The 115,343-nt window shown below is 67.6% G+C and carries 89 protein-coding genes and 1 pseudogene (1 of these 90 running past the window's edge); 37 read left to right on the plus strand and 53 right to left on the minus strand.

The features are described from left to right. The 3 genes and pseudogenes from AACH06_RS10105 to AACH06_RS10115 form a co-directional block, all read left to right on the plus strand. Window positions 1-267 (plus strand): annotated as a pseudogene (locus tag AACH06_RS10105) (branched-chain amino acid ABC transporter substrate-binding protein); the annotation flags it as partial. 52 nt (window positions 268-319) lie between these two features. Then, window positions 320-1,264 carry a porin gene (locus AACH06_RS10110; RefSeq protein ID WP_341425548.1) on the plus strand — a complete coding sequence of 315 codons (945 nt, stop codon included), beginning with the start codon at window positions 320-322 and terminating at the stop codon, window positions 1,262-1,264. A 240-nt stretch (window positions 1,265-1,504) separates the two neighbouring features. Continuing rightward, window positions 1,505-1,762 (plus strand): ComEA family DNA-binding protein, encoded by a 258-nt coding sequence (locus AACH06_RS10115; protein WP_341425549.1) that lies wholly within the window; start codon window positions 1,505-1,507, stop codon window positions 1,760-1,762. On the opposite strand, the gene AACH06_RS10120 is transcribed toward AACH06_RS10115, so the two are convergent. The 7 genes from AACH06_RS10120 to def all read right to left on the minus strand — a co-directional run bounded on the left by AACH06_RS10120 (window position 1,720) and on the right by def (window position 14,925). Further along, window positions 1,720-3,033 carry a patatin-like phospholipase family protein gene (locus AACH06_RS10120; RefSeq protein WP_341425550.1) on the minus strand — a complete coding sequence of 438 codons (1,314 nt, stop codon included), beginning with the start codon at window positions 3,031-3,033 and terminating at the stop codon, window positions 1,720-1,722. The two genes, AACH06_RS10115 and AACH06_RS10120, sit on opposite strands and share 43 nt — an antisense overlap. Before the next feature lie 108 nt (window positions 3,034-3,141). After that, window positions 3,142-3,381, minus strand: a complete 240-nt coding sequence (locus AACH06_RS10125; protein ID WP_341425551.1) for a hypothetical protein — start codon at window positions 3,379-3,381, stop codon at window positions 3,142-3,144. A 308-nt stretch (window positions 3,382-3,689) separates the two neighbouring features. Further along, window positions 3,690-7,217, minus strand: coding sequence for a DNA polymerase III subunit alpha (dnaE, locus tag AACH06_RS10130; RefSeq protein WP_341425552.1), 3,528 nt, complete (start codon window positions 7,215-7,217; stop codon window positions 3,690-3,692). Between the two features lie 182 nt (window positions 7,218-7,399). Further along, complete coding sequence (locus AACH06_RS10135) at window positions 7,400-8,983, minus strand: Kelch repeat-containing protein (RefSeq protein ID WP_341425553.1); 1,584 nt, start codon at window positions 8,981-8,983, stop codon at window positions 7,400-7,402. Window positions 8,984-9,156: 173 nt separating this feature from the next. Next, the gene (locus AACH06_RS10140) at window positions 9,157-12,009 is read right to left on the minus strand and encodes a zinc-dependent metalloprotease (RefSeq protein ID WP_341425554.1); all 2,853 of its coding nucleotides are present in this window, start codon (window positions 12,007-12,009) and stop codon (window positions 9,157-9,159) included. A gap of 168 nt (window positions 12,010-12,177) precedes the next feature. Beyond that, window positions 12,178-14,277, minus strand: a complete 2,100-nt coding sequence (locus AACH06_RS10145) for a DUF6600 domain-containing protein (RefSeq protein ID WP_341425555.1) — start codon at window positions 14,275-14,277, stop codon at window positions 12,178-12,180. A 96-nt stretch (window positions 14,278-14,373) separates the two neighbouring features. After that, window positions 14,374-14,925 carry a peptide deformylase gene (gene def, locus AACH06_RS10150; protein ID WP_341425556.1) on the minus strand — a complete coding sequence of 184 codons (552 nt, stop codon included), beginning with the start codon at window positions 14,923-14,925 and terminating at the stop codon, window positions 14,374-14,376. 150 nt (window positions 14,926-15,075) lie between these two features. On the opposite strand from def, the gene AACH06_RS10155 reads away from it, so the two are divergent. Then, complete coding sequence (locus AACH06_RS10155; protein ID WP_341425557.1) at window positions 15,076-15,630, plus strand: DUF1697 domain-containing protein; 555 nt, start codon at window positions 15,076-15,078, stop codon at window positions 15,628-15,630. A gap of 2 nt (window positions 15,631-15,632) precedes the next feature. Further along, a complete protein-coding gene (locus AACH06_RS10160) occupies window positions 15,633-16,238 on the plus strand; it encodes a YdeI/OmpD-associated family protein (RefSeq protein ID WP_341425558.1) in 606 nt (201 codons plus the stop codon). Here AACH06_RS10160 and ligA read toward each other — a convergent pair. The 6 genes from ligA to smc form a co-directional block, all read right to left on the minus strand. After that, a complete protein-coding gene (ligA, locus tag AACH06_RS10165) occupies window positions 16,235-18,292 on the minus strand; it encodes an NAD-dependent DNA ligase LigA (protein WP_341425559.1) in 2,058 nt (685 codons plus the stop codon). The genes AACH06_RS10160 and ligA overlap by 4 nt on opposite strands. Before the next feature lie 33 nt (window positions 18,293-18,325). Beyond that, on the minus strand, window positions 18,326-19,219 hold the full coding sequence (locus AACH06_RS10170) for an amidohydrolase family protein (protein ID WP_423222007.1): 894 nt from the start codon (window positions 19,217-19,219) through the stop codon (window positions 18,326-18,328). A 2-nt stretch (window positions 19,220-19,221) separates the two neighbouring features. Next, the gene (locus AACH06_RS10175; protein ID WP_341425560.1) at window positions 19,222-20,400 is read right to left on the minus strand and encodes a GGDEF domain-containing protein; all 1,179 of its coding nucleotides are present in this window, start codon (window positions 20,398-20,400) and stop codon (window positions 19,222-19,224) included. Continuing rightward, window positions 20,387-21,712, minus strand: a complete 1,326-nt coding sequence (gene paeA / locus AACH06_RS10180; RefSeq protein ID WP_341425561.1) for a polyamine export protein PaeA — start codon at window positions 21,710-21,712, stop codon at window positions 20,387-20,389. The genes AACH06_RS10175 and paeA overlap by 14 nt, the downstream gene beginning before the upstream one ends. 67 nt (window positions 21,713-21,779) lie before the next feature. Further along, on the minus strand, window positions 21,780-22,823 hold the full coding sequence (locus AACH06_RS10185) for a cell division protein ZipA C-terminal FtsZ-binding domain-containing protein (RefSeq protein ID WP_341425562.1): 1,044 nt from the start codon (window positions 22,821-22,823) through the stop codon (window positions 21,780-21,782). A gap of 61 nt (window positions 22,824-22,884) precedes the next feature. Then, window positions 22,885-26,400 carry a chromosome segregation protein SMC gene (gene smc / locus AACH06_RS10190; RefSeq protein WP_341425563.1) on the minus strand — a complete coding sequence of 1,172 codons (3,516 nt, stop codon included), beginning with the start codon at window positions 26,398-26,400 and terminating at the stop codon, window positions 22,885-22,887. Between the two features lie 246 nt (window positions 26,401-26,646). Here smc and queF point away from each other — a divergent pair, with 246 nt between their 5' ends. After that, on the plus strand, window positions 26,647-27,078 hold the full coding sequence (gene queF, locus AACH06_RS10195; RefSeq protein ID WP_341425564.1) for a preQ(1) synthase: 432 nt from the start codon (window positions 26,647-26,649) through the stop codon (window positions 27,076-27,078). Between the two features lie 30 nt (window positions 27,079-27,108). After that, complete coding sequence (locus AACH06_RS10200; protein ID WP_341425565.1) at window positions 27,109-27,537, plus strand: SET domain-containing protein; 429 nt, start codon at window positions 27,109-27,111, stop codon at window positions 27,535-27,537. Between the two features lie 3 nt (window positions 27,538-27,540). Here the strand turns inward: AACH06_RS10200 and AACH06_RS10205 are convergent, their stop codons facing one another. Both AACH06_RS10205 and AACH06_RS10210 read right to left on the minus strand, forming a co-directional pair. Further along, entirely contained in the window at window positions 27,541-29,901 is a 2,361-nt protein-coding gene (locus AACH06_RS10205) for an ATP-binding protein (protein ID WP_341425566.1), read from the minus strand. After that, on the minus strand, window positions 29,898-30,884 hold the full coding sequence (locus AACH06_RS10210; RefSeq protein WP_341425567.1) for an ABC transporter substrate-binding protein: 987 nt from the start codon (window positions 30,882-30,884) through the stop codon (window positions 29,898-29,900). Before AACH06_RS10210 ends, AACH06_RS10205 begins: the two co-directional genes overlap by 4 nt. Window positions 30,885-31,057: 173 nt before the next feature. Here AACH06_RS10210 and dapC point away from each other — a divergent pair, with 173 nt between their 5' ends. The 6 genes from dapC (at window position 31,058) to AACH06_RS10240 (ending at window position 37,383) form a co-directional block, all read left to right on the plus strand. Further along, on the plus strand, window positions 31,058-32,260 hold the full coding sequence (gene dapC, locus AACH06_RS10215) for a succinyldiaminopimelate transaminase (RefSeq protein WP_341425568.1): 1,203 nt from the start codon (window positions 31,058-31,060) through the stop codon (window positions 32,258-32,260). A gap of 13 nt (window positions 32,261-32,273) precedes the next feature. Further along, window positions 32,274-33,098, plus strand: coding sequence for a 2,3,4,5-tetrahydropyridine-2,6-dicarboxylate N-succinyltransferase (dapD, locus tag AACH06_RS10220; protein WP_341425569.1), 825 nt, complete (start codon window positions 32,274-32,276; stop codon window positions 33,096-33,098). A gap of 74 nt (window positions 33,099-33,172) precedes the next feature. Beyond that, complete coding sequence (locus AACH06_RS10225) at window positions 33,173-34,348, plus strand: PilT/PilU family type 4a pilus ATPase (protein ID WP_341425929.1); 1,176 nt, start codon at window positions 33,173-33,175, stop codon at window positions 34,346-34,348. A gap of 227 nt (window positions 34,349-34,575) precedes the next feature. Beyond that, the gene (dapE, locus tag AACH06_RS10230; RefSeq protein WP_341425570.1) at window positions 34,576-35,721 is read left to right on the plus strand and encodes a succinyl-diaminopimelate desuccinylase; all 1,146 of its coding nucleotides are present in this window, start codon (window positions 34,576-34,578) and stop codon (window positions 35,719-35,721) included. Between the two features lie 8 nt (window positions 35,722-35,729). Beyond that, window positions 35,730-36,602 (plus strand): 50S ribosomal protein L3 N(5)-glutamine methyltransferase, encoded by an 873-nt coding sequence (prmB, locus tag AACH06_RS10235; RefSeq protein ID WP_341425571.1) that lies wholly within the window; start codon window positions 35,730-35,732, stop codon window positions 36,600-36,602. A gap of 163 nt (window positions 36,603-36,765) precedes the next feature. Next, the gene (locus tag AACH06_RS10240; protein WP_341425572.1) at window positions 36,766-37,383 is read left to right on the plus strand and encodes a hypothetical protein; all 618 of its coding nucleotides are present in this window, start codon (window positions 36,766-36,768) and stop codon (window positions 37,381-37,383) included. Between the two features lie 179 nt (window positions 37,384-37,562). Here the strand turns inward: AACH06_RS10240 and AACH06_RS10245 are convergent, their stop codons facing one another. The 4 genes from AACH06_RS10245 to AACH06_RS10260 all read right to left on the minus strand — a co-directional run bounded on the left by AACH06_RS10245 (window position 37,563) and on the right by AACH06_RS10260 (window position 42,778). Beyond that, on the minus strand, window positions 37,563-38,699 hold the full coding sequence (locus AACH06_RS10245) for a lactonase family protein (RefSeq protein WP_341425573.1): 1,137 nt from the start codon (window positions 38,697-38,699) through the stop codon (window positions 37,563-37,565). 106 nt (window positions 38,700-38,805) lie between these two features. Beyond that, on the minus strand, window positions 38,806-40,308 hold the full coding sequence (locus AACH06_RS10250) for a sensor histidine kinase (RefSeq protein ID WP_341425574.1): 1,503 nt from the start codon (window positions 40,306-40,308) through the stop codon (window positions 38,806-38,808). Next, window positions 40,305-41,036 (minus strand): winged helix-turn-helix domain-containing protein, encoded by a 732-nt coding sequence (locus tag AACH06_RS10255; RefSeq protein WP_341425930.1) that lies wholly within the window; start codon window positions 41,034-41,036, stop codon window positions 40,305-40,307. Before AACH06_RS10255 ends, AACH06_RS10250 begins: the two co-directional genes overlap by 4 nt. Window positions 41,037-41,275: 239 nt before the next feature. Beyond that, complete coding sequence (locus AACH06_RS10260; RefSeq protein ID WP_341425575.1) at window positions 41,276-42,778, minus strand: AAA family ATPase; 1,503 nt, start codon at window positions 42,776-42,778, stop codon at window positions 41,276-41,278. Between the two features lie 227 nt (window positions 42,779-43,005). Between AACH06_RS10260 and AACH06_RS10265 the strand changes: the two genes are divergently transcribed. After that, on the plus strand, window positions 43,006-45,048 hold the full coding sequence (locus tag AACH06_RS10265) for an ABC-F family ATP-binding cassette domain-containing protein (RefSeq protein WP_341425576.1): 2,043 nt from the start codon (window positions 43,006-43,008) through the stop codon (window positions 45,046-45,048). Window positions 45,049-45,055: 7 nt separating this feature from the next. Here AACH06_RS10265 and AACH06_RS10270 read toward each other — a convergent pair whose 3' ends face one another. The 3 genes from AACH06_RS10270 to AACH06_RS10280 form a co-directional block, all read right to left on the minus strand. Next, the gene (locus AACH06_RS10270) at window positions 45,056-45,562 is read right to left on the minus strand and encodes a DUF1579 domain-containing protein (protein ID WP_341425577.1); all 507 of its coding nucleotides are present in this window, start codon (window positions 45,560-45,562) and stop codon (window positions 45,056-45,058) included. A gap of 96 nt (window positions 45,563-45,658) precedes the next feature. Beyond that, window positions 45,659-46,342: an NIPSNAP family protein gene (locus tag AACH06_RS10275; protein ID WP_341425578.1), complete on the minus strand. Its 684-nt coding sequence runs from the start codon at window positions 46,340-46,342 to the stop codon at window positions 45,659-45,661. A gap of 88 nt (window positions 46,343-46,430) precedes the next feature. After that, the gene (locus AACH06_RS10280) at window positions 46,431-46,919 is read right to left on the minus strand and encodes a MarR family winged helix-turn-helix transcriptional regulator (protein ID WP_341425579.1); all 489 of its coding nucleotides are present in this window, start codon (window positions 46,917-46,919) and stop codon (window positions 46,431-46,433) included. Window positions 46,920-47,128: 209 nt separating this feature from the next. Here AACH06_RS10280 and modA point away from each other — a divergent pair, with 209 nt between their 5' ends. From modA to AACH06_RS10300, 4 genes are read left to right on the plus strand one after another with little or no spacing between them, the layout of a single operon-like run. After that, window positions 47,129-47,899: a molybdate ABC transporter substrate-binding protein gene (gene modA / locus AACH06_RS10285; RefSeq protein WP_341425580.1), complete on the plus strand. Its 771-nt coding sequence runs from the start codon at window positions 47,129-47,131 to the stop codon at window positions 47,897-47,899. A 13-nt stretch (window positions 47,900-47,912) separates the two neighbouring features. Continuing rightward, entirely contained in the window at window positions 47,913-48,587 is a 675-nt protein-coding gene (gene modB, locus AACH06_RS10290) for a molybdate ABC transporter permease subunit (protein WP_341425581.1), read from the plus strand. 8 nt (window positions 48,588-48,595) lie between these two features. Then, window positions 48,596-49,345: a sulfate/molybdate ABC transporter ATP-binding protein gene (locus tag AACH06_RS10295; protein ID WP_341425582.1), complete on the plus strand. Its 750-nt coding sequence runs from the start codon at window positions 48,596-48,598 to the stop codon at window positions 49,343-49,345. Next, window positions 49,342-50,199 carry a TOBE domain-containing protein gene (locus tag AACH06_RS10300; RefSeq protein WP_423222009.1) on the plus strand — a complete coding sequence of 286 codons (858 nt, stop codon included), beginning with the start codon at window positions 49,342-49,344 and terminating at the stop codon, window positions 50,197-50,199. Before AACH06_RS10295 ends, AACH06_RS10300 begins: the two co-directional genes overlap by 4 nt. Window positions 50,200-50,253: 54 nt before the next feature. Here the strand turns inward: AACH06_RS10300 and AACH06_RS10305 are convergent, their stop codons facing one another. After that, the gene (locus AACH06_RS10305; protein ID WP_341425584.1) at window positions 50,254-50,490 is read right to left on the minus strand and encodes a SlyX family protein; all 237 of its coding nucleotides are present in this window, start codon (window positions 50,488-50,490) and stop codon (window positions 50,254-50,256) included. 138 nt (window positions 50,491-50,628) lie between these two features. Here AACH06_RS10305 and AACH06_RS10310 point away from each other — a divergent pair, with 138 nt between their 5' ends. The 5 genes from AACH06_RS10310 (at window position 50,629) to AACH06_RS10330 (ending at window position 54,431) form a co-directional block, all read left to right on the plus strand. Beyond that, on the plus strand, window positions 50,629-51,513 hold the full coding sequence (locus AACH06_RS10310) for a hypothetical protein (protein ID WP_341425585.1): 885 nt from the start codon (window positions 50,629-50,631) through the stop codon (window positions 51,511-51,513). Window positions 51,514-51,619: 106 nt separating this feature from the next. After that, complete coding sequence (locus tag AACH06_RS10315) at window positions 51,620-51,976, plus strand: hypothetical protein (RefSeq protein ID WP_341425586.1); 357 nt, start codon at window positions 51,620-51,622, stop codon at window positions 51,974-51,976. A 465-nt stretch (window positions 51,977-52,441) separates the two neighbouring features. Continuing rightward, complete coding sequence (infA, locus tag AACH06_RS10320) at window positions 52,442-52,711, plus strand: translation initiation factor IF-1 (RefSeq protein WP_341425587.1); 270 nt, start codon at window positions 52,442-52,444, stop codon at window positions 52,709-52,711. 72 nt (window positions 52,712-52,783) lie between these two features. Then, entirely contained in the window at window positions 52,784-53,176 is a 393-nt protein-coding gene (locus AACH06_RS10325; protein ID WP_341425588.1) for an RNA recognition motif domain-containing protein, read from the plus strand. Between the two features lie 292 nt (window positions 53,177-53,468). Next, on the plus strand, window positions 53,469-54,431 hold the full coding sequence (locus tag AACH06_RS10330; protein WP_341425589.1) for a sensor histidine kinase: 963 nt from the start codon (window positions 53,469-53,471) through the stop codon (window positions 54,429-54,431). 48 nt (window positions 54,432-54,479) lie between these two features. On the opposite strand, the gene AACH06_RS10335 is transcribed toward AACH06_RS10330, so the two are convergent. The 4 genes from AACH06_RS10335 to AACH06_RS10350 all read right to left on the minus strand — a co-directional run bounded on the left by AACH06_RS10335 (window position 54,480) and on the right by AACH06_RS10350 (window position 58,407). Beyond that, a complete protein-coding gene (locus tag AACH06_RS10335) occupies window positions 54,480-55,667 on the minus strand; it encodes an acetyl-CoA C-acyltransferase family protein (RefSeq protein ID WP_341425590.1) in 1,188 nt (395 codons plus the stop codon). Window positions 55,668-55,778: 111 nt separating this feature from the next. After that, entirely contained in the window at window positions 55,779-56,306 is a 528-nt protein-coding gene (locus AACH06_RS10340; protein WP_341425592.1) for a pilin, read from the minus strand. 46 nt (window positions 56,307-56,352) lie between these two features. After that, window positions 56,353-58,026: an NAD(P)/FAD-dependent oxidoreductase gene (locus tag AACH06_RS10345; RefSeq protein WP_341425593.1), complete on the minus strand. Its 1,674-nt coding sequence runs from the start codon at window positions 58,024-58,026 to the stop codon at window positions 56,353-56,355. A gap of 213 nt (window positions 58,027-58,239) precedes the next feature. Next, a complete protein-coding gene (locus tag AACH06_RS10350) occupies window positions 58,240-58,407 on the minus strand; it encodes a hypothetical protein (RefSeq protein ID WP_341425594.1) in 168 nt (55 codons plus the stop codon). A gap of 114 nt (window positions 58,408-58,521) precedes the next feature. Here AACH06_RS10350 and AACH06_RS10355 point away from each other — a divergent pair, with 114 nt between their 5' ends. After that, window positions 58,522-58,668 (plus strand): hypothetical protein, encoded by a 147-nt coding sequence (locus AACH06_RS10355; protein WP_341425595.1) that lies wholly within the window; start codon window positions 58,522-58,524, stop codon window positions 58,666-58,668. A 190-nt stretch (window positions 58,669-58,858) separates the two neighbouring features. Here the strand turns inward: AACH06_RS10355 and AACH06_RS10360 are convergent, their stop codons facing one another. From AACH06_RS10360 to AACH06_RS10370, 3 genes are all read right to left on the minus strand, one after another. Beyond that, complete coding sequence (locus AACH06_RS10360; protein ID WP_341425596.1) at window positions 58,859-60,301, minus strand: NAD-dependent succinate-semialdehyde dehydrogenase; 1,443 nt, start codon at window positions 60,299-60,301, stop codon at window positions 58,859-58,861. 138 nt (window positions 60,302-60,439) lie between these two features. After that, on the minus strand, window positions 60,440-60,940 hold the full coding sequence (locus AACH06_RS10365; protein ID WP_341425597.1) for a hypothetical protein: 501 nt from the start codon (window positions 60,938-60,940) through the stop codon (window positions 60,440-60,442). A 71-nt stretch (window positions 60,941-61,011) separates the two neighbouring features. Beyond that, window positions 61,012-62,451, minus strand: coding sequence for an aminotransferase-like domain-containing protein (locus AACH06_RS10370; RefSeq protein WP_341425598.1), 1,440 nt, complete (start codon window positions 62,449-62,451; stop codon window positions 61,012-61,014). Window positions 62,452-62,547: 96 nt separating this feature from the next. Between AACH06_RS10370 and AACH06_RS10375 the strand changes: the two genes are divergently transcribed. After that, the gene (locus tag AACH06_RS10375; RefSeq protein WP_341425599.1) at window positions 62,548-63,690 is read left to right on the plus strand and encodes a pyridoxal phosphate-dependent aminotransferase; all 1,143 of its coding nucleotides are present in this window, start codon (window positions 62,548-62,550) and stop codon (window positions 63,688-63,690) included. On the opposite strand, the gene AACH06_RS10380 is transcribed toward AACH06_RS10375, so the two are convergent. Next, window positions 63,691-66,435 (minus strand): putative bifunctional diguanylate cyclase/phosphodiesterase, encoded by a 2,745-nt coding sequence (locus AACH06_RS10380; protein WP_341425600.1) that lies wholly within the window; start codon window positions 66,433-66,435, stop codon window positions 63,691-63,693. Window positions 66,436-66,687: 252 nt separating this feature from the next. On the opposite strand from AACH06_RS10380, the gene AACH06_RS10385 reads away from it, so the two are divergent. After that, window positions 66,688-68,238, plus strand: coding sequence for a methyl-accepting chemotaxis protein (locus AACH06_RS10385; RefSeq protein WP_341425601.1), 1,551 nt, complete (start codon window positions 66,688-66,690; stop codon window positions 68,236-68,238). Window positions 68,239-68,285: 47 nt separating this feature from the next. Here AACH06_RS10385 and AACH06_RS10390 read toward each other — a convergent pair whose 3' ends face one another. The 7 genes from AACH06_RS10390 to AACH06_RS10420 are packed head-to-tail and all read right to left on the minus strand — an operon-like array spanning window position 68,286 to window position 77,843. After that, window positions 68,286-69,353, minus strand: coding sequence for a glycoside hydrolase family 5 protein (locus tag AACH06_RS10390; RefSeq protein ID WP_341425602.1), 1,068 nt, complete (start codon window positions 69,351-69,353; stop codon window positions 68,286-68,288). Window positions 69,354-69,382: 29 nt separating this feature from the next. Beyond that, window positions 69,383-70,609: an AGE family epimerase/isomerase gene (locus AACH06_RS10395; RefSeq protein WP_341425603.1), complete on the minus strand. Its 1,227-nt coding sequence runs from the start codon at window positions 70,607-70,609 to the stop codon at window positions 69,383-69,385. After that, window positions 70,609-72,861, minus strand: coding sequence for a GDSL-type esterase/lipase family protein (locus AACH06_RS10400; RefSeq protein ID WP_341425604.1), 2,253 nt, complete (start codon window positions 72,859-72,861; stop codon window positions 70,609-70,611). The genes AACH06_RS10395 and AACH06_RS10400 overlap by 1 nt, the downstream gene beginning before the upstream one ends. Beyond that, window positions 72,858-74,699 (minus strand): ABC transporter ATP-binding protein, encoded by a 1,842-nt coding sequence (locus tag AACH06_RS10405; RefSeq protein WP_341425605.1) that lies wholly within the window; start codon window positions 74,697-74,699, stop codon window positions 72,858-72,860. Before AACH06_RS10405 ends, AACH06_RS10400 begins: the two co-directional genes overlap by 4 nt. A 2-nt stretch (window positions 74,700-74,701) precedes the next feature. Next, window positions 74,702-75,601: a carbohydrate ABC transporter permease gene (locus tag AACH06_RS10410; protein ID WP_341425606.1), complete on the minus strand. Its 900-nt coding sequence runs from the start codon at window positions 75,599-75,601 to the stop codon at window positions 74,702-74,704. Beyond that, the gene (locus tag AACH06_RS10415; protein WP_341425607.1) at window positions 75,598-76,557 is read right to left on the minus strand and encodes a carbohydrate ABC transporter permease; all 960 of its coding nucleotides are present in this window, start codon (window positions 76,555-76,557) and stop codon (window positions 75,598-75,600) included. Before AACH06_RS10415 ends, AACH06_RS10410 begins: the two co-directional genes overlap by 4 nt. Then, window positions 76,557-77,843 carry an extracellular solute-binding protein gene (locus AACH06_RS10420; protein ID WP_341425608.1) on the minus strand — a complete coding sequence of 429 codons (1,287 nt, stop codon included), beginning with the start codon at window positions 77,841-77,843 and terminating at the stop codon, window positions 76,557-76,559. The genes AACH06_RS10415 and AACH06_RS10420 overlap by 1 nt, the downstream gene beginning before the upstream one ends. Window positions 77,844-78,019: 176 nt before the next feature. Here AACH06_RS10420 and AACH06_RS10425 point away from each other — a divergent pair, with 176 nt between their 5' ends. The 4 genes from AACH06_RS10425 (at window position 78,020) to AACH06_RS10440 (ending at window position 86,038) form a co-directional block, all read left to right on the plus strand. After that, a complete protein-coding gene (locus AACH06_RS10425; protein ID WP_341425609.1) occupies window positions 78,020-79,093 on the plus strand; it encodes an ABC transporter ATP-binding protein in 1,074 nt (357 codons plus the stop codon). Window positions 79,094-79,115: 22 nt separating this feature from the next. Continuing rightward, window positions 79,116-81,611, plus strand: coding sequence for a glycoside hydrolase family 2 protein (locus AACH06_RS10430; protein WP_341425610.1), 2,496 nt, complete (start codon window positions 79,116-79,118; stop codon window positions 81,609-81,611). Between the two features lie 113 nt (window positions 81,612-81,724). Continuing rightward, window positions 81,725-84,751, plus strand: a complete 3,027-nt coding sequence (locus AACH06_RS10435) for a TonB-dependent receptor (RefSeq protein WP_341425611.1) — start codon at window positions 81,725-81,727, stop codon at window positions 84,749-84,751. A gap of 132 nt (window positions 84,752-84,883) precedes the next feature. Continuing rightward, window positions 84,884-86,038 carry an endo-1,4-beta-xylanase gene (locus AACH06_RS10440; RefSeq protein WP_341425612.1) on the plus strand — a complete coding sequence of 385 codons (1,155 nt, stop codon included), beginning with the start codon at window positions 84,884-84,886 and terminating at the stop codon, window positions 86,036-86,038. Here AACH06_RS10440 and AACH06_RS10445 read toward each other — a convergent pair whose 3' ends face one another. After that, window positions 86,039-87,430 carry a GH1 family beta-glucosidase gene (locus AACH06_RS10445; RefSeq protein WP_423222010.1) on the minus strand — a complete coding sequence of 464 codons (1,392 nt, stop codon included), beginning with the start codon at window positions 87,428-87,430 and terminating at the stop codon, window positions 86,039-86,041. A gap of 167 nt (window positions 87,431-87,597) precedes the next feature. Here AACH06_RS10445 and AACH06_RS10450 point away from each other — a divergent pair, with 167 nt between their 5' ends. Continuing rightward, window positions 87,598-88,671: a LacI family DNA-binding transcriptional regulator gene (locus AACH06_RS10450; RefSeq protein ID WP_341425613.1), complete on the plus strand. Its 1,074-nt coding sequence runs from the start codon at window positions 87,598-87,600 to the stop codon at window positions 88,669-88,671. Between the two features lie 60 nt (window positions 88,672-88,731). Then, on the plus strand, window positions 88,732-89,949 hold the full coding sequence (locus tag AACH06_RS10455; protein WP_341425614.1) for a glycoside hydrolase family 27 protein: 1,218 nt from the start codon (window positions 88,732-88,734) through the stop codon (window positions 89,947-89,949). Between the two features lie 361 nt (window positions 89,950-90,310). On the opposite strand, the gene AACH06_RS10460 is transcribed toward AACH06_RS10455, so the two are convergent. Both AACH06_RS10460 and AACH06_RS10465 read right to left on the minus strand, forming a co-directional pair. Continuing rightward, on the minus strand, window positions 90,311-91,543 hold the full coding sequence (locus tag AACH06_RS10460; RefSeq protein ID WP_341425615.1) for a GH12 family glycosyl hydrolase domain-containing protein: 1,233 nt from the start codon (window positions 91,541-91,543) through the stop codon (window positions 90,311-90,313). A gap of 213 nt (window positions 91,544-91,756) precedes the next feature. Next, window positions 91,757-92,983: a GH12 family glycosyl hydrolase domain-containing protein gene (locus AACH06_RS10465; RefSeq protein WP_341425616.1), complete on the minus strand. Its 1,227-nt coding sequence runs from the start codon at window positions 92,981-92,983 to the stop codon at window positions 91,757-91,759. Window positions 92,984-93,190: 207 nt separating this feature from the next. Here AACH06_RS10465 and AACH06_RS10470 point away from each other — a divergent pair, with 207 nt between their 5' ends. Continuing rightward, window positions 93,191-94,045, plus strand: coding sequence for an AraC family transcriptional regulator (locus tag AACH06_RS10470; protein ID WP_341425617.1), 855 nt, complete (start codon window positions 93,191-93,193; stop codon window positions 94,043-94,045). Between the two features lie 133 nt (window positions 94,046-94,178). Beyond that, on the plus strand, window positions 94,179-94,739 hold the full coding sequence (locus tag AACH06_RS10475; RefSeq protein ID WP_341425618.1) for a GAF domain-containing protein: 561 nt from the start codon (window positions 94,179-94,181) through the stop codon (window positions 94,737-94,739). A gap of 202 nt (window positions 94,740-94,941) precedes the next feature. On the opposite strand, the gene AACH06_RS10480 is transcribed toward AACH06_RS10475, so the two are convergent. The 3 genes from AACH06_RS10480 to AACH06_RS10490 form a co-directional block, all read right to left on the minus strand. After that, window positions 94,942-97,341, minus strand: coding sequence for an ATP-binding protein (locus AACH06_RS10480; protein WP_341425619.1), 2,400 nt, complete (start codon window positions 97,339-97,341; stop codon window positions 94,942-94,944). 71 nt (window positions 97,342-97,412) lie between these two features. Then, window positions 97,413-98,456, minus strand: coding sequence for a substrate-binding domain-containing protein (locus AACH06_RS10485; protein WP_341425620.1), 1,044 nt, complete (start codon window positions 98,454-98,456; stop codon window positions 97,413-97,415). Window positions 98,457-98,718: 262 nt separating this feature from the next. Next, window positions 98,719-99,609, minus strand: a complete 891-nt coding sequence (locus AACH06_RS10490) for a YihY/virulence factor BrkB family protein (RefSeq protein WP_423222011.1) — start codon at window positions 99,607-99,609, stop codon at window positions 98,719-98,721. Between the two features lie 504 nt (window positions 99,610-100,113). On the opposite strand from AACH06_RS10490, the gene AACH06_RS10495 reads away from it, so the two are divergent. Continuing rightward, a complete protein-coding gene (locus AACH06_RS10495; RefSeq protein WP_341425621.1) occupies window positions 100,114-102,267 on the plus strand; it encodes a M14 family zinc carboxypeptidase in 2,154 nt (717 codons plus the stop codon). A 121-nt stretch (window positions 102,268-102,388) separates the two neighbouring features. On the opposite strand, the gene AACH06_RS10500 is transcribed toward AACH06_RS10495, so the two are convergent. Continuing rightward, window positions 102,389-102,679, minus strand: coding sequence for a hypothetical protein (locus tag AACH06_RS10500; RefSeq protein WP_341425622.1), 291 nt, complete (start codon window positions 102,677-102,679; stop codon window positions 102,389-102,391). A gap of 14 nt (window positions 102,680-102,693) precedes the next feature. Beyond that, on the minus strand, window positions 102,694-105,174 hold the full coding sequence (locus AACH06_RS10505) for an ATP-binding protein (protein WP_341425623.1): 2,481 nt from the start codon (window positions 105,172-105,174) through the stop codon (window positions 102,694-102,696). Window positions 105,175-105,233: 59 nt separating this feature from the next. Here AACH06_RS10505 and AACH06_RS10510 point away from each other — a divergent pair, with 59 nt between their 5' ends. Further along, entirely contained in the window at window positions 105,234-105,578 is a 345-nt protein-coding gene (locus AACH06_RS10510) for a DUF4242 domain-containing protein (protein ID WP_341425624.1), read from the plus strand. A gap of 359 nt (window positions 105,579-105,937) precedes the next feature. On the opposite strand, the gene AACH06_RS10515 is transcribed toward AACH06_RS10510, so the two are convergent. From AACH06_RS10515 to AACH06_RS10525, 3 genes are all read right to left on the minus strand, one after another. Further along, entirely contained in the window at window positions 105,938-106,375 is a 438-nt protein-coding gene (locus tag AACH06_RS10515; protein WP_341425626.1) for a hypothetical protein, read from the minus strand. A gap of 178 nt (window positions 106,376-106,553) precedes the next feature. After that, on the minus strand, window positions 106,554-109,499 hold the full coding sequence (locus AACH06_RS10520; RefSeq protein ID WP_341425627.1) for a serine/threonine-protein kinase: 2,946 nt from the start codon (window positions 109,497-109,499) through the stop codon (window positions 106,554-106,556). Window positions 109,500-109,559: 60 nt separating this feature from the next. Next, entirely contained in the window at window positions 109,560-110,117 is a 558-nt protein-coding gene (locus AACH06_RS10525; protein ID WP_341425628.1) for an ECF-type sigma factor, read from the minus strand. Window positions 110,118-110,348: 231 nt separating this feature from the next. On the opposite strand from AACH06_RS10525, the gene AACH06_RS10530 reads away from it, so the two are divergent. Further along, complete coding sequence (locus tag AACH06_RS10530) at window positions 110,349-110,903, plus strand: hypothetical protein (RefSeq protein ID WP_341425629.1); 555 nt, start codon at window positions 110,349-110,351, stop codon at window positions 110,901-110,903. A gap of 344 nt (window positions 110,904-111,247) precedes the next feature. On the opposite strand, the gene AACH06_RS10535 is transcribed toward AACH06_RS10530, so the two are convergent. From AACH06_RS10535 to AACH06_RS10550, 4 genes are all read right to left on the minus strand, one after another. After that, window positions 111,248-111,730 (minus strand): GreA/GreB family elongation factor, encoded by a 483-nt coding sequence (locus tag AACH06_RS10535; protein WP_341425630.1) that lies wholly within the window; start codon window positions 111,728-111,730, stop codon window positions 111,248-111,250. Between the two features lie 118 nt (window positions 111,731-111,848). Further along, the gene (locus tag AACH06_RS10540; protein WP_341425631.1) at window positions 111,849-113,219 is read right to left on the minus strand and encodes a TolC family protein; all 1,371 of its coding nucleotides are present in this window, start codon (window positions 113,217-113,219) and stop codon (window positions 111,849-111,851) included. A gap of 5 nt (window positions 113,220-113,224) precedes the next feature. Continuing rightward, entirely contained in the window at window positions 113,225-115,219 is a 1,995-nt protein-coding gene (locus AACH06_RS10545; protein ID WP_341425632.1) for an ATP-binding cassette domain-containing protein, read from the minus strand. A gap of 5 nt (window positions 115,220-115,224) precedes the next feature. Then, window positions 115,225-115,343: the 3' portion of an efflux RND transporter periplasmic adaptor subunit gene (locus AACH06_RS10550; protein ID WP_341425633.1), read on the minus strand. It continues 1,063 nt past the right edge of the window; 119 of the gene's 1,182 nt are visible here — the last part of the coding sequence; the start codon falls outside the window, past its right edge; the stop codon is at window positions 115,225-115,227.

Here is a 115,343-nt window from a genome sequence, read left to right on the forward strand (position 1 = left end):
AAGGTCGACTTCAAGAAGAAGTTCAACGCCGATGTGCAGATCTACGCCCCGTACGTCTATGACGCCACGATGGTGATGGTCGACGCCATGGTCAAGGCCGGCTCGGCCGACCCGAAGGTTTATCTGCCCGCACTCGCTAAAACCAGTGGTTATAAGGGCGTGACCGGAACCATCGCTTTTGATGATAAGGGCGACATCAAGAACGGGGCACTGACGCTTTTTACCTACAAAGCAGACAAGCGCGAGCAGATCGCAGTCGTCCGCTGAGAAAGGCTTAGGCAGAATTCGGGTTCCCCCCTAACGAGAGGAAAGAAGACACATGAAAAAGCAAATCGCGCTCGGCCTCCTGGCCGCTGTGGCCGCCGGTGGCGCCTTCGCCCAATCGTCGGTGACCGTGTACGGCCGCCTGAACGTGACCGTCGAAAGCGTGAAGCACGGCGATGAAGATCGCCAAGGCGAAGTTAACAACAACTCGTCGCGCATCGGCTTCAAGGGCACGGAAGACCTGGGCGGCGGCTTGAAGGCTGGCTTCCAGATCGAGCATGGCTTCGACCCGACGACGGGCACTGCCGCGTCGACCTTCTGGGGTCGTCAAGCTGAAGTCAATCTGGCTGGTAATTTCGGCCAGATCCGCTTGGGCACCTTCACGCCTGACTCGTACTATGCAACGTCCGACTACATCGGCATGCACAACCACGAGACCGGTGACTCGTCGGATGCGCTGTACGGCTTCAGCACGTATGTGACGCAGAACAAGGTCGGCTACGTCACGCCGAACCTGAGCGGCTTCCAAGCCTTCATTTCGGTGGCCGAAGGCGTCAACAACCCGGATCCGACTCCGGACCTGAAGAAGACCTGGGACCTGGCGGCTTATTATGATGCGGGCCCTCTGCATCTGGGTGCCGGCTATTCAAAGCGTGATGAAGAGAAGCAGTTCGCTGTGCGCGGCTTGTACGAGTTCGGCGCATTCACCGTGGGCGGCTTGGTTCAACGCGTGAGCGAGCCTGTCATCGGCGACCGCACCTACTTCCGCGTGTCCGGTATGTACGCGTTCGGTGCCAACGAGCTGCACCTGAACGTCGGTCGCACCGGCGAGTACAGCGACCTGAAGGACACCGACGCCCTGCAATGGACGGTTGGCTACAACTACAACCTGAGCAAGCGCACCAAGGTCTACGGCTACTACACGAAGATCGCTGATGACTCGGGCATCTACGGTGGCGATTTCAACGCCTTCGCCCTGGGCATCCGCCACAACTTCTGATCTGACGTCAGTCGATCGATCGTGAAAGCCGCGCCGGGCAACCGGTGCGGCTTTTTCATTTGGGGCCCAGCCCCGCCACTCACCATGCAGCAGACCATGCATCCCCGCCGCCGTCTCCAGTGGTTCGGCATGCGCTCGCGGCACGTTCCTCAGAGCGCCAGCGCTGCCTGGGCCTTCGTGATGTGGACTGCCGCCGCTTCCTTTGGCGGAGCGGCTCTGGGCGCCATCCAGCCTCGGCCGGTGGATCTGAATCTGGCCAATCAGGCGGAACTGGAGATGGTAAAGGGCGTCGGGCCGCAACTGTCGGACCGCATCCTGGCCGAGCGCGAGCACGGGCGCTTTATTGATTGGGCCGATTTCATTGAGAGGATGAAAGGCATCGGCCCGACGCACGCGTCGCGCTTGTCTGCCGCGGGCATGCGCATCCGCGGCGAACCCTTCGTGTCGCGCCCCGATCAGGCGGGCAGCGGCGCAGCGTCTGAACCCCGACTGAAGTAGCTGACCGACTCGGGCATGATGGGGTCGATCACTGCGGACGCATGACGTCTGGCTGCTGCCTGCTCACCAGGGTGGCCGTCCTCGCCCCGCAAAGCCCAGCCAAAGAAGGAGGCCACCTCGTCACGACGCGCCATCGTGTCGCTCACGCCCAACGCCATCAATTCGCGGGTGTAGTCCGACTCGAACAACAGGTAACTGGCCAGCGCTGCGCCACGTGCGTCGTTGCCTTGCCCGCTCACGCCCACACCTCGCAGCAGCGTGCGGATGGTCAACGGCAGTGCATCCAGATGGCGGGCGGCGATGTCATCCAGGCGCTGGCTGGGCGCGATCAGCAACACGTCGATGGGGCGCAGCGCACTCTTCTCGCGAGCTTCTGCGGGCAGCAGTTGCAGCGTCCTGTTGATGCGCTGTAGGCGCTCGACGTCCACGGCCAACGCATCCAAGAAGATGTTCGACAGCGCATGCCCGGCGATCTGCGCCATCGTGGGGTACTCGGCGCTCACATGGCGCTTGCCCGGGGGCTCATGCATGCGCCCTGCCCCCACCACCAGGATGCGCTCGGCGCCCAGGTGAATCGCCGGGGAAATGGGGGCGGCCTGACGCATCGACCCATCGCCGAACCACTGAGGCTCATCGTCGATCATCAGCTGCTTGGCGGGAAAGACGAACGGAATCGCCGATGACGCCAGCAGATGGGGCAACCCGATGTGGTCACGCACCGCTCGCCTTTGCGATCGAACCCAGGCCGGGACCTCTTCGGCGGCGTTGTAGAACGTGACGTGCTCACCCGATGAATAGCTCGACGCACTGACGGCCAACGCCTTCAAATGCCCGTCGCGAATCAACTCGGGGATGCGCTCGAGGCGCACCATCCGCTCCAGCAGGCCGGCGAGCGGCGTGTTGTCCAGCAGCGAACGCGGTTTGAGCCTGCGCCAGCGGGCAATGACCCATCCGATGGACATCATCGTCAGCCAGCGTGCTCCCGTGCGGATGACGCCGATCGAATCAGAGCGGTAGACCTGGTCCGCGTGGAAGCCCTGCCAGATCGACACCAACTTGTCGACGCCGCGATCGAAGTCGTCGGCATCTCCCGCCAGCGCCGCGGCGTTGATGGCCCCCGCCGAGGTGCCGGTGATCACGGGAAAGGGGTTGGTGTCGGGCACCACACAGGCCCGGCGGATCTCCGCCAGAGCCTGCAGGACGCCGACTTGGTAGGCCGCGCGGGCACCGCCGCCGGTGAGGATGAGTCCGGTGACGGGTGGCGTCTTCATGGTGAGGCCAGTCTAGGCCGGCCCTCACGCCCGAAAAAGCCCCAATTGAGGGGAAACCGAGCACCTATTGCACAGGGGACATCCCCTTGTGCAGAGGACGACGGTGATTCAGTCGTGGTCATGGCCACGTCCGCGGCCATGCGAATGGTTGTCGTACACCGGGGCCGGCGCCACATGTGTGCGGTACCAGGACTCCTTGACGAAATACACCGGCACGCCGCAGGCGTTGTAGCGGTGACAGTGACGCGACCAATGGCGCTGATGGCCCGGTGGCACCCACAGGTACACCGGCTGAACCGGCTGGGCCACCACCACGCGCGGTTGGCGCACGACAACCGGTTGAGCCACGACCACTTCGGGTTGCGGGAAGCGACCAATGTCGATGCGGCCGTGAACGCCAGGCTGACTGACCGAAATGGACACACCCACATCAGCCGCCTGGCTTGCAGGGCTGATCAGTAGGCCCGCGAGACCGGCAGCCGCCAACACCAGGCTGCACATCGTCGCGCGGACGACTGGATGAGTCGAAGAGCTTTTGTTCAGACTGGACATGATCGATGGGCCGGCTACAGCAATACAAGTTCACATTGGAACGCAGCACCCACCCGAACGGTTGGCCGATGAACGCGGCAGAAACTAACTATTACCAGTGGGTATCAGCTGTACACCACTGTTGCCTTGCCGTCATGAGCCACCTGGCGCCACCGCGCCAACGCCTGATCACTCGGCCAGATGCGCCCCGCCGCGCCAAGATCCAGCTCGGCCGTCGCGCCGGCACGCTTGAGCATCAGACGGACGCTCAAGCCCTGAACCAGTTCGCCCTCCTCCGCCTGCTCTACCTTGGCGGGGAAAGTGCGAACGAGCTCGGCCACGGGCGCCGCTCCACCATTCACCTCGACGGCCAGGTGTCGGCCGAAGCGCGCACGCGCGCCTGCCAAATCCCATACCTGATTGACGTTCAGCCTGAGCCCTCCCGAAAAGCGGTCCGGTTGAACCTTGCCCTGAACGATGATCAGTTCATCTTCACGCAGGGCATCCCGGTGCGCGTCGAGCAGCTCCTCGTTGACCACCGCCTCGATCGGCTCGCTGCAGTCGTCGAGCTTGAAGATGCCGACGCGGCCGCGCGTGCCGTTGATCACCCGAAGCTCCGTCACGATCCCCGCCAGCAATTGCGGGTCGCGTGAATCGATCAGATCCGCCACACGTCGAGGGCAGAAGCGCCGCACCTCAGCCTCGTTTTCATCGAACAAGTGGCCCGACAGATAGAAGCCGATGGCCGTTTTCTCCAGGCTCAGCTTTTCCCGCACCGACCACGGTTCGGCCGGCACCAGCGGTGGCTCTTGCGTATGCGAGCCGTGGGCCGAGTCATCACCGAAGTCAAACAAGCCGCCCTGGTTGGCGTTGGCCGCCTGCGTCTCGGCCCATTCGAAGGCCAAGCTCACGCTCGCCAACGTCGCAGCCCGATCGGGATGCAAGGTGTCGAACGCACCGGCCTTGATCAGGGCTTCGACCACCCGCTTGTTGCACTTGCCCTTGTCGACGCGGGAACAGAAGTTGAACAGGCTGGTGAAAGGCCCCCCCTCCTCGCGCGCCGCCACGATCGCCTCGATCGCGCCTTGGCCCGTGCCCTTGATCGCCCCCAGGCCGTAGCGCAGCTTCTTGCGGCCCTCGGGGCCAGGCATCGGCTCGAACCGATAGACCCCGGAGTTGACGTTGGGCGGCTCGAACTGCAGCTTGAAGTTCTTCGTTGCATCGGCGAGCAGCACCTTGAGCTTGTCGGTGTCGCCCAGTTCGATCGTCATGTTGGCCGCGAAGAACTCGGCCGTGTAGTGGACCTTCAGCCAGCCTGTGTGATAAGCCAGCAATGAGTAGGCCGCAGCGTGTGACTTGTTGAAGCCGTAGCCCGCGAACTTCTCCATCAAGTCGAAGATCTCGTCGGCCTTGGGCTGATCGATGCCATTGACCGCGGCTCCCTTGCGGAAGATCTCGCGGTGCTGGGCCATCTCCTCGGCCTTCTTCTTGCCCATCGCGCGGCGCAGCAAGTCGGCGCCGCCAAGGCTGTAGCCGCCCAGCACCTGGGCGGTCTGCATCACCTGCTCCTGGTAGACCATGATCCCGTAGGTCTCCGACAGCACCTTCTCCACCAAGGGGTGGGGGTACTCCACCTCTTCGCGGCCGTGTTTGCGCGCCACGAAGCTGGGGATCAGGTCCATCGGCCCCGGCCGGTACAGCGCGTTCAGCGCAATCAGGTCTTCCAGGCGCGATGGTTTGGCATCACGCAACATGCCCTGCATGCCCCGCGATTCAAACTGGAACACGGCTTCGGTCAAGCCATCGGAGAAGAGCTTGTAGACCGCACGGTCGTCCAACGGCAGCTTCTCATAAGCGAAATCCTTCTGATCGGGGTAGCGGGCGACGATGAAGTCTTTCGCCAACTCGAGGATGGTCAGCGTGGCCAGTCCCAGGAAGTCGAATTTCACCAGGCCGATGGCTTCGACGTCATCCTTGTCGTACTGGCTGACGGCGGAATCGCTGCCGGGCTGCTGGTACAGCGGGCAGAAATCGGTGATCTTGCCCGGCGCGATCAGCACGCCCCCGGCGTGCATGCCGATGTTGCGCACCATGCCTTCCACCCGTGCCGCCAACGACAGCAACTCGGCCACCTCTTCCTCGGCCGCTTCGCGCTGCTCCAGTTCGGGCGCCTCCTGGCGCGCGTAGATGACGCCGGGATCCGGCTTCTCCGGCACCTTGGCCAGCGTGACCGTCTTGCCTGGCGGCGCGGGAATGAGCTTGGCGATCGAGTCCACATGGCCAAAGCCCATGCCCAACACCCGGCCGATGTCGCGCAGCGCCGCCTTGGCTGCCATCGTGCCGAAGGTAGCGATCTGGCTCACCGCCGGCCGACCGTACTTCTCTTTGACGTAGTCGATGACCCGGTCGCGGTTGCCTTGGCAGAAGTCGACGTCGAAGTCAGGCATCGACACCCGCTCCGGGTTCAGGAAGCGCTCGAACAGCAGGTTGTATTGCAGCGGATCGAGATCGGTGATCGACAACGCATAGGCCACCAACGAGCCCGCGCCCGAGCCCCGGCCCGGGCCCACCGGGCACCCGTTGGCCTTGGCCCACTTGATGAAGTCCGACACGATCAGGAAGTAGCCCGGGAAGCCCATCTTCAGGATCGTGCCGATCTCAAACTCCAGCCGCTCGACATAACGTGGGCGTTCGGCATCACGTTGGGCGACGTCTGGGAACAGCAACTCCAGCCGGCGCTCGAGCCCTTCGAACGATTCCTGCCGGAAGAAGGCGTCGATCGGCATGGGGGTGCCATCGTCCTGGATCGGTGTCGGGAAATCCGGCAGCCGTGGCTTGCCGAGCACCAGCGTCAGGTTGCAGCGCTGCGCGATGGCCAGCGTGTTGGCCACCGCCGAAGGGATGTCGGCAAACAACGCCTCCATCTGGCTCTGGCTCTTGAAGTACTGCTCACGGCCAAAACGCTTGACTCGCCTCGGGTTGGCCAGCGTCTCGCCTTCGGCGATACACACCCGCGCCTCGTGGGCCTCGAAGTCGTCAGGCGTCAGGAACTGGACGGGATGGGTGGCCACCACGGGCAGCCTGAGCTCGGCCGCCAGCGGCACGGTGGCTCGCACCAGCGCCTCCTGCTGCGGCAAGCCGGCGCGTTGCAGCTCCAGATAGAAACGGCCCGGGAACAGCCCGGACAAGCGCTCGGCAGCCTGCCGGGCGCGTGCGGTGTCTCCCGCCAGCAGGGCCATGCCCACCGCGCCGTGCTCGGCGCCCGACAATGCAATCAGGCCTTGGCCCAACTCGGCGAGCCATTCCCAGGTGACCCAGGCCTGTGCACGCTGCACGTTGCGCGTCCAGGCACGGGCCAGCAGCTCACTCAGATTGAGGTAGCCCTCGCGGCTTTGCACCAGCACCAACAGGCGGCTCGCCGCCTTGTCGCCCGCCTCGACCGGCTCAACCCACAGATCGGCACCGAGGATGGGCTTGACGCCCTTGCCCCGGCAAGCCTTGTAGAACTTGACCCCGCCAAACAAGTTGGCCAAGTCGCTGACGGCCAGGGCCACCTGGCCATCGGCGGCCGCTGCCGCGGCCACATCGTCGACGCGCAGCGTGCCGTCGACCACAGAAAACTCAGTATGGGTGCGCAGGTGAACAAACGGCATGCGGCATTCTACGAAGGCGCCTCCCTGGCCAACCGCTGCGCGGTCAGCCGCCCTCAGCCGCACTCAGCCGCAACACACCGTCTGTGCGTCCTGCGCATCCGGCGCACCGGGCTGTCGCTAGACGGCCCGGGCGATCGACGTGAAGACCAAGGGGGGTACTGCAGAGTACGGCCCCGAGTACATCACTGAGCGCAACGTCCGATCGGCACGTCTGCCGGCGAGCCCGTGCCCGCCACCTGCTCGGCCGTCAACGTCACGCAGCGTGGCAGTGATTGAACGCCTGCCCCGCTGACCACCAGTTGTGTCACGCCCGCGGGCGTGCCAGCCTTCAGCGTCAGCTTCACCGTGGAGGGCTTCTTCTGCTGAACACCGGTGTTGTCCCAGTTGAAGGTGCGGGCATACCGAACGGTGTTGCCGGTGGTGAAACTCACGATTGGGTAGTTTTCGTCGGACTCGGCGTCGTCGCCATAGCCACTGCCCGCCGAGACGCCGTTCATGCGCAGGCCGGTCAAGGTGAATTGGCCGTTGCCGTCGTAGTGCAGCGATTGCGGTACCGGCTTGGCCTTCTTGGGCGCCTCGCCATCGGGCGTGTAGATCCACACATCGCGGGTGCCATACGAGAACATCATCTGGCCATTCGGGAGCATCAGCATGTGCGTCAGGTAGGCCGGGAAGCTCATCGCCTGCGGGAACGCCGGCGACACCGGGTTGATGGTGTTGGCCACCGGGTCGTAGTCGAAGAGCTGGGTCGGCGCTTCGAATGGGCCCTGCGTCGGCGCGGCGTCCGCCGCCAGGATGACGTGGCCGCTGGGCAACTCGGCGGCGGGGGCGTCGTCGGCCCCGAACAGCACCTTCTTGCCGTTCAGGGTGCCCATGATGTCCGGGCCGGCCAGCCAGTTGTTGCTGCCCACTTCGTAGATCGCGGTGTGGCCGGTTGCACCGATGAACAGCACCTTGCCCCGGTTGTCCGCACTGCGCAGGGTGAGCGCCGGGCCGGTCTCGTAGCCGAGGAACTGGCTGCTCAGTGCCGGAATCGTGCCGGTGGAGCCGCCATCGCTGGGGCTGCGGCTGGACCAGGTCTGCGACTTGGGATCGTAGGCTTCGGCGTAGGCTCCGTTGGCCGAGATGCTGTGGAACAGATCGTGGGTCAGCACCTTGCCATCGGGCAGCTTGACCCAGGTCTCTTCGTCACTGGTCTCGTCGCTGTAGATCTTGCTGCCGCTTTGCTTCCAGGTCTTCTTCTTCAGGTCGTAGATGAAGCTGGTGTTGTGGGACAGCGAACCGGCCAGGATCTTGTTGCCGTTGAGCAGCATCGAAGGCACGTCACCGTAGTTCGACTCGGGGTGCGGCGCGATCGGCGTCCATTTGTTGGCCAGGGTGTCATACACCTCGCCGGTGTTGATCCAGGTCGCGTCGAGGTTGGGGCCGCTGTATTCGCCGCCCAGCACCCAGACGTTGCCATCCGGCGTCACGTGGCTGGCGAAGTAGACCCGGCCGGTGCCCATGCGAGCCACGTCAGACCACGTGCCGTTGGCATAGCTGCCGTCGGCCGCGGGCGTGAGCTTGCGCCACACGGTGCCGGGCAGATCCTGGCTGTGTGCCAGCACGGTGCCGTCGGTCAGCAGCATCAGCAGCTCGATGGTGCCCGACGGGGCGTTGCTGAGCTTGGTCCAGGTGGCCGCCTGGGCCAGCGGCGTCAGCGCCGACACGGCAGCCACGGCACAGGCACGCCGCACCCACTTCTTTCTCGAGGCCAAATCAATCATCACTCAATCTCCAGCGCCCATCACGATGGCTAGGGCGCATCACCAGGAACACCCCGTCCCGGCGGGTAGGGGTGGACGAGCGCTGGAGTATCGAGACGGGGCCGGCCCGTGGCGAGGGGGCGGCGTGGTGTCAATGCCGAGCGATGACGATTCTTGTCAATGCGACAACGAATTCACACACCGGCCCGCTGAACGGTGGCGTTCAGTGCGGCACGCAGGGTATCGGCGCTGTCCGCCAGATGGCCCCGCGCTTCGACAGACAGGTCAGCCCTTCGGCTGGCGGCCGTGATGCGCTCCAGCAAGGCGCGCGCATCCTGGCGAAGCAGGCCCCGGGCATCGGCACGGCTGGTGGACGAGGGCCGGAGCAGCAAGTTGGCCAGGCGAGACAGATGCTCGCGCTGCAGTTCGCGGCGGGCCACGGGGATGTCGCCTGGCCGAGCGAGGTCAGACCAGATCTCTCCCGTCACGCGCCGGTAGAGCTCGCCCACGCTGAATGCCTCCTTCGGCGAATCGGCCTTGGCCTGCGCATCGAGCAGCCGAGCGGCCAAGCCTTCACTCATCAGCTGGTTCAGCAGCGCGCGCTGCAGGTCGAGCAATGCCGCCCCGGGGGAAAAATCGGTCGGCACGGGGTCCACACCACCGAAGCGCTCGAGGTAATCGGGCGCCAGCTTGCGCGCCAACGAAGGCGACACCCGGAAGCCTTCGGCCGACAGGAAGGTCTTGGCCAACGTGTCAAGCGCATCGCGCTGCACCGCGGCCGGCACCGGCTGCAGCGGATCGCGGCCGCTGCCCGGGAAATCGCGCAGGGTGCGCAAGCCGCCGATCTGGCGCGCCAGCACGCCGGCGGCACGGGTGGCATCACGCAGCGCGTAGCCCAGCGCTCGACGCAGCACGGTGTAGTCTTCTGTCGGCTTCAGGATGCGTCGCTCCTGCCGCTCGAACAGGTCGCGTGCGATCGCGATGCGCTTTTTCGCGAACACGAGCGGGTCGTCACCCAGGTCGAAGACCAGCGTCTCCGGGTCGTAGCCCAGGAGGTTGTCCTCATCGGTGCCGTACGCCAAGAGCGGTTCGGGTGATCGAGCGGCAATACGCTGCAACTCGGCCTCCTGCTCGGCCGCAGGCATCTCCGCCGGGAACGGCTTGTAGGCGTATTCGATGGCCCAGTAGTCGTACGGGCCCAGCGTCGTCTGGAATGGCGCAGGCACCGGCTCGCCGGGGCGGCCGAGGTTCACCGGCGCGTACTCCATCACCGAGCCGGCAAGGCTGTGCGTGCGGGTGAAATCGGGGTCCGACAGCTGCCGATCGCTGTAGATGCGCGACGAGCGGAAGTTGTGGCGCAGGCCCAGCGTGTGCCCCACCTCGTGCATCGTCACGTCGAACAGATAGGCCTGCACGAAGGCCTCTGCCTCGGGGCTGGCGGGGTCGATGTCGCCACGCGCCGACAGCACGTCGAGCGCGTAGTTCAGCTGCTCAGCAGCCATCGCGCCGTGCTGGCAGTGCAGCGCATCTTCACCATGTTGGAGCAACGCCGCCAGCCGCTCTCCGCCGTCGGCCTGCAACAGTTCAGACGCGTCTGCCAGCGGGCGCCCGGCGAGCACCTGCGAGCGTTCGGTACGGCGATTGCGGGACGACAGACTCTCGATGCCGATGTCCGCGTCCAGGATCTCACCCGTTCGCGGGTCGACATGGCTGGGGCCGATGGCGCCGAAGGCGGGGTCGGCGTTCGTCATCCAGCGGATCGAGGCGTAACGCAGGTCGAGCGTGTCAAAGGCCGCGTCTTCGGGCTGCTGCTGTACGACGATCGCGTTCTTGAAGCCGATGCGCTCGAATGCGGCGTTCCAGGCCAGCACGCCCCGGGTGATCGCGTCGCGGTAGCGCTCGGGCACATCGCGGTCGATCCAGTAGGTGATGGGCTTGACCGGCTCGGACAACTCCACCGTCGGGTCTTTCTTCTCCAGGCGCCAGCGCCGCACGTAGTGGCGATTCGGTGTGCGAACCGTGTCGTTGCCGAAGTCGAGCACCGTCGTGTTGAAGTAGCCGACGCGCGGGTCGGCCTTGCGGGGCGCCATGGGCTGCGCCGGCAGAGCCGCCAGCGAATAGTGCAAGCCGAGGAACATGCTGCGCGGATCGGGCAGCGTGTTGGGCAGGATCGGCACGGGCGCCGTGCTCGGCGCGCCGGGCACAGGGCTGGCAAGACTGGCCGTGCTGAAGTGCAGGTTCACGTCCAGCGTGACCGCGTCCGCATCGGTGCGCACCTGTGAGAAGGCCGAATTGCGGCCATCGAACCCGTAGTTCTGGCGGTAAGTGCGTTGCAGCTGGATGCCCAGCCCCATCAAGTCGGCCACGAAGATCGGGTTGGCCTCGATGAGGATGGCCTTGGAATCGGGATGTGCCTGGCTGGCCACCGGAACGCTGCCGAGCAGGCTGTCTGAAAACGCGTGTGCCACCGAGCGTGCCTCGGGCGAGCCTGCGGGGGCGATGTAGCGCTCGTTGCGGGCCACCAGCATCACCTGGTTGTGCACCCGACGGAACTCGACGATCTGCGGCCGGCCCCCGTATTGCAAGCCCAACATGCTGCCGCCGAAGATGGCCTGTTCACCGATGCCGTTCGACAGCTTGGGCGACAGGAACAACGGCTTGTTGAAGTCGTCGGGCTTCAGCTCGAACCAGACCTTTTCGTCTTTCTGCCAGACCGGCAGCAAGCCGTCGGAGCGCTTCGCGTCCTTGATCACCGCCGCAAATGCCGGCTGGCTGCCAGCAGCCGATGCCGGCGAGGGGCTGGCAGCCCCGGGCTTTGGCGCCGAGGGCGCCGCCACCGGGGCGCCGGGGATGGACGCCCCAGAGGCGGAGGCCGCCTCGGCGGGTGCCGCCGCAGCCGCAGGGCTGGCGGCGGGCGCGGGCCCGGCCGCCGGGGCCGTGGCGGCCGGTGGCGTCGAGCACGCGACAAGACTCAGCAACAGGCTGGTCGACGAGAAGACGATGCCTGCACGGTGGCGAAGATTCGGATCGGCAAAGACAGGGAGCATGGGCGAGGAAGAGACGCGTCACCAAAGAAACAACGCGGCACCGATTGCTCGGTGCCGCGATGGCTGCGTGGCGATTGTGCCCCGCCAGGGGGAGCAGCGACGATCCGTGGACACCCAGGATGGTCAGAGCTCACGGGCGCGGCCGTTCACCGCACCATTGGATCGAACTCAGTTCTGGGAGTTCGGCCCGTCCTTGCGATCGTGATGATCGCGGCGGCGCTCGGGCTTGTCCTGCTGGCGATCCTGGCGCTCGGGTTGGCGCTGCTCGGCCTGCCGCTCGTCACGCGGTGCGACGCGAGGTTGCGGCTGGGGTTGCGGTTGCACCTGAGGCTGCGGTCGCTGCACTTCGCGCTGTTCGCGTTCACGCTGCTGGAATCCCGGCACCTCGCGGCCTTCACGCCCGTCACGCACGTCTCGCCCATCACGCTCACGTTGGTTCTGGAAACCCGGCACCTCGCGGTGCTCGCGCTCACGCTGGGGCTGGAAACCCGTGGCGTCTGTCTCGCGGCGGGGCTGCGGCACCCCCGCCTTGCCAGGATCACGGTCCGGACGATCGGCACGGTCATCGCGGTCACGCGGGTTGGCCGTGTTGCCCGGGTTCGTGAGCGGCGGACGCGCCACGTGCGGACGCCCACCTTCACCCTGGCCCGCCGGGCTCGGTTGACCCGCCTGGGGCCGGGCCACCGGGTTGGCGTTCGGGTTCGGATTGCCATTCGGCGAACGGTCGTCGTCGCGACCGTTGGCCTGCGGGCGGTTCGGCGCCATGGGGCGCCCCTGCTGGGCGTCCTGCGGACGAGCGCCCGGCGTGCCAGCGGGGCGACCGTTGCCGTCCTTGCCGTCGGCCTGCATCTCGCGCATCGCCGGCGTCGTGCCACGCGGCGGCGGCGGGGTCGCATCACGGTCACGGCGGCCGGGTTGCACCACCTGGCGCGGGGCCAGCGAGGCATTCGCCGGCGTCGGCGGTGCGACCTGGGCCACGCCGCCACGCTGGTTGTGCATCACCCGCATCACGTCGGCATCGGCGGGTCGGGCCGCGGCGTTGACAGCCTGGCGACGGGTCAGCACATCAGAAGAGACCACGGTGACGCCACCGGCCACGCCGGTGTTGCGGTACACCACCGGGCGCGACGGACGCACCTGGTTGATCACCGTCACGTGGGTGACGTTGACCTGCTTGATGTAGGTCGGCGAATAGCGGTAGGTCGGGTAGTACTGCTCACGCGGGGCCAGGGGCACCCAGCCCACCGGCTGACCACCGCCGACGTGGACGGAGACGCTGAAGTTCGAGCCGCCCACCCAGGCCACCATCGCCGGCGCATAAACCGGACGGCGCACATACGTGCCCGGGGCCCAGCACCAGCGGCCTCCCCAGTGCACCCAACGACCGTAGTGGAACGGCGCAAAGCCCCATGACGCGTCATCGACCCACGTCCAGCCCCACGGACGAACCCAGGCCCAGTGGCCGTAGCGGTACGGTGCCCAACCTGCCACCACGGTGGTGGGGTACCAGATCGCGCCGTATTCGGGGTGGCTGCCCCATTGGCCATTGCGGTCCAGGTCGTCGGCACCCGTCATTTCTGGCGAAATCGGGCGCTGCGCGGCATAGCGCTCGTCGCGCGAGTCGTCGCGACGCACCCACTGCTCGAAGTCGTCACTGGCGGGCGATGCCCAGTTGTAGTGGGTGCGCCGATCGCTCGGATCGATCCACAGCTCGGCCCGCTGGCCGGGGCGCAGCGCCAGCTGGCTGTCTTGGGATTCGAACTCCAACTCGCCCTGCGTCACACCGGCCTTGCTGCCCCGCTCGTCACGGTCGATGCGGTAAAGGCCCGCGGCGCGAGGCTGAAATCGGCCCTCGGCGGTGGAAATCTGGAACTCGCGCGCCACCTCGGGCTCGCGAACGCGTACCGAAGCGGCGCCGTCGTGCAAGGTCAGCTCGATGCGGTCGTCGTCCAGGCGGTTCACTTCCAGGTCGCTGCCCTGGTCGATGCGAACGATCGTCGATCCGATCTGCAGCTCAACGCGCGAATCCCGGTCGGTCGCGATCCGGTCGGCGGTGGTGATCGGTCGGTTGTTGCTGGCAGATTGCCATTCGCCTTGGCCCGCTTCCAGGAACCAGACCTGGCCTTTGGCATCGGCCAGGCGACCGACGCGGCCGGGGGGATCGTCTTCAGCGTGAGCGGCCAACGAGGCGAAGCCCAGCCCTCCTGCCATCAGCACAGCTGCCAGGCCTTTGGCGGCGGCAGCCCAGCGATGTTTCCAGATGTTCATAGCTTGATCTCCAGACTCTTCCAATTCCACAACGCCCGGCCGGCCCATTTGGCTGACGTCACAGTGTTTCTGTCTTGTAACTGGCAGGCCATCCCATCAATCGTCCGACGACGGATCGAGCCCCGGGAACAGGACGCTGGTGTAGCCGAGCCGGGTCAGGTCTCTCATGCGGGTGGGGTACAGCCGGCCAATGAGGTGGTCGCACTCATGTTGCACCACCCGTGCGTGAAAACCCTCAGCTTCGCGGTCGATCGGGCGGCCGTGCTCGTCGAAGCCGGTGTACCGGATACGCCGATAGCGCGGCACCACCCCGCGCAGCCCAGGAACCGACAGGCACCCCTCCCACCCCTCCTCCTCGCCCAACTGGCCCTCGGCGTCGGCCAGCGGCGTGATCACCGGGTTCAGCAGCACCGTTCTCGGGACGGGCGGCGCCTCGGGGTAGCGTTCACTGCGGTCAAAGCCAAAGATCACGAGTTGCAGATCGACGCCGATCTGCGGGGCGGCCAGCCCGGCGCCGTTGGCCGCGGCCATGGTGTCGAACATGTCCTGCACCAGCCCGAGCAGCTCGGGCGTGCCAAATGCGGTGACTGGCGGTGCCACGCGCAGAAGGCGCGGGTCACCCATCTTCAGAATCTCTCGCACTGCCATGGTCGTGGATTGCTCGGTGGTGCCGGGAAGTCGGGCATTATGTGGCGGCCGCGCGGGCGGCCACCTGGCGCCGCGTATCTGCACGGGTGGCTCGACCCAGGGCAATTCACTTGCCCAGCGCGGGCTGGCGGATCCACCAGCCTAGACTTCATGACCACGACCACCCCCTACATCGGCCTGCTCAGAGGCATCAACGTCGGCAAGGCCAAGCGCATGCCGATGGCCGGGTTGAAGGCGCTGGTCGAGTCGCTCGGCTACAGCCGGGTCAAAACGCTGTTGAACAGCGGCAATGTCGTCTTTCATGGGCCACCGGGCCAAGCCGCACGCGCCGCGCGCGACATTGAAGCCACGATCCCTGCGGCCTTCGGCTTCAGCTCGAAGCTGACGGTGCTGGACGCTGCCCAGTGGGCTGAGCTGCTCTGCGACAACCCGCTGCTCGACCAGGCGAGCGACCACTCTCGCCTGCTGGTCATCGTGTGGCGGCATGCCCACGCCCGAGAAGCGGTGCTGGCGTTCGCCCGCCAGGATTGGTCGCCCGACCAATGCGCCACAGGGCGGCATGGAGCCTATTTGTGGTGCGAGCAAGGCATCCTGGCCAGCCGCGCCGCCGTGGCACTCGACAAGCAACTGCGCGACGACGTCACCACCCGCAACTGGGCCACGGCGCTGAGGATCGCCACGCTGCTGCAATCTCCGACCACCTGAAGATGGACGAACCGCTCTATTTCGACACGCCCGCCCTGCTGCGAGCCTGGTTCAAGAAGCACCACCACCGCGCCAGCGAATTGCTGCTGGGCTACTGGAAGGTCGGCACCGGCCATCCGAGCGTCACCTGGCCTGAATCGGTGGACGAGGCCCTGTGCGTGGGCTGGATCGACGGGGTGCGCAAGCGCATCGACGACGAGCGATACACCATCCGTTTCACCCCGCGCCGGCCCGGCAGTGTGTGGAGCCAGGTCAACGTGAAGCGTGTGCCCGAATTGATCGCCGAAGGCAGGATGCAGCCGGCAGGGCTGGCGGTGTTTGAAGCCCGTGGCGAGCAGCACGCGCGCGGCTATTCATTCGCCGATCGGGCGCAAGAGTTTCCGCCGGAGATCGAAGCACAATTCCGTGCGGCCCACCCCGAGGCCTGGGCCTTCTTCGAGAAGCAGCCCCCCGGCTATCGCCGGGCCTGCATCCACCATGTCACCAGCCCCAAGACAGAAGCGACACGGCAGAAGCGGCTGACTACCCTGATCGAGGATTCGGCCGCCGGCCGGCGGCTGGGGCACACGACGAAGTACTCCGGCAAAGGCTCCGACGACACTCGCTAACCGGCCAGCAGCGCCCTCAGCCCATCCTCGTCCAGCACCTCGACACCGAGCTCACGCGCCTTGTCGAGCTTGCTGCCCGCTTCGGCGCCGGCGATGACGTAGGTCGTCTTCTTCGAGACCGAACCACTCACCTTGCCGCCGGCGGCCTCGATCAGGTCCTTGGCCTCGTCGCGGCTGAGGGTCGGGAAGGTGCCCGTGAGCACCAGCGTCTTGCCCAGCAGCGGGCGAGGCGCGTCGCTGGCGGTGCCTTCCTGGTCGGGCCAGTGCACGCCGCACGCCCGCAGTTGCTCCACGATTTCTCGGTGGTGCGGCTGCTCGAAGAAGTGGCGGATGCTCTCAGCGACGATGGGGCCGACGTCGTTGACCTCCAGCAGCTCCTCGACGCGCGCATCCATCAGCCGATCGATGTTGCCGAAGTGCCGCGCCAGATCCTTCGCCGTCGTCTCGCCCACCTGTCGGATGCCGAGGCTGAATAGGAATCGACCCAGCGTCGTGGATTTGCTCTTCTCGATCCCGGCCAGCAGGTTCTGGGCACTTTTTTCGCCCATCCGCTCCAGGGCCGTGAGGTTGGCCAGGCCCAGGCGATAGAGGTCAGGCACTGTCTTCACGATGCCGCCGTCGACCAACTGATCGACCAGTTTGTCGCCCAGACCTTCGATGTCCATGGCCCGTCGGCTGGCGAAGTGCAGCAACGCCTGCTTGCGCTGCGCCGGGCAGGTGATGCCACCGGTGCAACGCCAGTCCGCCTCGCCCTCCTCCCGCTCGATCGGGCTGTGGCAGATCGGGCATTGGCCGCCCAGCCGCTTGTACAGGTCGAAAGGCTCGCCCACATCGGCCGGCCGCTTGTCCACCACGATGCCGACCACTTCGGGGATCACATCGCCGGCCCGCCTCACGATGACCATGTCGCCGATGCGCACGTCTTTCCGACGCGTTTCGTCTTCGTTGTGCAAGGTGGCGTTGCTGACCGTCGTGCCGCCCACGAACACCGGCTCGAGCTTGGCCACCGGCGTGAGCTTGCCGGTGCGGCCGACCTGGATGTCGATGTCCAGCACCCGGGTCATCTGCTCTTGCGCCGGGTACTTGTGGGCCACCGCCCAGCGCGGCTCTCTGCTGACGAAGCCCAGCTTCTGCTGCAGCTCGCGGCTGTTGACCTTGTAGACGACACCGTCGATATCAAAGGGCAGTGCATCGCGCTTGTCGGCGATGCGCTGATGAAACTCGACCAGTCCTGCCGCTCCCGGCGCCACCGTTCGATCGGCGTTCACCGGCAGTCCGAAAGCGGCGATGGCGTCGAGCAGGCTGCTGTGGGTGGCGGGCCGTTCCCAGCCTTGCACGTCGCCGAGGCCGTAGGCGAAAAAGCTCAGCTTCTTGTCGGCCAGCGACCGGTTGTCGAGCTGCCGTACCGCACCCGCGGCGGTGTTGCGTGGGTTGATGTAGGTCTTGGCGCCCTTCTCGCGTTGGCGCTCGTTCAGGCGCTCGAAGTCATCGCGCCGCATGTAGACCTCGCCGCGGATCTCGATCACTGGTGGCGGCGTGTGGCCCATGAGGCGCAGGGGAATCTGGCCGATCGTGCGGATGTTGTGCGTCACGTCCTCGCCCGTCTCGCCGTCGCCCCGCGTGGCGGCCTGCACCAGCACACCACCTTCGTAGCGAAGGTTGATGGCCAGCCCGTCGAACTTCAGCTCGGCGGCGTATTCGACCGGCGGGTCAGCCTCGGTCAGGCCGAGTTCGCGGCGCACCCGGGCGTCGAAGGCCTCCGCGCCTCCCGCCGTCGTGTCGGTTTCGGTGCGGATGCTCAGCATCGGCACGGTGTGCCGGACCGGCACCAGCCCGGGCAACACCTGGCCGATCACCCGTTGCGTGGGTGAATCGGCGGTGCGCAGCTCGGGGTGAGCAGCCTCGATCGCCTCCAGCTCCTGGAACAGCTTGTCGTACTCGGCATCCGGGATCTCCGGCGCATCGAGCACATAGTAGAGGTGGGCGTGGTGATTGAGCTGGGCGCGCAGCGCGGCGGCGCGCTCGATGGTCTGGGGGGCAGCGGATTCAGGCATGCGCCGCAGTTTACGTAGACCGGGCGCCCTCACTCACGGCGCAGCCACGCCGAACAAGGCCGCCGCATTGCCCCAACCGATGCGCTGGGCCGTGGAGGGGTCCAGCCCGCCCAGCCAGCGACGGGCATCTGCCATCAGGCCCTCGTAGGCGGCCCACCGTTCGTTGACCCAGGTGTCCGAGCCGATCACGAAGCGATCGGGCTGGTCGGTCAGCAGCGCGCGCCATTCCACCGTGAGGCGGCCCTGGGCATCGGTGAGCCCGGGGCGGTATGACAATTCGCCCATCAAGCTGGGGTGAGCCGCCAGCAGGGCGCGCACCCGGGCCACCGGCACACCGCCGATGCCGGTATGGGCCCAGATGATGCGGGCCGATGGCGCATGCGCCAGCAGCTTCTCGATGGCCACATCGTCCACGTGGGCCAGCACCACGAGCTGCCTCTGCTGGGCCAGTTGCATCAGGCTGCGGGCCACCGGGCCATCCGCGTTGCCGCTGTCGTACAGGTGGAACTCGCCCAGCCCGCGATAGGGGCCCGCGGCTGTGCCCGCCTTCAGCTCGGCCTCCACCATCGCTTCGATGGTGCGGTCGCGGAACCAGTTGGTGTAGTCGTCGCGGTTCCGGTAGAGGCGAATGAAGGGGATGACCGTGACGCCGGCCTCCCTGGCCAGCGGGCTGGCCGCGAGCGCCTTGGTGCCGTCGTTCGGCCGGCTGTTGGCGACGATCGCGCTTACGCCGGCGCGCTTCATGCGCTGGAGCACATCGGCCACCGGATAGGGCCCCTCGGCGGCTTCGACGTTGTAATGCAGGTGCGCATCGAACAACGGGCCGGCATAAGGCGGGGGCTCTGCCGCCGGCGCCTGGGCCCACGCGCCAGCGGCGGCACACAGCAGCAGGCCACACATCAGCTCCCATGCGGTCGACGTTCTCATGCTCACTCCTGCTGCGCGCACACCACCTGGGCCCGGCCAGCCTGCTTGGCCCGATACATCGCCCGATCTGCGCGATCAATCAGCGCCGGCAAGGGCTCGTCGGCGCCTTTGAACGCGGCCACCCCCGCCGAAAAGCTCAGGCTCAGATCGTTCGGCAGTTGGGTCAGCCGCATGCCGCTGACCCGGGCCTGCAGCCGTTCGGCGCAGGCCACGGCCTCGGCGGCCGCGGTGGAGGGCAGCAGCACCAGAAACTCTTCGCCTCCCCAGCGCGACAACGCATCCACCTCGCGCAGGCTGCCGCGGGCGAGCTCGGCCACAGCGCGCAAGACCTCGTCGCCAGCGGCGTGGCCGTGCACGTCGTTGATGCGCTTGAAGTGGTCGAGGTCGATCATGATCACGCTGCAAGGCGTGCCGAACCGGGCACTCATCGACAGGGCCTGGGCCAGTCGGCCCATCATCGCGCGGCGATTCAGGCAGCCGGTCAGTGCGTCCTGGGTGGCGAGCAGCCGGTTCTGCTCCAACGCGGCTTCCAGCTCGGCCTTGTGACGCCGGGCGCGCTCACGCAAGCGTGCCAGGCGCGCGGTGAGGATGCACACGCCCGACAGCATCAGCAGCAACATGCCGAAGTTGATCTTTTCCACCGTGATCACCTGGGGGTCGCCGCCGCTGTGCACCACCCAATACAGGCCAGCCGCACCGAACCACAAGAGCGTGAGTGCGGCCGCCACGATGAGTTGCCTCACCGTCAGCCCGAACATGCCGAACATCAACACCACCGCCATGATCGGCAACGCCGCGCTTCGCACCGGCCCGGCGAGCACATAGGCCATGGCGCCGCAAGCGGTGGCGAACAGCATCTGGAACATCGCGATCGACGGGTCGCGCCAACGCAGGCTGATACCGCTGCGCACCACGGCGAACACCGCCACCATGCCGCCGAGCGCGAGGGCCGTCCATGGCCAGATCCAATGATGCAAAGGGCCCTGCGCATCAGCGCCGGCATGCAACAGCAGCACGCAGCCGACCATGATGACGTTGGCCAACGCCGTCTGGCCCAGGCGCAGACGCTGCCGGGGATCCTTGGTGAACACCCAGTCGGACAGCCGGCTGGCAGGGGCGCCCTCGTCGTCCGACGGGGCCGCAGCTTCGCGAGGCGCTGGCGGCGGCTCAGGACGATTCATGGGCAGCAGGCGCCCCGGCACCCGTGGGCTGTCGCGTGATCATCACCTGATCCACCCGGTACCGGTCGACATCCATCACCTCGAATCGCCAGCCCTCCCAGGCCACGTGGTCGGTGCGCTTGGGGATTCGCCGCAGCATCACCATCAAGAAGCCGGCCAGGGTGTCGTATTGGCCGGGCTGCGGCCAGTCGTCGATGCCCAGCGCGCGCTGCAGATCGGGCACGGGCGTGCTGCCGTCGGCCAGGAAGCTGCCATCGTCTCGCCGGATGATCTGCTCTTCATCGTGTGGCGCGACCATCGCGCCCATCACCGTGCTCATCACGTCGTTCAAGGTGATGACGCCCACCACCAGGCTGTACTCGTTGACGATGACGGCAAAGTCTTCGTGGGCGCTGCGGAACTGAGACAGCATCTCGGCCAGGGTCAGCCGGTCGGGCACGATCAGCACCTTCTTGACCAGGCCCGCGTCCGAACAGGCCTTGAGGCTCATGGGTTGGTTCAGCAGCACCCGCTGAAAGAGATCCGTCGCGTCGATGTAGCCGAGCACCTCGTCGATGCCCTCGCCGCACACGAGATAGGTGGAGTGAGGCGTCTCGGCCACCCGGTTGCGCAACAAGGCATCGTCGTCGTCCATCGAGAGGTAGACGATGCGCTCGCGGGTGGTCATCGCGGTTTCCACCGTACGCGTATCCAGCTCGAACACGTTCTCGATGACCTGTTGCTCTTCGCTCGCCACGGCACCGGTCAGCGCGCCGGCCGCCGTCAACGCCAGGATGTCGTGGTGGGTGACCCGGTCGTCCCGCTGCATGGGCAACCCCAATACGCGCGAGAGGCCATCGGACAATCCGTTGAACACCCACACCAGGGGCTTGAGCAGCGTGGTCAGCAAGCTCATCGGCCCCACGGTGCGCATGGCCAGGCGCTCGGGGTCGTTCATGCCCAACCGCCGCGGCACCAGGTCAGCCAGCACGATGAACAGCGAAGTGATCGACAGGAACGACAGCGCGAAGCCGATCGTCTGCGCCCGATCCGGCTCGGTGACCAGCCTCAGCAGGGCGGCGAAATGCGGCGTGAGCACACCTTCACCCACGATGCCACCCAGGATGGCGACCATGTTGAGACCGATCTGCACCACCGTGAAGTAGTGGCCGGGAGACTCTTGCACGGTGATCACCCGCAGCGCCCGGTGATCGCCATCGTCGGCGAGCCGGCGCAGGCGCAATCGGCGCGCCGCCGCCATCGAGATCTCAGCCACCGAGAAGAACGCGGCGCCCGCGATCAGCAGCGCGATGAGAAGCAAGTCGGTGCCCATGCCGGCAGCATACGGCCTTCGACGACGTTTTCACCGGGCCGCGCACAGGCGGCTTGCGCAAACTCTGTCAGCTGAACAGGCGCCGCGCCGCCGGGCTGCCGGCCGAGAGGTCGCGCGATTCGAGCGCGCGGTAGAGGCGGTCGAGTTCGAGGCCGATGGCGGCGAAGGCGTGCAGGGTGATCGGGTTGCCCTGGTCGTCGACCAGCGTCGCATCCAGGTCATCGGCCAGGCGGCGGGCGCAATGCTGCCAGGCGGCGAAGGGCTCAGCCGACTCCAGCGTCTGTGGCACATCCAGGCTCAGCGACAGCTCGCGCAGCGCGGCATGGCCGGGGTCGTCGGCCAGCGCCACCTGGGCATCGAAGACCAGCGTCAGGATGGCGGGCGCGCCGTCTTCCTGCGCCGGCAGCACCAGGCGCCCCGGCACCGAGCCCGGCACGAAGCCATGGCGGCCGGCGGCCTGCTGCACATAGCCGACAGACCAGGCGATGGTGTTGGCCCGCAGGATGGCCGTCAATTGCGCGTCGTGCTGGCTCGCGAAAGTATCCAGCTCTCGGGCCCTCGCCACCGCGTCCAGCATGTCCGGGAAATCGGTGGCCGCGCTCAGCGCCTCGGCAAACGCCCCCACCTTCTGGACGAACTCGGAGTACTCGATTTCGTTCACCGGCCCATGCCGATTGGCCATCTGCAGCCCTGCCTGGAACTCGCCGTAGCGCTGGCCTGAGCGCGGCATCTCCCATTCGCTGGTCTCGGCATTCAAGCCCTCGACATGGAACGGCTTGGTGCCCGCCCGGCGGCTGCCGGGGAAATGCTGCAGCGCCAACTCACCGGTCACCGGCGACTCGGGCGTGATCGTCGCAATGGCATCGATCAACGCGTCGACCTTGGCCTGCCGGCGCAGCGAGACGGTGGGCAAGGCGCGTGCATCGGCCGACTCCATCAGCGCCGGATCGGCCTGCGGCGTCAGCGTGGGTTCCATGCGTGGCGCGTGGTCGCTGCCCGTGGCCTGTTGCGGCAGACGCGGTGTCCCGCGCCGTGCCGTCCAGGCGCCATGCACCACCACCGCCAGCAACACCAGGCCGGCCACCATGGCCAACGCCACCGTCAAGGTCATTCGAATCCCTCGTGTTCCATGCCCGTCACGGGCTCGACTGCATCCGCGCCGAGCGCCATCATCAGGCAGCCTCGACCATGCCGATGGCAGATTCCATGTCGACCGCCACGATGCGCGAGACACCCTGCTCCTGCATCGTCACGCCGATCAGCTGCTCGGCCATTTCCATCGCGATCTTGTTGTGCGAGATGAACAGGAACTGGGTGCCCTTGGACATCTCGCTGACCAGCTTGGCGTAGCGCTCGGTGTTGGCATCGTCCAGCGGCGCGTCCACCTCGTCGAGCAGGCAGAACGGCGCCGGATTCAGCAGGAAGATCGCGAAAACCAGCGCGATGGCGGTGAGCGCCTTCTCGCCACCCGACAGCAGGTGGATGGTCGAGTTTTTCTTGCCAGGCGGCTGGGCCATCACCTGCACGCCGGCGTCGAGCACCTCGTCGCCGGTCATGATCAGCCGGGCCTGACCGCCGCCGAAGAGGCTGGGGAACATGCGGCCGAAGCCTTCGTTGACCTGGTTGAACGTGGTCATCAGCAGGTCGCGCGTTTCCAGGTCGATCTTGTGGATCGCGTCTTCCAGCGTCTGAATGGCGTCGTTCAGGTCGGCGTTTTGCGCATCCAGGAAGGTTTTGCGCTCTCTCGCCGCCGTCAGTTCGTCCAGCGCCGCCAGGTTCACCGCGCCAAGGCCGGCGATCTCGCGGTTGATGCGGTCGATCTCGCCCTGCAGGCCCCACAGCTTCACTTGGCCATCGGCGATGGTCTGGGCCAGCGCTTCGAGGTTCACCTCGGCCGCCGTCAGTTGCTCCATGTACTGCGCGCCGCCCAACTGCGCAGCCTGGGTTTCCAGCTGCAGCTTGGTGATGCGCTCGCGCAGCGGATCGAGGCTGCGCTCGAACTGCAGGCGCTGCTCATCGGCCGCGCGCAGCTTGGCCGACAGATCGTCGTATTCGCTGCGGGTGGCGGCCAGCGCCTGTTCTTTTTCGAGCTTGATCGCCAGCGCGTCCTGCAACCCGGCCTGGGCCGCCGCGTCGTTGAAGCTGCCCAGCTCCAGCTGCAACTGCTCGCCGGCCTGCGCGTTCGCCAGCACCTGGCTGGCGGCTGTCTCGATGGCCCGCTGCAGCTCGCCGCGGCGGGCGCTCAGCGCCCGCGCCTGGAACTGGGCCTCCTGCGCCTGGCGCTCGAGCGACCGCAGTTGCTCGCGCGCATCGTTCAGCTTGCGCTCGGCCTGGATCACGGCCTCTTCCAGCTCGGCGTGGCGCTCTTGCGTGTTGGCCAGCTGCATGTCCAGCTCTTCAAAGCGCGCTTCGCCCGTGGCGCGGCGCTCGGAGAGCTCGTCCATCTGGCCATCGATTTCGGCCAGCTCGTCTTCCAGTTGCTGGCGCCGCGTCGACGCGGCATCGGCTTGCTGGCTCAGTTGCAGCAACTGCACTTGCAGCTGGTGCGCCCGGGTCTGGGTTTCGCCGGCCTCGCGCCGCGCCACCACCAAGCGCTGCGACGCTTCGGTGTAGGCGGCTTCGTGTCGCACGAGCAGCGTGCGGGCTTCATCGGCGATGAGCGCCTGGGCGCGCGTCTGGCGCTCCAGGTTTTCGATCTCCTGCGCCCGCGCCAGCATGCCGGCCTGCTCGGAGTCAGGGGCGTAGAACGAGACGGCGAACTGCGACACCGCATGGCCATCGCGGGTCATGATGACCTCGCCATGGGTCAGCTGGCTGCGCTGGGCCAGGGCTTCGTCGAGGCTGGCGGCGGTGTAGACGCCTTCCAGCCAGTCGTTCATCAGCGCCTTCATGCCGGCATCGGACAGGCGCAGCAGATCAGACAGGCGCGACAGCGTCTGGTGGGTGTTGGCAATCGCCGCCTGCGGCAGCGAATAGAAGGCCAGCTTGGCGGGCGGCGCGTCGGCGGCAAAGGCACGAACGATGTCCAGCCGGCCGACCGAGAGCGCGTTCAGGCGCTCGCGCAGCGCCGATTCGAGCGCCACCTCCCAGCCGGCCTCGATGTGCAGCTGTGTCCACAGCGCCTGCAAGCCATCAAGCCCGTGCTTGGCCAGCCAGGGCTTGAGCTTGCCCTCGGTTTGCACCTTCTCCTGCAGGGCACGCAGGGCTTCGAGGCGGGCAGTGAGGTCGGCCTGCTTTGCCGATTCGCGGTTGACCGTGTCCTGCTGTTGGCGACGCTGCTCGTCGAGCAGCGGCACCTCTTCGCTCAGCTCTTGAAGCCGCGCATCGGCCTCATCGCGCGCTGCGCTAGCGGACTCGCTGTCTTCACGCAACTGGGCCAGGCGGTCCATGTCGGGCGCGGCCAGGCCCTGGCGCTCGGTGGCCAGTCGCTCGCGCCGGGTGCGCAAGGCGCGGTTCTGCTCGTCGATGTTGCGGCTCTCGGCAGCCAGCACCTGGATCTGCTGCTGGACCTGGGCCACCTGGGTGCGCTGGTCGTTCGCCTTGGCCTGCGCCGCACGGACCGCATCTTCATGATTCGGCGCCAGCATGGCCTGCTCTTCGGCCTGCGCCGCGAGGATCTCGGCCTGCTCTTCGGCAGCCGCGATCTGCTCGGCAATCGTCTCCAGCTCGGCCTCGGCGTCGCTCTTGCGTGCGGCCCACTGCGCGTTCTGCGCCTGCAAATCGGCCAGGCGAGCCTCGGCGCGCTGGCGGCCTTCGACCACATAGCGGATGCGCTCTTCCAGCCGGCTGACTTCCAGCTGGGCCTGCGCCAGGTCACCCTGGCGGGCGTGCAGCGCATCGGACGCGGCGTAATGGGCCTGCCGGATGGTCTCCAGCTCAGCCTCCACATGACGCAGCTCAGCCAAGCGGGCTTCCAGCGCATTGGTGGCTTCGAGCGAAGCGAGCTTGACCCGCTCCTCCTCGGCCGCAGCGTCGCGGTGCTTCAGGAACCACAGCTGGTGCAGCTTGAGCGTGCCCTGCTCCTGCAGGCCACGGTACTGCGCCGCCACCTCGGCCTGGCGTTCGAGCTTCTCCAGGTTGGCGTTCAGCTCGCGCAGGATGTCTTCGACGCGGGTGAGGTTCTCGCGGGTGTCCTTCAGGCGGTTCTCGGTTTCCCGTCGGCGCTCTTTGTACTTGGAGACCCCGGCCGCCTCTTCGAGGAAGAGTCGCAACTCTTCAGGCTTCGACTCGATGATGCGGCTGATCGTGCCCTGGCCGATGATGGCGTAGGCGCGCGGCCCCAGGCCGGTGCCCAGGAACACGTCCTGCACATCGCGGCGGCGCACCGGCTGGTTGTTGATGAAGTAGCTGGAGGTGCCGTCTCGCGTCAGCACCCGCTTCACCGCGATCTCGCTGTACTGGTTCCAGCTGCCGCCCGCGCGACCATCTTCATTGCTGAAGACCAGCTCGACGCTCGCCCGGCTGGCCGGCTTGCGGTTGCCCGAGCCGTTGAAGATCACGTCCTGCATGGACTCGCCACGCAGCTCGCTGGCCTTCGATTCGCCCAGCACCCAGCGCACCGCGTCCATGATGTTGGACTTGCCGCAACCATTGGGGCCGACCACGCCGACCCGCTGACCGGGCAGCTGGAAAGTGGTGGGCTCGGCGAATGACTTGAAGCCGGACAGCTTGATCTGGTTGAGCCGCATGAAGGAAAAGGACCCGCCGCAAAGGGCGCCTCCCAGGCGCACAACCTTCGCACTAAGTCTTTGATTTGCTTGGGTATTTTGGCCGGAACCAGGCCGCAAAAGTGGCCAGGATGATACCATCGCGCCCTTCCCGAACCTACCGTCCGGTCGCCGCGCTCGGCGGCCGGCGCCGCCATGGCCCGCACCCGCACCCCAACCAGCACCCGAACCAAGCCGACCGCCGCTGCCGAACCGAAGCAGCGCCCGATGCCGCCCAACCCGCCGAGTGCGCCGTCCAAAGAGCTGCATGTGTTCCCGAACCCGGCGCCGGAACGTGACTACGTCATCCAGTTCCAGATCCCCGAGTTCACCTGCCATTGCCCGCTGACGGGCCAGCCTGATTTCGCGCACTTCACCATCGACATGGTGTGCGACAAGCTCTGCGTCGAGCTGAAGAGCCTGAAGATGTACATGTGGAGCTTCCGCGACGAAGGCGCGTTCCACGAGAAGGTGACGAACGACATCCTCACCAAGATCGTCGAGGTGACCAAGCCGCGCTACGCCCGCATCACGGCCAAGTGGTACGTGCGCGGCGGCATCTACACCAATGTGGTGGCCGAACACCGCAAGAAGGGCTGGAAGCCCGATGCGCCGGTGACACTGCCGGCCCACTCGACCGAGCGCGGCCTGCTGGGCTGACCGGCCCACCCGATCACCACCGCCATCGACATGGGCGCACTTGCAGGACACCCGTCCTACCAGAAGTACGAGGTCGCGGTGCGCCGCAGCCCGATCGACGGGTTTGGCGTGTTCGCGCTTGAGCCGGTGCCCAAGTGGCAGAAGATCGGCGAGGTGCGGGGCGAGTCGATCAGCGTGTCGGAAGCCCGGCGACGCGCGGCCATGCTGCAGCGCATCATGATCGTGGAGGTGTCACCGAAGACGGCCATCGACCTGGCCCGATCAACCGACCCGATGCGCTTCACCAACCACAGCTGCCAGCCCAACGGGCAATTGCGCATCACCGACGGCCGCATCGAGTTTTACGCGCTGCGCGACATCGCGCCGGGCGAAGAGATCACCGTCAGCTACGGCGAAACCCACCATGCCGGCCAGCTCACCTGCCGGTGCGGTGCACCCGGCTGCGCCGGCTCGCTCTGACCTTCAGGCCACCGCCGGGTCGCCCAGCCACTGGCGCAGCAGGCGTTCCAGCGCCTGGGGGTCGATCGGCTTGGCCAGGTGGGCGTCCATGCCGGCATCCAGGCAGCGTTGTCGGTCATCCTCGTAGACATTCGCTGTCATCGCGATGATCGGCGTGCGCTGGTGCAGTGGCAGCCGGCGGATGCGCCGCGTGGCCTCCAGCCCATCCATCAGCGGCATGTGCATGTCCATCAACACCAGCGGATAAGCCTGCTGCTGCGCCAGGGCCACCGCGATGGCGCCATCGCCGGCGAGATCGGCCTGCAGGCCATGGCGCGCCAGCAGGGCCTGGATCACCTCCTGGTTGACGGCGTTGTCTTCCACCACCAGCACCTTTCCGGGCAGATGCCATCGAGGCAGCCCGGCCACCGCCGGCGCCGGCACGGCGCCCGGTGCCGGCGAGGCCTCGCCGCTTGGCATCAGGCGCTGCAACGGCAGCAGGATCCAGAAGCGGCTGCCCTGCCCGGGCTGGCTGGCCACGCCAATCTGGCCGCCCATCAGCTGGCACAGCTCGCGGCTGATGGTCAGGCCCAAGCCGGTGCCGCCAAAGCGGCGGGTGGTTGACACATCGGCCTGCTCGAAGGCATCGAACACCCGCACCTGTTGCTCTGCCGTCAAGCCGATACCGCTGTCCCACACCTCGAAGCGCAACCAGACGCGATCGGGCCCGTCTTCTCGCACCTGCGAAACCGCCAGTCCTACCTCGCCGCGCTGGGTGAACTTGACCGCATTGCCGAGAAAATTGAGCAGCACCTGGCCCAAGCGACGCTCATCACCCAGCAGCCGCAGCGGCAGGCCGGCTTCCATCGAGCGATGCAGCTGCAGGCCCTTGTCCCGAGCGGCGGACTCGACCATGCCCAGCATGCGATCCACCAGCGCCTGCAAATCGAAGGCCACCGTCTCCAGCGACAGCTTGCCGGCCTCGATGCGCGAAAGATCCAGCACGTCATTGATCAGGCCCATCAAGTGCTGTGCGGCATCGAAAACGCGCTTGAGGCGCTCGCGCTGTACAGGCTCCTGGCTGTCGTCGTGCAACAACTGGGTCAACCCGATCACCGCGTTCATCGGCGTGCGGATCTCGTGGCTCATGTTGGCCAGAAAGGCGCTCTTGGCGCGGCTGGCCGCCTCGGCGGCCTCCTTGGCGGTGGCCAGGTCGGCGGTGCGTTCACGCACCTGCCGCTCAAGGTCTGAGTTGGCATGCTGCAGACGCGCCTCGCTGTCACGCAGCGCCGCCTCGGCCGCCCTTCGCTGCGCCAACTCGTCAGAAAGCGACTGAACCGTCTGCCCCAACCGTTCGTTCATCGCATTGAACGCCTGCCCGAGGCGGCGAAACTCTTCGGTGCCCCGCACAGAGACGCGGCGGCTCAGGTCGCCTGCCGCAATGCCCTCGGCCACTTCACTCAGCCGAGCCAAGGGCCGAGACAGGATGGCGGCGATCAGCCACACCGCGCCCATGCCAAGCAGCGCCAGCAGTGTGATGAAGCCGATCCATTCGCCCCTCAGCTTCTGCAGCGGCGCGTCGAACTGGCGCTTGGGCTCATATACCATGACCTGCCAGCGCGTGCCGGGCACCGGTGCCACATGGCCGTGCCAGATGCGGCCCGCCCACTGGGGCTCTTGCGGGCCGGGCGTGTTCTCCACATGAAAGCCCGACGGCAGGTGCCGCTCACCCGCCAGGCGCGAATCGGTGCCGGCGAACAACTGCCCCTGCGCGTCGAAAACAATGCCGTGGACATCGCCGTGGGCACTCAGGCTGTCGGCCAGCACCTGCCCGAGCAGACCCGCTTCGAGGCGCAGGCGCAACAAGCCCAGCACCGTGCCATCTCGCTTGACCGGCGCGGCCGCGAACAGCGCGGGGTGATCGTCCCAAGAAGGGGTCAACGGGCCCAGCAGTTGCGGGTAGCGCCGGGCCAGCACCTCTTTCACATAGACCTCGTCCGCCTCCGGACGCCCGATGCGCTGCGCCTGGGTGTCGGCCAGATTGCGCCCGTTCACATCCAGCAGGCCCACCGACGTGGCATGCAGCGGCTCGCGCAGGGCCACCAGCGTCAGTACCCTGTTGGCCCAGAGGGGGTCGACCGAGGCCGGCTTGTCCAGCAGCTCGGGCAGGCCTGGCATCGCCACGTCGGCCCGCAGGTTGTCGAGGATGCGGTCTGCACGCGCGCCCAGGTCGCGCGCGGCCTCCTGCGACAGCGAATGCAGTTCGGCGTTGCGCTCGTCGGCCGTGCGGCGCGACTCGGTGAGGTATTGCCAACCACTCACCAACCCGAGCGGCAACAGCGTGACCCCCACCAGCACCCCCGCCACCAACAAGCGGGTCTTCACGGCAGCAAGTCTCCCCGCAAGAGATCAGCCGGCTCCACGGGGCGCGCCAGCATGCCTTTGTCCAGGAAGAAGGCGCTGTAGCGCGCCACGATCGGCCCCAGCGTCTGCGGCGGGCCGTCAGCCCCCAGCAGGCGCCGGTTGTCATCGCGGCGCATCAACCGCACGCCTTTGAGCGACACCTTGGCCGCGTCGGTACGCACCCGCGCGGCGATGCGCCGGTGCCCCTCTTCCGGGTTGTCGAGCCACCAATCCACGGCGCGCAACCAGGCCGCCACGAATCGGCGCAACTCGGGAGCCCGGCGCTCCACGGTGGCGCGGCTCGCGGCCAGCACATCGGGGATGAGGCCCGGCGTCTCGGCGCTGGTGAAGAGCTTGGTGGCCCCGCCCGCCTCGGCTTCGCTGGCGTAGGGCTCCCAGGTGTGACCCAGGTCGATCTCGCCTGCCGCCAGTAGCCGCGGCACTTCGGCCGCATCGGCGTTGATCCACGCGATGCGCGCTGCGTCGATGCCCTGCCGGCGCAGGAACTCGCGCGCGAAAAGCTCGCCGAAGCCGCCCAGGTTGGTGGCCAGCGACAGCTTTCCGCCCCCCTTGATCTCGACACCACGCCTCAACAGCAGCGCGTCGCCGCCGGCAGACTCGTCACTGACGAGAAACACTTGTACCGGCGTGCGGCCATGGGTCGCATTGATGAGGTCGCCGAGCGCCACAGCGATCACGTCCACCTGGCCCGCGGCGAACTCGGCCATCATGCGATCTGTGTTGGCGGGGAAGCTGATTGCCAGCTTCACCTGTGACTCAGCGAGGTAGCCGAGGTCGTCGGCCAGCACCGCGGGGTAGTAGCCGGCCCACAGGTCCATCGCCAGCCGCAAGGGCGCCAATTCGGTTTCGGGCGCGGGCCGGTCAGAGCAACCAGGCAGGCTGAATGCCGCGGCCAGCCCACCCAGGCCGACCAGGCCCCTCAGGCACTGACGCCGGCGCAGCATGGCAGCGCCACCGGCCTGCTCGACCAGATCTGCCCCAACGCCGCCAGCGTCTGGACCGGTACCGCATCTGCCCATCGGCTGTTCAGATGATCAGTGATGACGGCCATTGTGGCGCGTCAAGTCACGCGTGACTACCTCGGGGTGCACCCGGGGCCTCGCTGATAATCATTCGCATGAACCCCCTGCTTGGCAGGCTGCATGCCTATCCCTTCGAGCGCCTGCGCTCGCTGACGCGCGACATCACCCCCAACCCGGCGTACCGCCCGATCAGCCTGGGCATCGGCGAGCCTCGCCACCCGGCCCCGGCACTGGTTGAAGAGGCGCTTTGCGCCAACCTGGGCGGGTTGTCGAGCTACCCGGCCACCGCTGGCGAGCCTGCACTGCGCGAAGCCATCACGGCCTGGGTGGAGCGCCGTTACGGCGTGGCGCTGAACGCGGCCACGCAGGTGCTGCCGGTGAACGGCTCACGCGAGGCCCTGTTTTCGCTGGCCCAGGCGGTGATCGACGCGAGCCGCCCTGGCGCCACGGTGGTGTGTCCAAACCCGTTCTATCAGATCTACGAAGGGGCGGCGATTCTGGCCGGCGCACAGCCCGCGTTCGCCAACAGCGACCCGGCGCGCAACTTCGCTTGCGATTGGAGCCAGATCGACGAGGCCACCTGGGCCCGCACCCAGCTGGTGTTCGCCTGTTCGCCCGGCAACCCCACCGGTGCGGTGATGCCCTTGTCCGAGTGGAAGACGCTGTTCGAGTTGTCCGACCGCTTTGGCTTCGTCATTGCCAGCGACGAGTGCTACTCGGAGATCTACTTTCGCGACGAGCCGCCGCTCGGCGCGCTCGCCGCCGCCCGCGCGCTCGGCCGCCAGGACTTCCGCAACCTGGTGGTGCTGTCCAGCCTGTCCAAACGCAGCAACGTGCCCGGCATGCGCTCGGGCTTCGTGGCCGGCGACGCTGACGTCCTGAAGGGTTTCCTGCTGTACCGCACCTACCACGGCAGTGCGATGAGCAAGGTGGTGCAGGCCGCGAGCATCGCCGCCTGGAACGACGAAGCGCATGTGGAAGACAACCGCGCGCAGTACCGCGCCAAGTTCGCACAAGTGACGCCATTGCTCGCCAACGTGCTGGATGTTCAGCTGCCAGATGCAGGCTTCTACCTGTGGGCCGGCGTGCCAGTGCATGCCCATGGTGGCGACGACATTGCGTTCAGCCTGGGCCTGCTCGCTCAATACAATGTGGCGGTTCTCCCCGGCAGTCTGTTGGCGCGCGAGGCCCATGGCCACAACCCCGGCGCCGGCCGCATCCGCATGGCGCTCGTGGCCGAAGGCCCCGAATGCCTGGAAGCCGCCGAACGAATCGTTGCCTACACGCGATCCCTCTGATCCCCACCCCCACATGACCCACGCCCTGCAAACCCTCATCGACCAAGCCTGGGAAGAACGCACCCAGCTCAGCCCCGCATCGGCCTCGCCTGCCATCCGCGAAGCGGTCGACCAGGTCATCGCCGACTTGAACGCCGGGCGCCTGCGCGTGGCCGAGCGCCAAGGTGTGGGCCAGTGGACGGTGAACCAGTGGGTCAAGAAGGCGGTGCTGCTGTCGTTCCGCCTGAACGACAACCGCCGCATGCAATCGGGTGATCTGACCTTCTTCGACAAGGTCGACACCAAGTTCTCGCACATGGACGACGCGGCGCTGGCCGCCTGCGGCGTGCGGGTGGTGCCGCCGGCCGTGGCGCGCCGTGGCAGCTACATCGCCAAGGGCGCGGTGCTGATGCCCTCTTACGTGAACATCGGCGCCTATGTCGACGAAGGCACGATGGTCGACACCTGGGCCACCGTCGGTTCTTGCGCGCAGATCGGCAAGAACGTGCATCTTTCTGGCGGCGTGGGCATCGGCGGCGTGCTCGAGCCATTGCAAGCCAACCCGACCATCATCGAAGATAACTGCTTCATCGGTGCGCGCTCCGAAGTGGTCGAAGGCGTGATCGTTGAAGAAAATTCGGTGATCTCGATGGGCGTATACATCGGCCAGAGCACGAAAATCTACGACCGTGCCACGGGCGAGGTGATCTACGGCCGGGTACCGGCGGGCTCCGTGGTCGTGAGTGGCAACCTTCCCTCGCCGGACGGCAAGTACAGCCTGTACTGCGCCGTGATCGTCAAGCGGGTGGATGCACAGACCCGGGCAAAGACCAGTATCAACGAACTGCTGCGCGGCTGATACCCTCCCGCACACACCACACCTCGCGCCAAGCGCTGAAACTTTCACCCGCCGGGAGACATGCCGTGATCACGATGGAAAACGTGTTGCGCCTGATGGCCGACAAGAACGCCTCGGACTTGTACCTCTCGGCCAACGCGCCCATCTTGCTGAAGGTGAACGGCCAGTTGGTGCCCGTGACTGAGCACGTGCTGCCGCCCGCCGCGCCGCGCCAGCTGCTGACCGAAATCCTCACGCCGCTGCAGTTGGAAGAGCTGGAGCAAGAAGGCGAGCTGAACGTCGGTCTCGGCATCCCCAAGGTCGGCAGCTTCCGGCTCTCGGCCTTCAAGCAGCGGGCCACGATCGCGGCGGTGGTGCGCTGCATTCCCGTGCGCATCCCGGCGATCGATTCGCTGCACTTGCCCCCGATCCTCGCCTCGCTCGCGCTCGAAAAGCGCGGCCTCATCCTGATGGTGGGCGCCACCGGCACCGGCAAGAGCACGACGATGGCGTCGATGATGGAGTGGCGCAACCAGCACATGTCGGGCCACATCCTCACGATCGAGGATCCGATCGAGTACCTGTTCACCAACAAGCGCTCGGTGGTCAATCAGCGCGAGGTCGGCCGCGACACCAATTCGCTGCACATCGGCCTGAAGAATGCGCTGCGCCAGGCACCGGACTGCATCATGATCGGCGAGATCCGCGACCGCGAGACGATGTCGCAGACGATCTCGTATGCCCTGTCAGGCCACCTGGTGCTGGCCACCCTGCACGCCAACAACAGCCACCACGCGCTCGGCCGTATCCTGTCGTTCTACACGCCCGAATCGCGCCCGGCGCTGCTGGCCGACTTGGGCGCCGCCATGAAGGCCATCGTCTCGCAGCGCCTGCTGCGCGCGTCTGCGGGCGCCCGCATCCCCGCCGTGGAAGTGCTGCTGAACTCGAAGCTCGTCTCCGAGCTCATCGAGAAAGGCGATTTCGGCGGTGTGCGCGAAGCCATGGAGCGCTCGCTGGCTGAAGGCTCGCAGACGTTCGAGCAAGACCTGGCCCGGCTGATCACTGAAGGCCTGGTCACCCGCGAAGAGGCCCTGGTCCACGCCGATTCGCCCACCAACCTGTTGTGGCGTCTGCAAAACGAGACCGAGCCGGTCTCGCGCGTGCCGGTCACCAAGCCCGAGCCCGAAAGCCCCTCGTTCACCGAGATCACCCTCGACGTGGTGCCCGAAGACCCGAAGCCGAAGCCGCTGATCAGCGCGAGAACCCGCTAATTGGGCCCCCACGCCCCTCCCGGGGCTGCCTTGCAGGCCGCGCCGAGCCAGAGGCTCGGCCCATTGCTAGGCACAATCAGTCCTCAGGACTGTTTGTGTCCGAGCAATGCCCCAAGGGGGCTCGCGCAGCGGCCCGGCAAAGCCGGATCCGCGCACGCCACTTGCTCAATACCGGCGGCGAACAGGCAGCGGTTGGTTCGCCAGCCGAGTATGCACACAGCAATCGAATGACGACCGTACTCCGGCTACTCGAAGACCTGCTGGCACGCCCCAGCGTCACCCCTGACGACAAAGGCTGCCAGGCACTGATCGCCGAGCGCCTGGGCGCGGTCGGGTTCACCTGCGACCACCTGCCCTTCGGGCCGGACGACTTCCGTGTCGCCAACCTGTGGGCGGTGCGCAGCGGCAGCCGCCCCGGCCCGACGATCGTCTTCGCTGGCCACACCGATGTGGTGCCGACCGGCCCGCTGGCCAGTTGGAGCAGCGATCCTTTCGTGCCGAGCTACCGCGATGGCAAGCTGTACGGCCGCGGCGCCGCCGACATGAAGACTTCCGTCGCGGCGATGGTCGTGGCGGCCGAAGAGTTTGCGAAAGCCCATCCGGGCCACGCCGGCCGTGTCGCCTTCTTGCTGACCAGCGACGAGGAAGGGCCCTCGGTGGATGGCACGGTCAAGGTGGTCAACGCCTTGAAAGCGCGCGGCGAGCCGCTCGACTGCTGCATCGTCGGTGAACCCACCTCGGTGGAAAAGCTGGGCGACATGATCAAGAACGGCCGGCGCGGCTCGCTGTCGGGCAAGCTCACCGTGCGGGGTGTGCAGGGCCATGTGGCTTACCCCCAGCTGGCAAAGAACCCGATCCACCTGGCGGCGCCGGCGCTGGCCGAGCTGGCCTCCATCGAATGGGACGCGGGCAACGAGTACTTCCCGCCCACCACTTGGCAGATCTCGAACATCCACGGTGGCACCGGCGCCACCAACGTGATCCCGGGCGAGCTGGTGGTCGACTTCAACTTCCGCTTCTCCACCGCCTCCACACCCGAAGGCCTGAAGGCCCGGGTGGCCGAGATCCTGGACCACCATTTGCTCGATTGGTCCATCGCCTGGACGCTGGGCGGCGAGCCGTTCTTGACCCCGGTGGGCAGCCTGGTCAACGCCCTACGCGCCGCGATCGCCGCAGAGACAGGCGAGAGCGCCGAGCTTTCCACCACAGGGGGCACCTCGGATGGGCGCTTCATTGCGAAGCTGTGTGAGCAGGTCGTCGAGTTCGGCCCGGTGAACGCCACCATCCACAAGGTGGACGAACACGTCGCCGTGGATGCCATCGAACCCCTGAAGAACATCTACCGCCGCACGCTCGAAGCGTTGCTGGCCTGAAACCTCTCATGACCGTCATTGAACTCATCGAGCAGATGAGCACCCGCCTGGAGCAGGCCGGCGTCTCCTTCGGCCATGGCACCACCAACGCCTTTGACGAGGCCGCCTGGCTGGTGCTGTGGTCACTGGGGCACCCGCTGGACATGCTGGATGCGGTGGCCGACCAAGCCGTCAGCGACAGCGCAGCCGCTCGTGCCACTGCGCTGGTGGAGCGGCGCATCACCACGCGCAAACCGGCGGCCTACCTGACGGGCGAGGCCTGGCTCCAAGGGGTGCCGTTCACGGTGGACGAGCGCGTCATCGTGCCGCGCTCGTTGATCGCCGAGTGCATCGCCGACGCCACCATCGACCCCTGGCTGGGTGCAGAGACGCGCCGCGTGCTCGACCTGTGCACCGGCAACGGCAGCCTCGCGGTGCTGGCGGCGATGGCCTGGCCCGAGGTGAACGTGGCCGCGGCCGACCTTTCCACCGATGCGTTGGCGGTCGCTCGCACGAACGTGCGCCGCCACGAACTGCAGGACCGTATTCAGCTCTTCCAGGGCGACGGCCTGGCCGCACTCGCGGGGCAGCCGCCGTTCGACCTCATCCTCTGCAACCCGCCCTACGTCAACGCACAATCGATGGCCGAGCTCCCGGCCGAATACCGCGCCGAGCCCGAGATGGCCCTGGCCGGCGGCGCCGATGGGATGGACTTCATCCGCACCTTGCTGCGCGAAGCCCCCGCCTGCATGAGTCCAGCCGCGGTGCTGGTGCTGGAAATCGGCCACGAGCGAGCGCACTTCGAAGCCGCGTTCCCCAGCCTCGAAACCGTCTGGCTGCCGACCAGCGCGGGCGACGATCAGGTGCTGCTGCTCACGCGTGAGGCGTTGATCACCGGCTGATCGCCGACTGAGCGCCGACGGATCGCCGCCGCAGAAAAGAATTTTCGGCGTGGCTGCGTCCAAACGCCGAACAGCTCCGTAGGTGGGAGCGTCACGCTTCGTGACGACGTGATTCCTGTCAACGCAGGGTCGCGAATCCCACCTCACTTCAAGGAGCATCCCCATGTCCCGTCTCTCGCAACGCCAGTTCAAGCTGCCCTTCGTGGCTGCCGCCGCACTGGTCGGTTTCCTGGCCTCCGGCGCACCCTCTTACGCCGCCGACAAGACCTCGTTCCGGATGGTCCGCTCGCCGGCTCTCAACACATCGCCATCCTGCGTGCCCTACGCCAGCGCCAAGGTGAAGATCGTCTCGACGGGCGAGGTCGAGACCATGACGGTCGACGTGGATGGCCTGCCACCCAACACCGGCTTTGATCTGTTCGTGCTGCAGCAGCCCAACGCCCCTTTCGGCATGGCCTGGTACCAATCTGACATCGAAACCGATCAGTACGGCCATGGCAGCGTGAAGGTCCTGGGCCGCTTCAACATCGAGACCTTCATGGTCGCGCCGGGCAGCGTCGCCGCTCCTCAGACTCAGCCTGGCGCCGCCGCCTCGAACCCAGCCACCGCCCCGATCCAGATGTACCACCTGGGCATCTGGTTCAACTCGCCCGCTGATGCGCTGGCCGCGGGCTGCCCGGGCGCCGTCACACCCTTCAACGGCGAACACAACGCCGGGGTGCAGGTGCTCAACACCAGCAACTTCGACGCCCTTTCCGGGCCCCTGCTGAAGATCAACTGATCGACGATGCCGGCAGGGTAGGACGGGACCGTGCGATGGCACCGCGCGATGGCACCACGCGGTCCCGTCCGAGCCCTTGGACACGGCCACGCCCTTCCGTCGCGGGAGCGTGGAGGGGCGCGTGGCCGCTCACGCCGATGCGACCCGGCGTGGATATCGCGTGAGGTGTCTGTCGACGTTCAGTTGGCAGCCAGGCCGACCGCCGCGGCCGGCAGGCCCGAGACCATGGGCATCGCCGCCAACGAGCCGTCGTACCGGACCTTGAACGACGAGATGGTCAACGTCTTGGCATTGAGGACGTAAAGGTGCTTGCCGTCCCACGCAGCCGCCACGTCGATGGGCGCCGAGCCCGCGCCGGTCTCGCCGGCCACGGCCTGCATCAAGGTGAGCGTGCCATCGGGCGCGACGCGGTAGCTGCTCACGTTGCTGCTGGCCGTGTTGGTCACATACGCATGCTGCCCCATTGGTGTGAACGCCACCCAGCAGGCGGCCCCCTGAAAGTCGGCCACCGCGGCGCTCACCAGCTTGGGCATGGCCGGTGCTTTCTCGTTGAAGCGGTACGAGCTCACGGTGCTGGCACCGGGGGCGCCGCCCACCGCCTCGGTCACCACCAGGCGGTTGCGCGCATTGAAGGCGAAGCCGAATGGCGTTTGGCCGGCCGACGCGGTGAATTGCGGCGCACGCAGGCTGCCGTCCGGATTGACCCGATAGCTGGTCAAGGTGTTCGTGGCCTTCTCCGTCACGACGAGCGCGTCACCGTCGGCATTGAAGCCGACCTGTGCCGGGCCGGCCGTGCCTGCGACGGACAAGCCACGTTGGCTTCCCGGCACCGGCTTCAACACACCGTAGTCGTTGCGGAAGCCGGCCACGTTGCCGTCACCGCCGCCGTTCAGCACGAACACCAGTCCGTCGTACTCGGTCACGCTGATCGGTTGCGTGCCGCCCGAGGGCACTGTCGACATCAGCTGCAGCCCGGCGCCGGCCAGCTTGAAAGTCGACACCGTGTGGTCGCCCGCGTTCACGACGAACACGAAACGTCCATCCCGGCTCAGCGTCACGGCCCCTTGAGAGCCCAGGCCCGCACCCGTGCCCTTGCCACCCGTCGCGGCCTGGGCGGCCAGCGCCAGGCCGCCTTCCGCGGTGCGGCCGTAGACCAGCAGTGAATTGCCCTGGGTGTCGTTGCTGCTGGTGAAAACCTTGTCCGAGCGCAGCCCCTCTGCGGTGATGGGCCCGGCGGCCCAGGCAGCGGGTGCAGCCAGGGCGGTCAACCCGGCCAAGGCCAGCGTAGCGAGGGTGTGACGGCGATTGATGCTCATGCGTGTTCTCCTGGATGTTCATGAAACGGTGGTGCCGTGCGGACCGGGCTGTCATGGCCACGTCCGCCGGTGAGCCCAGTGTTGGGCGCCACCGGTCCCGATGTCCTCACGCAGAGTTCAACGATTCGTGAAGGTCACTCAAGCAAAAGCGGAACACCGCGCCCTCGCCCACGGCGGGCATCAAGCGGATGTCGCTGCCGTGCAGCTGCAAGATGCGCCGCACGATCACCAGGCCCAGTCCACCCGAGCCTTCCCGCCCGCGCGCGGACAGCAAGGGGCGCGTGAACAACGCAGGCTGCATGGCCTGCGGAATGCCGGGGCCGCTGTCGCGCACCTGCACCTCCACCCCGCGCCGGCCGGCGCTCCGCAGGCGGACACAGATCGAACCACCCGGCGGCGTGTGCCGGATCGCGTTGTCCAGCAGGTTGGCGAGCACCCGTTCAATGAGGCCGAGATCGGCGTGAACCACCGGCAACTCGGGCGCGATGTCGGCCACCAGATGCTGGCGCCGCGCCTCGGCGGCCAGCTCGAATTTCTGGAACACATCCTGGACGAGATCCGCCAGCGAGAAGCGCTCACGGTGCGGCTTGACCACCCCGTGTTCCAGCCGCGCCAGCTCAAACAGCTCCTGCGCCAGCCGCCCCACCTTCTCACTTTGGCTTAGCGCCACGTCGAGGTAGCGCAATCGATCGGCCTGGCTCAGCGCCTCGGATTTGACGCGCAGTGTTTCGAGGTAGCCGTGCAAAGAGGTCAAGGGCGTGCGCAGGTCATGCGAGATGTTCGCCACGAGCTCACGCCGTTGCTGGTCTTGCGCATTCAGCTCGCGCCATTGCTCTGCGATGCGCCGCCTCAGGCGGGCAAAGGCCCGATCCAGACTGGCGATCTCGTCGTGGGCGGGAGGGTGCGCGTCTGCGGGCCCCATCGCCAGCGCCTCATCGAGCACGGTCGAGTCGTCCGGGTCGAACTGGTTGACCTGCTCGGTCAAGCGCCGCAGTGGCCGCGTGATCCAGGCAAAGGCGGCCAACCCGACCAGCAAGCACAGCAACGCGGCCAGCGCCATCGTGGCCCCGGTGGCCTGCAGCGCGGCATCCAGGGCGGCATCGCGGGACAAGGCATCGTAGGCCTCGCCCAGCAGCACCACATAGACGTAGCCGGCCTCGCGCCCATTCAAACGAACCGGCGCGGCGCTGAACACCTTCTGGCCCGCCTCGTCGCGTGGGTCGTCACCCAGAATCGGCGGCGGCTCGCCGGCCACCAGGCGCTGCACCGGCCCCAAGTCGACGCGGCCCCGCTTCAGGTGCCCGGGCGGTGCGGCCTCGGCCAGCACGCGACCATCCAGGCCCAGCAGATAAACCTCGACGCTCGGGTTGACCTCCATCAGCCGGTGAAACAGCGCTTCGACCGCCGTGGCGTTGACGCTGCCATCCGGCGACATCAGCGTGAAGTGATCGGCGATGTTCTGAGCCAGGCCCAGAGACAAACGCTGCGCCACATCGCGCTCATGGCGCCATGCGCTGCGCACCTGCAATGCAATGCCGACGGAACAGCAGGTGAGCAACAGCGCCGCCAGCACCGCCGACAGGCGATGCGACAGCGACCCGGCCCTCATGCCGGCACCCCGGCTGACGCCGCCGCTGCCGGGGCCAACTTGTAGCCCCGCCCCCAGACGGTGAGGATGCGGCTGGGCTGCGCGGGATCGCTCTCGATCTTCAATCGCAGGCGATTGATGTGGGTGTTGACGGTGTGTTCGTAGCCATCGTGCTTGTAGCCCCAGACCTGGTTGAGCAGTTCGAGGCGGGAAAAAACCTGGCCCGGGTGGCGCGCAAAGAAGTACAGCAGGTCGAACTCGCGGGGCGTGAGGTCGATGGGGGCATCGCCCAGCCACACCTCGCGCGCCATGGGGTCAATCTGCAGATCGGCGATGGCCACGGTGCCGGCATCGAGCCGTGCGTGGCGCGCCATGGCGTCTGAGCGACGGATCAGGGCCCGCACCCGGGCCACCAACTCGAGCACCGAAAAGGGTTTGGCGAGGTAGTCGTCCGCCCCCAGTTCCAGCCCCAGGATGCGATGGACTTCGCTGGAGCGCGCACTCGTCACGATGATCGGCGTGTAGCGCACCATCGCCCGGGCGCGCTTGCAAATCTCCAGGCCGTCCACGCCGGGCAGCATGAGGTCAAGCACCAGGGCGTCCCAATGCTCGCGCTCGAGCAGCGACGCACCCAGCGAGCCGTCCGCGGCCAGCACGACCTGGAACCCCTCGTCGCCCAGATGCAGGCCGATCAACTCGGCGATGTGCGGGTCATCTTCGACGATCAGGACGCGGCGGGCGGCAGGCATGGGCATGTCGGGTGAGACGGCGTGCCGATGGTGCTTCAGCGATGGCCGCTGAGGTGTCACCGTTCCGTGAACTCTTCGAACGCACGGCACGAACCGACTCAGTCGTGCAGGCCGGGTCTGTCCTTACACCCAAGCCGGAGGTTTCAGCCCCCAACTCGCGTCCAGGCTCATCACGGGCTGGTCGCGACGTCATCACCTGCGCCGGTTGCCCCAGGCCGCGGGGCGGCGAAGGCCCGCCCTCAGTCGGCGCTGACCGTCCGGTCGGCGGCCCAATCGCGCAACTCGGCGATCGCCTCGGCGCGGGTCACCGACAGGGGCCGAGTGCGAAGCAGTTCGCGCATCACCGCCTCGGGTTGCGGGGGTTCGCCGCGGGCGTGAGATTCGTAGCGCGCGGCGACGACGGCGGCCTCGATCTCGGCGCCCGAGAAGCCTTCGCTGTGCTCGACCAGGGGCGCGATGCCGGCATCGTCAGCCTCGATGCGGTGCTTTTGCAGGTGGATGCTGAAGATGCTGTGGCGCACTTCGGCCGACGGCAGGTCGACGAAGAAGATCTCGTCGAAGCGGCCCTTTCGCATCAGCTCGGGCGGCAAACCCTCGATGTCGTTCGCGGTGGCCACCAGGAACACGCTCGAGTCGCGCTCGGCCATCCAGGTGAGCAGTGAGCCGAGCATGCGTTTGCCGGCGCCGGTGTCACCGTCGCCCTGCCCGCCCGCGAGGCCTTTCTCGATCTCGTCCATCCACAGCACGCAGGGCGACATCGCATCGGCCACTTTCAGGGCCTCGCGCAGCTTGCGTTCGCTTTCGCCCTGGTACTTGTCGAACAACGCACCGAAATCCATGCGGAACAGCGGCACCTGCCAGGCCGAGGCGATCGCCTTGGCCGCCAGGCTCTTGCCCGCGCCCTGCACGCCCAGCAACAGCACGCCTCGCGGCGCCGGCAGGCCGGCGGCTTCGGGGTCGAGGAAGGGCTCGCGGCGCAACAGCAGCCAGCGTTTGAGGGCCTTCATGCCCGCCACCTCTTCCATCGCGGGCAGCTTCTGCTCGAACACCAGCAGTTCGGCAGCGCCCAGCGTTTCCTGCTTGGCCGACAGCACCCGGGCCAGGTCGGCCGTGCAGATCACGCCGTCGGTGAGGGTCAGCCGCACGAGGTGGCGCACCGATGGCTCGGGCAGCCCCACCATGTGGCGCATCAGTGAATCGAGCGTCTTGCGGCAGCCGCTGATGCCGCCATGGCGATCCAGCTCTTCCTTGAAGAGCTTGCGGACCATGTCGATGGTCATGGGCTCGACCTCGAAGCGGCTGGTGAACGGCACCAGCTCGGCCGGCAGCTCGATGTCGTGCCCCACGAACACGATCTGCTGGCCCTTGCCTTCGCTCTTGAGCGCAATCTCTTTCATCGCCCGCGTGATCAGCGGGTTGCTCAGGTAGGGGTGCACGTCGAGAAAGATGACCAAAGCGCCGCCGGGCAGGCGGTCGGTCGCCTGCAGGGCCTCGGGCAACTGTTTCGTATCGGCAGCGTCGATGCTCGCACTGCCGCCAAACTCCGTCAGCGACACCTTCAGGCCATGAGCCACCTTGAGCCCCCGGCTGGCCGACCACGTCCAGATCTCGCGCTGGCTGCGCGCGGCGATGCGCTCGAACAGCGACAGCACCCGCTTCTCCTCGTGGGTCTCGATCATCACGATCGGCGTCTTGGTGTTGAGCAGTGCGAACAGCTCGTCGGCTTCCTGGAACTGGGACATGAGGACCGTGAACAGAGGTGATGGGCGGCGGCTGCACGATTGTGCGATACCTCCGCGCTCGGGCACCGCTTCACCGGTCGCCACCGCGACAGGCGTCACGGGCGTTGGTCTCGGCAGCACGCCGCCAGAGCGCGGCCGCAGTCGCCTACACTGCGCTCCCCACGCGCGTGTACGCGCGACGCCCCGGGGCCGGCACTGGCCCCCCTTTCCTCGTTTCTGGTTCTCGAATGATCACCCTGCGCAACGTCACGCTCCGGCGCGGCACCAAGGTCGTGCTGGACAGCGCTTCCGTCACACTCAACCCCGGCGAAAAGATCGGCCTGGTGGGGCGCAACGGCGCCGGCAAATCGAGCCTGTTCGCGCTGCTGGCGGGCCGGCTGGGTGCCGACGCGGGTGATTTCGAGATCCCGCCTCGCTGGCGCATGGGCGAAGTGGCGCAGCACATGCCCGAGGTGGATACACCGGCCACCGAGTTCGTGCTGCAAGGCGACATCCCGCTGATGGAGGCGCAAGCCGAGCTGGCCGCCGCCGAAGCGGCCGACGATGGCGAAGCCATGGCCCACGCCCACCTGGCCCTGGAAGAGGCCGGTGCGTTCGACGCCCGCGCCCGCGCCCAGACGCTGCTGCTGGGCCTGGGCTTCCGGCGCGAGCAACTCGAAGCCCCGGTGAACAGCTTCTCGGGCGGCTGGCGCATGCGCCTGCAACTGGCCCGCGCGCTGATGTGTCCGGCCGACCTGATGCTGCTGGACGAGCCCACCAACCACCTGGACCTGGACGCCCTCGTCTGGCTGGAAGGCTGGCTGCAGCGCTACAGCGGCACGCTGCTGGTGATCAGCCACGATCGCGAGTTCCTCGATGCGATCACCGGCGTCACGCTGCATCTTGATGACGCCAAGCTGACCCGTTATGGCGGCAACTACACCACCTTCGAGGAAATGCGGGCCGAGCGACTGTCGCAGCAGGCTGCCGCCTTCGCCAAGCAGCAGGATCGCATCGCCCACCTGCAGCGCTTCATCGACCGCTTCAAGGCCAAGGCCAGCAAGGCCAAGCAGGCACAAAGCCGCGTGAAGGCGCTGGACCGGATGGAGCGGCTCGCGCCGGTGCTGACGGCCAGCGACTTCAGCTTCGAGTTCCGTGAGCCACAAAGCCTGCCCAATCCGATGCTGGCCATGAGCGACGTCGTGTGCGGCTACTTGGTGCCCCGCGACGGCGACGAGCCCGGTGAGGCGGCCACGCTGGTGCCCAAGCCGATCGTCCACCACATCAACCGCACGGTTCTGGCAGGGCAACGCATCGGCGTGCTGGGCGCCAACGGCCAGGGCAAGTCGACCTTCGTGAAGACCATCGCCCGCGAAAACCCGGCGCTGGGTGGCACGGTGACCGAGGGCAAGGGCCTGTCGATCGGCTACTTCGCTCAGCAGGAGATGGATCTGCTGCATGCCGACGACACGCCGCTGCAGCACATGGTGCGCCTGGCGCGCACCGTCGGGCCCGACGCGCGTGAGCAGGAACTGCGCGACTTCCTCGGTCAGTTCCGCTTCGTGGGGGACATGGTCAACCAGTCCATCGGCACCCTCTCAGGCGGCGAGAAGGCCCGGCTGGTGCTCGGCTCGCTGGTCTGGCAGCGCCCCAACCTGCTGCTGCTGGACGAGCCGACCAACCACCTGGATCTCACCACTCGCGAAGCGCTGTCGATGGCGCTGAACGAATTCGAGGGCTCGGTGATGCTCGTCAGCCACGACCGGGCGTTGTTGCGAGAAGTGTGTGACGAGTTCTGGCTCGTCGCGGACGGCGCCTTGAAGCCCTTCGACGGCGATCTGGACGACTACCAGCGCTGGTTGCTCGAGCGCAGCCGCGAGGCCGCCCGCGCCCTCTCGGGCAAGTCGGCGCCGACATCGGCGTCGTCGGCACCCGCAGCCGCCCCGACACCCGCCGCAGCCTCGGCGGCGGCCAAGGCTGCGCCCGTGGCACCAGCGCCCGCGCCGGTCGCCCCTCGAGACGATCGCAAGGCGGCCGCGCAGGCACGCGCCAAGCTGGCCGACAAGACGCGGCCCTTGCGCAATGAGGTGGCGCAGATCGACAAAAAGCTGGAGAAGCTGGGCAGCGAAAAGGCCGACGTGGAGGCCCAACTGGCCACCCCGGGCCTGTCTGGCGACCAGTTCGCCGAACTGGGCCGCCGCCTGGCCCATGTGCAGGCCGAACTGGCGATGCTCGAAGAGCGCTGGCTGGAACTTCAGACCGAGATCGAGGCCATCACTGCCGCGGGCTGAGGCGCCTTCAGGCTCGAAGGCGCTCGAAGTCCATCTCCCAGTTGGTTTCCCAGGTTTGGCCACCATCGGTGGAGAAGGCCTGTTCCCAACGCGGCCGCTCGCTGCGCACCCGAAGCCACAGGAAACGCACCCGGATCGGGCGCCCCTGGAAGGTGTCATCGGCGTAGAACACACCATCGCCGCCTTCGAATCGGCCCACCATGGGGACATCGATCTGGCCCGGGTGGCGCGCATCCAGCCACCAGATCGACCATTGCCGGCGGGCCGGATCCCAGCATCGCAGGGTCGAGGCGCGGTATCGGCCGGCAGGCAGGTCGAGCACGTTGTCATCGACATTGCCCTGCCCGCCCATCAAGGGCTGCATGTGGCTCACCCCTTCGAACAGATCCCACTCGGTGCAGCCGGCCAGGCGCTCGCGCAAGCGCCGATGGTGCACGCGCCAATGGCCGAACAGCGGGTCGAAATCGTGGCACTGGTCTTCGTGCGGGCGGGTCAGGTCATCGATCGTGAGCATGCAGGTCTCCTGGGTTGGAACATGGCCTTCGGTGGCCGCGATAACAGGGGTTGAGGCGCTCCATCAGGGGCGCCAGGCTGGGCGTGAGGCGCACGCTCAACGGCGTGCAGATCGGGCGGTCGGTGTGAGCCGCCACGCCTGCGGCTGCGATCGCAGCCATTGCGTGAGCCCCGGCAGCTCGGGCGCTTGGGCCGGGGTGCCGCTGCCGTCGTGCCAGGCCGCCAGCATCACCAGCACCGGGCCATCCGTGCGCACGGGCAGGCGCGGAAAGTTGTTCGCGGCTGGTTCGGTCTCGAACAGCGCCATTTCCTGGGCACCGGTCGAGCGCCAGGCCGGCACCGCCTGCTCGGCCACCCAGTGCCGCAAAGCTTCATCGGCGGGCGTTCGCAGCGGGGCCACCCAGACCAGCCAATCCCTGGCCCCAGCTCCTGATTGACGCGAGCCGGCCGCCACGGCCGCTTCCCAACCCGGGCAAGGCTTCAGCAGCAACACGTCGTCCGAATCGATCATCGTCGCGTTGGCCGCATCACGGTAGGTGCGCCACGCGGGCCCGGTGTAGAACTGCTCGAGTGCCCGCGCACGGGCTGGCATGTCGGCAAAGCTGCGCAGCCAGGTGAAGCGATCGGAATCGCCCGGTTCGGCAAACAGGCCCTGCAGGCGGATGCCCGCGGCCTCCTGCGTCTCGACGAACTCGCGCTCGAACAGTGCGATCAGCTCATTGCGCCGCCCAGGGTGAAGGCGGTAGCGGCGCAGCTCTATGACGGTGTGGGGGGTGTCCATGGCGACATCATTTGCCGCCATGCCTGACACCGAATGTCAGCTTTTACGGGCCGGCTGCGATATCGCGGTGGCCGGCGACGTGTGCAGCTCAGCCTTCGCTTGGCGCCCGGCTGTGCACGTTGTTCGCGGTCACCAGCACATTCAGCATCCGAAGGAACTCGGCGCGTTCTGAAGGCGGCAGCGGTGCCAGCATGCGCTCTTGGGCACGCCGCATCGCGGGCACCACCTCGGTCAAGACGGCATGGCCCGCATGGGTGAGCGACAGCAACCGCACGCGGCGGTCGCTCGGATCGAGGTTGCGCTGCACCAGGCCACGCGCTTCCAGCCGATCAATCACGCTGGCGATGGTCGAGGTGTCGAAGCCGATCGAGCGGGCCAGCGAGCGCTGGTCCACACCGGGCGCGTTGGCCAGCGCCTGCATGGTGGCGTACTGAACCGGGGTGACGCCGTGCGGCTCGGCCTCTTGGAGAAAGATCGCCACCGCGATCTGCTGAAGACGGCGGATGGCATGGCCAGGAAGGCTGTCCAGCGGGATCGACTCGGCCGCATCGCGGCTCTTGTTCTGGGAATCTGGCATGGCGACAGGCGGCGACGAGCGCGGCGGATGCTATCACCGCCGTCTGCTGGTGCCATGGGCCGTGACGCCGCTGCGCTCACCCTATCGATATATACGCTTGTATATTCCGATTGATCAAGTGAAGCTTCCCATAATGGCAATAGAGCTCATCCAGGCTGCATATACTGCCGCACATTCCGAATGCTTCCGCGCCATTGCGCCAGCGCCTCATGAGCCTCGCCCTCTTGCCCCAGCGGCTGCGCCGCATGCTCGTCGCTGGCGCTTCCATCGCTCTGGCGGGCGCCTGCCCGGCGGCGGAGTTGACGGTGTCAGCGGCTTCGAGCCTCACCAACGCCTTCCGCGAGCTGGGCCCCGTGTTCGAGCGGGCGCATCCGGGTCTGCAGGTGCTGTTCAATTTCGGAGCTTCCGGCACGCTGCTGCAGCAGGCCGCGAAAGGCGCACCGGTGGATGTGTTGGCCACCGCCGACCCCGAAACGATGGACAGCGCGCAGGCCCAAGGGCTGATCAAGGCGGCTGATCGGCGCTTTTTCGCGTCGAACAGCCTGGTCGTCATCGTGCCGAAAGCGGCCAGCCGCGCCCCCGCGTCCGTGCGCGACCTGACGCAGCCCGCTTACGCGCGCATCGCGATCGGGGTGCCCGGCAGCGTGCCGGTGGGCCGCTACACCCAGTCGGCCCTCCAGGCCGCGGGCGTCTGGGGCGCGATCGAGCCGAAGATGATCGGCGCTCAGAACGTGCGGCAGGCGTTGGACTACGTGGCTCGCGCCGAGGTGGATGCGGGCTTCGTCTACGCCACCGACGCCGCCTTGATGCCCGAGAAGGTGACGGTCGCCTTCACCGTGCCCACCACCGAGCCGGTGCGCTACCCCGCTGCCGCGTTGGCCAAGAGCACACAGGCCGAAGCGGCACGGCAGTTTGTCGAGTTTCTCGTGAGCCCGCCGGCCCAGGCCGTGCTGGGCCGACACGGATTCGGCCAGCCCTGAAGATGGGCCGCAGATGGAAGGCGCCTGGATCCCGTTGTGGCTGACGCTCAAGGTGGCGGGTTGCGCCACCGCGCTGAACCTCGTCGCGGGTGTCGGGCTCGGCTGGGCGATGGCGCGCAGCCGCTTTCCCGGGCGCGATCTGCTGGACGCGCTTTTCACACTGCCCATGGTGATGCCCCCCACCGTGCTGGGCTATTACCTCCTGGTGCTCATCGGCACCCAGGGCCCGATCGGTGGCTGGCTGCTGCAGCACTTCGGCATCCGGCTGATCTTCACCTGGCAGGCGGCGGTGCTCGCGGCGGCGCTCGTCGCCTTTCCGCTGGTGTTCAAGGCAGCGCGGGCTGCGTTCGAGACGGTCGACCCCCAACTCGAACAGGCCGCACGCACGCTGGGCCTGGGCGAAGCCGCCGTGTTCTTCCGCGTGTCGCTGCCCATGGCGTGGCGCGGCGTGCTGTCCGGGCTGCTGCTCTCATTCGCGCGCGCCATGGGTGAATTCGGCGCTACGTTGATGGTGGCCGGCAGCATCCCCGGCCGCACCCAGACACTGTCCATCGCGGTGTACGAGGCGGTGCAGGCCGGGCAGGACGACGTGGCGCTCTTTCTGGTGGCCATCACCTCGCTGACCAGCATCGCTGTGTTGCTCGCCGCGGGGCGCCTGCTGCCCGGGCGCGTGGCGGCCGCGGCCTGATGATGTCGATGACCTGGGACCTGGCGCTCACCAAGACGCTGCAACAGGGCGCGGCCAGCTTCCGGCTGGATGTGCGCTTCGCGAGCCCGGGCCGTCGCGTGGTGTTGTTCGGCCCCTCGGGTGCCGGCAAGACCCAGACATTGCGCCTGATCGCGGGCATCAGCCGTCCCGACGAGGGCCACGTTCGTGTGGCGGGGCGGACTCTGTTCGACCAGGCCCAGCGGGTGAACCTGCCGGCGCGCGAGCGTCGTCTCGGCCTGGTGTTCCAGGACTACGCGCTGTTCCCGCACCTCACGGTTCGACAGAACATCGCCTTCGCCAAGCGCCGCGGCTGGCTGAACCCCACCCGCACATGGCACGACGAAGCGGCCGAACGCTGGATGCGTGACTTCCAGCTGGAGGCGGTGGCCGGCCTGTACCCGGCCCAGCTCTCCGGCGGCCAAAGGCAACGCACCGCGCTGGCCCGGGCGCTGGTGCACGATCCGGCCGCGCTGCTGCTGGACGAACCCTTCGCCGCGCTCGACCAACGCCTTCGCGCGCGACTGCGCGACGAGCTGGCCGAGCTGCTGGCGCGGGTGAACCTGCCCATGCTGCTGATCACCCACGACGAGAGTGACCTGCTGGCCCTCGCCGATGAGGTGGTGCACTTGAGCGATGGCACCGTCACCCAGGTGCAGGCCGTTCACGAGCAGCGCCGTGCCGCACTCGGGGATGGGGCCCACCGCACGGAGCAGCCAACCACAGGCGCCGCCTCATGACCACCCGCTCGCCAAGCCGCCGACGCGCCACGATGCCCCCCCGACGACGCACCACGACCCGCCTCGGGCTGGACGGTGCGGTGTGGCTCACCGCGGGCGATGCGCAACTCGCCGGCGAGGTGCGGATGGGGCTGCTGCGCGCCCTGGCCGATCAAGGCTCAATCACCCAGGCGGCGAAGGCCTACGGCATGAGCTACAAGGCCGCGTGGGATGCGATCGATCAGATGAACACCTTGGCCGGCGAGCCGCTGGTCGAGCGCAGTACCGGGGGCCGCGGTGGCGGTTCATCTCGCCTGACGGCGCATGGCCAACGCCTGGTGGAGCGCTACGGGCAGATCGACGCAGCCCATCGCCGCTTCCTGCAGTTGCTCGATGGCGCGTCGATCGATCTGGACCGCGAGTTCTCCCTGCTGAATGTCGTCAACATGAAAACCAGCGCGCGCAACCAGTTTGTCGGCACCGTCACCGCGGTGCGGGCCGGTGCCGTCAACGATGAAGTCGAGCTCACCTTGTCGGGCGACACCCGCATCGTGGCCACCGTGACGCGTGACAGCAGCCAATCGCTCGGCCTGCGTCCGCACATGATCGCGATGGCGCTGGTCAAGGCCTCGTCGGTGATGCTGGCCACCGGCCTGGAAGACGCCCGCGTCTCCGCACGCAACCAACTCAGCGGCACCGTGGCGAGCGTCACGCCCGGCGCGGTGAACGCCGAAGTGCTGTTGGACATCGCCGGCGGGCTGCAGATCGCAGCCATCGTCACCCAAGGCAGCAGCCAATCGCTGGGCCTGCAGCCCGGCAGCCGCGCCACCGCCCTGTTTGATGCGTCGAGTGTGATCCTGGCCGTCACGGTGTGAAGCCCTGGCCCTGCCATGCCGGGGCAGGCGCAACGGTTTCCGGGGCACGCTTCGTCAATAGTGCGGCGGCAGTTCGTCGCGCAGGCTGCGCACGGTGCCGGCGCTCTCGCTCGGCAATTGGCTGCGCAGGTGGCGCACCTCGCGCAACAGCAGGTCGATCTGCTGCTGCTGCCGCACGATCGCCTGGTTCAGGTGGTCGACCAGGTCTTCGGTGTAGCTCGCCTTGATCTCCAGGTCGGTCAGGCGGCGGTCGACGTCGGCGGGGGTCAGGGGGGCGTGGGCGTCGCTCATCGCGCTATTGTCGCCAGCGTGGGCGCACCCGGCAGCACATCCCCCAATTCAAGGCGCGCCAGCGCGAAAACGTCCCTAGTGCGATGGAGGGACGGCGTAGCGCGCGCCGCGTAGAGTGGGCCGCTCAGGAGGCGATCCATGCCCACCCCGCTCAAGCAGTATTCACCGCTCGATGTGATGCTCAGCCGGCCCGCGGCTGCGCACTTTCCGCAGCACCCGAGGCGCTTTCTTGCGCAGGGCGATTCGTGGTTCTCTTTCGGCTCGGTGAACCCGCTGGCCACCGGCAACCTGATGGACGGGATGGCGTTCGACGTGGACAGCTGCGTGGTCAACTGCGCGCACCCGGGCGATGTACTGAACCACATGGTCGACAAACGCCGCGAGCCGATGTTCGCCAATCTGTTGCTCGGGGCCCAAGCCTGGCGCTGGGATGCGATCCTGCTCTCCCCCGGCGGCAATGACCTGATCGATTTCATCCGCGTGCCCTCGCACGATGCCGACGGGCAACCGGTGCCGCCTTTCCTGCGCGCGCTGCTCACACCCGATGAACGCGGTGGCGATCCGCCGCTGGCGGCGTCTTATGTCAGCGAGCAGGGCTGGGACACCTTCGTGCAGCACATCGTGCCCCAGTTCCACGAGTTCGTCGCGATGCGCGACGCCGCCTCCAGCCAGAGCGCTGGTGTGCCGATCTTCGTGCACACCTACGACTTCATCACGCCCCGAGATGCCGGCGCGGGCGCCGGGGCCGGCCCCTGGCTGTATCCGGCACTGAGGGAATACGCCGTGCCCCAGGCGGTGTGGATTCCGTTGACGCGATTGTTTCTCGCGCGCCTGACCGCGCTGATGCGCAGCATGGCCCTGGCGCAGTTCCATGTGATCGACACGCAGGGCACCCTGGATCCGGCCGACCTGGGCAGCCAGGGCAACGACCACGATTGGGCCAACGAGATCCACCCCAACCCGGGTGGGTACCGCAAGCTCGGTGCCGTCTTTGCGCAAGGCATCGAAGCGCTGATGCCCTGACCTGCGATGTGAACCAGATGTAAATCTCGCCGCTGGGCGCGCCGGCTGTCAGCAGGAGCCGCGATTGCTGCGTTGAACCATCACCATTCAACCAGCGAGGTTTGCCATGAACTCGCCCCATCACTCGAAATGGGCTCTCGCGGCCGCTTTGGCGGCCACGGCCATGCTGTCGGCCTGCTATGTCGTTCCCGCACGGCCCTATCGCGCCTACGACGACGGCTATGCCTACGGGCCGCCGGTGACGGTGGCGCCACCGCCCGCACAAGTCGAAGTGGTCGGTGTGGCGCCGTATCCTGGCGCGATCTGGATTGGCGGCTACTGGAGCTGGGTCGGCGGGCGTCACATCTGGATCCGCGGGCGCTGGGACGCACCGCGGCCAGGCTACCGCTGGGAGCCGCACATGTGGCAACGGCAGGGTCAGGCGTGGCGCGAAGCACCGGGCCGCTGGCGGCCCGTGAACTGACGGAAAGGCCCGAGTGATGCGCGCACGCATCACTTTCAGAGGACCCAACCTGTTCAACTGACCTTGGTCATATCTGCACGGCGCCAGCCCTCGGCGCCGTGTTTCGTGTTGGCGTTCAGCGGTGCCACCGCGGCATCTGATCTCGCTGCGCTCGGTGCGCGGCGCGAGCGTCGACTAAACTTGCAAGCTTGTCGCGATTTGCTCTGTCGTCGCGCCATGGCGGCCCGACGGCCCGATTCTTGATTCTCCGGACCCGCCCCCCACTGGTGCGCCGGGTTCCAGCCTCCAGGCGACGGCCGCATTCCGGCCGCCTGGGCCGTCAAGCCGAGCCCTGCGGCGAGCCTCATTTGCCGGCCACCATGCCCTCTGGGCCGGCGCCCCCCTCCGTTGGCCCCCTGTGCCCTCACGTGTCGCTACCGTGGGCGGCGCGCCGGCTGCTTCACTGATCCGCACCGAGGAAATTCTTTGGCGAAGGAAGAACTTATCGAAATGCACGGCAAGGTCGAAGACGTCTTGCCTGATTCGCGCTATCGCGTCGTCCTGGACAACGGCCACACCCTCGTGGCCTACACCGCCGGGAGAGTGCGGAAAAACCACATCCGCATCCTGGCCGGTGACCGCGTGTCGCTGGAGCTGTCGCCTTATGACCTCAGCAAGGGCCGGATCATCTTCCGGCACCTGGACCGTGGGCCCGCAAGGCCCGCCCCTGGGACAAGCCCTGCCCCGCGCCGCTGAACTCGCTGTTAACTTCGCGTGCCGGCGCATCGCAAGCGCCGGATCGCATATCCCCCACCAAGAAAGGGCCCCATGGGCAACAAACTCTACGTTGGCAACCTTGCCTACAGCATGCGCGATGAATCGCTGCAAGAAACTTTCGCCGAATTCGGCACCGTCACGTCGGCACGCGTCATGATGGACCGTGACACGGGTCGCTCCAAGGGCTTCGGCTTCGTCGAGATGTCTTCCGACCAGGAAGCCCAGGCTGCCATCCGTGCCATGCACGGCCAATCGGTCGGCGGCCGCGCACTCGTGGTCAATGAAGCGCGTCCGCGCGAAGAGCGCCCGGGCGGCTTCGGTGGCGGCGGCAGCCGTGGTGGCTACGGCGGCGGTGGCGGCTTCAATGGCGGTCAGAATGGCAACTATGGTGGTGGTGGTGGTAGCCGCCATGGCGGCTTCGGCGGCGGCCGCAGCAGCTACTGATCCCTGACAAACTCGCATGCATTTCAACGGGCCCTTCGGGGCCCGTTTTTCATGGTGCGGCGGCACGACCGGCCGTCAGGCAGACACCGGTCCCCGCGGCGCGGATCTCAGCCTCAGGGCCCGCGCCAGGCGGCCCCGCGGCGATTTGTTCACGGCCAGGGCACCTGTCAGCGCCTACGGCGTTGAATCTGCCGCACGGCGGGCCGATCAATAGGCTGAAGAATTCGTCAGCCTCCTTCCAGGCCCCTGCAGGCCCCGTCCGGCCTGTCCCGCCCCTTCCGCCCACCTGCCCATGCCCATGTCTGCCGCCAGCCGCCCTGCCGACGATCCCGCCGATGAACTGCGGGTGCTGCGCGAGGAAGTGCTGCGCCTTCGCGCTTTCAAACGTGACGTGGCGCACCAGATGGTCACCGCATCGTCCACGATGGCGCATCTGGCCGCACTCGGCGAGCTGGCCCTCCAACGGGGCGAGCCCGAACGGCTGTCGACCTTCCTGGGTCTGATGCGGGAAGAGGCGGCCTCGGCGAACGCGCTGGTCGACTGCCTCACGGCACTGGCCGAGCCCTCGGCCCCCGTGCACGATTGCGACGTGGTGTCACTGACGGCCTGCGTGGCCAAGGCCCAGCGCCAGTTGATCCTGGCAGGTCGGCATGAATCAACCGCTGCCACGCCGGTGGTGGTGGGTCACCTGCCCACGGTATGGGGCCACGAGGGCCTGCTGACGCAGCTGTTCGTCAACCTGATAGGCAACGCATTGAAGTTTTCGCGGCGCAACCCCAGTGGACGCGTCGAGATCTTTGCGCAGAAGCTGGGCGAGGAAGTCGCGGTCAGCGTGCAGGACAACGGGATCGGCTTCGAAGAGACACAAGCCGACCGGATGTTCGAGCCTTTCCACCGCAGCCATGGTTCTGCCTATCCCGGCCATGGGCTGGGCTTGGCCGCCGTTCGCACGATTGCCGAGCGGCACGGCGGCCGCGTCTGGGCCGAATCGCAACCCGGCCAGGGCGCTCGGTTTTCGGTGGCACTGCCGGTCTGTTCGCCGGCCGACCCGACGGGCTATGTGCCGCCCTGGGCTGACCGGCCACACGACGAATCTCAGTCCGACAACTTCATCGATCACGCGCGCCTGTCCGCCTGGTCCACCGCCTTCGTCGCCAGCCCGGACGAGGTTCGAGAGGCCGTTCGGCGCGTCGGATCGGACGTGCAAGGCATGGGCCGCTACCTGCTCGGCCTGCGGCCCGCCCTGGCACAGTGAGGGCGTGCCCGCGGCGCCTGGAAGGCCCGTGGAGCACAACCCCCTCGATCAGAGCCGCTCGAACACGGTGGCGATCCCCTGCCCGCCACCAATGCACATCGTGACCAGCGCGTAGCGCCCACCGGTGCGGTGCAGTTCGTAGATCGCCTTGGTGGCGATGAACGCACCTGAGCAGCCAATCGGATGGCCCAAGGCGATCGCGCCGCCGTTGGGGTTGGTCTTGGCCATGTCCAGCTCCAGGCCCCTGGCCACCGCAATCGCCTGGGCCGCGAAGGCTTCGTTGCTCTCGATCACATCCATCTGATCGAGCCGCAGGCCGGCCTTCTTCAGCGCCAGCTTCGATGCCGGGATCGGGCCCTCACCCATCACGTCGTTCGGTACGCCAGCCACACCGTAGCTCACCAACCGGGCGATGGGCTTGTGGCCGTGCGCAGCGGCGACAGCGGCATCGCCCAGCACGAAGAACGCCGCGCCATCGTTGATGCCCGAAGCGTTGCCGGCCGTCACCGTGCCGTCTTTCTTGAACGCCGGCTTCAGCTTGGCCAGCGATTCCATCGTGGTGCCGGCCTTCACGTACTCGTCGGTGTCGAAGACGACATCGCCCTTTTTCGTCTGCTTGACCACCGGCACGATCTGGCTCTTGAAGCGCCCCTCGGCAATCGCGGCGGCGGCGCGGCGCTGCGATTCGACCGCCAGCGCATCCTGCTCTTCGCGGCTGATGCCCCACTTGGCCGCCAGGTTCTCGGCGGTGACCCCCATGTGGCCCACACCGAAGGGGTCGGTCAGCGTGGCGACCATGCTGTCGATCAGCTTGGTGTCGCCCATGCGAGCGCCCGAGCGCATCGCCGCGCTGAGGTAGGCACCGCGGCTCATCACTTCCACGCCACCGCCCACGCCATAGTCGCAGTCACCCAGCAGAATGTTCTGCGCCGTGGTGACGATGCCCTGCAGACCGGACGAGCACAGGCGGTTCACCGCCATGGCCACCGAATCCATCGGCAACCCGGCCTGGATGGCGGCCACGCGGGCCACATAAGCGAAGCGGCTTTCTGTGGGGATGACGTTGCCCACCGTCACGTAGTTGATCGCCTTGGGGTCGACGCCCGAGCGCTCGACCGCCGCCTTCATCACGGTGCCGGCCAGCTCGGCCGGTTCCAGCTCGGCCAGCGCCCCACCAAAACTGCCGATTGCCGAACGCGCAGCGCCCAGCACCACCACATCACGAGTCGCAGCCATCTCAAGCTCCTTGTGTCAGAACGGACAGCCGTGATGATGCGCCAGCCGGGCGGCCCTGGGCCGCCCGGTGGTTGATGAAGCGCAAGTCGCGCGTCTGAAAACCGCTGGCGGTCAGCCGTCCAGCCGCCGGCAGTTGACCGGCAGGTACTGGTTCTCGAGATCGGTGCGGTCGCGGCCTTTCACCGTCATCTGGGGCGGCACTTTGCCGCCCGCGCACACCCAGGCCGGCGGCACCATCGGGGTGTCTTCCACCACCGCCGGGCGCAGCGTCAGCGTCTTGCCCTTGATGGTGCCGTTGGCGTCGTTGCCGAAGACGATGTGGATGGCGCCGTCTTCAACCGTCATGCTGGTGACGAAGTTGCCCACGATCTTGCCGGGGGGTGGCGCATCGGCCTCGGCGTTGTCGACCGGCAGCTCGCCGGAGGCTTTCCAGAACTGCGCAATGCGGCCCTTGAGCACCTCGTCGGCCAGCTTCGTGGCCTCGACCACCTGGCCTCGCACGATGCGATCCAGCATGGAGGGCACGGCCATCACGGCCAGGATCGCGATGATGGCCAGCACCACCACGATCTCGGTCAAGGTGAAGCCACGGTGCCGCGGTGAGCGGCGGGGCAAGGCGTTGGCGGTCACGTCGTGCATGGTTGGTGGTGGAAGCTGGCGAACTTTACGCGCTCGCCCAGCGCCCTCACGTCGAAGCAAGCAGATGGGCGCCCAGCGCCTCGGCCACCTCGATGCCATCGACGCCGGCCGACATGATGCCGCCCGCGTAGCCCGCCCCCTCACCGGCCGGGTACAGCCCGCGCACGTTGAGGCTCTGGTAATCCTTGCCCCGCGGGATGCGCAGGGGCGACGACGTGCGGGTTTCAACACCGGTGAGCACCGCGTCGGCCATCGAAAAGCCTCGGATCTGCTTCTCGAATGCCGGCAGGGCCTCGCGGATGGCGGCCAGTGCATAGTCCGGCAGGCTGCCGCGGCCCGGCTCGGCCAGGTCCGTGAGATGGACGCCCGGCTTGTACGACGGCAAGACACTGCCGAATTCCCGCGAGATGGCCGAGCCATGGCGGCCGGCGACGAAATCGCCAACCAGTGCCCCCGGGGCCATGTAGTCACCGCCGCCCAGCTCGAACGCGCGTGACTCCCAGATGCGCTGGAAGGCCATGCCATCGAGCGGCGACACCGGCCCGCTGACCAAGCCGTCTTGCCGATAGTCTTGCGGCGAGATGCCCACGACGATGCCGGCGTTGGCATTGCGTTCGGCCCGCGAGTACTGGCTCATGCCGTTGGTCACCACGCGGTTCGGCTCGGAGGTGGCGGCCACGACCGTGCCGCCGGGGCACATGCAGAAGCTGTAGACCGAGCGCCCGTTGCTCGCATGGTGAACGAGCTTGTAGTCGGCAGCACCCAACTCAGGGTGGCCAGCGTTCGGCCCGAAGCGCGCCTTGTCGATCAGGCTCTGGGGATGCTCGATGCGGTAGCCGATGGAAAACGGCTTGGCTTCCATGGCGACGCCGCGGCCGTGCAGCATCGTGAAGGTGTCGCGGGCACTGTGGCCCAGGGCCAGCACGACGTGGTCGGCGTCGAGCTGTTCGCCTCCTTCCAGCACCAGGCCGCGGATGGCACCGGCTTCGATCCGCACATCCACCACTTTTTGCTGGAAGCGGATCTCGCCACCCAGCGCCTCGATGTCGGCGCGCATTTTCTCGATCATGCTGACGAGACGGAAGGTGCCGATGTGAGGCTTGCTGACGAAGAGGATCTCTTCTGGCGCGCCGGCCTTGACGAATTCGGTGAGCACCTTGCGCGTCAGGTGACGCGGATCGCTGATCTGGCTGTAGAGCTTGCCGTCGCTGAAGGTGCCCGCCCCACCCTCGCCGAACTGCACGTTCGATTCGGGGTTGAGCACGCTCTTTCGCCACAGGCCCCAGGTGTCCTTGGTGCGTTCGCGCACCTGCTTGCCGCGCTCGAGGACGATCGGCTTGAGCCCCATCTGGGCGAGCACGAGCGCGGCGAACAGGCCGCAGGGGCCGAAGCCAACGACCACCGGCCGCGGCCTACCCGCGGCGTAGAAATCAGCCGGGGCCGCGCCGATGAGCTGGTAGCGGGTGTCCGGGCTGGGCCGGACATGGTTGTCGCCTTCGTGGCGGGACAACACCAGCGCCTCGTCCGCGCCCTCGGAAAGCTGGCAATCGACGGTGTAGATCCACACCATCGCGGTCTTCTTGCGCGCATCGTAGGCGCGGCGGAACACGGTGAAATCGGCCAGCTGGTCACTTCGCACCTTCAGCCGCGCAACAACAGCCGAGCGCAGAGCCTCGGGCGGATGATCGAGCGGCAGGCGAAGTTCGGTGATTCTGATCATGGAAACGAGGCCGCGACGCTGGCGACACCGGCACTCGATGAGGCCAGGCCCGCGGCCTGATGAGCGTCGATCGGCTCAAGTGGCTCGAAAGAGCTTGGTACTCCACCACGCGGGGCGGGTGCAGCGCCGCAGTCGGGCGTGGTGTGCGCGAAACCGGCACGGGCCGGCACGCAGCCCAAGCCCCCGGGAAACCGGGGGCATGAAGGCAAGGGGTCAGCCGCCCTTGTGGGGGCGCTTGCCCGGGTTCTTCTTGCTGCGGGTGTGCGAGCCGCGCTCCAGGCTCACGCGCTGGCCACGGCCGGGGGTGTAGTGCACGCCGGTGGCGGCGGGGGTGCTCGGGGTGGCCTTGCGGTCGGCTTCGGTACGGATCTTGTTGCCCATGATGGCTCCGATGGTCAGGGGTGGGAGGAAAGAGACAAAGGGCGAGATTATCAACGCTGGCGGCGCTACCATTTCGGGCACCCCATTCCACGCCTAGCAATTCTGGAGGACCTCATGGCCAAGGGCATCCAAACCGCCAACAAGATGACGAAGAAACCGAAGAAAGATGCACCGCAGGGCAAGGCAGCCGGCGCTGACCGTCCGGTGCCGCCGGTGACGGCCGTTCTGCCCAAGGGCAAGCTCAAGAACAAGCCAGCATAAAGCCGGGCTGAAGCCGGCAGAAGTCTGGCAAAGGGCCGACTTCAAGCCGCCCCCGGGGGGGCGCACGCAGCGCCCTCCCCTTCATTGACCTTCAAGCAGCGCGCGCAGATCCCGCTTTGCGGGTGCGCTGCCCGCGCCGCCTTGAGGCGCCGGCCCCTGGCATGCCGGCATGGGGCCGGGGCGCGCACCTTCAGGTCATGATCGACACCGTCTTCGTGACCAGGTACGGTTCCATCGCCTCGGGCCCGCCTTCGGAGCCGTAGCCCGAATCCTTCACGCCGCCGAACGGCAGCTCGGCCGTCGGCGCGGCGGGTTGGTTGATCCACAGCATGCCCACTTCGAGCCGCTGCGACAGCACGTGCGCCGTGCGGATCGAGCGAGTGAACGCGTAGCCGGCCAGGCCGAACGGCAGCCGGTTGGCTTCGGCGATCGCTTCGTCCAGCGAATCGAACGCCCGCACCGCCGCCACCGGCCCGAACGGCTCGTTGTTGAACACGTCGGCCTCCAGCGGCACATCCGTCAGCACGGTGGGCGCGAAGAAGTTGCCCGCGCTGCCGACCCGCTCGCCGCCGACCGCGACGGTGGCGCCCTTGGCGCGCGCATCCTCCACCACATGGGCCATCGCGGCGAGGCGGCGGGCGTTGGCCAGTGGCCCGATCGTCGTCCCTTCTGCCAGGCCATCGCCCAGCTTCAGGCCCGACGCGTGCTTGATCAGGGCCTGGGCGAACTCGTCCTTCAGGCTGCGGTGCACCAGGAAACGCGTGGGCGAAATGCAGACCTGGCCCGCATTGCGGAACTTGGCGCCACCGGCCGCCTTGACCGCCAGGGCCACATCGGCGTCTTCGGCAATGATCACCGGGGCGTGACCGCCCAGCTCCATGGTGACGCGCTTCATGTGGCGCCCCGCCAAGGCGGCCAGTTCCTTGCCCACAGGCGTCGAACCGGTGAAGGTGATCTTGCGGATCACGGGGTGCGCAATGAGGTAGCTCGAAATCTCGGCCGGGTTGCCGAACACCAGGCCGATCACGCCGGCCGGGATGCCCGCATCCACGAACGCTGCCAACAACGCGGCGGGTGACGCCGGCGTCTCCTCAGGCGCCTTCACGAGGAACGAGCAGCCCGTGGCGAGCGCCGCGCACAGCTTGCGCACCACCTGGTTGATCGGGAAGTTCCAAGGGGTGAACGCGGCGACCGGGCCCACCGGTTCTTTGAGCACCAGCTGCTGGGCGGCCAGATTGCGTGACGGCACGATGCGGCCATAGGTACGGCGGCCTTCTTCGGCAAACCACTCGATGATGTCGCAGCCGGCCAGCACCTCGATCCGGGCTTCGGCCAGGGGCTTGCCCTGCTCCTGCGTCATCAGGCGTGCCACCGCATCGGCACGCTCGCGCAGCAGGCCGGCCGCGCGGCGCATCACCGCCGAGCGCTCATGCGCAGACACATTCCGCCAAGTCTCGAAACCCTTTTTTGCCGCAGCGAGCGCGCGGTCCAGGTCTTCGATGCCCGCGTGGGCCACCTTGCCGATGGGCGAGCCGGTGGCGGGGTTCAGCACATCCAGCGTCTTGCCGCTGGCGGCATCCACCCATTCGTTGTCGATGAGCAGACGGATGTCGGGGTAGGAAGAGTTCGTCATGATGGGCTCGCAGGTCAACAAGGTCGCAGCCGACCATTGTCGATGCTTCGAGCCGGGCGCGTCGGACGAGCGCCCCGAATCCCCCCGGAACGGTCGTCCGGCGGCGAGCTTCAGGTGGCGAGCTTCAGATGGTGGGCTTCAGGCGAGCGCCACCGGGTCCAGGCGGCGGTGAGGCACCTTCACCAGATCTCGCTGGTACCAGCCTCGGCCCTGCACGATCGGGAAGTCCGCGGCAAAGCAGCCGTCCACCGAGATGATCTCCAGGTACATGTGGGGCGCGCCGCGCGGCCCCACCCGCTCGCACACATAGGCGAACAAGGACTCGGTTCGCTTCTCCGCCAGCAGGATGTCGAACAGCGCTCGTCGTCGGGCCGGATCGGCCAGCACCTGCGTGCCATCCACACCCCGCGAGCCGATGGGAATCCAGCAGGTGCCCAGCAACTCGCCGGGGATGACACTGTCCATCTCCAACGCGTAGATCTGCCCTTCGTTGCTCAAGCCCCGGCGCACACCCGTGCGCAAGGGCTCGAACAACTCTCGGAATGCGGCGTTGATGTCCGCCGATTCCATGAAGCGGTGTTGCCGGCGGCCCTGAGGGTCACCGAACCACGGAGCTGAGGCGTCGTCGCGAAAGTCCATGCGGCAGTCATCGGCGCCACGTCGCAGGTGTTGAGCCGCGGCGCCCTTTTACCGTTGCACTTCGCAACGTTTTACGCGCCGATGGCCTCTGTGGCGAGACGCCCCAAGGTACGAATGCCCTCGTCGAGCCGTTGACTCCAGCCATAGCCGCCACTGAGCCGAAGGCAACGTCCGTAACGACCGCTTGCCGAAAACACCACCCCGGGCGCAAAACAGATGCCGCGCTCGAGCGCAAGGGCGAAGAGCTGGCGCGTGTCGGCAGGCCGAGGCAGCTCAACCCACAGCACGAAGCCGCCGGCCGGGTCGGACACGGTCGTCCCCTCGGGAAACGACTGAGTCACTGCCTGGACCATCTGTTGCAGCGTGTGGCCGAACGCACGCCTCAGCCGACGCAGGTGGTGGTCGTAGCCACCCGACGCCAGATAGCTCGCCAACGCCACTTGAGGCAGTGCCGGGCTGCACAAGGTGGATGCCACCTTGGCCTCGACCAGGCGCGGCATCAGCCGCTCGCCCGCGGCCAACCATCCCACCCGATACCCTGGGGCCAAGGTCTTGGAGAACGAACTGCAGTAGACGACGGCCGCCCGGGGATCGAGCGCGACGAAGGGCCTCGGCCGAACGTCCGAGAAGGCGAGGTCGCCATAGATGTCGTCTTCGACCAGGGGCACGCGATGCCGGGCCAGCACCTTCAGCACCCGGCGCTTCGCGGCCTCGCTCATCGTGCAGCCCAGGGGATTGAGAAAGCTCGACGCCAACACGCAGGCCGCGAGGTGATGTCGCGCGCAGGCTTCTTCCAGCGCGTCCACGTCCACGCCGCTGCGAGCGTCGGTGGGCAGTTCCACCACCCTCAGCCCCAGCGATTGCAGCACCTGCAGCAAGCCGAAGTAGGTGGGCGACTCCACAGCCACCGTCTGGCCCGGTCGGGTCAGGGCCCGCAAGGCGAGTTGCAGCGCCTCGGTGCAGCCACAAGTGACCAGCAACTCGTCGACCGTCAGCGCATGCCCGTGGCGCAGGGCACGCCGGGCGATTTCGCTGCGCAACGTCGCGTCACCGCGTGGCGGCATGTAGGTGTTGAGCGCTTCGCCCCGCGTGCGGGCCGCGCGCGCGAGGCAACGATCGAGCGCACCAGAAGCCAGCAGGGCCGGGCTCGGTACGGCGCAGCCAAGCGGCACCAGGGCCGGGTCCGACGCATGCTCGATCAGCGTCAGCATCACGGCGGGCACCGCCACCTCCACCGGCCGGGACGGGGGCGCGGACGCCGGCGGCGCTGCGATGCGGCGCGCAGGGGGGCGCACATAAAACCCGGATTGCGGCCGTGCCTCGATCAGACCGCGGTCCTCGAGCAGGCGATAGGCCTGCATGGCAGTGCTGAGGCTGGCCCGGTGCTGACGGCTCACCTCGCGCAGCGATGGCAGACGCGCGCCGGGCGGCAGCGTACCGCGTTCGATCAATCCGGCGACGAACCGGGCCAGGTCTTCGTAGCGAAAGCCAGCATCAGCGTCTCGAGGCATACGCCAACTGTACTGGTTGATTCTTCAGAAAACTGTCGCTGTTACTGCCGCGCAGAGGGCGACAACATGCCAACCACCCAACGCTTCTGCCCCACCATGAGCCGCTTTCCCCCCAACGACATCATCCACCTCGTCGGCGACGCGCCGCGCTTCGATCTGGCCGAGAGCCTGGGGCCCGATCTGCGGCTGGGCGACTTGCTCGGGGGCCCATCCGGAGACGGAGCCTTGCCGCGGCTGTCCGACCTGCCGCTGGGCTATGGCACCGCCGCCGGTGATGCGGCGCTGCGCCACGAGATCGCCCTGGCCCACGGTGTCACCGCCGATGACGTGGTCGTCACCACTGGCGGCATGCAAGCCCTCTTCACCGTCGCCTTCACGCTGTGCGATGCCCAGGCTGAAGCGGTGGCCGCGACACCGTTGTTCCCGCTGGCGCTCAACGCGCTCGTGGCCGTCGGAGCGACCGTTCGGCACTGGCCGCTGTCGTTCGATCACGGCTACCAGCCGGACCTCGAGCGCCTGGTCGACCTGCTGTCGCCCAGCACCCGCCTGGTCAGTATGGCCTCGCCCCAGAACCCGTCAGGCGTTGCCATCCCGATGGCCACGCTGCAAGAGATCGTCCACCTCGTCGAGAGGCATGCACCGCAGGCCCACGTGTTGATCGACGAAACCTACCGCCAGGCCAGCTACGGCGCCGCCGCGGCGCCCACCGCGCTGGCGCTGGGGCCTCGGGTCATCTCGACGGGGTCCTTGTCCAAGTGCCACGGTGCGCCGGGGCTGCGCATTGGCTGGGCGATCACACGCGACGCCCCGCTGCGGCAGCAATTGGTGACAGCGAAGTTCAACACCGCCGTCTCCTGCGGCCGCCTGGACGAGGCGCTGGCCCTGCACCTGCTGCGGCGCAGCCCCACCCTGCTGGCCGAACGAGCGGCGTCATTGGCGGCGAACCTGGACGTGGTGGCCCGCTGGGCCCGGCGCGAGGCCGAATGGATCGACTGGATACGCCCGGATGCCGGAGCGCTGTGCTGCGTGCGGCTGAAGCCGGGGGTCTTCGACGACGCGGCGGTCGAGCGTTTTCACGCCGCTTTGCCCGCGCATGAGGTGCGGGTGGGCGATGGACGCTGGTTCGGTGAATCGGCTCGCGTCTTCCGGCTCGGGTTTGGCTTGTTGACACCTGCCACCCTCGCCGAGGCGCTGAACGCCGTGGCGGCCTCGTGGCGCGCAGCCCTGGCCGGCGCGTGATCAGATCAACGCACTGGTGAGCGCCGTCTGGTCCCGGAGCAACTGGGTCGCCCCTTCGGCGGGGCCCGGACGCGAATGCAGGAAGCCCTGCACCACGTCGCATGACCAGCCACGCAGCAACGCTTCCTGATCCGCGGTTTCCACCCCTTCGGCCGTCACCGACAGCCCCAGGCAGTGCGCCAGCTCGATCACCGTGCGAACGATGGCATCGCCATTGCCATCCGAGCCCAGTTGATTGACGAAGGAACGATCGATCTTCAGCCTGTTCAGCGGGAAGCGGCGCAGGTACGACAGGCTGGCATAGCCGGTACCGAAATCGTCGATGGCCAACTGCAGGCCCATCTCGCGCAGCGCATGCAGCACCGCGATGCTCGACTCGGCGTCGTTCATCACGCTCGTCTCGGTGATCTCCAGCTCGATCTGTGCCGGGTTCACGCCGGTTTCACGCAAGGTGTCACGCACGGTGGCGAGGAAATCGGGGTGGCTGAACTGCCGTGGAGAAATGTTGACCGCCACCTTCGGCGATCCGAGACCCGCGTCCGCCCAGGCCTTGGCCTGCGTGCAGGCCTGCCGCAGCACCCAGGTGCCGATGCGGACGATGAGCCCGGTCTCTTCTGCCAGCGGAATGAAGGTGGCGGGCGACACCATCTTCGACCCGTCACGCCAGCGCAACAGCGCTTCGAAACCACAGAAACGGTCGTCGCGCACATCGCGCAAGCCTTGGTAGAACAGCTCGAACTCGCGGTGCTCCAGGGCCTTGACCATGCGCGCTTCCATGTGGAGCTTGTCGCGATGGCTTTCGCCAATGCGCACGTCGTACACGACATGGGTATTGCCGGGCTCGGCATGGGTCTGCAGCTTGGCCAACTCCGCCAGCCGGGCCACCTCGAGCGCGGTGTTGGCATCTTTCGGGTACTGCGCCGCCCCCAGGCCGATCGACACCACCAGATCCTGGTTGCCGATCTCGAACGGCGCCTCCATCGCCAGGGCCAGCGCTTCGAGCAGCTGCTTCAGGCTGAGCTCATCGTCGGTCATGCGCACGATGGCGCCGAAAGTCACCCCGTCGATGCGGTAGAGCCTGCCACCGTGCCGGCCCACCACCTGGTTCAATCGCGTGGCGATCTGGCACAGCAGCAGGTCGCCCAGCTGGTGGCCCACGCTGCCCACGATGTTGCCGAACTGCTTGACCGACAAGCTAACGCAGCAATAGTGCTCATTGACCAGGGCCTCGGTGTGCACCTCCATCGCACGTCGGTTGAACAGGCCCGTCACGGGGTCGTGCAGGCTGGCGTGCTCCAACGACTGGTTGGTCTCAGCCAGGCGCCGGTTCGATTCTCGCGAACGCAGGTACAGGCGCCAGGCCACGATGCCCCCGGCCCCCATCGCGCCGGCCAGCAGCAGTACCAAGGTGCGCTCGATGGCGCGGCGCCTGATCTCGGCCGCTTGCAGCGCGTTGTCGTGCTGCAGCTGTTCCATCTGTCTCTGGCGCTGCTGGTAACTCGATTCGCGTTGCAGGGCGATCAAGGTGCTGAGCCGGTCCCGGCGTGACAGCTCGGTCTCCAGCAGCAGCGATTCACGCAAGCGAACCCAGCTTTCGCTGGTCTCGCCGCGGCGCTCCAACGCGGCCACATAACGATTCAACTGCACGAGCAGTTCAGCGTCGCGGGCGCGCTGCTCCAGCATCGCCAGCCCGGTGCTGGCCGACTTCATGCCGGCCTGGACCCGACCGATTCCGAGATCCGCCAGCCCCTGGTTGATCAACGCATGCCCGATGGCGTAGTCGTCACGCCTTGCGCGCGCCTGCTCGTTCGCGCGCAGCGCCAGGTCACGCGCCGCACTGAAATTGCCCACGCTCAGGTGCAAGGCCGACAGGCTCAACAGTGCATCGAGCTCGGTGCTCAGCCAGCCTTCGCCGCCGGCCTGTGAATTCACGACCTCGCTCGCGGGCACCTGCGGTCGCGGAATGGCCTCGGCCTCTTGCCGGGCACGCGCGGCGCGCGGCAAGTCACCGAGGGCTTCCGCGGTCAGCGCCTCCATCACCCAGCCTGCGGCGACCAGAGATCGGTCGTGGGCTCGTTGCGCCAGTTCGCGCACGCGCATGGACACCCCCAGCGCCTTGGCCACCTCGCCACGAACAATGCGCAAGGGCACCAGCGCCAGCAGGGCCTGGGATTCACGCCGATCGTTGCGCCCTTCGCGCGCCGCCGCCACGGCGTCTTCGAACGACCGGATCGCTTCGTCGACCTGGCCGTTGGCCTGCGCGAGATCGCCGGCCGTCATGTAGACCCAATAGCGCAGGTCCACTCCCCGCACATCCTTGACCAGCGGAACCGCGCTTTCAATCCAGCCGAACGCGGCACGCACCTGCCCGGCCACCTGCAACGACGTGGCCTTCAGCGCATACGCCGAGGCCAACGCAGCGGCGTTGCCGGTGCGCTCGCCCAGGTCGGTGAGTTCCTCGATCGCCGCATCGGCCATCGCGGGCTTGTCGGTGGCCGCATGGGCATAGCCCCAGGCAGCCAGGAAGATGCGCAGGTCATCGCCCTGGCTGGCCCGGGCCTGCGCCTCCAGCGGCCGCAGCAGCTCGATCACCTGGCCCGGTGTTCCCCCGTGCTCCGCCTCGATTGCCAACACCTGATCGCCGATCGGGCCCGCCCAGGCAGAGCAGCCCCAGGCCACGGCCCAGGCCGCGAGCACACGGGCGGCCGCGGGCGCCGTCCACATCGGGCGCCAGGAGGCGGGCAACAGTAACGCGTAGCGAGGGCAGTCCACGACGGGTTATCGACGACACCCGGCGAAGCTGAAGCCGACAGGGCCGGCAACTCTTCACACCGCGCGTCCAGGGCGGGATTCACCCGCCTCGGCTCCTGCAGACGCACCAAGTTTGTGATTTGCTCCATCGAAATGGGGGTGTCGAAGTCACAAAGCACATTGACCTGCCGAAAAAGAGTGCGTCCCGTTCCTGTTGACGCTGCCATGCTCTTTCGACTTGATTCCATGAAACTCTCACGCCGGCTGGCACTCGGCTTTTGCATCGTGCTGTCACTGGTCGTCGGCATCGCGGCGCTCAGCATGTTGTCCCTGAAGCAACTCGACGCTTCAGCCTCTGAAATCGCCCAGGCGCTGGACCAGGCCTCGATGGCGGATCGCTGGCAAGGCCTCACCCAGCTCAACGTGACACGAACGCTCGCCCTGGCCAAATCGGGCAACGATGCGCAGATGAAATCGTTCTTCGCGCCACAAATGAAGAAGACCTCGGCGGAGATCACCGAGGTTCAAAAAGAGCTCGAAGGGCTCGCCACCTCGGATGACACCAAAGCCCAGTTCGAAGACATCGCTGCCAAGCGCAAGCGCTACATCGCGACGCGCGATCAGGTCTTCAAGCTGCTGGATGACAAAGACCCATCCGCCGCCACCATGATCGAGAACGACCTGATGCCGCAGGCGAACGGCTACGTCGCCGCGGTGGCGGCCTTCGAACAAAGCCAACGCCGCGCCGCCGACGCGGTCATCGAGGCCAGCCATCTGCAGGCCGCACGCGCGCGTCAGGCCACGCTGGCGCTCGCCGCACTGTGCTTGATGGCCGGCGGGCTGTGCGCCTGGCTCATCACCCGCTCGGTGGTCCGCCCGCTGCACTTGGCGGTGAATGCCGTCGGCAGCATCGCCGAAGGCGATCTGAGCCGCTCGATCCCGGTGTCCGGCCAGGATGAACTGGCGACGTTGCTCTCGTCTCTGCGCCAGATGCAGGACAGTCTGCGCGGGTTGGTCGGCAATGTCCGCTCGTCCACCGACTCGATCGAGGTGGCCAGCAGCGAGGTGGCGGTGGGCAGCCAGGATCTGTCGACCCGCACCGAGCGATCGGCCGCCAGCATCCAGGAAACGGCGTCGTCGATGGAGCAGATTGCGGGCACCGTGCAACAAACCGCGGAGGCCGCACGCAGCGCCGACGAACTGGCGACGCAGGCCACCCAGGCCGCGGGCGCGGGCAGCGAGGTGGTCACGCGGCTGATGACGACGATGGACCGCATCACCACCCACTCAGCCAAGATCGGCGACATCATCGGGGTGATCAACGGGATCGCCTTCCAGACCAACATCCTGGCGCTGAATGCGGCCGTGGAAGCCGCGCGGGCGGGCGAGCAGGGTCGTGGCTTTGCCGTGGTGGCCAGCGAGGTGCGCAGCCTGGCGCAGCGCTCGGCCGAAGCCGCGAGCGAAATCAAGACACTCATCGGCGCATCGACCGAGGCGGTGGCCGACGGGGCACGCCTCGTCAAGGATGCGACCGCCTCGATGGCCGAGATCGATCAATCGGTCAAGCGTGTCACCGAGGTCATCGATGCGATCCGCATGGCCTCGAACGAGCAATCTGAAGGTGTGAGCCAGGTGAACATGGCTGTCACCCAGCTCGACCAGACCACGCAGCAGAACGCCGCCTTGGTCGAAGAGACCGCCGCCGCGGCCGACAGCCTGAAAGACCAGGCCCGGCGTCTGGCCCAGGCGGTGTCGGTCTTCCGGCTGGAGGCCGCGGCCGGCGCCCCGCAGCACTGAGCAACGGCCAGAGGCCGTTGCGCGCCGGCCTGTTCAGCGGGCCAGGTTCAGCGGGCAAGGTGCGGCGCCAGCCAGCGCATCTGCGGCTTCTCGCGGCCGTCGGCATGCGGCTCGAGCGACATGAAGTAGTCGCCCCACCGCGGCCCGCCCGCCCACCACAGCCAGCCCGACCAGACGTCGGCATTCGCCTCCAGGTGCTTCAACGCCCCTTCGACGGCCCGGGCACAAACGGCGTTGTCACCGGCGCCGATCTCGCCCAGCACCGCGCGGTGGCCGGTCTGGCGCAGCCAATCGGTGAAACCCTTCAGCCGCTCGACGCCGATGGTGGGGCTGACACACTGGGTCTTGGTGCCCGAGCCGTCCTCATCGAAGTACTGGTGCACTTCGTAGATCAGCCGGCCTGCCGGGTCTTTGACCCGGCCCATCACCTCGGCATTCGGGGTGCCGTACCACTTCTGCTGCCAGGTCCAGGCGCCGGTCCAGCCGTTGCCAGGCACGGTGATGGTGTTGAGCGCGCCCGTGGCGCGGATGGCGTCGACGGCGGCTTGGGCGGCATCCGCCCAGGTCTCGGTGGGCAGGCTGTGCGGCTCGTTCACCAGGCCAAAGACGACGCGCGGGTTGTCCTTGAACTGCAGGGCCAGGCGCCGCCAGAAATCGGCGAACGCCGCCGCGGGCACCTCGGGCGAGCCGATCTTCTTGTCGCGGTAGGCGGCGTAGTTGTGCGGGTCGAGCATAACCCACAGCCCGCGGGCGGTGGTGCCATCGACAAACTCGCGCAGTCGCGCCAGCTCGGCGGCATCCAGCTCGCCGTTCAGGCGCTGCTGCAGCCGCTCCCACCGGAAGGCGATGCGCATCAGGTTCATGCCCTGGGCCTGGTAGTAGGCGGTGCTGGCCACGCTGGGATAGATGTAGTCCTTCAGGTACTCGCCGGGCAGGTTCTGTTCACCCCACTCGGCGCTGGACAGGCTGATGCCGCGCCACTCCAGGCGCCCCGTGGTGGCGGCCGCGGCCGGGGAAGGCGCCGCCGTGCGTGTGGGAGCCTGGGCACAGCCGGCCAGGACGGCAGCAGCCACGAGAGTGGCCACCAGGCCAAGGCGGGGGCGTCGAAGGTTCAAGGGGTGTCTCCTTTGTTCTCGGTGGTGGATCACGGGGTCGAATGCGGCGTTGCGCGCCCGGGCAGCACGCCCAGGGCGCTCAGCACGTCCTGGCAGGCGCCCATCGTGTGGTAATCGGTCTTGCCCGCCGGGCTCTTCTCGTCGGTGATCTTCTGGTTGGCGGGTGAGAGGATTCGGTACCAGGCGCCATGCGCGTGGTCGACGAAATGCGCCCACGCATACGCCCAGAGGCGGTCGTACCAGGCCCAGTACGCCGATTCGCCGGTGCGCACCGCCAGCCACGCGGCGGCGGCCAGGCTCTCGGCCTGGACCCAGAAGTACTTGTCGCCATCGCACACCGTGCCGTCGGGTGCGAATCCGTAGACCAGCCCGCCGTGCTGCGCATCCCAACCGTGCCGCATGGCGGCATCGAACAGCGACTGCGCGGTGGGGCACAGCCAGGCGGGCGCCGCGTGGCCCATGCGCCGCTCCAGTTGCAGCAGCAGCTTGGCCCATTCGGTGAGGTGGCCGGTCTGGAAGCCCCACGGGCGGAAGATGTTGGTGCGGTCGTGTCGGTTGTAGTCCCAGTCGGGCGTCCAGTCGGCGTGGTAGTGCTCCCAGATCAGGCCGCCCGCCTTCTCGGCCTGGCGCCGGGTGATGGCATCGGCCAGCATCAGCGCACGATCCAGGTAGCGCCACTCCCCGGTGCTGGCATGGGCGGCCAGCATCGCCTCGCAGGCATGCATGTTGGCGTTCTGGCCGCGGTAGGGGCTCAGTTGCCAATCCGGCGAAGCCTCGTCGGCGTAGAGCCCATCAGCGGGCTGCCAGAAGCGCCGCTCCATCAGCGCGAAGGTGTCGGCCACGCCTTCGCCGGCGCCAGGCACGCCGGCCTCGGCCGCATGGGCGTGGGCCAGCAACACGAAGGCCAGCCCATAGCAGTGCTGGGTGCCATCCATCAACGTGGCGCGGCCCTCGTGCCAATCGATCTGCCAGGCATAGCCGCCCTGCGGCTGGGCATGCGCTTCCCGCACAAACGCCAGCGCGTGGGCCACGGGCTCGATCGGCTCACCGAACCAGCGCCAGGCCAGCGCATGGTTGAAGACGAACCGGGTGCTGCTGACGAGGTGGCGCGTGCGCTGGTCATAGACCTGGCCGTCGTCCTTGAAGAAGTGGAAGCATCCGCCGCTGGGATCGATGCCGCGCGGCGCGTAGAAATCCAGCGTGTGGCGCATGTGGGCCAGCAGCGCCGAGGGGCTGCGCATGTCGGGCGTGGTCATCAACGGAGCACCTTGTCTCGGAGGAAAGCCACCAGCTCGTCGGCCATCTGCTCGTGCACATCGATGCGCGGATGGGCCCAGCTGAAGGCCTGGAAGGTGTAGGTCCACACGCGGCGGTCACCCTCGGCCTGCAGCGCCTGCACGGCGGCCGCCAGCGCCTGAGGGATGGCCGGCTGCTCGCGCCAGGCTGGCATGCCACCGATCAACAGCACCAGCCTGGCCGAGGGGTAGCGCTGGCGCAGCTGGCGCACGAAGCGCAGGTAGCGCTCGGCAAAGTCGGCGGCGAAGGGCTCACCGCGCGAGGCAGGAAAGCCGTGGTCGTTCTGGCCCAGGTTCACCAGCACCACGTCGGGCGGCTTCGGTCCCGGTGGCGACACCGCCGCGTCGGTGCGAGGCGCGACACGGTCCCACACCTGCGGCATCAGCGTATCGCCCCAGGTGCGCGTGATGCCGATGCCGCTGACCGCGATGCCCACGTAGTCGGCCCCCAGGCGGCGCGCGGTGATCGCCCCGTAGGCGCGGGTGCCGTCATGGGTGGAGAGGTCTTCGTACTGGTCGTCCGCGATGTCGCCGTTGCAAGCGCCAGCGGTGATGGAATCGCCGTAGAACTCCAGCGTCAGCGGCCGGGCTGGCGGCGGGGCCAGCAGGTGCCCCCCGGTGCCCAGCAGCACCCCATGAAACACCGCCTCGGCCATCGCACCCTCGGTGCGCTTGACGATGCGCAGCGTGTGCTCGCCCGGGGCCAGCCGCTGGTTCAACCGCCAATCGGCCGTGCCGGATCCGACAGCAGTGAGGGCCAGCACCTGTGGCTGCCCATCGATCTCGACGGTGAAGTGGCTGAGCCCCCCGCGGCTGGGCGTGAACCGCAGCGCCAGCTGGGTGCCGACGAAGCGTGCACGCCACTCCAGCCCACTCCACGCAGCCAGGCGAGCGCCGTCGGCCTCTTCGCCGGCGCGCCCGGTGACCCGCCAGAGCGCATCAGCCGCCCGCGTGAGGCGCCAGGCCGGCGCAGGCAACAGCGCGCGCTCGCGCACAAAGGCTGAAGGCTGCAGCGCGGGCGGGTACAGGCCGGCCCCCATGATGGCCAGCAGGCTGGCCGAGCGGCCACTACCGGCCCACTCGTCGCGCCGCATCCGCACATGCAGCAGATGGGCGCCCGGCAGCAGGCCTCGGCCCACCACGGTGTAGCGCCAGCCCAGATAGCCTTGACGCTCGGGCACCTGGCCACGGATCGTCACCGGCGGGCCGTCGTCGACCCACGCTTCCAGGTTGCGGAAATGCTCACTCTCGGCATGGAACACGGCGATCTCGCGGCCCCAGACGAGGAACGTGGCCTCGGCATCGTCGGCCGTGGTGCTCCAACCGGGTTGCTGTCCACCCGGATGCCGGGCCCATTCCGGATGCACTGGCCCGCCCCGGACAAAGCCGCGATGGGTGGACGGCTTGAGCGCCTCGCCCGACCATTGGCGGATGAACTCGTGCTCGCGCCCATAGAGCGGCACGGGCAGTGCGACGGCCCCCGAGGGTGTGCCCACGCGGGCGCGAGCGGCTTCGTCCAGCGCCTGCCACACCGCGGTGGCGATCATGTCGTGGCCCGCCTGGTTCGGGTGGACGGGCTCGTCGTACAGCCGTTCCCAGCGGTCTTCGCCGGCGTCCACGCGTTGCTGCATCCAGCGCCCGAAGTCGACCGCTGTCACGCCGTAGTGACGGGCCAGCCGAGCCTGCACCTCCACCGCCTCGCGATCGCGCTGGCCTTGCAGGCTCAGCAGCAATGCCACCACCGCCGGAGGCTTGGGCGCCGACAACAGGCGCCGCAACAAGGCCTCGTAGCTGCTGCCGCGCACGGCGGGATCCAGCGCCAGGTCGTTGACGCCGAACTCGACCACCACCAGATCGGGCTCGGCGTCCAGCACATGGGGCTGCAGGCGTTGCCCACCCACGGCCGAGTCGGTGCCGCTGACCCCGGCGTTGACGAAGCGGACCGTGCCGCGCTGGCCCAGGCGCGCGGCCAGTTGAGCCGCCCAACCTCGGTCGCCCGGTGGCTGCGCGGCATAGCCGGTGGTGATGGAGCCGCCGATCGTCGCGAGGGTGAAGGGTTGGCCGGCGTCCAGCCGTTTCAAGGCCGCCTGCAACCGTGCATCGGTCGCCGAAGCCCCGGTAGCCGCAGCCCCGGTAGCCGCAGCCCCGTTGGCCGCCAAAGAGATCGTGATCGCGCCCGCCATCGCTCCTATCCAGTGTCTCAGTGTGGTCATGCCTCGGTGTCTTCGTTGCGCCACAGCCACCGGTACAGGTCGCAGCGCGCCAGCAGCTCGGCGTGGCTTCCCTGGTCGACGATGCGCCCGGCGTCCATCACGACCAGCCGGTCGGCGTTCATCACGGTCTTCAGGCGGTGGGCGATGATCAGCGTCGAGCGCTGGCCGCGGCCGCGTTCAAGGGCCGCCAGCACCGTCCGCTCGCTGCGCCCGTCCAACGCGCTGGTCGGCTCATCGAGCACCAGAAGGCGCGGCCGGCGCAACAACGCCCGCGCCAGTGCCAGCCGTTGGCGCTCGCCGCCGGACAGGCGGTGGCCGTGGTGCCCAAGCGGCGCATCCAGGCCCTCGGGCAACTGGCGCACGAAGCCGTCGCAACCGGTCTCGACCAGCACCTCCCACAGGGCCTCGTCACCGACATCGCCCAAGCCGAAGACGAGGTTGTCACGCACCGAGCCGTCACCCAGCATCGCGTCTTGCGGCACCCAGGCGACACGACGTCGCCAGGCCTGGGGCGCCAGGGCCGACAGCGGCACCTGATCGATCAGGATGCGGCCGCCCTGCGGTTCCAGCAGCCCGCAGGCCAGCATCGCCAAGGTGGTCTTGCCCGAGCCGCTCGGGCCCACCAACGCCACCGTCTGGCCGGCCTCCAGCACCAGCGAAACGCCGCGCACCCCTGCCGTGGCCGAGCCCGATCCATGGACCAGGCTCACCTCTTCGAAGCTGACCCGGCCGCTCAGGCCGTCGGGCCGCTCCCGGCCCAGCGGCTGCACCGGGGCATCGCGAAGCAGCAGGTCGAGCGAGCGGATGGCCTCGACGCCCCGGTGGATCTGAGGCACGAGGTTGGCCAGGCCCAGCACCGAGTTGGTCAACGAGGTGAAGAAGCCGGACAGCAGCACCACGTCGCCCAGCGTTAAGCCCGCCCATCCCGCGGTATAGAGGCCCGCGGCGGCAAACAGGCACAAGGCGTTCGTGCCCTGGAAACCCACCCAGGCCAGCGCGCCGAAGCGACCGCCCGCCTGGTCCATCGCCAGGCCGGTGCGCGCGGCCTCGTTGATGTGGCCATCCATGCGCTCCAGCTGTTCCGGCTCCAGCCCGTGGGCCCGGGTGATGGGCAGCAGCCGCGTCATCTCCGCGGCGCTGTTGCCGAGCGCCTCGACCGCTTCCCGGTGGCTGCGCTGAGCCTCGCCCAGGCGCTGCCGGGTGAACCAGACCAGCGCCGCGGCCAGCGGCACCGTGCAGAGAAACAGCCAGAGGAACTGCGGCGCACGCCAGGCAGTCACCGCCAGCGCCACGGCGATCGCACTGCCACAGCCCAGCACGCCATCGGCCAGCGCCAGCGTGAGCTGGCCGATCGATTCCACGTCCCGCAGCAGCTTGGTTTGCAGCGCCGCAGGCGATTGGCGCCACCACCACGGCATCGACAACACCAGCAGGCGCTGTGCGAGGGCCATGCGCAACGATGCCTCCACATGGCGCACCACCTGGCTGACGAGGCGCACGTAGAGACGATGGTTCGGCAGGTTCTGCGCGATGAGCAGCCCCGTGCCGATGGCCCAGGCGATCAAGGTGCTGGCCGGCGCGTGCGAGGCCAGCATGTCGACGGTGAGGCCGGTGATCACCGGCAGCAGCACGGCCGGGCTGTGCTTGACGAGGTACACGAGTGCGGCCAGCGTGAGCCGCGGTCGCTGGCCGATGAACAGGCGCCCGTAGGCCCGCAAGGCGCCGAGGGTCGTATCCGTGGGCGCTGAGAACGCCGCCAGCGTCGGGTTGCCGGCGTCGGGTGACGGGCCGGCCACCGGCACGGCGGCTGAAGAGATCGACGAGGCGTTCACCGACATGCTCAACCCTTGGTGGCACCAGCGGTGAGGCCGTCCACGAACTGGCGCTGCAACAGCAGGAATGCCACCACCGCCGGCAGCGAGGCGAGCAGCGAGCCCGCCATCAACACGGCCGCGGTCTGGGGCGCGAAAGTGAGGTTGCCGGCCATCTTGCCCAGCTCCAACGGCAGCGTCATGTACTGGGCGTCGTTGATCACCAGCAACGGCCAGAGGAAGTTGTTCCACTCGCCGATCGCCACAGGAATGCCAATCGCCGCGAGCGAAGGCCGCAGCAAGGGCAGCACCACGCTCCACCACGTCCGCAGCGTGCCGGCACCGTCCATCGTGGCGGCGTCGATCAGCTCGTCAGGGATCGACACGATCGCCTGCCGGAAATAGAACACGACATGGGCCTTGGCCAGGCCCGGCACCAGCAGCGCCGCGTAGCTGTTGATCCAGCCCAGCTTCGCGACCGTGACGAAGTTGGGCACGATGGTCACCTCCCACGGCACCATCATGCTCAGCAGGAGCAGGTTGAACAGCCATCGGCTGCCGGGGAACGGCCGCTTGGCCAGCACGAACGCGACGAACGATGCCGCCAGCAGGCTGACCGCCGTGACGAACACCGTGACAAGCAGACTGTTCAGGTAGAAGCGAGCGAAGCCGTGGCCATCCACATTCACCTGGGAGACACCGGCCTGCTTCTGCGGATCGGCCGAGCTGTCGACCCAATCAGGGTTGTGGAAGCTCTTCAGCGTGGGCTCTTCCACCCAGTAGGTGGGCGGCTTGCGCACCAGCTCGGACACGGTCTTGAACGAGCCGGTCAGCATCCAGTAGTACGGCAGCAGCATGCTCGCGACCAGCAGCCACAGCGGCCACTTCGCCACCGCCAGCCAGCGTGAGGAAGGCACATCCACGCTCATCGGCGCGTCTCCGACAGGCCACCCAGGCGCAAGTTCAGCCAGGTGAGCACGAACAACAACGTCGTGAGGACCCACGCGGCCGCCGAGGCCAGGCCCAGATCGAGCTGCCGAAAGCCGAAGTCGAACAGGTAGGTCACCAGCATCAACGCCGAGTCGAGCGGGCCGCCGATGTTGTCGACCGTGCCGAACAGCAGATACGGTTCATAGAACACCTGGAACGACGCGATCATGCCGGTGACCAGCACATAGAGCAGCGTCGGTCGCAGCATGGGCAAGGTCACGTAGCGCAGCCTCTGCCAGCGCGTGGCCCCATCGAGGGTGGCGGCCTCGTAGAGGTGACCCGGGATGGAGCGCATGCCCGCGACGAACAGGATGGTGTTGTAGCCCACCACCGACCACACGCCCACCATCACCAGGATCACCATGCTCCAGGTGGGATCCCCCAGGAAGCGCACCGGCTCCCATCCCAACCAGCCCCTGACGCTGTTGAACAGGCCATAGGGCTCGGAGTTCGCCATCCACTTCCACGCCGAGATCGCACCCACGCCGCCCGCCACCGAAGGCAGCAGCAGCACCAGCCGCACGATCTGATGCCGCCGCGACTGGCTGCCGAACGACAGGGCCAGCAGCAGGCCGAGCACCACGGCGATCACCGACACCGACGCCATGTAGGTGAAGGTGTTGCGCAGCGCCGTCCAGAAGCGCTCGTCCGCGGCGAGGTCTTCGTAGTTGCGCCACCCCACCCAGACCGGCGCTGCCGTCGCGTGGTATTCGGTGAAGCTCAGCCAGGCCGAGCGCAGCACCGGCCAGGCGACGAACACGGCGAACAGGCCGAAGAACGGCGCCACCAGCAGAACTTGGGCGCCGTGGCGTGCCCATGCGCGCCGCCACGAGTGGTGCCACGAGGGTCGAACGGAGGCGAGGTGGTCCTGCATCAAAGGGCCCTGGATCTGCATCAGCGCGCCACCAAGGGCCGATTGAGAATCGCCGCGGCGCGTGTCAACTCGGTCTGTGGGTCGGCGCCGCTCAGCACCACGCGCTGCACGGCACGCGTGACCGCGTAGTCGAGCCGCATCCAGCCTGGGCAGTTCGGCGGGCCCTCGGCGTCCTGCAACTGGGCGAGCATCGCCTGCTTGCGGTCTTCCGGCAGCGGCAAGCCGGCGATCTGGTCTTGCCGCCCGGCCGGCAACCACATCAGGCCGAGGCCCAGGGCAGATTCGGCCATCTGCCGCGACACCTGCGGGCGGTAGACGGTGCGCATGAACTCGAGCGCCAGATCGATGTGCGGCGAGAAGGTGGTGACCCCCATCGCCGTTCCGCCCAGCAAGGCGGTGCGGCGGCCGGTATCGCTGGCCGGCAACGGCGCGGCCGCCCACTTGCCCACCAGTTGCTTGTGCATGACGTCCAGCTGAGACACCTGCCAGGTGCCCGACTGCATCAGCGGGTAGCTGCCGTTCTCCAGCCCGCCATCGGCGTCGGGCCACGAATCGGTGGGTGCCTTCAGCAGGCGGTAGATCGACGCGTAGTAGGTCAGCGCCTTGACGGCCTCGGGGCTGTCCACCTCCGAACGCGTACACCCCGCGTCGTAGATGGCGCCCCCGGCCTGCCGCAGATAGGGGTAGAAGCCCACCCAGGTGGTGTTGCCCCATTGCTGGGCAAAGCCGCGCGTGCCCTTGGCCTGCAAAGACTGAACTGTCGAGGTGAACTCAGCCCACGTGGCGGGTGCGCGCGGCAGCAGGTCCGTCCGGTAGAACTGCAGCTGCACGTGCATGTCGAACGGTGCCGCGAAGATGGCGCCATCGGGCCGCCGCACCGCCCGCAAGGCACCGGGGTTGGCATGCTGGGCCAGCAACTGCACGATGTCGGGCGCTCGCCGCGCCAGATCGACCAAGCCGCCCTTCTGCCCGAGATCGATCGCATAGGTGGTGCTGCCGGTGATCACGTCCGGCCCGCGGCCGCTGGCCAAGGCGGCGGAGTATTTCGTCATCGCGTCGGCCCACGGCACATCGCGCACCTCCACCTCGACGCCCGGGTGCTCGGCCTTGAACGTCGTGACCGCCGCTTGCAGCAGCCGCGGCGTCTTGTCGTCCCCCACCATCCACACCACCAGCCGGCGCGCCGGCGGTTGTGCGTGCGCCAAAGCCGGCCACCCCATCCCGAGCCCGAGCAGCGCCATGGCCACGGGCCCGGCAACCAGGCAAGCCGCCATCCAGGCGGCCAGGGTGCAGGGGCGGGTTCGCATCTGTTTTCTGTTGTTTAGTAAACATCTCGATTATCTGCACCACACGAAACAGTGCAAGCCGTCGCAACAGTCTCTACGCCTAGAGTTATCCCTGAGTGACGACAACAAGCCAAAGAAACAGACTACTCAACAGGTAAACAGTTTAGTTCGGCTGTCGTTCAGCCGAGGCACCCAACGTGGCCGAGCTGGCGCTTCACAACATCGAGAAAAGCTACGGCGCCGGGGCCGTGCGCGTGCTGCACGGCATCGACCTGCAAGTGCGCGACGGTGAGTTCATGGTGTTCGTCGGCCCCTCGGGCTGCGGCAAATCCACCACCTTGCGGCTCATCGCCGGCCTTGAAGACATCAGCCGCGGCCGGCTGAGCATCGGCGGCCGGGATGTCACCGATGTACCCGCCGCGCAACGAGGTGTGGCGATGGTCTTCCAGAGCTACGCGCTCTACCCCCACATGACGGTGCGCGAGAACCTCGGCTTCGCGCTCAAGCTCGCCGGCAGGCCACGCGCCCGCATCCAGGAAGCGGTGGAGCGGGTGTCACGCATCTTGCAGCTGGATGCACTGCTGGAACGCAAGCCCGGCGCGCTCTCCGGTGGCCAGCGTCAGCGCGTGGCCATCGGCCGGGCGATCGTGCGCCAACCCAAGGTGTTTCTCTTCGACGAACCGCTGTCCAACCTGGACGCGGCCTTGCGGGTGCAGATGCGCACCGAGCTGGCCCGGCTGCACCGTGAGCTGCGCACCACGATGGTCTATGTGACCCACGATCAGGTCGAGGCGATGACGCTCGGCCAGCGCATCGCCGTGTTCAACCAGGGCAGGGTCGAACAGTGCGGCGAGCCTCTGACGCTGTACGAACGACCCGCCAACCGGTTCGTGGCCGGCTTCATCGGCAACCCGGCGATGAATTTCATCCCCGCGCGCTGCGATGGTGCCGGCCACATCGAGGCCGAAGGCACGGCCGTCGACCTGACAGCGGCGCGGGAGGATCTCCCGGCACAACTGCTGCTAGGTGTTCGCCCGGAGCATCTGAGCCTCACCGCCCCAGGTGCCGGGCTGCCTGGCCGCGTGGACGTCGTCGAGCACCTGGGCAACGAGCAGATCGCCCACGTGGCCATGCGAGGCGACATCCGTGTGATCGTGCGGATGCCCGCCGACACAACAGCCCCCGTGCCGGGCGAGAACGTCGGTCTGCATTGGCAGCCACGCCACACCCATTTGTTCCGCGCCGATGAGGCCGGAATGCGTTTGAACTGATATCCCCACCCACCCCCCGCTCATGACGATCGAATCCCTCTCGGACCTTCACGACGGCTGGCAATTGGCCGAGTCGCCGTCAGGTGCCGACTACGCCACCCTCAGCAGCCTGCCCGCCAGCGCCTGGATCCCCGCCTGCGTGCCGGGCAGCGCCCACGCGGCCCTGCTGGCGGCCGGACGCATCCCCGACCCCTTCTTCGGCACCAACGAAACCGCTGTCCGCTGGGTGAGTGAACGCACCTGGGTGTGGCGCACCCACTTCGAGGTCACCGATCTCGCCGAGCATGAAGACCTCGTCTTCGAAGGCCTGGACACCTGGTGCACCGCCTGGCTGAACGGGCGGCCCCTGCTGAGCTCTGACAACATGTTCGTGCCCGCGCGCGTCGACGTGCGAGGCCGCCTGCGCACCGGCCGCAATGAGCTGGTGCTGCGCTTCGACCCGCCGCTGGCCAAGGCCCGCGAGCAGGAGGCCGCCCTCGGACGCCGCCAGCTGTGGAACGGCGACAGCGCGCGCCTGTATGCGCGCAAGGCGCAGTACCACTTCGGCTGGGACTGGGGCCCCGAGCTGCTGGTGAGCGGCCCGTGGAAGCCGGTGCGGCGGCATCGCTGGCAGGTGCGCATCGACGATGTGCATTGCCGCACCGAGGTCGATGCGGTGGCCGGCTCGGCTCGCGTGCAGGTGCGCGCCGCGCTGGTCGGTGCGGCACCGGGCCTGCGCATCGACACCGAACTGCTGGGGCCGGATGGCGCACAGGTGGCGGCGGGCTCGCACGCCGTCGAGGCCGACGGCATCACCTTGTCGGTGCCGAAGGCCCGCCTGTGGTGGCCCCGCGGCATGGGCGAGCAGGCGCTGTACACGCTGGTGGTGCGCGCGGTGGGCGAAGCGGGGGTGCTGGCCGAAGACCGGCGCCGCATCGGCTTGCGCACGCTGCGACTGGTGCAAGAGCCGGTGCAGGGCGAAGGCGGCCGCAGCTTCTACTTCGAGGTCAACGGCCAGGCCTTCTTCGCCGGAGGCGCAAACTGGATCCCCGACGACAGCCTGCTGGAGCGCATCACGCCCGAGCGCTACCGCGAGCGCGTGGCACAAGCCGCCCAGGCCAACATGACGATGCTGCGCGTGTGGGGCGGTGGCATCTACGAGGACGACGCCTTCTACGACGCCTGCGATGAGCTGGGCCTGCTCGTCTGGCAGGATTTCATGTTCGCCTGCGGCATGTACCCGGCGCACGAGGCCTACCGCGACAGCGTGCGGCAGGAGGCCACCGCGGCCGTCAAGCGGCTGCGCCACCGGGCGAGCCTGGCGCTCTGGTGTGGCAACAACGAGGACTACGCCATCGCCGAGTCGATCGGCGCCTATGGCCCGCACGGTCAGCTCGAGCGCTTCGATGCCCGCGTGATCTACGAGAAGCTGCTGCCCGAAGTCTGCCTCGCGCTCGACCCGGATCGCACCTACTGGCCTGGCAGCCCGTTCACACCGAACGCCACCGGCATCAGCTCGTCGGCCGACGCGCAGGTGGGCGACCGCCACAGCTGGGAGGTCTGGCACCAGCAGATGCTGCCCTACCAGCGCTACGGCGACGTGCAGGCGCGGTTCGTCAGCGAGTTCGGCATGCAGTCGCATCCCTCGCTGCCCTTGCTGGAGTCGGTGCTGCCGCCGGAAGAGCGTTTCCCCGAGAGCCGCACCGTGATGTGGCACAACAAGGCCGGAGGTGGCCAGCCCGATGGCCATCGGCGCCTGGCGGTCTACCTGGCCGACAACCTGCGCGTCGGCCCGACGCTGGCCGAGCAGGTCTACGCGACCCAGTTCGTGCAGGCCGAGGCGATGCGGGTGGCGTATCAAGACTTTCGACGTCGTTGGCAGCGCGCCGGAGCGCGCGCGGTAGGTGGTGCACTGGTATGGCAGCTGAACGACTGCTGGCCGGTGACGAGTTGGGCGCTGATCGACTCGTCTGGCACGGTGAAGCCGGCCTGGCATGTCATCCGCCGCTCGCTGGCCACCGTGGCCGTGGCGGCCCGCATCGAGGGCCGCCAAGCCCGGCTGGCGGTGATGAACAGCGCCGCCACACCGCAGCCGCTGCGCCTGCAGTGCCGCGCCTTCACGCTGGACGGCCGCTGCCTGGCCGACACCACGCTGGAGGCCCAGGTGTCCGCCTCTGCCACGCACGAGGTGCTGCACACCCTGCCCGCCTCGGACGAACCCTTGATGGTCGAACTGCTGGCCCTGGACGCCCAAGGGGTGGAAGTGGCACGCGACTGCGCGTGGCCGGAGCCCTTCAAGTTCCACCACCTGGGCGCCGCGCGCCTGAGCTGGCGCACCGATGCATCGGGCGTGCTGGTCTCGACCGACCGCCCCGTCAAGGGCCTGTGGCTGCAGGCCCCGGGTATCACATTCGAAGACAACTTCATCGACCTCGTTCCCGGCGAAGCCCGGCATGTGTCGACCGGTGCCGCCGCGCCGTCGAGCCTGCATGCCATGGCCCTCGACATCGCCGGGCAGGTGATCGATCTGAAGCGTTGACCGGAGGGGTGAGCAGGACCAGCGAGCACCAGCACTGACGATTCGACGACAACGATGACATGAGCGCACGCGCCCCAAGCAAGAGGCGCACTTTCCAAGGCAAAGGAGACAAGATGAATACATTGCGCAGAACGACCCTGTCGTTGGCAGCAGCCCAGGTCGCCATGATGTGGACGGGACTGGCCTGGGCACAGGCCAGCAGCGACAAGGCCGAGAAGGTCGAGACCGTCGTGGTGACCGGCCAGCGCGCGGCGCTGCAATCGGCCCAGAAGATCAAGCAGGACGCCGAGGAGGTGGTCGACTCGATCGTGGCGGAAGACATCGGCAAGCTGCCAGATCGATCCGTCACCGAGGTGCTGCAGCGCGTCGTCGGTGTCACGATGGACCGCACCGCGGCGCGCGACGACCCCGTGCACTACTCGGTCGAAGGTTCGGGCGTGATCATCCGGGGCCTGACCTACGTCAGCTCGCAGCTCAATGGCCGGGAAACGTTCAGCGCGAACAAGGGGCGCGGCCTGGGCTTCGAGGATGTGCCGCCCGAGTTGATGTCGCGCGTCGACGTCTACAAGAACCCCTCGGCCGAGCAGACCGAAGGCGCCATCGCCGGCCTGGTCGACCTGCGCACCGCCCTGCCCTTCGACTACCAGGGCTTCAAGGGTGCCATCTCCATGTCCGGCACCTACTCGGACCTGCAAGGCAAGTTCAAGCCGGAAGTCTCCGCCCTGCTGGCCAACAGCTGGGACACCGACATCGGCCGGTTCGGCGTGCTGCTGGACGTGGCGCACTCTGAAGGCACATCGCGCACCGACACCATCACCGTCGACCCCTACTACCCTGAGACCACGGCCGCCAACGGGCTCAACCTGCCGACCGGCCGCTGGTTCCCGCGCGACCTGAGCTGGCGCCGGCAGGAATACGACCGCACCCGCGACGGCGCCTATGCCGCCTTGCAGTGGAAGAAAGACTCGATGGAGTCTTCTCTCACCTACTTCCATTCGCGCTACAAGTTCGACATGCGCGAATGGGCGGTGAAGGCCGAAGTCGACCCGTACACCATCCTGATCGACAACGCGACTTGGGACGACGAAGGGCGCATGGTCAAAGGCACCTTGCGCAGCAATGCCGACGGCATCGAGGTCGAAAACAACACCCGGTACTCGTCGCGCACCTCGCAAAGTGACGATTGGTCGTGGAACTTCCGCTGGAAGCCCAACGCCGAGTGGACGCTGACCTCCGACGTGCAGTACGTCACCTCGAAGACGCATGCGCTGGATTCGAACGTCGCCACCGGCGTGCTGATGCCCAAGCAGACGATCGACCTCACCGGCTCGATCCCGAAGGCGAGCTTCGACGCCGCGGACACCACCTTCCTGGACAACCGCGACAACTACTACTGGGCCACGACGATGGAGCACCTGGACAAGGGTGAAGCCACGCAGAAGGCCTGGAAGGGCGACGTGCGCTACCAGTTCCAGGACAACCCCTACCTGACCGACATCCGATTCGGGGTGCGCCTGGCCGACCGCGACGCGCTGACCCAGAACTCGAACCCCAGCTACAACTGGGCCGCCGTCACCAAGGCGTGGGAACGCTACTGGTACGTGACCGACCTGGCCTGGGTGCGCAACTACAGCGAAGCCACGCAATACAACCCCTTCTCCAACTTCATGGGGGGTGGCAATTCGGTGGCCGGCATGTACTTCCCGGACGCCTCGGTCGTCAACGGCTTTCCCGCCAGCTACGTGAGCCTGCACGACCATGTGAAACCGCTGTGCGATGGCTGGGCCGATGGCAGCCACTGCGGTTGGATGGGCACGAACGCCAACCCCTACACCTGGGCACCCGGCAAGCTGGGCGATCCGATCGGCACGAACGACCAACGCGAGCGCACCACCGCCGCCTACTCGCAGCTGCGGTTCGCCTTCGACGAACTGCCGATGCCGATCGACGGCAATGTGGGCGTCCGCGTCGTTCGCACTGAAAACCAGGCCAACGGCTACACCACGCTCACCGCGGCCGCCGTGCCGGGCGGCGCTTCGGGTGTGCCTGTGCCCGTGTTCACCAGCTTCGCCGCGGCAGAGAAGTTCGAGAACTCGTTCACCAACGTGCTGCCCAGCCTCAACCTTCGGATGAAGGCTTCGAACAACCTGCAGTTCCGTGTGGCCGCCGCGAAGGCCATCTCGCGCCCCGAGCTGAACCAGATGCAGGCCTACCTGGAGATGAAGCAGAACGTCGAGATCGACAACACCGATCCGAACAACCCGGTGGTGAAGTCGGTCACCTACTCCGGCACTGCGCAAGGCAACCCGCTGCTCAAGCCGGTGCGCTCCACACAAGAGGACGTGACCGCCGAGTGGTACTTCGCCAAGTCCGGCTCGCTGACGATGGCGGTGTTCAACAAGGATCTGAAAGACATCATCGTCAATCAGACCTACGCTCGCTCGGTAGAGGCGGAAGACGGCACGCCCTACAACTTCGTCATCACGGCCCCGGTGAATGGTGCCAAGGGTCACGCGCGCGGTGTCGAGATCGCCTACCAGCAGTATTTCGACGGCCTGCCGGACTTCCTGCAGGGCCTGGGCCTGCAAGCGAACTACACCTACGTCGACAGCAAGATGAAGCGGTACAACGCGGTGTACTCGCCCTATTGCTCCGCCGGTGCCGGTGCCGACAACCTGAACCTGTTCATCAACGGCTGTGACACCGATGGCCGCTCGTTCGGCGACACCCCGCTGCCCAACCTCTCACGCAACACTTTCAACCTGGCGGTGCTGTACGACAAGGGCCCCTTCTCGGCCCGGGTGGCCTACTCGTGGCGCGAGAAGTACCTGCAAGGCGTGGCGTTGAACTCCGACAACACGGGCCCCAACCAGCAGAACGGGCTGGACACCAACCCCGACAGCCCCAACTACGGCAAGCACTCGTTGCCGCTGGGCCTGCCGTTGTGGGGCGATGACTACGGTCAGGTGGATGCGGGGGTGCAGTACCGCTTCAACGACAACCTCACCTTCAGCCTCGAAGGCCGCAACCTCACCAACGCGATGTACAAGCAGCTGATGCAACAACACATCGGCACCTTCGGCCACAACTACTTCACCTCGGGCCGCAGCTACACCGCCTCCGTGCGCTACGCGTTCTGACGGTGATCCAGGGCGGGGGCTCGGCCACGCCGGGCCCCGTTTCTGCTCCGCCCTGGGCATGAACCTGTTTGCTTGTCGACCTTGACCTCGACGATTCCTCGATGCGCCGGGCCCTCGCCCGGCGCTCTTTCGATGTCGCGCCGCAGCGCGTGCGGCGCGCTGCTGTACAGCCTGGCCGCTGCCGGTTGCTCCACCCGCACCGTGGCAACGACGCGCACACCTGGCCTCGACAGCCTGGACGCCCTGGCGAGAGCCAAGGGCCTGCGCTTTGGCAGCGTGCTGGGGCGCGGCACGCCGCAACGCCCAGGCAGCTTTGACGACGAATCCTGCCGCATGCTCACCGCTCGCGAGTGCAGCGTGCTGGTGCTGGAAAACGAGTGCAAGTGGCCGCAGTTGCGCCCCCACCCGGGTGAGCCCTATCGCTTCGCGCCGGCCGACGAGATGTTCGCCTGGGGCCTGGCGCAGGGCATGTCACTGCGTGGGCACACGCTGCTGTGGATGCCGCAGCGATGGCTGCCTTCGTGGATCGCCCAGATCGATTTCGGCACCCAGCCGGCCACCCGCGCCCAAGGCCTGCTGGCCGAGCACATCCACACCACCTGCGCCCACTTCGGCGATGCCATCGAGAGCTGGGATGTGGTCAACGAGGCGGTGGACCACCTCACCGGCCAGATGCGCGAGAACACGCTGTCCAGGCATCTGGGCGATCCGGTGGCCCTGGTGGCCGAAGCCTTTCACCTGGCGCGCGCCCACGCACCCCACGCCCAACTGGTCTACAACGATTTCATGAGCTGGGACGAGGGCGGCGAGCCGCACCGGCGCGGGGTGTTGACGCTGCTGGCCGAGCTGCGGCGCCGAGGCGCGCCGGTGCATGCGCTGGGGGTGCAGGCCCACATCGGCGTGTGGAGCCTGCCGGCCTCGGGCGATGACGCCGCGGCGCGGCGGGCGCAGATCTGGCGCCGCTTCCTCGACGAGGTGACCAGCCTGGGGCTGGACCTGCTGGTGACCGAGCTGGACGTGGAAGATCGCGCGCTGCCGGCCGACCTCGCCGCCCGTGATGCGGGCGTGGCGGCCGTGGCCCGCGATTGGCTCGATGTGACATTGGCCAACCCGCGGCTGCATCGCTTGCTCTGCTGGGGCCTGACCGACCGCCACAGCTGGCTGCACACCGACAACCCGCGCCCCGATGGCCTTCCGAAGCGGCCCCTGCCCTATGACGAGCTGGGCCGCCCGAAGCCTTTGCGCCAAGCCATCGCGCAGGCGCTGCGTGCCGCGCCTGCGCGCTGATCAGAGCGAGCGATCGCGCAGGAACGCGGCGTAGGCCAGCGCACTGCGCTTGGGGGTGCGGCGCTGCGTCTCGTAGTCGACATGCACGATGCCGAAGCGACGCTCATAGCCCCAGGCCCATTCGAAGTTGTCCATCAGCGACCAGATGAAGTAGCCCCGCACGTCCACGCCACGGGCCATGGCACGGGTGCAGGCGGCGAAGTGCCGCTTCAGGTACGACTGGCGCTGCAGATCGTCCACGACGCCATCCTGCACATGGTCGTCGCTCGACATGCCGTTTTCGGTGATGTAGATCGGCGGCAGGTTCGGGTAGTCGCGCCGCAGGGCTTCCAGCAGATCCTGCAGGCCCTGCGGATAGACCTCCCAATCCATGGTCGTGCGCTCGACGGCCGGGTCGCGCACCCACTCGAAGCTGTCGGCCCCCGTGGAGCTGACGACGGCACGGCTGTAGTAGTTGATGCCCAGGAAGTCCATCGGCGCGGCGACGGTCTCCATGTCGCCCGGCAGCACGACGGGCTCGGTGCCCTTCCACAGGCGGAACAGGTCAGCCGGGTACTCGCCCTTCAGCAAGGGGTCGAGCACCCAGCGGTTCTGGTAGGTCTCGTACAAGCGCGCAGCGTCCACGTCTTCATGCACATCCCGGCCGGGGTAGCCCGGCCCCAGGTTGGCCACCAGGCCCATCTGCGCATGCGGGTCGTTCGCCCGCAGTGCCGGCAATGCGAGCCCATGGCCCAGCAGCAAATGGTGCATCGCCTGCGTGCCCCAGCGCGCTACGTTGTGGCCGGGTGCATGGTGCCCGTTGCCATAGCCCAGGTAGGCCGCGCACCAAGGCTCGTTGTGGGTGGCCCAGGAGGTGACGCGGCCCGCCAGCTCGCGGCTCATCAGGTCCGCGTAGTCGGCAAAGCGCCAGGCGGTCTCACGGTTGAGCCAGCCGCCCCGGTCTTCCATCCACTGCGGCAGATCCCAGTGGTAGAGCGTGACGAAGGCGCGGATGCCGCGCTCGGCCAGGCCATCCGTCAGCCGCTTGTAGAAGTCGATGCCACGCGCATTCGGCCGGCCCTTCTCGTCCATCACGCGCGGCCACGCGATGGAGAAGCGGTAGGCATCCACCCCCAGTGCGGCGAGCAGATCGAGGTCTGCTTCCCAGCGGTGGTAGTGGTCGCACGCCATCGCGCCTGTTTCGCCCCGGGCCACTTTGCCCGGGGTGGCGCAGAAGGTGTCCCACACCGAGGGCAGGCGGCCGTCTTCGTTCACCGCCCCCTCGATCTGGTACGACGAGGTGCCCACGCCGAAGATGAAGCCGCGGCCCCGCATGGCCGAGCCTTCGGGCGGGGACACCAGATCGGCGAGCGCCGCACGTGCAGCAGGATCGGAAGGCAGGTTCAATCGCATGGCACAATGTGTTTAGTAAACACTGAACATTGTGCGCAGTACCCTCGGCATCGTCAAGCGCCAGTACCCGGGCCCCTGCGGAACGGCAGGCCTGCTCCGAGGGTGCCCGGTCAGGGACCGATGCCAGAATCGACGACCCAGTCATCACGGCCCACTGCTGCAATCGCATGCCCGATAAACAAAAACGGAACGTCACCGTTCGCGAGCTCGCCAAGGCAGCCCGCGTCTCGATCGGTACCGTGTCACGCGCGCTTCGAGGGCAGCCCGGCCTGTCGGAGCAGACGCGTGCTGATGTGCTTCGCATCGCGCAGGAGCTGGGCTACGACATCGAGAAGCTGCACACCGGCAAGCCACGCCGCATCCTGTTTCTCTACAACCGCGCGATCGGCGCGCTGACGACCAACCAGTTCTATTCGATCGTGCTGCATGGCGCCGAATCGGCATGCCGCGAGGCTGGCATCCTGCTGAGCCTGATGTCGGTGGCGCCGGGCGACGACGTGGCCGCGAAGGTGCGACGCTTCGAATCCGACGCGCTGCTGGCCGCGGGTTATTTCGAAAGCGAAACGCTGGTGTCGTTCCAGCAGTGCGAATTGCCGCTGGTGCTGGTCGATCACTTCCACGCGGGCATCCACTGCGTGAACGGCGACAACCTCAACGGCGCCTGGATGGCGACGCGGCACCTGCTGGACAGCGGTGCGAAGACCTTGGCCGCCATCTACGGGCCCTTGTCGCACCACTCGGTGTCATTGCGGGCCAAGGGCTTCCGGCGCGCGCTCTTCGAAGCACAGCGGCTGCTGGATCCGGACTACGAAGTGACGCTGGACCCGGCCATCGACTACGACGAAGCCGGTCGCGATGCCATGCGCCGCCTGCTGAAGCTGAACCCGCGGCCCGACGCCGTGTTCGCCTACAACGACGCCACCGCACTGCATGCCATCGAGGTCTGTCAGGAGGCCGGGCTCGAGGTGCCGAAGGACGTGCGGGTGATCGGCTATGACGACATCGTGGCGGCCTCGCACAGCAAGCCGGCGTTGTCGACGGTGCGGCTGGACAAAGAGCTGATGGGCGCTGTGGCGGTCGAAGCGCTGGTACGCGGCGACGTGGGCCCGGCGGACACGCTGCTGCCGGTCGAGCTGGTGATCCGCGACAGCTCGCATCAATCCGCCACGCCGCGTCGAACCACCTCCCGCCGCACGACGGCCCCCGCCACCACCGCTTCTTCCTCGCGCCGCAGCCGATGATCGACTGGCGGCCGCTCGTCCCCACGGCACATCCGGTGCCATCAACGTCGAAACGCCGCCATGATCCGAACACGTCGCCCAGCCCGGCTGACCGCCCTGCTCGTCTCGATCCTGCACCTCGGCCTGCTGGCCGGGGCCCAGGCGCACGAAACCTTGAAGCTCGACCAACCCAAGCCGGCGCTGGCTCCCACGCCGCCCATGGGCTGGAACTCGTGGAACAAGTTCGGCTGCAACATCAACGAGCAGATCGTCCGGCAGCAGGCCGATGCGATGGCCGCCTCGGGCATGAAGGCGGCGGGTTACCAGTACATCGTCATCGACGACTGCTGGCAGAAAAGCCGTGACGAAGAAGGCCGCATCCAGGCCGACCCCGAGCGCTTTCCCAGCGGCATCAAGGCCCTGGTCGACCATGTGCACTCGCGGGGCCTGAAGTTCGGCATCTATTCCGACGCTGGCTCGCTCACCTGCGGCGGCCGCCCGGGCAGTGCAGGGCATGAGTTCCAGGACGCGCTGCAGTACGCCCGCTGGGGTGTCGATTACCTGAAGTACGACTGGTGCTACACCGGCACCCGCAACCCTGAGGCGGCCTACACCATCATGGCCAAGGCGCTGCGCGAATCGGGGCGCGACATCCTGCTGTCGATCTGCGAGTGGGGCACCGGCCAGCCAGACCGCTGGGCGCCCGACGTGGGCCACATGTGGCGCACCACCGGCGACATCTTCGATGCCTGGGAAGGCAAGAAGGAGTGGTCGATCGGCATGCTCAACATCCTCGATCTGCAGGTCGAGCGCTGGCGGCACTCCGGCCCGAATCGCTGGAACGACCCCGACATGCTCGAGGTGGGCAACGGCGGGATGACGAACACAGAGTACATCTCGCACTTCTCGCTCTGGGCGATGCTGGCAGCCCCGCTGATCGCCGGCAACGACCTGTCGACGATGTCGGAGGCCACGCGACAGATCCTGACAAACGCGGATGTGATCGCCGTCGACCAAGACCCGCTCGGCCAGCAGGCGCGCCGCATCTGGAAGGAAGGCGATCTGGAGATCTGGGCCCGGCCGCTGCAAGGCGGTGACCAGGCCGTGGTGCTGTTCAACCGCGGCGCACAGCCCGCCAGCATGTCGGTGAAATGGGCTCAGCTGAACCTGCCGGGCGGCCTGAAAGCGGACGTGAAAGACCTGTGGTCCAAGGCAGTGCAGCGCGGCGTGGCCCACAGCTACGCTGCACGCGTCGAGCCGCATGGCGTGGTGATGGTTCGTCTCACCCCGCGGCCCTGAACCGAAGGCGCCGTCGGCCCGCCGCGCCAAGATGGGGGCCGCCGCAGCGCACGCTGCGGCGGCCTCCGGAACGGTGATTGCCCCTTGCACTGGTCACCCCCAGAACGGACCAGCCATGGACATCACCACGCCTTCCTCTCCTCCTCCTGCTTCGTCGCCAGTGCCCTCTTGCGGGGCCCCGGCAAACGATGATTCCCAACGATCGTCCTCGACGTGTTCCCCGTCTTCGACTCCCCCGATCCGTCGCCCGTCTGAAGACGAACCCGGCCCGGTGCAGAGCGAAGACGACATTCCTCGCGAAGACAACGACACGCCACGGGAGTAGGTCGCAGCGGCCGTTGCCCGCGGGTTCATCTCATGCTCAACGCTCCACCAGCCGGAACGACTGCGCCGCCGTCCCGTTGCAGTCCCACAGCTGCAGCTGGACGCCGTTGGCCTTCGAGGCCGACGGCACGTCCAGGCACTTGCCGCTGGAGCGCCCGATGAACTTGTAGGCACCGCCGCCCACGCTCACCGGCATCCACTGCTGGTTCTGGCCGCCGCCGTACGTCCACAGCTGGATGGGCGATCCGTTGTTCGTGCCCCATTCGGCCACGTCCCAGGCCAGCACCGGTTCTTGCTGCACGATGACCTTGTAGTAGCCATCGCTGGTCGGCTTGAACTGCCAGTTCTGGTTCGGCTGGCCGTAGCTGTTGCAGGCCCACTGCTGCAGCTTCGCGCCGTTCTTGGTGCCGTACTCGGCATCGTCGACGCACGCGCCGCTGTTCACGTTGACGACGCTGTACCAACGGTTCGGGTCGATGCCCGGCGGCGGTGGCGGCGGGGGCGTGCCCTTGTTGAAGTCGACCTCGAAGTAGTTGCTGCGGCCGTTGTAGCCGTTTTGCCAGATTTCGAAGCCGGCCTCGACGTCGATCAGGTACCAGCTGTCGGACAGCAGGTTCCGATTGCGCGCATCGTTGAAGAAAGGCTTCAGGTCGAAGTTCACTTCGTTGCGCGGGCTCGTGGCCACGTAAGACACGATGTGCCACGTCTCATTGAAGCCGGCGCTGCGGATCGGCGCCTCCCAGACCTCCCAGTCCATCCCGTTGATGTTCACGTTGCCGGCACGGTGGCCGGCAGGCGTCACGGAGCCCGATCGATTGATCCAGACCATGATCTCGGTGCCGTCCGGCTGCCCGTTGGGCGTCGGTGTCTGGGCGAACCAGACGTCGTACGAGATGTTCCATTGGCCCGGCCCGGGCGGCGTGACGCTCCATTTGGTTGGGGCGCTATTCACACTGCCCAAGACCAGCGGCAAACCGCTGTTCTTGGTGCAGCCTCCCCAGTGGCACCCCTTATATATCGATGGATACCCCCCGGGCGCTCCGTTGGTCGGCACCTGGTTGTTGCCAGTGACCGAGAACGAACCGGTGCCCGCATCCACATTGATGCATTGCGAGCCGCCCGCGGGGTTGTAGAAATTGTTCTGAACGATGTACGTGTCGCTGAGCACGGGCACCGTGTCGTAGCGATCGCACTTGGTCTGTGCGTGAGATGCGGCGGCGCCCGACAGCAGCGCCAACGCGGCGAGTGCCGGTGGAATCGTCTTCTTCATGCGAAGTCTCCTCTGGGATAGGAAGGCCGCTTGGTTGCGGTACATCCTTCGAAGGCTTCTATGACCTTCTGATCCGATCCCCCCGGCCCGCATCTGCAGCGGCCCATTGTTGGGCCCGTCTTTGGGCAAGGTGGCCGCACCCTGAAGGTGGTGGCTGTCCCGCGCGTTGACAGTCGCGCGGGCAGCCACCGGGTGCGGCGATTCAGAACAACATCAACGAGGAACCAGGCGGAACTGCTGGGCAGCCGAGCCGTTGCAGTCGTACAGCTGCAACTGCACGCCGTTCTCCTTCGAGGCGGCCGGCACATCCAGGCACTTGCCGCTGCCGCGTCCGACGAAGCGGAATGCCCCGCTGCCGGAGGCCTCGGCCTTCCACTGCTGGTGGTCCGTGCCGCTGTAGGTCCACAGCTGGATCGGGGTGCCGTTGGCGGTGCCGTTGTTGGCGGCTTGCCAGCCCAGCTTCTTGGCCTGCTTCACGAGAACCTTGTAGTAGCCATTGCCGGTGGGCTTGAACTTCCACATCTGGTTCAGCTGAGCATCGGTGCCATTGCAGGCCCACTGCTGGATCTTGGCGCCGTTCTTGGTGCCGTACTCGGCGTCATCGACACAGCTGCCGCTGTTGACGTTGATCACGTTGTACCAAAGCTTGGGGTCGATCTCTGTCGGCGGCGGGGTCTTGTTGAAGTCAACCTGGAAGCTGTTGCTCACGCCGTTGTAGCCGTTCTGCCAAGCTTCGAAGCCAGCTTCCACGTCGATCAGGAACCAGCTGTCGGACAGCAGGCCGCGGCCCTTCGAATCGTCGAAGAAAGGCTTCAGGTCGAAGTCGACGTCGTTGCGCGGGCTGGTCGCCACGTACGAGACGATGTGCCACTTGTCATTGAAGCCGGCACTGCCCTTCGGGGCCGTCCACACATCCCAGTTCATGCCGTTGATGTTGACGTTGCCGGTCTTCTGGCCCGCTGGCGACACCGAACCCGAGTGGTTGATCCAGACCATGATCTCGGTGCCATCGGGCTGGTCGTTCGGCGTGGGCGTCTGCGCGAACCAGATGTCGTACGAGATGTTCCACTGGCCCGGCGCGGGCGGCGTCACGTTCCACTTCGTCGGCGCGGTCGTCACGCTGCTGAGCACCAGCGGCAGGCCACTGTTCTTCGTGCAGGCGCCCCAGTGGCAGCCCTTGTAGATGGAGGGGTAGCCGCCCGGTGCGCCGTTGGTGGGCACCGAGTTGTTGCCGGTCACGGTGAACGAGCCGTTCGACGTGTCAACGTTGATGCACTGCGTCCCGCCGGCACCAGGGTTGTAGAAATTGTTCTGAACGATGTAGGTGTCGTTCATCACGGGAATCGAACCGAACTGCTGGCAGTTTTGCTCTGCGAATGCAGCGCCATGGCTCAGCAGGGCTGCCGTCAGCGCCAGCGTGAACCTCGCGTTTTTGGACATCTGGGTCTCCTCGTCGATGTGTCAACCGCTGGAGCCGGCAGCATCATCACCACCGAACCAGCGCCGCAAGCTTAGGAGGCCCCCTCTACCCCTACCCTGCGGGTATTGCCGCGAAACCCGGCCAAGATTGACGAGAATGGCCGAAAGCCGCGTCCGGCGCGGTCAAGCGAAACAACACGTCACAAGCAGTATCCGGAGCACTCGCTCATGGGCCGGCCGCCGATCCCCAGCCAGCATTACGCCTACCGCCTCAACCAAGTGCTGGACCACATCGACAACCACCTCGATGGCGATCTCAGCCTCGAAGTGCTTGCCGGCTTGGCCCATTTCTCGCGCCACCACTTCTTGCGGGTTTTCCAGGAGTGGTACGGCGAAGCACCGATGGCCTACGTGCGCCGCCGCCGCCTTGAAGCCGGCGCCGCGCTGCTGCGCTACTCAGCCGATCCGATCGGTGATGTGGCGGCACGCTGCGGCTTCGACACGGCCGATGGCTTCACCCGCGCCTTCCGCCAGTACTTCGGCCAGGCCCCCAACCGCTGGCGTGCCTACACGCCGCCCCCAGCGCCTGAGCTGCCGCCACTGCGCCCGTGGCCAGTGCGGATCGAGCAGCTGCCTGCTGTGCGGGTGGCCTACACCCGCCGCGTGGGCGTCTACGGCGAAGCCAGCGAGGCTCAATGGCGCCAGCTGTCGGACTGGATCCACAGCCAGGGCCTGGGCCCGCTGGTGCGCTTCGGCATGGGCTTGGACGATCCTGGCCTCACGCCCCCTGCGCGCTGCCGCTACGACGTGTGCGCCGCCCTGCCCGAGACGTTCGAGCCGCCGCCCCGAACGCCGATCAAGATGATCCTCGGCGGCCCGCACGCGGTGCTGTCGTACTCGGGGCCGCCCCAGGGCAGCGGCGCGGCCTGGGTGTGGCTGCTGCACCGCTGGCTGCCCCACGCGGGGCACCAGTTGGCGCCACGGGCTGCGTTCGAGCGCTACCCCGCTGCGCAGGCCGATCCGAACGCCGATTCACAGAGCTGCGAGCTCTGCCTGCCGCTGCTTGGCGCGGGCGGCCTTTGACGCACCGCAAGACACCGCCGGCGCGCGGGCCATCGATGCCCTGCCGTTGACAACCACCCGCCACGCGTAAGATCGACGCGTCCGAGAGTCAGGCAGCTGCGCGCGCCTCGCTCTCGCCCGCATGGAGAGGCAGATGACTCAACGCAAGTCCACCGGCGAGCACCTGACCACGCTGATGCAGGCCACCAGCAAGTTTCGCGGTGACAAGTCTCTCGCGGCCTTCGTCTTGAGCCTGACCCGTGAGTTCTCGACCCGGCTCGCGTTCATCACCGAGAAGCGCGTACCGCAGGCCCACGCCCTGGCCATGGCGGACCGCGAAGATCTGAAGCAACCCGTCTACTACGACCATCGCCAGACGCCCTGCCGTGCGGTGCTGGATGGTGAGGTGGTCAGCGTGCCGTGCAACGTCGCCGACATCTATCCCGGCCATGCAGGCCTGCAGTCCTACCTCGGCGTCCCCTTGTTCGACACCACCGGCCAAGTGATCGGGCTGGTCGCCGTGATGGATGAGCGGCCGTTCGAAGATGTGGAAGGCATCAAGCAGGTGCTCGTGCTGCTGGCGCCTCGCATCGCGGCCGAGCTGGAGTGCGTTCGCCTGACCCGCTCCAACACGGGCGCGCCAGCGCCCCAGGGCGTGTTCACACTACGGAGCCCCGATGCGTTGCCACCAGAACCGGTCGAGCGCAAGGCGTAAAACGAAGCCGGGGTGCGGCCCCGGCGAGGCTTTGCAACGCCGCGGGCGGCTGGTTCTGGTGGCAACCCTTCGGGAACGGGCCGTCCAGGGCGCATGGCGGCGTTGCCCACCTTGCCCAGGCACCAGCCTGGGCGGCGTCGGGCGCCTTGCCCTGCATCCCTGGACAACCCGTTCGCACGGGGCTGCGTAGTGTGAACACGCCCTAACCCGCCGATTCCACCACCGCCGCCGCTTCCCGCTCCCAGCTCAGGCCCAGCAGGCGTCCCAGCTCCAGCAGCAGCCTGTCGCGGTCGACCGGCTTGGGGAGAAAGACCGACGCGTCCTGGCCCTCGCCGACGGGCGCGAACGCTTCGTCCAGCGCGGCGGATACCGCGATGATGGGCACCGAGCGCAAGGGCTCGATCTGGTGGATCTGGGCCATCGCGGCCTCGCCCCCTTGGCCTGGCATCGACAGATCCATGATCACGAGATCGGGCGTGTGGGCCACGGCACGTTCGACCGCCTCGTGGCCATCACCCGCCTCATCGAGGTCGAAGCCGAGGGGTGCCAGCCATTCGCGCAGCACCAGGCGGTTGGCGGGCAGATCGTCGACGATCAGAATCCGGCGCGGCTCGCCGGCATAGCCCGCGATGCGGCCCGCGCCGGGTGCCAGCGAGGCACCGCCCAGTTCACGCACCGTCAGCTCGAACCAGAAGACGGTGCCCTCCCCAGGCTGGCTGTGCACCTGGATGTCGCCCCCCATCATCCGCACCAGTTGCCGGCTGATGGCCAGGCCGAGGCCAGTGCCTACGGCGCGTCGGCGCACATCGCCCGCCTGCTCGAAGGGCAGGAAGATCTTGTCCAACTGCTCCTTCTGCATGCCCACGCCGCTGTCTCGCACCTCGAATCGCAGCGTTACGTGCTGGCGGATGGCGGAGGGCAGCCGGGTCACCGCGAGCAGCACTTCGCCCTGGTCGGTGAACTTCACGGCATTGCTCAACAGATTGAGCAGCACCTGGCGCAGACGCTTGTCGTCGACCTGCACCCGCGTCGGCACGTCGTCCGCCAGCTCGGTGCGGAACTGCAGGCCGGCCTCTTCCGCCTTGACCCGGATGATGTCGGAGGTGAGCCGCAGCGTGTCGCGCAACGCGGTGTCAGCCAGGCACAGCTCCAGCTTGCCTGCATCGTGCTTGGCCAGATCGAGCAGGTCGTTGATCAGGGCCAGCAGGTGCTCGCCGCTGCGGCGTATCGTGCCCGCGGCGAACAGCTGCCTCTCGTTGAGGCTGGCATCCAACTCCAGCAGCTGCGCATAGCCGAGCACCGCGTTCAGCGGCGTGCGCAACTCGTGGCTCATCGTGGCCAGGAATGATGCCTGCGCAGCCCGTGCCGCTTCGGCGGCGTCGCGCGCGGCGATCAGGTGCTGCTCGGCTTCCTTGCGCAAGGTGGCATCGCGGATCACCAGCACCAGCAGGTCGCCGCCGCTGGCCACGGGGCTGATCGACACTTCCACGGGGATGGTGTGACCATCGCGGCCGAGGGCACGGGCATCCAAGGTGACACCGGGCAAGGTGGAGGCCTTCCAATCCACGCCCAGCAGCAGCTCATCCCCCCGCAGTCCGCGCGCCTGTTCCTGCTTGAGGCCGAACATCTGCTCGGCCGCCCGATTGAGCTGCCGTATGCCGCCCGACTGCATCACCATGATGCAGTCGGCCGTGTTGTCGATGATGGCGGCCAACCGCTGCTGCTCGATCTCCAGGCGCGCACGCGTCAGGGCCAGCTGGCTGCGATCACGCAGAAACTGCTCCACCGAGCGCGCCATTTCGCCGATCTCATCGTCGTCTCGCACCGCCGCCATCGGCGGGCCCGCCGACACAACGGGGCCACCCGCATGGCGCAAGGCCTGGCTCACCTGCTGCAAGCGGTTCAGCACATGGCGCCCCAGCAGGTGACGCGCGATCAACCATGTGCCGAACAGGCATGTGACCAGCCAGCCCATCACCCAACGCGCACTGACACGCGATGTCTCCACCACCTGCTGCACCGCGTCCTGGTACGCCGCGGTGAGTTGCCGCGATTGTTCTCGCGCGGCCTGCGTCAGCGCTTGCGCGTGCCCCTGCATCTCGTCGCGGTAGCTCGACAAAGCGGCCACCCGCATCTCTGGCGAGCCGCCGAGTGAAGAATCTTCCCGGAGGTGGCTGATGATGTGGGCCGAATTGCGGAACAACTGGCTGGCCATGTGCAGGTCGAGCACGGAAGCGTCGTCACTCACCGCGAGCCGGGCGGTGAGGCGGTCCAGATCGTCCAGCTCGACGAGGATGCGGTCGTACTGGCGGCGCGCCTCGTCCAGCGCCTGGGCGGTGACGATGCGGTCCGACAGCAACTCGATCTGCTGCGCATGCTGCTGAAGCTCTTGCGCCGCTTCGACCAGGCTGAGCCGTTCCTGAGACACCTGGCGGGCGGCATCGGCCGTGTGATGCAGCGCATAGATGGCCGTCACGCCCCCCAACAGCACCATCAGGCCCATCACCCCGAGAGCCGCCGAGAACTGTCCGCGCAGCGAATGCGGCATCCACCGCGCCAGCGGGCCGGAAGGCGAAGGCTCGTGCGGGTCGTCGGGGGACATCTGGGTCACAAAGGGCCGGGCGTTTGGCGTTTGGCGTTTGGCGTTTGGCGTTTGGCGTTTGGCGCCGGGGCCTAGCGCCCCTTCCAAATGCGCAGGTAGGCATCGCGGTAGCCGTTGACCGGGTCATACACCTGCCGCGAGCCGCCCTCCATCGCGATGTTGGCCTGGGTCACGAGGTGCACCGGCGCCGTGAAGCCGCTGGGGGCCAGGCCATTCATCAGACGATTGAGCTCGTCGATCACCTGCCAGCCCTGCTGGTTCAAGGGCTCGGCCACCGTGCCCGTCTGGTAAGAGCCCGCACGAATACGCAGAAAGGCCGGCGCACTGCCATCGCCTGCCGACAGCAGGCTGATCGAAGAATTGGGCACGCCGAGCGACATCAGCGTGGGCACCGCATAGTCGAAGTAGATGTCGTTGATGGCCAGTGCGTGCGTCCATCGCCGGCCGTGTCGGGTGAACAGCTCGCGGACGATCGCAGGCATGCGCGACGCGCTGTCGGAGATCGGCACATCGCGCACTTCGAGCAGTTGGCAGTTGCGGCACTGGCGCACCACGTCGGCCATCGCGTCCGACTTGGTGGTGGCGATGCGAAAACGCGAGTCGGTGAAGATGACCACGCCGGCCCGCCCTTCGGATTGCACCAGCGCCGCCAGCGCCGTGATGCGCGCCACCGCGACAGGATCGGTGGTGACGTTGGTGGCCACCGGCGTGCCGTGGATAGGCCCTGCATTCGATGCCGCATGCCAGCCCACCATCGGTGGCAGCTTGTCGGCACGGCCTCGCGAGGCCGCCAGCAACTCGAAGGCGTCAGAGCCGCACAGCACCACCCCATCGGGCTTGGCCGACAGCGCCTCGTCGAGGGCCCGTTGGCGGCCGGCGGCTTGGCCGCCCGCATCCAGCACCCGCACCGTCCAGCCGATTTCGCGGGCGGCCTCGCGGATGCCCTGGGCCACGCTCAGCACGCCGCCGTTGCGAAGGTCTTCGGCCAGCACGGCCACCACGCGGCCGGGTGCGGCCGTGGGGCCGGTGGTGGGCCCCGTCCAGGTGGTGGAGGGCCGCGACGCCTGCTGCACTTCGAGCCGTGCGGCCTCCAGCGCTGCCGGCTCGGCGGCCAAGGCGAGGCTGCACCAGCCGATGGCCAGCCAGGAGGACCACCTGGCGGCCCGTGTGGACCACCATTGGGCCCACCATGGGGCCCGCCGGCATGGCAACCGGCGAGACGGCGGCGTGCGTGCCCCTGGGCGAATCTGCGTCACCGCATCTCCTCGCCTTGCGTTGCGGGCCGATGGACCGGTCTCGCAGCCTCTGACTCCCTGTGAGGCAGGATAGCGCTCGCACCGGCCACCGGGCAAGCGGAACTCCACTCTTTCGCCGCGGTCAGGCCACCGGCTCCGGCGCCTTCATCATTTCTTCGCACGACCGTTCGTACTCGGCGATGACTTGGGCGCCGAAGAGCAGCAGCGTGGCGCCCACCTCCAGGCTGAGCAGCACCGCGATCGCGGTGGTGAGCGAGCCGTAGACGGCGCCGATCTGCGACAGCGTGGCGAAGTACCAGACCAGCACCCGCCGGGAAACCTCCCACAGGATGGCCGCCACCACCGCGCCCACCAGGGCATGCCGCCAAGACAGGCTGCCCACCGGCATGACCATGTAGATCGACGCCAGCACGAACACCTCGCCCACAAACCCCACCAGGTACAGCAGCAGGCGCGACAATCCGGTCATCGACCATTCGCGGCCCAGCAGGTTCAGCTCTTCGTCGCCCAGGGTCTGCAGCCGCCCCGCCACCACCGTGACCACCAGCAAGCCCAGGCTGAGGCAGAAGATGTAGGCGTAGGGGATGAGCGCGGACACCGCGAAGTGCCGCCGCCGCAGGGCGAACCGGTGATGGAAGATCACCGACATCGCGCTCTCCAGCACGGTGAACGCCAGCGAGCTGAAAAACACCATCGTGGCCAGCAGCACCCAACCGGCGATCTCGCGGTGTTCGAGAAAGCGCGCCAGCTCGGCGACGATCGCCCCCGATTGGCCAGGCAGCAACCATTCGAGGTAGCGGCCCAGCGTCTGCAGCAGCTCGTTCGGGTCGATCACGTGCGACAACGCTATCGCGCTGATGATCAGCAGCGGCACGATCGACAGCAGCGCGTAGTACGCCACCGCGCCGGCCAGCAGCAGGCCTTGATTGGCCCGAAAGGCCTTGAACGCCCGCCACAGGAACGCGCCGGGGCGCTGCATCAACTGCAGCGCCGGATGAGAGGAGAGTGTCATGTCGTGAGGCCTGCGCCAGGTCCGGGCACGGGGCCGGCCCTTCGAACGCTGGTTCTACTGCAACGGCAAACACGGTACCTCCGATTCAGGCGCCGGCACGCGAGAGGCACGCCAGCCTGCTCGGCCCGCCCCGCACGCCGTGGGCCGCCGCCGCGCGCTTCATCGCGCCCGGCAGGCTCGGCCATGGCCACTTCCTCGCCCCGGCGCCACCGCCGCGGAACAAGCGGGCGCTGCGCCGCAGACAGCACATGATGCTGGCACGCTGGCGCCCAAGTTTCAATGCCGAGCGCCTGCCTTTGGTCAATTGGCGAGTGGAAGGCTCAAGCACGTTCGGGCATTCCGACGGCACTCGTGCGGACCCGCCCCGCACAGACCCTGATTTCAGGTCCACCCGCAGTGCCTACATTGCCGCGTTGCGCTGCGGCTGGGTGATCCCCTCGTGTGGCGCCTCAGCCCAGGCGCACCACCGCGCGCCTGGTACCTCACGTTCCCGGGAGACTCTTCATGACCCTGCGTGCATCGAGGAAAACCGCGGCCACGACCGCCCTGTTGCTGACCACCCTCGGGGCCACGCCCCTGTGGGCCGGCGACGCCCCCGCCCCTCACACCCCCCAACGAGACACGGCGCAAGCCGCCGTGAGAGCCGCCGCCCAAGAGATGCGCGAGCTGCGCCAGCAAGAACGCCAGCGCAACAACATCTACCAGGTGTGGTTCCCCGACCTGGCCACGGCGCGCAAGGCCGCGATCAGCTTCCACCACGCGCTGCTGGAATCGAAGTACGACGAAGGCTACCTGGTACTGGAGCTGGAGCCCGAAGAGTACGCGGCACTGCAGTCGCGCGGCTTCCGCCTTGAAACGGCACACGACTTCATCAAGCGCCGAAACGCCTTCCTCGAACGCTTCCAGAAAGCATCGGACGAGAACCTGCGCCAAGGCGGCAACGGCGACATTTCGATCGAATCCATCCCCGGCTACGCCTGCTACGAGACGGTGGAAGAAACCTTCGCGGCCGCCCAGGCCTTTGCCACCTCGAAGCCCAACCTGGCGCAATGGCTGGACGTGGGCAACAGCTGGCAGAAGAACACCGGCAGCGGGGGCTACGACATCCGCGTGTTGAAGCTCACCAACACCGCCATCGGTGGCACCAAACCCAAGCTGTTCATCAACAGCGCCATCCATGCCCGCGAATACACCACCGCGCCGCTGGTTCTGGAGTTCGCCCGTTGGCTGGTGAACGGGTACGGCACCAATGCCGATGCCACCTGGATGCTCGACCACCACGAGATCCACTTGATGCTCCACACCAACCCCGACGGCCGCAAGAAGGCCGAAGGCGGCCTCTCGTGGCGCAAGAACACCAACACAGCCTACTGCGGCGCAAACAGCAACAGCCGTGGCGCCGATCTGAACCGCAACTTCACCTTCAGCTGGAACGCCACCAACGGCCAAGGCTCCAGCGGCAACGCGTGCAACGAGACCTACCGAGGCCCCTCGGCCCACAGCGAGCCCGAAACCCAGGCGATCGAAGGCTACATCGCCAGCATCTTCCCCGACAGCCGCGGCCCCAACCCCGGTGATGCCGCCCCGGCAACCACGATGGGCGTGCACCTGGACATCCACAGTTACAGCCAGCTCGTGCTGTGGCCCTGGGGCACCACCAACCAGCCGGCGCCCAACGGCACCGCACTGCAGACCATGGGCCGCCGCCTGGCCTGGTTCAACGGCTACACGCCTGAGCAATCCATCGGCCTGTACCCCACCGACGGCACCAGCGACGGCCCCAGCTACGGCGACCGCGGCGTGGCCGCCTTCACCATCGAGCTGGGCAGCAGCTTCTTCGAAAGCTGCACCACCTACAACAACACCACCAAGCCCAAGAACCTGCCCGCGCTGATCTACGCCGCCCGGGTGGCACGCGCGCCCTACCAGCTGCCCGCCGGCCCGGATGTGGCCAGCCTGTCGCTCAACGACGGCACCGGCGTGCCCGCGGGCACCGCCGTGACTTTGACCGCCTCGATCACCGACACGCGCTTCAACAACAGCAACGGCACCGAGCCCACACAAGCCATCAGCGCCGCCGAGGCCTACATCGACACACCGCCCTGGAGCCCCGGCGCCACGCCCATCGCGCTCTCGGCCGCTGACGGCTCGTTCAACTCGACCACCGAGTCGATCACCGGCACACTCAACACGACGAACCTGTCCAACGGCAAGCACATCGTGTTCGTGCGCGGCAAAGACGCCTCCGGCGCCTTCGGCCCGGTGAGCTCGGTCTACCTCACGATCGGCCAGGGCACCCCACCAGCCACCGAGACCGAGCCGAACAACAGCATCGCCGCCGCCAACCCCGTGGCTGCCCCGGTCACCTTGACCGGAACGATGGGCAACAACACCGACAGCGACTTCTTCAGCGTGAGCCTTCCCGCCGGCGCCACCCTGACCTCAACGCTGACGCCCAACGTCTCCAGCGACTACGACCTCTACGTCTACGACAGCGCCGGCACGCTGCTGGGCAAGAGCGAACGCGGGTCAGGCCTGGTCGACACCGTCAACGTCACCAACACCGGCACCAGCGCGGTCTCGCGTTATGTGAAGGTGCTTTACTACGGTGGCAACACCGGCGCCGGCGGCACGTACAGCCTGCAGCTGAGCTGGTGAGGTGACGTGTGGGGGCTGGTGCGAAAGCATCGGCCCCAGCGGCGCGGAATGAACACCGCTTCCCAGCGGGTTCGGACACAGAGCCACGGGCCCCGCCCGCGCCGCTGGTGCTACGGGGCGCTCAAGCCGGCCCGAGCGTGAGGTCGGCGGCGGCGTGCGCGTCCAGATGGTGGCCGTCGGCCTGCAGCGTCTGCAGTCGCTCCGGGGCCAGCGCCGCATCAAGCAACGCCGACAACTCGGCGCGGGCCCGTTCCTCGTTGGGCTGGCGGCGATGCTGGCCATGGCGGCCGTAGGCCGCGTCGCTGGCGCCGGCCAGCCGCGCCGCGTCGTCCGGCTGCCCTTCGAGCGCCAGCAGCCAGCCCATGGCGTCGATCAGGCTCCACAGGCTGTCGGGGTCCACCCGGCGCGCCACGCTGCGCGCCTCGGCTAGGGCGTGTTCACACTACGCAGCCCCGTGCGAACGGGTTGTCCAGGGATGCAGGGCAAGGCGCCCGACGCCGCCCAGGCTGGTGCCTGGGCAAGTTGGGCAACGCCGCCAAGCGCCCTGGACGGCCCGTTCCCGAAGGGTTGCCACCAGAACCAGCCGCCCGCGGCGTTGCAAAGCCTCGCCGGGGCCGCACCCCGGCTTCGTTTTGCGCCTTGCGCTCGACCCGTTCTGGTGGCAACGCATCGGGGCTCCGTAGTGTGAACACGCCCTAGGCGTTCACGCGCGGCAGCCAGCTCGCCTCGCTGCAACCACGCCAGGGCCAGGTTGCCCAGCGCAGTGACCTGCTCGCAGCTGGGCACCTGGCCGTGCAGCCGGTCGCACAGCAGCTGGCCGCGCTGCAGCGCTTCGTCCAGGTCGCCGGCAGCCAAGGCGTTGTCGGCCAGGTTCAGCTCGGCACGCAGCACGCCTCGTTCGTAGCCGGCTCGCTGGCACAGGGCCAGGGCATCGAGGAAGAGCGTGTGCGCCGCCGCGTGTCGGCCGCTGCTGGTTTCCAGCATCGCCTGGGCCGTGCGGCCGCGTTCCAGCACCGGTGCCGGCCAGCCCGGCTGTTCGATCGCCAGCGCCTGCGCCATCGCGGCGCGGGCCTCCGGCGCATCGACGCGCCAGTTGTACGTGTATTGCACCAGCGCCTGGTAGCGGCCCAGCTCGGCACCGGCGCCTTCATAGAGCTCGGCCGCGGTCTGCGCCGCGGCGCGGGCGCGCTGCGGGAAGGTGGACGAGAAGTGGTGCGACACGGCCTCCCAGAAGCGCGCCAGCAGCGGCGCCGGCCAGTCGCTGCGCAGCCGCGGGATCAGACGTTCAGCCAGTTCCCGCGCTTCGTGGCCCAGAGCGAAGCCGTTCCACAGCGGCCAGGCCGAGCCGAACAGCGCCGTGGCCAGGCGCGCGTCGTGTTGCAGGGCCCAGCTGAGCGCCGCGCGCACGTTGTCCAGCTCGGGCGCGTAGCGCGCGTCCCATGTGGCGGGCGGCAGGCGCCAGTAGGCGTCGTAGGCGTCGTCCGCCACCAGCAGCAGCGTCTTGGCAAAGCAGTGCAGCACCGCCCGCGCCTCGCCCGCCGCGTCCAGACAGCCCAGCGCGTACAGCCGCGTCGTCTCGGCCAAGCGGTGGCGGCCGTCGCCCGCCGTGTCGGGGCTGACGAGCGAGCGGTCCGCCAGGTCGAGCACCAGCGGGGCCACGCTTTCGGGGCGGATTCGCTCGTCGGCCACGCACAGCGCAGCTACGTCGAGCTCGAAGCTGCCGGCGAACACGTCCAGCCGGCGCAGCACCACCTGCTCGTCGGGCGACAGCAGGCCGTGGCTCCAGTCCAGCGCGGCATGCAGCGCGTTCACCCGCGTGACGGCGCGCTGCGCGCCCGGTGACAGCAGCGTGAGCCGCTGGTCCAGCCGGTGGGCCAGCCCGCCCAGCCCGAGTGACGGCACGCGCGCGGCCGCCAGCTCGATGGCGAGTGCGTTGCCGTCCAATCGCCGGCACAGCTCGGCTGCGTCGGCCAGCGCCGCCTCAGTCCACTCGACCTGGGCACCCGCACCGGCGATGCGCTCGGCGAACAGCCGCACCGCCGCGAAGCCCAGCGCATCGGCCGCCGGCGCGGCGGCATCGGGCGTGGCCAGCGGCGCCAGGCGCCACACGTGCTCGGCCGGGCGCCGAAGCGGGACCTGGCTGGTGATCAGCAGCGACAAGCCCTGCGTGCGCTCGTGCAGCACCTCAGCCAACTTGGCGACGTCTTCGACCAGGTGCTCGGCGTTGTCCAACACCAGCAGCATCGATGCTGGCGCCAGCGCGCGGGCCAGCGCCGCAGCGTCGGCCGCATCGCGCAAAGCGAGTCCCAGCGCTTGCGCAATGGCCGGCACGATCTGGGCGCCCTCGGTGAGCGGCGCGAGCTCGATCCGGAAGACGCCGTCGGCATGGCGGCCACGGCGGCGCAAGGCCAACGCGCGCGCCAGCCGTGTCTTGCCCACGCCGGCTGCGCCGCACAGCGTGAGCAGCGCCTGCGTGTCGATCAGCGCGTCCAGCGCCGCCAGTTCGTCGTCACGGCCCACCAGCGCGGGCAGCCGGGCCGGCAGGTTGCTGCGCGGGCCGGCGGCAGGCTGCGGCGCCGCTGCGGGCCGCACCGGCTGCACCGCGGGCACGAAGCGGTAGCCGCGGCCGGCCACGGTGGCGATCGCGTCGCCCCCGATGCGCTTGCGCAGCATCGCGATCTGCACCGCCAAGTTGTTGTCTTCCACCACGCGGCCGGCCCACACGGCGTCGAGCAACTCGTCGCGCGTGACCAGGCTGCCGGCACGCTGTACCAGCAACTTCAGCACCGCCAGCGCGCGACCGGTGAGCGGCACCGGCTCGCCGCCGCGCAACAGCCGGCCTTCGGTGGGCTGCAGTTCGAAGTCGCCGAAGCGCCACGCGCGGGCCGGCAGGTCCGATGGATTCACTTGTATTTCATCCCGATTTCATACCGGCCCCCGTGCCTGCGCCGGCACCCGCGCCGACGATGACATCCGTCGCCGATGCGCAATTCGCGCTGCCGGCGACTCACTTCCAACGTCATCACCTGGAGAGGCTCATGCCCAAGTTTGTCATTGAACGAAATATCGCCGGCGCCGGCCGGATGTCGCCCGCCGAACTGCGCGCCGCTTCGCAAAAATCCTGCGGCGTGCTCAACAGCATGGGGCCCAGCATTCAGTGGCAGCACAGCTACGTCACCGACGACAAGCTGTACTGCGTGTACCTGGCGCCCGACGAGGCCGCGATCCACCGTCACGCCGAACTGAGCGGCTTCCCGGCCGACCGGGTCTCGGCGGTGAAATCAATTATCGATCCGGCCACAGCCGAGTAAGACACCCGGCCGGGCTCGGGGCTGCACGGCCACGAAGGCGCGGCTGCGTCAACACGACCCGCAACGCACGGCATCACGCCGGGCGTTGCCGCCCCGTCGTCGTGAGGCGAACGGCACTGGCTTGCCCGCGGCGGGCGTCGCCTTCCTCACTGAGAACCCAAGCTCCCGACACCGCAGGCTACCGCGCCGTGGAAAGCGTATCCGCGAAAGCATGTGGATGCCTAACGACTAGGCTGAGAGGCAGGCGCCGAATTCGCCCATGGCACGCGAGCCGGATCAAAGAACAACAGGATGCGGCACAGGCGCGAAGCCGGCGGCTCCCCCTTCAGCGCAGGGTAGCGCCGTGCGACGTTCTGTCGTTACAGGTGAGATGCTGCCAGGCGTGCCAACTCAAGCAACTGCCCATCACTGAGCGGGGCTGGATTGCCAGGCAGGTCGGCCATTCCAACCACGCAAACGCCCGTACCAGCCTTCTTGAAGCAGACGTAGCGCCCCTTCTTGGAACTCACAGCGTCTTCGCCAACCCCCGCCAAGGAAGCCTGGTCACTCATGGATGGGTGCGACTTCCAGATCTCGTACACCTCAGCGCTGGCAACCTTTACCGTCAGGGCGACTTGGCCGCTCGAGGTGACGAAGTTCGTTCCGGCCTTGTCGTACTTGGCGGGCTTGGTGCTCAGGCCGCTGAGGCCCGTTGTCTTCTCGACTTGTGCGATCGAGAGCGGCAAGTCGGCTGCAAGAGCGGTGATGGCCGTTGCGCAGAGCGTGGCGGCAAGGGCTGAGGTGGCGAGGCGGATCAAGTTGACTCCCGTAGGCTTCGCAGAGGAGACCGATTCTGCCTGCCAGTGCCAGATACGCATTGGCAGGCTGACCGGCGGATCTGCTGCGCCTGCACCGTGAACGTGCGCAGCGCTGCAAGCCGCCCTGTGAGCGCGCATGGGCTGATCAAACCTCGGCCGGTGGTCGGCGACAGACTGCTCAGCGCATCCTGTCGAGGTGGGTATCCAACTCGCTCAGCACCCGGCGGTAGGCTGGGCTGACGCCCGGCTGCAACTTCAGCGCTTGATGTGCCAGGCGCGACTGAATCCGCGCATTCGCCGCGTGGCCAGCCAGGGCCTCGCATAGGCCCAGGCGGGCACGCAGGTCCGCCAACCAGGGGCTGTCGGGATGATCCTGCGAAGCGCGCACCCTTTCGCGCAACACGACCACCGCCTGGGTGGTACGTCCGCTGCGGCACTCGGCCTCGGCGCGCAGGGCGGCGCTGTCGTTCATCAGGTAGCGCTCATCGGGAAGGCCCTGCAGCAAGGCGAGTGCCGCGTCCAACTGGCCGCTGTCGAGCTCAATGCGCGCGCGGGCCGCCTGCAAGCCGCGTCGACCTGGGCTGTCAGGCGCCGGCTCTGCAAAGCGAGCGTCGTGCTGAGGCAGGTCGCTGAGCAGGTCGCGTGCTTTGGTCACGTCGCCCCGCATGAGGCGGTTCATCGCCGTCTTCACGTACATGCTGGCTGCGCAGTCGGTATCGCAGCCATGGCTGTGCCAGAGATGACCAAGGTAGCGCTGAAACTCAGTCTCGGCTTCAACATGATGTCCCGTCATCGCCGCCGCCCAGCCCAGACAGCTGCTGGCATGCCCGAACGGCTGGTCACCGCCACGCAGAACGACTGCGCTACGCAGGGACAAAGCATAGGCCTTCTCAGCCTGGCCGAACTGCAGGGCGACGCAGGCTTGATGGTCTTCCAGACGTGCGCGAACCTCGGCCGGCACGCGTCGGCCGAACTTGTCAATCACTGCAAAACTGCGCGCGAAAACGGCATCGGCCTCAGCGTAGCGCCACGCTCGGTCGCCGGACTCGACGACGCCCTCGACGTCTCTGACTGCGGCCTCGATATCGTCGGGGCCGCCCAACTCTCGAAGTGCCGCGACCGCCTGCTGCGAAACCTGCCGAGCTGCGGGGTATTGCCCCGCTCGGGCCATCGTCTGCGCCAACCTCAACTGCAGCCGGGCAGCAAGGCGTGAGCCCGGTGGCTGGGAGGCTAGCGCCTGCTTGATGGCGCGCTCGTGCAGCGAGATGGCTGTTGCGAAATCGCCGGCCTGTGCCTTGAAACGCGCCTCCGCCTCGTCGGCCCGGGCACCAAGCAGCGGCGAACGCGTGAGCGCCAGATCGATTCGCAGCGTTGTGAGCAAGGATGCAAGCTCCTCGGGCTCCGGTCCGTCCAGGCGCGCTTCCAGCAGAGACAGGAGCAGCTCGACGCGCAGCTCAGCGCTTGGCGCCAGAGCCAGACCGTCACGCAGAACCCGGGCGGCCTCATGACCGAGGTCGCGCGCCATCAGTGCCCGCGCCAGCAGCAAAGCAGCACGGGCGCGCTCCTCGGGTGAGCCGTTCGCAGTGGCGCTGCGAAAGCGGGAGGCGTATTCGATGGCGAGATTGCCAGCCTGCATGTCGAGCATGACTTGGGCCACTACACTGAGCAGTTCGGCCTGCAACTCGGGCTGGCCTGCGAACCGCGGCTCGATCAGACGCGCGCCGCGCTCCAGCAAGAATTCGATGGGTAACTCGCGAGCCATGGGTCCTGCAGCGGCGCCTGGGGTATCGAGCTTGAAGATGTCGATCACGAAGTCTTTCACCACGCGCGCGCGCTCGGCGGCCTGCTGGGCACGGTAGGCTTGCAAGAGGGCAACGCCGGCCAGGCTGAGCACGGCCGCCAGCCCCAGACCCGACAGGCTGAAGGCGAGCCAGTGGCGGCGCAGCAACTTGCCCAAGCGGTAACGCCAATCGTTCGGTCGGGCTTGCACGGCCTGGCCACAGAGGTGGCGCTCAATGTCATCGGCCAGCGCATTGGCGGTGGCGTAGCGCCGGGCAGGTTCGCGCTGCATGGCCTGGGCGAGGATGGCATCGAGATCACCGCGCAGTGCCCTTGCCTTGGCTGGGTCCTGAACGCGGCTGCTGGCCAGCGGGGCGTCGCCTTGCAGCACGGCGTCTTCTACGGCCCCCGGACTGGCGCGCTTGGGGATGATGGGCGAGCGACCCGTCAGCAACTCGTAGAGCATCACGCCCAGGGAGTAGACGTCGGACTGCACGGTCAGCGGCTCGCCATTGATCTGCTCGGGCGAGGCGTAGCGCGGCGTGTGAGCTCGGTGCAACTCAATGGTCGTCTGCGTCGGCTCGGGCTGCTCGCCGGGTGGAACTGAGCCCGACTGGCTTACCCGGCCCGCTCCCGGTTCACGCAGTTGCCGAGCGATGCCGAAATCCAGCAGGTGCGCCTGCCCGTCGGCCGAAACCAGCACATTGGCGGGTTTCAAGTCGCGGTGAATCACCAATCGCGCGTGGGCGTAGGCGACGGCTCGCACCACCTGCAGAAACAGGGACAGGCGCTCGCGCGCACCCAAGCCCCGTTCGGCGCACCAGGTGTCGATGGCCTGTCCCTCGATGTACTCCATGGCGAGATATGGTCGGCCGAGCTCATCCACCCCAGCGTCGTACAAGCGTGCGACATGCGGGTGCTCCAGCAGCGCGCCGATGTCGCGCTCGCGGGCCATGCGCGCAGCCAGACCGGCGTCCCAGGCCATGCGGGGCAGCTTGAGCGCCACCTGGCGTGTCAGAGCGCCGTCGGCGCGCTCAGCCAGCCAGACGCTTCCCATGCCACCCTGACCGATCTGTCGCAGTAGCCGGTATGGGCCCACGCGTTCGCCGGGTATCGGTGCGTTCGCATCCTGCGGCTCGCCCAGGGCGGGCAAATCACCATGCATCACTGGCGCTCTAGCGCCATCGTGCTCGGCAAGCATGTCGCGCAGTATGGGCTCCAGATGCCGTTCGCTGGGCTGAAGTGCCGCCAGCCACGCCGGCCGGTCGGAGGCTGGCAATGCCAGCAGCTCGTCCAGCAGGCGGCTCAGGGCGGCGATGTCGTTGGCGGTCAAGGGGATGGGCATGGTGCTTACTCAGGCAGACGCACCAGCAGGTCGAAACCGGACAGGCACCGCGGAATTCGCTCACGCACTCAGCATGGCACCGAGCAAAAGCCTGGCCTTCTCCCAGTCGCGCCGCACGGTGCGCTCGGTAAGCTGCAGCGCGCCGGCAATCTCGGCCTCGCTGTAGCCAGCGAAATAGCGCATCTCCACCACCTTGGCCAAGCGCGGTTCAGCCTGAGCCAGGGCATCCAGCGCCTCGTGCACACGCAGCACCTCTTCCTCGCCCTGGTACAGAGACTCGCCCAGCGTGGTGTTGAGAGTCAGCACAGTCACACCACCACCACGGCGGTCTGCCTGCCGCTCGCGCACCGCGTCGATGATGACCGAGCGCATCGCCTGTGAGGCGTAGGCGAAGAAGGCACGCCGCTGCTCGCTTTGCAACTGACCGCCCTTGATGAAGCGAAGGTAGGACTCATGCACCAAGGCTGTGGTGTCGAGCACGGTATTGCGTCCACCGTCGCGCAAGCGCGCCTGGGCCAGCTTTCGCAACTCCGAGTAAGCCGCAGCGAAGAGTGCGTCTTGCGCCCCCGGCACCTTGGCATTGACCTGGCGAATCAGATCACCGATATCACCGTCCATGGGCAAGCTCCCCCTCAAGCGGTCCGAAGGCCAGTATGTGCTGGAGATGCTAGAGGCAGGCCAGAGGCTTGTCGACGGGGCTGCGTAGCCGCCAGGCTATCGGGCAAGCCCGCGGTCAAGCCAGACACCCGTGTGGCGGGTGCCGGATCCATTGATCCGTCGAATATCTGCGCGGCAATGTCCGGAACCGGACCTATCCGCCGTCCGAAGGGATGTGGGGCGAGTTCTTTGTTGAAGCAGGAACTCGCGACACCCGGCGGGACCCGTTCACGCTGGAACGCCGCACGGCCCCTCGCCGGTCATGAGCCGTGCGGCGCCAATCCGAGGCCGGACAACTGGGGATTCATCATGCTCGTTCATCGCAACTTGATTGCAGCCGCGATTCTTGTCGCATCCATGGCGCATGCTTCTGCCGCGGGCACCTACTCGGTCAAGAACAATGCGGCCACCTACCTGCCTGCGTCACCTGGCTGGACTGCGGTGGCCTCGTTGACAGTTCCAGCCGGAGAATGGATCGTGAACTCACTGGCGCCCGCCGTGAACTTTGGGCCTAACGACATCCTGCGCTGCCAACTGACTGTCGACGGTGCACAAGTCAGCCAGTCCTCGGCCATGATGGGGGGCGGTGACGGCTTCCCAGCGGCCTCGCCGATTCCGAATCTTGCCGTTGTGGTCCTGGCCGCCCCGCAAACGATCGCGCTCAGCTGTGGGCACGACGCCAACGTCGGCTCGCAACGCATCGATCCGGGAAGTTGGCTCGTCGTGTCGCGTGCCCCCAAGAAGTAGGAAACAGGTTCGGCAACAGGGGAAGGTCAGCTCGTGTGGTGACGAGGTGTCCTTCCCGTATCGATACAGTCGTCCTTGGCCTACCCTTGCTGTCCGACGTGAAGGGGCTTCAGCCCTGGTCCTGAGAATGATGTGCGCATCACGGGCCGATCGTTCCGCGTGCCCCGCCGCAGGGTTTGCTGAGGCTCCACACGGCCAATCGGCATGGGCAGCCTTTGGCCAATTCCGGCCATCTCTCTCCGCCCATGGCCCGCCACAGGCGTCGGCTCGCCAAGTCTCCGCGCCGCAATACGTCTTTCGACACACTGCCACGCCGCCCTCGCCGCCCCACACCTACCTGCCGCTCACTGAACCCGCACGACCTCAAATTGCTGTCGGGTTTGAGCGACCTGTATCGACACCTCGTCGCCTTCGCATTTGCCCAGCATGGCCCTGCCCAACGGCGACTCACTGCTCATGACCTGAATGAGCTGGTCGCCGCTGAGCAACTTCATGCTGCCGCCATCGGGCCCGAGGAAAAGCTGCTGCTGCTTGTCTTCGGAATCGACCAGGCAGACCAGCGCGCCGAGCTGTATGCCTTGGCTGGCGTTGTAAGGGCGCGGGCGGAACTGGCGCCAACTGGCCATCGCCTGGCGGATGGCTTCAGCGCGACGAGCTTGGCCGGTGGCCAGGTAGGCGGCTTCGAGACCCAAGGTGTCGTACTTGTTCTCGGCGATGTTCTCTTCGTGGGTCGCGGTTTCATGGGCCGTTCTCGCCGCCTGTTCGGCTTGCAGCAGGTCTTCGGCGAGTCGTTCCAGCACCAACTGCGTTAGCAAGGATTTATCCATGACGAATGGCAGGCATCTCAAACAAGCGTTCGGTGTCAATTGTGAAATGTGGGCTCCAAGCCCGCTCGGTCTGTGGGCCGCCAATTCACTTTAGCCAGGGGCACCCTGTCGCCGCGCATCATGCAGGTGGATGGTCGACCCCGTTGGCGACAAGCGCGCGCTGCAGTCCTACTGCATTGAGCAGTCGACGCAGCTGCAACTGAACGCCTTGCTGCTCGGCCGCGAGGCGCGCGTTGCGGGCCTGCAGCCAGTCCAGGCGGCCGATCGCCCCGGCGACGTATCGCGCTTCGGCCAGGCGCTCGCCGGCGCTGGCCTCGCGCAGGCGCTGGGTCTGCGCGGCGTGTTCTTCCTGCAAGCGCCGTTGCTCGGCAGCGAGCTGTTCGATCTCGACCAGGGCGCGGTGCATCGTGTCGCGCAGTTGAAGAGCGGCGCGCTCACGCTCGTCAAGGGCATCCAGGCGCTGCAGGTCCAGGCGGCGCCAGTCGACCATCGGCACGAGCAGCGAACTGCTCAGCGTCGCCAGGGGATTCTTGAGCCAGTCACCCCAATGGGGCCCGCCGCTGCTCACCGCCAGGTTGAAGCTGAGCTGCGGGTAGCGTGCCGCCTCGGTGCTCGCCAACCGTGCCGAGGTGGCATCGAGCGCAGCGCGCGCCTGCTGCACGTCGGGCCTGCGAGCGAGCACCTGGGTGGGTGTCTCGCGCGCCAGCCAATCCGCCGCCACGTCGTTGGGCAATGCCGGTGCCGTGGGCGGTGCGTACGCCGGGTCCGCGACCAGAAGGCCCAAGGCGAGGCGCTGCCTCACGGCCGCTTCAGCCTGCTCTGCAGCCTGAAAGCGCGCCTCCTGCAGTGTGGCGGCGGCCTTGTCGATTTCGATGGGCAGCAGCTTGCCTTCCTGCACGCGCAGGCGTGTCAGGGCCAGCGCCTGCTCGGCGCCTTCGATCTGCTGTGCCAGGTGCGGCGCCTGAGCCGCGACCGCGGCCAACGACCACCATGCCTCGGCGACTCGCGCACGCACCAGCACACGGGCGGCCGCCCAGTCCGCCTCGGCGGCACTCGCCTGCGCGCTGGCCGCGTCTTGCGCATGCGCCAGGCGTTGCCACAGGTCGGCTTCATAGCTGGCGCCGACGCTCAGCGACACAGAACGCTGCAGTTCGGAACCACTTTCGAACGCACGGCTGCCGGAAGCGCCGGCCTGCAGTGTTGGCGTGGGTTGGCGCGCGAGGCCTGCGGCTTCTACCTGCCGCTGCGCGGCCTTCCATCGCAGAAGGGCCTGCCCGATGTCGCGGTTGGCGGCCAGCGCTCGCTCCTGCAGGTCTTCCAGGGCGGGGTCCGTCGGGCCGCGCCATTGCTCATCCGAAACGGACGCAGACAGCGTGGCCCAGGCCGACGGTGCGGCGGAGTATTCGGCGCCCATCGGAGGCGACACCGCACAGCCGGACAGCCAGGCCACCGCGGCGCAAGCCAGCCAGCGGCTACCGCTCATCGTCATCGTTCTCACTCCCTCGCCAATGCATCCACCGGGCTCAACGCCGCGGCGCGCCGCGCCGGCAGCGTGCCGAAGATCAGGCCGACGAGGCTGGCGACACCGAAAGCAACACCGAGCGCAGCCCAACTCACCTCCACGTGAAGGCTGGTTTGAACCCGGTTCAGCACCTGCGAGCCAACCCAGCTCAACATCACGCCCGCCAAGCCGCCCAGGCAGCACAGCAGCACCGCCTCGACGAGGAACTGCAGGCGGACGTCGGCCTGGCGCGCGCCCACCGCCATGCGGATGCCGATCTCGCGCGTACGCTCGCTGACGGAGACCAACATGATGTTCATCACCCCCACGCCGCCAACGAACAGCGAGATCGCTCCAACACCGGCGAACAGCAGCGACAAGGCACCGGTGATCTGCTGGAACTTGCGGAACTCTTCGTCGGCACTCCAGGTGCCGAAGTCTTCCTCGCCATGCAGCGCCCGCAGGCGATACGTCAGTTGCTTGAGGACCTCGTCGGGTGGCACGCTGTTGTCCAGCAGCACGTTGAACGTGTCGGCATCGGTGCGCAGGTCCAGCTTCTGCGAGAAGGTGGTGTGCGGCACGAAGACGCGTCCGAGCCAGGATCCGAAATCGGTCATGCCGTCTGCGGCGACCACGCCGACGATCGTGACTGGCAACGCCACGCCTTCGGGCACGGCAGCGCCGGCGCCGGCCACCTGCATCTGAGGCGCCACCATCAGCGTGCGGCCGATCACCGCCTCGCCGGCCCGAAACAGGCTGTTGCGCGCCTTGTCGTCGATCAGAGCCACCTGCGCGCGGGTGCCGAGATCGGCATCGGTCAGCGCCCGGCCTTCGACGACTTTCAGCTTGCGCATCGCCAACGTCTGTGGCTCGGCACCCAGCACGTTGACCATGCTGTCCCGGTTGGCATGGCGCGCAGTCATCTGCGCCTCACGCTCGAAGGTGACGCCGCGCACGCCGGGCAAGGCGCTCACCGCCGCCACTTCCGACGGGCGAAAGGGCCGAGGCACGGCGCCGGGTGGCAACGCAGGGTTGCCTCGGTAGACGAGGATGCGCCCTTGCATGAAGGCCCCCACGTCGCGCTCGATGCTGCCGCGTGCTGCACCGGTCAGCGCCATGATGCTCACCACCGCGGCGATGCCAATGCTGATACCCAGCATCGACAACGCAGAGCGCAAGCGGTTGCCGAGCAAGGCCTGCAGCGCCGACTGGAGAGCCTCGCGCCACTGCGCGCGCAGCCGCTGCCACCACCCGCCGCCGGCCAGGCCGCGCTCGGTGGCACCAGGCGCCGCCGACTGATGATCGGCGGGCGCGCCGCTGTCGTGCACGATGCGCCCATCGCGCAGCTCGATGATGCGCCGAGCGTGGGCCGCCACCGCGGCGTCGTGCGTCACGAGGATGATGGTGTGCCCGCGCCGGTGCAGTTCGGCCAGCAGCGCCAGCAACTCGGCGCCCGATTGCGAGTCCAGCGCGCCGGTGGGCTCGTCCGCCAGGATGATCTGGCCACCGTTCATCAGAGCGCGGGCGATGGACACGCGCTGCTGCTGCCCACCGCTCAGCTCGTTCGGCTTGTGGTGCATCCGCGAGCCCAGGCCCAGCCGCTCCAGAAGAGCCTCGGCACGCTCGCGGCGGTCCTTGATGTCCACACCCGCATACACGGCCGGCAGCGCCGCATTCGCACGCGCATCCATGTGTGGGAGCAGGTGGTAGCGCTGGAAGATGAAGCCGAAGCGTTCGCGGCGCAGCGCGGCCAGTTCGTCGGGCTGCAGTGCACCGGCATCACGGCCATCGATGAGCAGGTGGCCCGCGGTGGGCACGTCCAGGCAGCCGAGCACGTTCATCAGCGTGCTCTTCCCCGAGCCTGACTGACCCATGATCGCGACGAACTCACCCGCTTCGATGGTCAGATCCACGCCCTCGAGCGCAGGCACATCGATGCCGGCGAGCCGGTAATGCCGGCCGACGCCGGTGAGCTCGATCAGCGCCATCGCGGTCAGCCGGCTGCCGACGCGGCCGAAGCGGCGCCAGGCGGCAGGGGGGCGAGCAGCACCTTGTCGCCGGCCTTCAGGCCTTCGAGCACCTGGATCTTGGCCCCGTCTTGAAGGCCGGTTC

This window comes from Ideonella lacteola (genome assembly GCF_038066555.1).
Taxonomy (GTDB): domain Bacteria; phylum Pseudomonadota; class Gammaproteobacteria; order Burkholderiales; family Burkholderiaceae_C; genus Ideonella; species Ideonella lacteola.

Excerpts from the sequence above, each read along its gene's own strand:
- AACH06_RS10110 (WP_341425548.1), top strand. The coding sequence starts at position 320 with ATGAAAAAGCAAATCGCGCTCGGCCTCCTGGCCGCTGTGGCCGCCGGT.
- AACH06_RS10120 (WP_341425550.1), bottom strand. The coding sequence starts at position 3,033 with ATGAAGACGCCACCCGTCACCGGACTCATCCTCACCGGCGGCGGTGCC.
- dnaE (WP_341425552.1), bottom strand. The coding sequence starts at position 7,217 with ATGCCGTTTGTTCACCTGCGCACCCATACTGAGTTTTCTGTGGTCGAC.
- AACH06_RS10135 (WP_341425553.1), bottom strand. The coding sequence starts at position 8,983 with ATGATTGATTTGGCCTCGAGAAAGAAGTGGGTGCGGCGTGCCTGTGCC.
- AACH06_RS10140 (WP_341425554.1), bottom strand. The coding sequence starts at position 12,009 with ATGCTCCCTGTCTTTGCCGATCCGAATCTTCGCCACCGTGCAGGCATC.
- AACH06_RS10145 (WP_341425555.1), bottom strand. The coding sequence starts at position 14,277 with ATGAACATCTGGAAACATCGCTGGGCTGCCGCCGCCAAAGGCCTGGCA.
- def (WP_341425556.1), bottom strand. The coding sequence starts at position 14,925 with ATGGCAGTGCGAGAGATTCTGAAGATGGGTGACCCGCGCCTTCTGCGC.
- AACH06_RS10155 (WP_341425557.1), top strand. The coding sequence starts at position 15,076 with ATGACCACGACCACCCCCTACATCGGCCTGCTCAGAGGCATCAACGTC.
- AACH06_RS10160 (WP_341425558.1), top strand. The coding sequence starts at position 15,633 with ATGGACGAACCGCTCTATTTCGACACGCCCGCCCTGCTGCGAGCCTGG.
- ligA (WP_341425559.1), bottom strand. The coding sequence starts at position 18,292 with ATGCCTGAATCCGCTGCCCCCCAGACCATCGAGCGCGCCGCCGCGCTG.
- AACH06_RS10170 (WP_423222007.1), bottom strand. The coding sequence starts at position 19,219 with ATGAGAACGTCGACCGCATGGGAGCTGATGTGTGGCCTGCTGCTGTGT.
- AACH06_RS10175 (WP_341425560.1), bottom strand. The coding sequence starts at position 20,400 with ATGAATCGTCCTGAGCCGCCGCCAGCGCCTCGCGAAGCTGCGGCCCCG.
- paeA (WP_341425561.1), bottom strand. The coding sequence starts at position 21,712 with ATGGGCACCGACTTGCTTCTCATCGCGCTGCTGATCGCGGGCGCCGCG.
- AACH06_RS10185 (WP_341425562.1), bottom strand. The coding sequence starts at position 22,823 with ATGACCTTGACGGTGGCGTTGGCCATGGTGGCCGGCCTGGTGTTGCTG.
- smc (WP_341425563.1), bottom strand. The coding sequence starts at position 26,400 with ATGCGGCTCAACCAGATCAAGCTGTCCGGCTTCAAGTCATTCGCCGAG.
- queF (WP_341425564.1), top strand. The coding sequence starts at position 26,647 with ATGCCGCCCAACCCGCCGAGTGCGCCGTCCAAAGAGCTGCATGTGTTC.
- AACH06_RS10200 (WP_341425565.1), top strand. The coding sequence starts at position 27,109 with ATGGGCGCACTTGCAGGACACCCGTCCTACCAGAAGTACGAGGTCGCG.
- AACH06_RS10210 (WP_341425567.1), bottom strand. The coding sequence starts at position 30,884 with ATGCTGCGCCGGCGTCAGTGCCTGAGGGGCCTGGTCGGCCTGGGTGGG.
- dapC (WP_341425568.1), top strand. The coding sequence starts at position 31,058 with ATGAACCCCCTGCTTGGCAGGCTGCATGCCTATCCCTTCGAGCGCCTG.
- dapD (WP_341425569.1), top strand. The coding sequence starts at position 32,274 with ATGACCCACGCCCTGCAAACCCTCATCGACCAAGCCTGGGAAGAACGC.
- AACH06_RS10225 (WP_341425929.1), top strand. The coding sequence starts at position 33,173 with ATGGAAAACGTGTTGCGCCTGATGGCCGACAAGAACGCCTCGGACTTG.
- dapE (WP_341425570.1), top strand. The coding sequence starts at position 34,576 with ATGACGACCGTACTCCGGCTACTCGAAGACCTGCTGGCACGCCCCAGC.
- prmB (WP_341425571.1), top strand. The coding sequence starts at position 35,730 with ATGACCGTCATTGAACTCATCGAGCAGATGAGCACCCGCCTGGAGCAG.
- AACH06_RS10240 (WP_341425572.1), top strand. The coding sequence starts at position 36,766 with ATGTCCCGTCTCTCGCAACGCCAGTTCAAGCTGCCCTTCGTGGCTGCC.
- AACH06_RS10245 (WP_341425573.1), bottom strand. The coding sequence starts at position 38,699 with ATGAGCATCAATCGCCGTCACACCCTCGCTACGCTGGCCTTGGCCGGG.
- AACH06_RS10250 (WP_341425574.1), bottom strand. The coding sequence starts at position 40,308 with ATGAGGGCCGGGTCGCTGTCGCATCGCCTGTCGGCGGTGCTGGCGGCG.
- AACH06_RS10255 (WP_341425930.1), bottom strand. The coding sequence starts at position 41,036 with ATGCCTGCCGCCCGCCGCGTCCTGATCGTCGAAGATGACCCGCACATC.
- AACH06_RS10260 (WP_341425575.1), bottom strand. The coding sequence starts at position 42,778 with ATGTCCCAGTTCCAGGAAGCCGACGAGCTGTTCGCACTGCTCAACACC.
- AACH06_RS10265 (WP_341425576.1), top strand. The coding sequence starts at position 43,006 with ATGATCACCCTGCGCAACGTCACGCTCCGGCGCGGCACCAAGGTCGTG.
- AACH06_RS10270 (WP_341425577.1), bottom strand. The coding sequence starts at position 45,562 with ATGCTCACGATCGATGACCTGACCCGCCCGCACGAAGACCAGTGCCAC.
- AACH06_RS10275 (WP_341425578.1), bottom strand. The coding sequence starts at position 46,342 with ATGGACACCCCCCACACCGTCATAGAGCTGCGCCGCTACCGCCTTCAC.
- AACH06_RS10280 (WP_341425579.1), bottom strand. The coding sequence starts at position 46,919 with ATGCCAGATTCCCAGAACAAGAGCCGCGATGCGGCCGAGTCGATCCCG.
- modA (WP_341425580.1), top strand. The coding sequence starts at position 47,129 with ATGAGCCTCGCCCTCTTGCCCCAGCGGCTGCGCCGCATGCTCGTCGCT.
- modB (WP_341425581.1), top strand. The coding sequence starts at position 47,913 with ATGGAAGGCGCCTGGATCCCGTTGTGGCTGACGCTCAAGGTGGCGGGT.
- AACH06_RS10295 (WP_341425582.1), top strand. The coding sequence starts at position 48,596 with ATGACCTGGGACCTGGCGCTCACCAAGACGCTGCAACAGGGCGCGGCC.
- AACH06_RS10300 (WP_423222009.1), top strand. The coding sequence starts at position 49,342 with ATGACCACCCGCTCGCCAAGCCGCCGACGCGCCACGATGCCCCCCCGA.
- AACH06_RS10305 (WP_341425584.1), bottom strand. The coding sequence starts at position 50,490 with ATGAGCGACGCCCACGCCCCCCTGACCCCCGCCGACGTCGACCGCCGC.
- AACH06_RS10310 (WP_341425585.1), top strand. The coding sequence starts at position 50,629 with ATGCCCACCCCGCTCAAGCAGTATTCACCGCTCGATGTGATGCTCAGC.
- AACH06_RS10315 (WP_341425586.1), top strand. The coding sequence starts at position 51,620 with ATGAACTCGCCCCATCACTCGAAATGGGCTCTCGCGGCCGCTTTGGCG.
- AACH06_RS10325 (WP_341425588.1), top strand. The coding sequence starts at position 52,784 with ATGGGCAACAAACTCTACGTTGGCAACCTTGCCTACAGCATGCGCGAT.
- AACH06_RS10330 (WP_341425589.1), top strand. The coding sequence starts at position 53,469 with ATGCCCATGTCTGCCGCCAGCCGCCCTGCCGACGATCCCGCCGATGAA.
- AACH06_RS10335 (WP_341425590.1), bottom strand. The coding sequence starts at position 55,667 with ATGGCTGCGACTCGTGATGTGGTGGTGCTGGGCGCTGCGCGTTCGGCA.
- AACH06_RS10340 (WP_341425592.1), bottom strand. The coding sequence starts at position 56,306 with ATGCACGACGTGACCGCCAACGCCTTGCCCCGCCGCTCACCGCGGCAC.
- AACH06_RS10345 (WP_341425593.1), bottom strand. The coding sequence starts at position 58,026 with ATGATCAGAATCACCGAACTTCGCCTGCCGCTCGATCATCCGCCCGAG.
- AACH06_RS10350 (WP_341425594.1), bottom strand. The coding sequence starts at position 58,407 with ATGGGCAACAAGATCCGTACCGAAGCCGACCGCAAGGCCACCCCGAGC.
- AACH06_RS10355 (WP_341425595.1), top strand. The coding sequence starts at position 58,522 with ATGGCCAAGGGCATCCAAACCGCCAACAAGATGACGAAGAAACCGAAG.
- AACH06_RS10360 (WP_341425596.1), bottom strand. The coding sequence starts at position 60,301 with ATGACGAACTCTTCCTACCCCGACATCCGTCTGCTCATCGACAACGAA.
- AACH06_RS10365 (WP_341425597.1), bottom strand. The coding sequence starts at position 60,940 with ATGGACTTTCGCGACGACGCCTCAGCTCCGTGGTTCGGTGACCCTCAG.
- AACH06_RS10370 (WP_341425598.1), bottom strand. The coding sequence starts at position 62,451 with ATGCCTCGAGACGCTGATGCTGGCTTTCGCTACGAAGACCTGGCCCGG.
- AACH06_RS10375 (WP_341425599.1), top strand. The coding sequence starts at position 62,548 with ATGAGCCGCTTTCCCCCCAACGACATCATCCACCTCGTCGGCGACGCG.
- AACH06_RS10385 (WP_341425601.1), top strand. The coding sequence starts at position 66,688 with ATGAAACTCTCACGCCGGCTGGCACTCGGCTTTTGCATCGTGCTGTCA.
- AACH06_RS10395 (WP_341425603.1), bottom strand. The coding sequence starts at position 70,609 with ATGACCACGCCCGACATGCGCAGCCCCTCGGCGCTGCTGGCCCACATG.
- AACH06_RS10400 (WP_341425604.1), bottom strand. The coding sequence starts at position 72,861 with ATGACCACACTGAGACACTGGATAGGAGCGATGGCGGGCGCGATCACG.
- AACH06_RS10405 (WP_341425605.1), bottom strand. The coding sequence starts at position 74,699 with ATGTCGGTGAACGCCTCGTCGATCTCTTCAGCCGCCGTGCCGGTGGCC.
- AACH06_RS10410 (WP_341425606.1), bottom strand. The coding sequence starts at position 75,601 with ATGAGCGTGGATGTGCCTTCCTCACGCTGGCTGGCGGTGGCGAAGTGG.
- AACH06_RS10415 (WP_341425607.1), bottom strand. The coding sequence starts at position 76,557 with ATGCAGATCCAGGGCCCTTTGATGCAGGACCACCTCGCCTCCGTTCGA.
- AACH06_RS10420 (WP_341425608.1), bottom strand. The coding sequence starts at position 77,843 with ATGCGAACCCGCCCCTGCACCCTGGCCGCCTGGATGGCGGCTTGCCTG.
- AACH06_RS10430 (WP_341425610.1), top strand. The coding sequence starts at position 79,116 with ATGACGATCGAATCCCTCTCGGACCTTCACGACGGCTGGCAATTGGCC.
- AACH06_RS10435 (WP_341425611.1), top strand. The coding sequence starts at position 81,725 with ATGAATACATTGCGCAGAACGACCCTGTCGTTGGCAGCAGCCCAGGTC.
- AACH06_RS10440 (WP_341425612.1), top strand. The coding sequence starts at position 84,884 with ATGTCGCGCCGCAGCGCGTGCGGCGCGCTGCTGTACAGCCTGGCCGCT.
- AACH06_RS10445 (WP_423222010.1), bottom strand. The coding sequence starts at position 87,430 with ATGCGATTGAACCTGCCTTCCGATCCTGCTGCACGTGCGGCGCTCGCC.
- AACH06_RS10450 (WP_341425613.1), top strand. The coding sequence starts at position 87,598 with ATGCCCGATAAACAAAAACGGAACGTCACCGTTCGCGAGCTCGCCAAG.
- AACH06_RS10455 (WP_341425614.1), top strand. The coding sequence starts at position 88,732 with ATGATCCGAACACGTCGCCCAGCCCGGCTGACCGCCCTGCTCGTCTCG.
- AACH06_RS10460 (WP_341425615.1), bottom strand. The coding sequence starts at position 91,543 with ATGAAGAAGACGATTCCACCGGCACTCGCCGCGTTGGCGCTGCTGTCG.
- AACH06_RS10465 (WP_341425616.1), bottom strand. The coding sequence starts at position 92,983 with ATGTCCAAAAACGCGAGGTTCACGCTGGCGCTGACGGCAGCCCTGCTG.
- AACH06_RS10470 (WP_341425617.1), top strand. The coding sequence starts at position 93,191 with ATGGGCCGGCCGCCGATCCCCAGCCAGCATTACGCCTACCGCCTCAAC.
- AACH06_RS10475 (WP_341425618.1), top strand. The coding sequence starts at position 94,179 with ATGACTCAACGCAAGTCCACCGGCGAGCACCTGACCACGCTGATGCAG.
- AACH06_RS10480 (WP_341425619.1), bottom strand. The coding sequence starts at position 97,341 with ATGTCCCCCGACGACCCGCACGAGCCTTCGCCTTCCGGCCCGCTGGCG.
- AACH06_RS10490 (WP_423222011.1), bottom strand. The coding sequence starts at position 99,609 with ATGACACTCTCCTCTCATCCGGCGCTGCAGTTGATGCAGCGCCCCGGC.
- AACH06_RS10495 (WP_341425621.1), top strand. The coding sequence starts at position 100,114 with ATGACCCTGCGTGCATCGAGGAAAACCGCGGCCACGACCGCCCTGTTG.
- AACH06_RS10510 (WP_341425624.1), top strand. The coding sequence starts at position 105,234 with ATGACATCCGTCGCCGATGCGCAATTCGCGCTGCCGGCGACTCACTTC.
- AACH06_RS10520 (WP_341425627.1), bottom strand. The coding sequence starts at position 109,499 with ATGCCCATCCCCTTGACCGCCAACGACATCGCCGCCCTGAGCCGCCTG.
- AACH06_RS10525 (WP_341425628.1), bottom strand. The coding sequence starts at position 110,117 with ATGGACGGTGATATCGGTGATCTGATTCGCCAGGTCAATGCCAAGGTG.
- AACH06_RS10535 (WP_341425630.1), bottom strand. The coding sequence starts at position 111,730 with ATGGATAAATCCTTGCTAACGCAGTTGGTGCTGGAACGACTCGCCGAA.
- AACH06_RS10540 (WP_341425631.1), bottom strand. The coding sequence starts at position 113,219 with ATGACGATGAGCGGTAGCCGCTGGCTGGCTTGCGCCGCGGTGGCCTGG.
- AACH06_RS10545 (WP_341425632.1), bottom strand. The coding sequence starts at position 115,219 with ATGGCGCTGATCGAGCTCACCGGCGTCGGCCGGCATTACCGGCTCGCC.